This is a genomic window from Mesorhizobium muleiense (genome assembly GCF_900099905.1).
Lineage (GTDB): Bacteria > Pseudomonadota > Alphaproteobacteria > Rhizobiales > Rhizobiaceae > Mesorhizobium > Mesorhizobium muleiense.
This window is the reverse complement of sequence record NZ_FNEE01000026.1, coordinates 1-81,508: the sequence shown is the minus strand read 5'-3', so window position 1 is coordinate 81,508 and position 81,508 is coordinate 1. Positions and strand designations below refer to the sequence as shown.

At 61.2% G+C, this 81,508-nt stretch carries 93 protein-coding genes; 51 read left to right on the top strand and 42 right to left on the bottom strand.

Going from position 1 to position 81,508, the window contains the following annotated elements:
• Positions 1 to 566 (bottom strand): corrinoid protein (locus tag BLT09_RS28980; RefSeq protein ID WP_091599815.1); only part of this gene is annotated, 566 nt, incomplete at its 3' end.
• Positions 567 to 838: 272 nt separating this feature from the next.
• Here BLT09_RS28980 and BLT09_RS28975 point away from each other — a divergent pair.
• The 4 genes from BLT09_RS28975 (at position 839) to BLT09_RS28960 (ending at position 6,034) form a co-directional block, all read left to right on the top strand.
• Positions 839 to 2,413, top strand: coding sequence for a trimethylamine methyltransferase family protein (locus BLT09_RS28975; protein WP_091599813.1), 1,575 nt, complete (start codon positions 839 to 841; stop codon positions 2,411 to 2,413).
• An 89-nt stretch (positions 2,414 to 2,502) separates the two neighbouring features.
• Complete coding sequence (locus BLT09_RS28970) at positions 2,503 to 3,192, top strand: hypothetical protein (protein WP_091599811.1); 690 nt, start codon at positions 2,503 to 2,505, stop codon at positions 3,190 to 3,192.
• 137 nt (positions 3,193 to 3,329) lie between these two features.
• Positions 3,330 to 3,890: an RNA polymerase sigma factor gene (locus tag BLT09_RS28965; protein ID WP_091599827.1), complete on the top strand. Its 561-nt coding sequence runs from the start codon at positions 3,330 to 3,332 to the stop codon at positions 3,888 to 3,890.
• 2 nt (positions 3,891 to 3,892) lie between these two features.
• Positions 3,893 to 6,034 (top strand): vWA domain-containing protein, encoded by a 2,142-nt coding sequence (locus BLT09_RS28960; protein WP_091599809.1) that lies wholly within the window; start codon positions 3,893 to 3,895, stop codon positions 6,032 to 6,034.
• Between the two features lie 108 nt (positions 6,035 to 6,142).
• Here BLT09_RS28960 and bmt read toward each other — a convergent pair whose 3' ends face one another.
• Together bmt and BLT09_RS28950 are read right to left on the bottom strand one after the other, a co-directional pair.
• Positions 6,143 to 7,159, bottom strand: a complete 1,017-nt coding sequence (bmt, locus tag BLT09_RS28955) for a betaine--homocysteine S-methyltransferase (protein WP_091599807.1) — start codon at positions 7,157 to 7,159, stop codon at positions 6,143 to 6,145.
• Positions 7,160 to 7,247: 88 nt separating this feature from the next.
• Positions 7,248 to 8,090 carry a helix-turn-helix domain-containing protein gene (locus tag BLT09_RS28950; protein WP_027154489.1) on the bottom strand — a complete coding sequence of 281 codons (843 nt, stop codon included), beginning with the start codon at positions 8,088 to 8,090 and terminating at the stop codon, positions 7,248 to 7,250.
• A gap of 228 nt (positions 8,091 to 8,318) precedes the next feature.
• Between BLT09_RS28950 and BLT09_RS28945 the strand changes: the two genes are divergently transcribed.
• The gene (locus tag BLT09_RS28945; RefSeq protein ID WP_091599805.1) at positions 8,319 to 9,329 is read left to right on the top strand and encodes a fatty acid desaturase; all 1,011 of its coding nucleotides are present in this window, start codon (positions 8,319 to 8,321) and stop codon (positions 9,327 to 9,329) included.
• A gap of 4 nt (positions 9,330 to 9,333) precedes the next feature.
• On the top strand, positions 9,334 to 9,486 hold the full coding sequence (locus tag BLT09_RS34530; protein ID WP_167366568.1) for a hypothetical protein: 153 nt from the start codon (positions 9,334 to 9,336) through the stop codon (positions 9,484 to 9,486).
• A gap of 81 nt (positions 9,487 to 9,567) precedes the next feature.
• Here BLT09_RS34530 and BLT09_RS28940 read toward each other — a convergent pair whose 3' ends face one another.
• The 12 genes from BLT09_RS28940 to BLT09_RS28890 are packed head-to-tail and all read right to left on the bottom strand — an operon-like array spanning position 9,568 to position 13,456.
• Complete coding sequence (locus BLT09_RS28940) at positions 9,568 to 9,795, bottom strand: hypothetical protein (protein WP_091599803.1); 228 nt, start codon at positions 9,793 to 9,795, stop codon at positions 9,568 to 9,570.
• Complete coding sequence (locus BLT09_RS28935) at positions 9,788 to 9,979, bottom strand: hypothetical protein (protein WP_091599801.1); 192 nt, start codon at positions 9,977 to 9,979, stop codon at positions 9,788 to 9,790. Before BLT09_RS28935 ends, BLT09_RS28940 begins: the two co-directional genes overlap by 8 nt.
• Positions 9,979 to 10,245, bottom strand: a complete 267-nt coding sequence (locus BLT09_RS28930; RefSeq protein ID WP_091599799.1) for a pyocin activator PrtN family protein — start codon at positions 10,243 to 10,245, stop codon at positions 9,979 to 9,981. The genes BLT09_RS28935 and BLT09_RS28930 overlap by 1 nt, the downstream gene beginning before the upstream one ends.
• Positions 10,242 to 10,526: a hypothetical protein gene (locus BLT09_RS28925; RefSeq protein ID WP_091599797.1), complete on the bottom strand. Its 285-nt coding sequence runs from the start codon at positions 10,524 to 10,526 to the stop codon at positions 10,242 to 10,244. Before BLT09_RS28925 ends, BLT09_RS28930 begins: the two co-directional genes overlap by 4 nt.
• Positions 10,523 to 10,855: a hypothetical protein gene (locus BLT09_RS28920; protein WP_091599795.1), complete on the bottom strand. Its 333-nt coding sequence runs from the start codon at positions 10,853 to 10,855 to the stop codon at positions 10,523 to 10,525. Before BLT09_RS28920 ends, BLT09_RS28925 begins: the two co-directional genes overlap by 4 nt.
• The gene (locus BLT09_RS28915) at positions 10,855 to 11,223 is read right to left on the bottom strand and encodes a hypothetical protein (protein ID WP_091599793.1); all 369 of its coding nucleotides are present in this window, start codon (positions 11,221 to 11,223) and stop codon (positions 10,855 to 10,857) included. The genes BLT09_RS28920 and BLT09_RS28915 overlap by 1 nt, the downstream gene beginning before the upstream one ends.
• Positions 11,220 to 11,681 (bottom strand): ASCH domain-containing protein, encoded by a 462-nt coding sequence (locus tag BLT09_RS28910; protein ID WP_091599791.1) that lies wholly within the window; start codon positions 11,679 to 11,681, stop codon positions 11,220 to 11,222. Before BLT09_RS28910 ends, BLT09_RS28915 begins: the two co-directional genes overlap by 4 nt.
• Positions 11,682 to 11,684: 3 nt before the next feature.
• Positions 11,685 to 11,963 carry a hypothetical protein gene (locus tag BLT09_RS28905; protein WP_139172712.1) on the bottom strand — a complete coding sequence of 93 codons (279 nt, stop codon included), beginning with the start codon at positions 11,961 to 11,963 and terminating at the stop codon, positions 11,685 to 11,687.
• A gap of 5 nt (positions 11,964 to 11,968) precedes the next feature.
• Positions 11,969 to 12,439 carry a hypothetical protein gene (locus BLT09_RS28900; protein WP_139172711.1) on the bottom strand — a complete coding sequence of 157 codons (471 nt, stop codon included), beginning with the start codon at positions 12,437 to 12,439 and terminating at the stop codon, positions 11,969 to 11,971.
• Positions 12,440 to 12,463: 24 nt separating this feature from the next.
• Entirely contained in the window at positions 12,464 to 12,661 is a 198-nt protein-coding gene (locus BLT09_RS34020; RefSeq protein ID WP_139172710.1) for a hypothetical protein, read from the bottom strand.
• A gap of 31 nt (positions 12,662 to 12,692) precedes the next feature.
• Positions 12,693 to 13,160 carry a hypothetical protein gene (locus BLT09_RS28895; protein ID WP_091599785.1) on the bottom strand — a complete coding sequence of 156 codons (468 nt, stop codon included), beginning with the start codon at positions 13,158 to 13,160 and terminating at the stop codon, positions 12,693 to 12,695.
• Positions 13,157 to 13,456, bottom strand: a complete 300-nt coding sequence (locus BLT09_RS28890) for a hypothetical protein (RefSeq protein WP_091599781.1) — start codon at positions 13,454 to 13,456, stop codon at positions 13,157 to 13,159. Before BLT09_RS28890 ends, BLT09_RS28895 begins: the two co-directional genes overlap by 4 nt.
• Before the next feature lie 35 nt (positions 13,457 to 13,491).
• Here BLT09_RS28890 and BLT09_RS28885 point away from each other — a divergent pair, with 35 nt between their 5' ends.
• A complete protein-coding gene (locus tag BLT09_RS28885) occupies positions 13,492 to 13,722 on the top strand; it encodes a DUF982 domain-containing protein (RefSeq protein ID WP_091599779.1) in 231 nt (76 codons plus the stop codon).
• A gap of 2 nt (positions 13,723 to 13,724) precedes the next feature.
• Here BLT09_RS28885 and BLT09_RS28880 read toward each other — a convergent pair whose 3' ends face one another.
• From BLT09_RS28880 to BLT09_RS28860, 5 genes are read right to left on the bottom strand one after another with little or no spacing between them, the layout of a single operon-like run.
• Positions 13,725 to 14,444, bottom strand: coding sequence for an exonuclease domain-containing protein (locus tag BLT09_RS28880; protein ID WP_091599776.1), 720 nt, complete (start codon positions 14,442 to 14,444; stop codon positions 13,725 to 13,727).
• Positions 14,441 to 14,710 (bottom strand): hypothetical protein, encoded by a 270-nt coding sequence (locus tag BLT09_RS28875; protein ID WP_091599773.1) that lies wholly within the window; start codon positions 14,708 to 14,710, stop codon positions 14,441 to 14,443. The genes BLT09_RS28880 and BLT09_RS28875 overlap by 4 nt, the downstream gene beginning before the upstream one ends.
• A complete protein-coding gene (locus BLT09_RS28870) occupies positions 14,707 to 14,988 on the bottom strand; it encodes a hypothetical protein (protein ID WP_139172709.1) in 282 nt (93 codons plus the stop codon). The genes BLT09_RS28875 and BLT09_RS28870 overlap by 4 nt, the downstream gene beginning before the upstream one ends.
• Complete coding sequence (locus BLT09_RS28865; RefSeq protein ID WP_091599766.1) at positions 14,988 to 15,242, bottom strand: hypothetical protein; 255 nt, start codon at positions 15,240 to 15,242, stop codon at positions 14,988 to 14,990. Before BLT09_RS28865 ends, BLT09_RS28870 begins: the two co-directional genes overlap by 1 nt.
• Positions 15,229 to 15,594: a hypothetical protein gene (locus tag BLT09_RS28860; protein WP_091599763.1), complete on the bottom strand. Its 366-nt coding sequence runs from the start codon at positions 15,592 to 15,594 to the stop codon at positions 15,229 to 15,231. The genes BLT09_RS28865 and BLT09_RS28860 overlap by 14 nt, the downstream gene beginning before the upstream one ends.
• A 485-nt stretch (positions 15,595 to 16,079) precedes the next feature.
• Between BLT09_RS28860 and BLT09_RS28855 the strand changes: the two genes are divergently transcribed.
• The 21 genes from BLT09_RS28855 to BLT09_RS28755 all read left to right on the top strand — a co-directional run bounded on the left by BLT09_RS28855 (position 16,080) and on the right by BLT09_RS28755 (position 41,104).
• On the top strand, positions 16,080 to 16,568 hold the full coding sequence (locus BLT09_RS28855; RefSeq protein ID WP_244529164.1) for a terminase small subunit: 489 nt from the start codon (positions 16,080 to 16,082) through the stop codon (positions 16,566 to 16,568).
• Complete coding sequence (locus BLT09_RS34525) at positions 16,561 to 16,869, top strand: hypothetical protein (RefSeq protein ID WP_167366567.1); 309 nt, start codon at positions 16,561 to 16,563, stop codon at positions 16,867 to 16,869. The genes BLT09_RS28855 and BLT09_RS34525 overlap by 8 nt, the downstream gene beginning before the upstream one ends.
• Positions 16,866 to 17,222, top strand: a complete 357-nt coding sequence (locus tag BLT09_RS34520; RefSeq protein ID WP_091599754.1) for an HNH endonuclease — start codon at positions 16,866 to 16,868, stop codon at positions 17,220 to 17,222. Before BLT09_RS34525 ends, BLT09_RS34520 begins: the two co-directional genes overlap by 4 nt.
• Positions 17,219 to 18,700 (top strand): terminase, encoded by a 1,482-nt coding sequence (locus BLT09_RS28840; protein ID WP_244529162.1) that lies wholly within the window; start codon positions 17,219 to 17,221, stop codon positions 18,698 to 18,700. Before BLT09_RS34520 ends, BLT09_RS28840 begins: the two co-directional genes overlap by 4 nt.
• A 38-nt stretch (positions 18,701 to 18,738) precedes the next feature.
• Positions 18,739 to 18,993, top strand: coding sequence for a hypothetical protein (locus BLT09_RS28835; RefSeq protein WP_091599752.1), 255 nt, complete (start codon positions 18,739 to 18,741; stop codon positions 18,991 to 18,993).
• Positions 18,994 to 18,999: 6 nt separating this feature from the next.
• A complete protein-coding gene (locus BLT09_RS28830; protein ID WP_091599749.1) occupies positions 19,000 to 19,212 on the top strand; it encodes a hypothetical protein in 213 nt (70 codons plus the stop codon).
• A gap of 94 nt (positions 19,213 to 19,306) precedes the next feature.
• Positions 19,307 to 21,007 (top strand): portal protein, encoded by a 1,701-nt coding sequence (locus BLT09_RS28825; protein ID WP_091599746.1) that lies wholly within the window; start codon positions 19,307 to 19,309, stop codon positions 21,005 to 21,007.
• Positions 21,007 to 21,345, top strand: coding sequence for a hypothetical protein (locus tag BLT09_RS28820; RefSeq protein WP_091599743.1), 339 nt, complete (start codon positions 21,007 to 21,009; stop codon positions 21,343 to 21,345). The genes BLT09_RS28825 and BLT09_RS28820 overlap by 1 nt, the downstream gene beginning before the upstream one ends.
• Positions 21,346 to 21,358: 13 nt before the next feature.
• Positions 21,359 to 22,144: a hypothetical protein gene (locus BLT09_RS28815; protein WP_139172707.1), complete on the top strand. Its 786-nt coding sequence runs from the start codon at positions 21,359 to 21,361 to the stop codon at positions 22,142 to 22,144.
• A gap of 8 nt (positions 22,145 to 22,152) precedes the next feature.
• Positions 22,153 to 23,193: a major capsid protein gene (locus BLT09_RS28810; protein WP_091599736.1), complete on the top strand. Its 1,041-nt coding sequence runs from the start codon at positions 22,153 to 22,155 to the stop codon at positions 23,191 to 23,193.
• Positions 23,194 to 23,257: 64 nt separating this feature from the next.
• Positions 23,258 to 23,677: a Bbp16 family capsid cement protein gene (locus BLT09_RS28805; protein ID WP_091599733.1), complete on the top strand. Its 420-nt coding sequence runs from the start codon at positions 23,258 to 23,260 to the stop codon at positions 23,675 to 23,677.
• Positions 23,670 to 24,035 (top strand): hypothetical protein, encoded by a 366-nt coding sequence (locus BLT09_RS28800; protein ID WP_091599731.1) that lies wholly within the window; start codon positions 23,670 to 23,672, stop codon positions 24,033 to 24,035. The genes BLT09_RS28805 and BLT09_RS28800 overlap by 8 nt, the downstream gene beginning before the upstream one ends.
• Before the next feature lie 47 nt (positions 24,036 to 24,082).
• On the top strand, positions 24,083 to 25,099 hold the full coding sequence (locus tag BLT09_RS28795; RefSeq protein ID WP_091599729.1) for a hypothetical protein: 1,017 nt from the start codon (positions 24,083 to 24,085) through the stop codon (positions 25,097 to 25,099).
• Between the two features lie 103 nt (positions 25,100 to 25,202).
• A complete protein-coding gene (locus BLT09_RS28790; protein WP_091599725.1) occupies positions 25,203 to 25,493 on the top strand; it encodes a hypothetical protein in 291 nt (96 codons plus the stop codon).
• Between the two features lie 3 nt (positions 25,494 to 25,496).
• Positions 25,497 to 26,105: a phage connector family protein gene (locus BLT09_RS28785; protein ID WP_091599722.1), complete on the top strand. Its 609-nt coding sequence runs from the start codon at positions 25,497 to 25,499 to the stop codon at positions 26,103 to 26,105.
• Positions 26,105 to 28,522 carry a phage nozzle protein gene (locus BLT09_RS35280; RefSeq protein ID WP_244529159.1) on the top strand — a complete coding sequence of 806 codons (2,418 nt, stop codon included), beginning with the start codon at positions 26,105 to 26,107 and terminating at the stop codon, positions 28,520 to 28,522. The genes BLT09_RS28785 and BLT09_RS35280 overlap by 1 nt, the downstream gene beginning before the upstream one ends.
• On the top strand, positions 28,503 to 28,973 hold the full coding sequence (locus tag BLT09_RS28775) for a phage protein Gp13 family protein (RefSeq protein WP_244529157.1): 471 nt from the start codon (positions 28,503 to 28,505) through the stop codon (positions 28,971 to 28,973). Before BLT09_RS35280 ends, BLT09_RS28775 begins: the two co-directional genes overlap by 20 nt.
• Positions 28,973 to 29,491: a virion core protein, T7 gp14 family gene (locus tag BLT09_RS28770; RefSeq protein ID WP_091599709.1), complete on the top strand. Its 519-nt coding sequence runs from the start codon at positions 28,973 to 28,975 to the stop codon at positions 29,489 to 29,491. Before BLT09_RS28775 ends, BLT09_RS28770 begins: the two co-directional genes overlap by 1 nt.
• A gap of 7 nt (positions 29,492 to 29,498) precedes the next feature.
• Positions 29,499 to 31,751, top strand: coding sequence for a D-alanyl-D-alanine carboxypeptidase family protein (locus BLT09_RS34705; RefSeq protein WP_091599706.1), 2,253 nt, complete (start codon positions 29,499 to 29,501; stop codon positions 31,749 to 31,751).
• A gap of 128 nt (positions 31,752 to 31,879) precedes the next feature.
• Positions 31,880 to 38,773 carry a hypothetical protein gene (locus tag BLT09_RS28760; RefSeq protein ID WP_091599703.1) on the top strand — a complete coding sequence of 2,298 codons (6,894 nt, stop codon included), beginning with the start codon at positions 31,880 to 31,882 and terminating at the stop codon, positions 38,771 to 38,773.
• A 15-nt stretch (positions 38,774 to 38,788) separates the two neighbouring features.
• Entirely contained in the window at positions 38,789 to 41,104 is a 2,316-nt protein-coding gene (locus BLT09_RS28755) for a hypothetical protein (protein ID WP_091599700.1), read from the top strand.
• Here BLT09_RS28755 and BLT09_RS28750 read toward each other — a convergent pair.
• Entirely contained in the window at positions 41,061 to 42,191 is a 1,131-nt protein-coding gene (locus tag BLT09_RS28750; protein ID WP_091599699.1) for an acyltransferase family protein, read from the bottom strand. The genes BLT09_RS28755 and BLT09_RS28750 overlap by 44 nt on opposite strands.
• A 136-nt stretch (positions 42,192 to 42,327) precedes the next feature.
• Between BLT09_RS28750 and BLT09_RS28745 the strand changes: the two genes are divergently transcribed.
• From BLT09_RS28745 to BLT09_RS28735, 3 genes are read left to right on the top strand one after another with little or no spacing between them, the layout of a single operon-like run.
• On the top strand, positions 42,328 to 42,735 hold the full coding sequence (locus BLT09_RS28745) for a DUF1515 domain-containing protein (RefSeq protein WP_091599698.1): 408 nt from the start codon (positions 42,328 to 42,330) through the stop codon (positions 42,733 to 42,735).
• 58 nt (positions 42,736 to 42,793) lie between these two features.
• Positions 42,794 to 43,015, top strand: a complete 222-nt coding sequence (locus BLT09_RS28740; protein WP_091599697.1) for a hypothetical protein — start codon at positions 42,794 to 42,796, stop codon at positions 43,013 to 43,015.
• Positions 43,016 to 43,035: 20 nt separating this feature from the next.
• Positions 43,036 to 43,287, top strand: coding sequence for a hypothetical protein (locus tag BLT09_RS28735; RefSeq protein ID WP_244529155.1), 252 nt, complete (start codon positions 43,036 to 43,038; stop codon positions 43,285 to 43,287).
• A 289-nt stretch (positions 43,288 to 43,576) separates the two neighbouring features.
• Here BLT09_RS28735 and BLT09_RS28730 read toward each other — a convergent pair whose 3' ends face one another.
• The 8 genes from BLT09_RS28730 to BLT09_RS28700 form a co-directional block, all read right to left on the bottom strand.
• Positions 43,577 to 43,855 (bottom strand): hypothetical protein, encoded by a 279-nt coding sequence (locus BLT09_RS28730; protein ID WP_139172706.1) that lies wholly within the window; start codon positions 43,853 to 43,855, stop codon positions 43,577 to 43,579.
• Positions 43,856 to 44,033: 178 nt separating this feature from the next.
• A complete protein-coding gene (locus BLT09_RS28725; protein ID WP_091599693.1) occupies positions 44,034 to 44,414 on the bottom strand; it encodes a hypothetical protein in 381 nt (126 codons plus the stop codon).
• 47 nt (positions 44,415 to 44,461) lie between these two features.
• On the bottom strand, positions 44,462 to 44,719 hold the full coding sequence (locus BLT09_RS28720) for a DUF2312 domain-containing protein (protein WP_091599690.1): 258 nt from the start codon (positions 44,717 to 44,719) through the stop codon (positions 44,462 to 44,464).
• A gap of 27 nt (positions 44,720 to 44,746) precedes the next feature.
• A complete protein-coding gene (locus tag BLT09_RS35275) occupies positions 44,747 to 45,136 on the bottom strand; it encodes a hypothetical protein (RefSeq protein ID WP_244529153.1) in 390 nt (129 codons plus the stop codon).
• Positions 45,133 to 45,336 carry a hypothetical protein gene (locus BLT09_RS28710; RefSeq protein WP_091599686.1) on the bottom strand — a complete coding sequence of 68 codons (204 nt, stop codon included), beginning with the start codon at positions 45,334 to 45,336 and terminating at the stop codon, positions 45,133 to 45,135. The genes BLT09_RS35275 and BLT09_RS28710 overlap by 4 nt, the downstream gene beginning before the upstream one ends.
• Positions 45,333 to 46,271: a recombinase RecT gene (locus tag BLT09_RS28705; RefSeq protein WP_091599683.1), complete on the bottom strand. Its 939-nt coding sequence runs from the start codon at positions 46,269 to 46,271 to the stop codon at positions 45,333 to 45,335. The genes BLT09_RS28710 and BLT09_RS28705 overlap by 4 nt, the downstream gene beginning before the upstream one ends.
• Positions 46,237 to 46,443, bottom strand: a complete 207-nt coding sequence (locus BLT09_RS34005; RefSeq protein ID WP_139172705.1) for a hypothetical protein — start codon at positions 46,441 to 46,443, stop codon at positions 46,237 to 46,239. Before BLT09_RS34005 ends, BLT09_RS28705 begins: the two co-directional genes overlap by 35 nt.
• On the bottom strand, positions 46,440 to 47,300 hold the full coding sequence (locus BLT09_RS28700) for a PD-(D/E)XK nuclease-like domain-containing protein (protein WP_167366566.1): 861 nt from the start codon (positions 47,298 to 47,300) through the stop codon (positions 46,440 to 46,442). Before BLT09_RS28700 ends, BLT09_RS34005 begins: the two co-directional genes overlap by 4 nt.
• Before the next feature lie 293 nt (positions 47,301 to 47,593).
• Between BLT09_RS28700 and BLT09_RS28695 the strand changes: the two genes are divergently transcribed.
• Positions 47,594 to 47,827 carry a hypothetical protein gene (locus tag BLT09_RS28695; protein WP_091599677.1) on the top strand — a complete coding sequence of 78 codons (234 nt, stop codon included), beginning with the start codon at positions 47,594 to 47,596 and terminating at the stop codon, positions 47,825 to 47,827.
• A gap of 49 nt (positions 47,828 to 47,876) precedes the next feature.
• Here BLT09_RS28695 and BLT09_RS28690 read toward each other — a convergent pair whose 3' ends face one another.
• Positions 47,877 to 48,515, bottom strand: a complete 639-nt coding sequence (locus BLT09_RS28690; protein WP_244529151.1) for a helix-turn-helix domain-containing protein — start codon at positions 48,513 to 48,515, stop codon at positions 47,877 to 47,879.
• Positions 48,516 to 48,707: 192 nt separating this feature from the next.
• Here BLT09_RS28690 and BLT09_RS28685 point away from each other — a divergent pair, with 192 nt between their 5' ends.
• The 12 genes from BLT09_RS28685 to BLT09_RS28630 all read left to right on the top strand — a co-directional run bounded on the left by BLT09_RS28685 (position 48,708) and on the right by BLT09_RS28630 (position 56,491).
• Positions 48,708 to 48,932 carry a hypothetical protein gene (locus tag BLT09_RS28685; protein WP_139172704.1) on the top strand — a complete coding sequence of 75 codons (225 nt, stop codon included), beginning with the start codon at positions 48,708 to 48,710 and terminating at the stop codon, positions 48,930 to 48,932.
• Positions 48,929 to 49,150, top strand: a complete 222-nt coding sequence (locus tag BLT09_RS28680; protein WP_091599671.1) for a hypothetical protein — start codon at positions 48,929 to 48,931, stop codon at positions 49,148 to 49,150. Before BLT09_RS28685 ends, BLT09_RS28680 begins: the two co-directional genes overlap by 4 nt.
• A 2-nt stretch (positions 49,151 to 49,152) precedes the next feature.
• A complete protein-coding gene (locus BLT09_RS28675; RefSeq protein WP_091599667.1) occupies positions 49,153 to 49,449 on the top strand; it encodes a hypothetical protein in 297 nt (98 codons plus the stop codon).
• Positions 49,446 to 50,936: a DEAD/DEAH box helicase gene (locus BLT09_RS28670; RefSeq protein WP_091599664.1), complete on the top strand. Its 1,491-nt coding sequence runs from the start codon at positions 49,446 to 49,448 to the stop codon at positions 50,934 to 50,936. Before BLT09_RS28675 ends, BLT09_RS28670 begins: the two co-directional genes overlap by 4 nt.
• Positions 50,933 to 51,397, top strand: coding sequence for a hypothetical protein (locus tag BLT09_RS28665; RefSeq protein ID WP_244529149.1), 465 nt, complete (start codon positions 50,933 to 50,935; stop codon positions 51,395 to 51,397). Before BLT09_RS28670 ends, BLT09_RS28665 begins: the two co-directional genes overlap by 4 nt.
• Position 51,398: 1 nt before the next feature.
• Entirely contained in the window at positions 51,399 to 51,908 is a 510-nt protein-coding gene (gene ssb, locus BLT09_RS28660; protein ID WP_091599661.1) for a single-stranded DNA-binding protein, read from the top strand.
• A 10-nt stretch (positions 51,909 to 51,918) separates the two neighbouring features.
• Entirely contained in the window at positions 51,919 to 52,284 is a 366-nt protein-coding gene (locus tag BLT09_RS28655) for a DUF4031 domain-containing protein (protein ID WP_091599658.1), read from the top strand.
• Positions 52,284 to 52,679: a VRR-NUC domain-containing protein gene (locus tag BLT09_RS28650; protein ID WP_167366565.1), complete on the top strand. Its 396-nt coding sequence runs from the start codon at positions 52,284 to 52,286 to the stop codon at positions 52,677 to 52,679. The genes BLT09_RS28655 and BLT09_RS28650 overlap by 1 nt, the downstream gene beginning before the upstream one ends.
• Before the next feature lie 38 nt (positions 52,680 to 52,717).
• Entirely contained in the window at positions 52,718 to 53,590 is an 873-nt protein-coding gene (locus BLT09_RS28645) for a CHC2 zinc finger domain-containing protein (RefSeq protein ID WP_091599653.1), read from the top strand.
• On the top strand, positions 53,587 to 53,919 hold the full coding sequence (locus BLT09_RS28640; protein ID WP_091599650.1) for a helix-turn-helix domain-containing protein: 333 nt from the start codon (positions 53,587 to 53,589) through the stop codon (positions 53,917 to 53,919). The genes BLT09_RS28645 and BLT09_RS28640 overlap by 4 nt, the downstream gene beginning before the upstream one ends.
• Before the next feature lie 104 nt (positions 53,920 to 54,023).
• Positions 54,024 to 55,454: a virulence-associated E family protein gene (locus tag BLT09_RS28635; RefSeq protein ID WP_167366564.1), complete on the top strand. Its 1,431-nt coding sequence runs from the start codon at positions 54,024 to 54,026 to the stop codon at positions 55,452 to 55,454.
• Between the two features lie 245 nt (positions 55,455 to 55,699).
• Positions 55,700 to 56,491, top strand: coding sequence for a glycoside hydrolase family 108 protein (locus BLT09_RS28630; protein ID WP_091599645.1), 792 nt, complete (start codon positions 55,700 to 55,702; stop codon positions 56,489 to 56,491).
• A gap of 157 nt (positions 56,492 to 56,648) precedes the next feature.
• Here the strand turns inward: BLT09_RS28630 and BLT09_RS28625 are convergent, their stop codons facing one another.
• Complete coding sequence (locus BLT09_RS28625) at positions 56,649 to 57,755, bottom strand: site-specific integrase (protein WP_091599642.1); 1,107 nt, start codon at positions 57,753 to 57,755, stop codon at positions 56,649 to 56,651.
• A 151-nt stretch (positions 57,756 to 57,906) separates the two neighbouring features.
• Between BLT09_RS28625 and BLT09_RS28620 the strand changes: the two genes are divergently transcribed.
• The gene (locus BLT09_RS28620; protein ID WP_091599639.1) at positions 57,907 to 58,707 is read left to right on the top strand and encodes a phosphate/phosphite/phosphonate ABC transporter substrate-binding protein; all 801 of its coding nucleotides are present in this window, start codon (positions 57,907 to 57,909) and stop codon (positions 58,705 to 58,707) included.
• Positions 58,708 to 58,711: 4 nt separating this feature from the next.
• On the opposite strand, the gene BLT09_RS28615 is transcribed toward BLT09_RS28620, so the two are convergent.
• The 3 genes from BLT09_RS28615 to BLT09_RS28600 form a co-directional block, all read right to left on the bottom strand.
• On the bottom strand, positions 58,712 to 60,079 hold the full coding sequence (locus BLT09_RS28615) for a M24 family metallopeptidase (RefSeq protein WP_091599636.1): 1,368 nt from the start codon (positions 60,077 to 60,079) through the stop codon (positions 58,712 to 58,714).
• Between the two features lie 70 nt (positions 60,080 to 60,149).
• On the bottom strand, positions 60,150 to 62,735 hold the full coding sequence (locus BLT09_RS28610; RefSeq protein WP_091599633.1) for a GcvT family protein: 2,586 nt from the start codon (positions 62,733 to 62,735) through the stop codon (positions 60,150 to 60,152).
• A 178-nt stretch (positions 62,736 to 62,913) separates the two neighbouring features.
• Positions 62,914 to 64,491, bottom strand: coding sequence for a trimethylamine methyltransferase family protein (locus BLT09_RS28600; protein ID WP_091599627.1), 1,578 nt, complete (start codon positions 64,489 to 64,491; stop codon positions 62,914 to 62,916).
• Between the two features lie 230 nt (positions 64,492 to 64,721).
• Between BLT09_RS28600 and BLT09_RS28595 the strand changes: the two genes are divergently transcribed.
• Complete coding sequence (locus tag BLT09_RS28595; RefSeq protein ID WP_091599625.1) at positions 64,722 to 66,590, top strand: phospholipase D-like domain-containing protein; 1,869 nt, start codon at positions 64,722 to 64,724, stop codon at positions 66,588 to 66,590.
• 124 nt (positions 66,591 to 66,714) lie between these two features.
• Positions 66,715 to 67,875, top strand: a complete 1,161-nt coding sequence (locus tag BLT09_RS28590) for an MFS transporter (RefSeq protein WP_091599622.1) — start codon at positions 66,715 to 66,717, stop codon at positions 67,873 to 67,875.
• A gap of 89 nt (positions 67,876 to 67,964) precedes the next feature.
• Here the strand turns inward: BLT09_RS28590 and BLT09_RS28585 are convergent, their stop codons facing one another.
• Positions 67,965 to 68,522 (bottom strand): hypothetical protein, encoded by a 558-nt coding sequence (locus BLT09_RS28585; protein WP_091599619.1) that lies wholly within the window; start codon positions 68,520 to 68,522, stop codon positions 67,965 to 67,967.
• A gap of 140 nt (positions 68,523 to 68,662) precedes the next feature.
• Here BLT09_RS28585 and BLT09_RS28580 point away from each other — a divergent pair, with 140 nt between their 5' ends.
• Both BLT09_RS28580 and BLT09_RS28570 read left to right on the top strand, forming a co-directional pair.
• Positions 68,663 to 70,732, top strand: a complete 2,070-nt coding sequence (locus tag BLT09_RS28580) for a prolyl oligopeptidase family serine peptidase (RefSeq protein ID WP_091599616.1) — start codon at positions 68,663 to 68,665, stop codon at positions 70,730 to 70,732.
• A 237-nt stretch (positions 70,733 to 70,969) separates the two neighbouring features.
• A complete protein-coding gene (locus BLT09_RS28570) occupies positions 70,970 to 72,349 on the top strand; it encodes an aspartate aminotransferase family protein (RefSeq protein ID WP_091599610.1) in 1,380 nt (459 codons plus the stop codon).
• 108 nt (positions 72,350 to 72,457) lie between these two features.
• On the opposite strand, the gene BLT09_RS28565 is transcribed toward BLT09_RS28570, so the two are convergent.
• The 4 genes from BLT09_RS28565 to BLT09_RS28550 all read right to left on the bottom strand — a co-directional run bounded on the left by BLT09_RS28565 (position 72,458) and on the right by BLT09_RS28550 (position 77,495).
• Positions 72,458 to 74,482 carry an ABC transporter ATP-binding protein/permease gene (locus tag BLT09_RS28565; RefSeq protein ID WP_091599607.1) on the bottom strand — a complete coding sequence of 675 codons (2,025 nt, stop codon included), beginning with the start codon at positions 74,480 to 74,482 and terminating at the stop codon, positions 72,458 to 72,460.
• Positions 74,483 to 74,668: 186 nt separating this feature from the next.
• A complete protein-coding gene (locus BLT09_RS34515) occupies positions 74,669 to 74,809 on the bottom strand; it encodes a hypothetical protein (protein ID WP_167366563.1) in 141 nt (46 codons plus the stop codon).
• A gap of 316 nt (positions 74,810 to 75,125) precedes the next feature.
• Entirely contained in the window at positions 75,126 to 76,010 is an 885-nt protein-coding gene (gene mmsB, locus BLT09_RS28560) for a 3-hydroxyisobutyrate dehydrogenase (protein WP_091599604.1), read from the bottom strand.
• Between the two features lie 318 nt (positions 76,011 to 76,328).
• Positions 76,329 to 77,495 carry an isobutyryl-CoA dehydrogenase gene (locus BLT09_RS28550; protein WP_091599601.1) on the bottom strand — a complete coding sequence of 389 codons (1,167 nt, stop codon included), beginning with the start codon at positions 77,493 to 77,495 and terminating at the stop codon, positions 76,329 to 76,331.
• Positions 77,496 to 77,646: 151 nt separating this feature from the next.
• Here BLT09_RS28550 and BLT09_RS28545 point away from each other — a divergent pair, with 151 nt between their 5' ends.
• Positions 77,647 to 78,261 (top strand): dimethylsulfonioproprionate lyase family protein, encoded by a 615-nt coding sequence (locus tag BLT09_RS28545; protein WP_091599598.1) that lies wholly within the window; start codon positions 77,647 to 77,649, stop codon positions 78,259 to 78,261.
• On the top strand, positions 78,261 to 79,733 hold the full coding sequence (locus tag BLT09_RS28540) for a cobyric acid synthase (protein WP_091599595.1): 1,473 nt from the start codon (positions 78,261 to 78,263) through the stop codon (positions 79,731 to 79,733). The genes BLT09_RS28545 and BLT09_RS28540 overlap by 1 nt, the downstream gene beginning before the upstream one ends.
• On the opposite strand, the gene BLT09_RS28535 is transcribed toward BLT09_RS28540, so the two are convergent.
• The 3 genes from BLT09_RS28535 to BLT09_RS28525 form a co-directional block, all read right to left on the bottom strand.
• Complete coding sequence (locus BLT09_RS28535; RefSeq protein ID WP_091599818.1) at positions 79,730 to 80,152, bottom strand: VOC family protein; 423 nt, start codon at positions 80,150 to 80,152, stop codon at positions 79,730 to 79,732. The genes BLT09_RS28540 and BLT09_RS28535 overlap by 4 nt on opposite strands.
• A gap of 84 nt (positions 80,153 to 80,236) precedes the next feature.
• Positions 80,237 to 81,070 carry a helix-turn-helix domain-containing protein gene (locus BLT09_RS28530; RefSeq protein WP_091599592.1) on the bottom strand — a complete coding sequence of 278 codons (834 nt, stop codon included), beginning with the start codon at positions 81,068 to 81,070 and terminating at the stop codon, positions 80,237 to 80,239.
• Positions 81,071 to 81,170: 100 nt separating this feature from the next.
• Complete coding sequence (locus tag BLT09_RS28525; protein ID WP_077383756.1) at positions 81,171 to 81,341, bottom strand: hypothetical protein; 171 nt, start codon at positions 81,339 to 81,341, stop codon at positions 81,171 to 81,173.
• Positions 81,342 to 81,508: the final 167 nt, after the last annotated feature.

The window sequence follows — 81,508 nt, the reverse complement described above, 5'->3', positions numbered from 1 at the left end:
ACCAGCACGACGTAGTCGTCGCGGATGCCCTTTTCCTTCATCGTGTCGATGACGACCTTCATGTAGGGCATGGTCGTCGTCAGCAGCGCCGACATGCCGATGATGTCAGGCTGGTGCTGTTCGATGGCGTCGAGATATTTTTCCACCGCATTGTTGATGCCGAGGTCGATGACGTCGAAGCCGGCGCCCTCCATCATCATGCCGACAAGGTTCTTGCCGATGTCGTGGATGTCGCCCTTGACGGTGCCGATCACCATCTTGCCCTGCTTCGGCGCGCCGGTGGCGACAAGCAGCGGACGCAGGATGAACATGCCCGCCTTCATCGCGTTGGCCGACAACAGCACTTCCGGCACGAACAGGATGCCGTCGCGAAAATCCTCGCCGACGATGCGCATGCCTTCGACCAGTGCCTCGGTCAGCACCTTGTAAGGCGCCCAGCCGCGCTCGAGCAGGATGTTGGTGCCTTCCTCGATCTCTTCCTTCAGCCCGTCATAAAGGTCATCGTGCATCTGCTGCACGAGTTCGTCGTCGGAAAGCTCGGAAAGGATGATCTCGTCGTCGGCCATTTTTAATCCAGCTCCTTGCCGCACAGATGCAATTGCGGGGGCCTCAAATATCACGTCAATACCTAACCCGCTACAGGCTTGCGTCCATAGCTGATTTGCGACTTCCCGCAAAAGGAAAGCGACTGCAAATCTATTGGAATTCTTGTCGATTTTGCGACAGGCGTTGGCGCTGGCGGGCCGTTTCGAATAGGGTGCATGACTACGATCCGGCCAGAAGCCGCGATATGCGGCCGTAATAATTGTGCCAGAACAAAAGTCAGGGAAGAACGATCATGAGTGAGAACGCGCCGGTCGACCAGGAAGCGTCAAACGCGCGGCGCGGACGCGCCGCCAGCGGTGGTGCCGCTGCCCGGCGGGCGGCGCGCTCGGGTAGCGGCCCCGGCACCCAACTCACCTACATCAAGCGCAAGATCAACGTCTATGAGGTGCTGGACGAGGAAGGGCTGGCGCTGATCGAGAAGAACACCGACACGGTGCTCGAGGAGATCGGCATCATCTTTCGCGACGACGCCGAGGCGCTGCAGCTGTGGAAAGAGGCCGGCGCGGACGTCAAGGGCGAGCGCGTGCACTTCCCGAAGGGGCTCTGCCGCTCACTTTTGAAAACCGCGCCGTCCGTCTACACCCAGCATGCCCGCAATGCCGAACGTTCGGTGCAGATCGGCGGCAACGCCACGGTGTTCGCACCAGTCTACGGCCCGCCCTTCGTGCGCGACCTCGACGGCGTCAGGCGCTATGCGACGATCGAGGATTTCCGGAATTTCGTGAAGCTCGCCTATATGGCGCCGTCGATCCACCATTCGGGCGGCACGGTGTGCGAGCCAGTCGACGTGCCGGTCAACAAGCGCCATCTCGACATGATCTACAGCCACATCAAATATTCGGACAAGCCGTTCATGGGCTCGGTCACCGCGCCGGAGCGCGCCGAAGATACGGTTGCGATGGCCAAGATCGTGTTCGGCGACGATTTCGTCGAGAACAACACGGTGCTGACCAGCCTGATCAACGCCAACTCGCCGATGGTGTTCGACGAGACCATGCTGGGGGCGCTGAAAGTCTATTCGCGCCACAACCAGGCCTGTATCGTCACGCCGTTCATCCTCGCCGGCGCAATGAGCCCGGTGACGGTCGCTGGCACGCTGACCCAGGTCCTGGCCGAAGTGCTGGCTGGCGCGTCGTTCACGCAGCTGATCCGGCCGGGCGCACCGGTGCTGTTCGGCACCTTCGCCTCGTCGATCTCGATGCAGTCTGGCGCGCCGACCTTCGGCACGCCGGAGCCGTCACTGGTTTCCTATGGCGCGGCGCAGCTCGCGCGCCGGCTTGGCCTGCCGTTCCGCACCGGCGGTTCGCTCTGCGCCTCCAAAATCCCGGACGCGCAGGCGGCCTATGAGAGCGCCAACACGCTGAACTCGACGATCCTCGCCGGCACCAATTTCGTGCTGCACTCGGCCGGCTGGCTCGAGGGCGGGCTCGCTTCCTGCTACGAAAAGTTCATGATGGACATCGACCAGCTCGGCATGACCCAGAAGTTCTCCGAAGGCGTCGACCTGTCTGAGAACGGCCAGGCGATGGATGCCATCCGCCAGGTCGGCCCGGGCAGCCACTATCTCGGCTGTGACCACACCCAGGCCAATTTCCAGACCGCCTTCTACCGTTCCAGCATCGCCGACAACAATTCCTACGAGCAGTGGCTGGCCGAAGGCGAAAAGTCGGCACCGCAGCGCGCCAACGAACTCGCCCGCCGCTGGCTGGAAAACTACGAGGCGCCGCATCTCGATCAGGGCGTCGACGATGGGCTGAAGGACTTCATCGCCAGCAAGAAGGCGTCGATGGCCGACGCCTTCACTTGAAAGGAGCCCGAGTCAGGCGGGGCTAAAGTCGCCAACATCATCCACAAGGAAGTCTGGCGGAGCGCCTTCTCCGAGCCGGACAGGAAGGGATGATCCTTGAGCGCAGCATGGTCGAAGATATAGCGGCGGCGCTTTCCGCCCACGGCCTCATCCTGCGCGGCGGCTTCAATTTTGCAGGCGGTGAGGAAACACCCTCCGGTCTCTCCGGCGCTGCCGCCAGATCCGTCCTGCTGGTGGGGCAGGCGGGCGCCGCGCCGTGGCCGCATTTTCTGCGCTGGCGGGAAGGCCAATCGCAAACTGTTGCCGATCCGTTCGATGCATGGTCGCGCGAAGTGATCGGCGCAGTGGCGAAGACATTCGGCGCGCGCGCCGTGTCGCCGTCCGACAGACCGTATCTGCCGTTCCAGCAATGGGCGATGCAGGCGGAGGGTCTGAAACCGTCGCCGCTCGGCATCCTCATGCATCCGCAATACGGGCTCTGGCACGCCTATCGCGGCGCGCTGCTGTTTGACGACGAGATTGCGTTTGGGGAAACTCGCGAAGTGGTTCACCTTTGCGATGCATGTGTCGACAAACCTTGCCTGAAATCCTGTCCGGTCGACGCTTATTCTGCGGATGGTTTCGCGCATGGAACATGTCTGGCGCATGTGCGTGGGCACAACGGCGCGGCTTGCCGAACCGGCGGTTGTCTCGACCGCAACGCCTGTCCCTACGGCGCGGCCTATCGCTATCCGCCACAGGTTCAAGCCTTCCACATGGTCGCGTTCGCGGGCCTATAGCGTCGCCGAATGCCGCACGAAACTTGAACACCGCATTGCGACCCCGATAACCCGCTGGTGGTCATCTGACCGCCCTGCAAAAAAATCCTTCCATCACCCCAAGGAATCGCCATTAGCCTTCGTCCAACAGGCAAATGATGGCGATGATGCTGGATGAAAGCGAAGCCTCCGACGCCGAGCTGATCGGTCGTGCGAAGGGCGGTGACAGGGGGGCTTTCGGCAAATTGCTCGAAAGGCACTATGACTTCGTCTATCGCGCCGCCTATCGCTGGTGCGGGAAAAAGGCCGATGCCGAGGATATCGCCCAGGAAGTCTGCGTCCGGCTCGGCCGGGCGATCCGCGACTATCATGGCAGCGGCGCCTTCACCACCTGGCTCTACACCATGACGCTGAATGCGGCACGCGACATGATGCGCAAGAGCATCCGCGAGGCGATCAAGACCGAAGCCTATGGGGCTTACGGGCTGATCTCGGGAGAGGCCCCGGCCGAGCCCGAAGATCCAGCCGAGGCGCTTTGGGCGGCGGTGCGAATGCTGCCGGACAAGCAGCGCGATGCAGTGCTGCTCGTCTATGGCGAAGGGCTGAGCCACGCACTCGCTTCCGAGGCGATGGGCATCTCGGAGGCGACGGTTTCCTGGCACATCCATGAAGCGAAGAAACGGTTGAAGGCGCTCATGCTTTCAGCCGGGGAAGTGTGATCATGGTCGACGACAACGAACTCAACAGGCTGCGCGACATCGCAGCACCGCCGCCCGGTACCGCGGCGAAGGGGCGTGCCTTAGGGGCGGCCATGCGTGCCTACGACATGGGCGAAAAAACTTCACCTGCCGCCCAAGGATCGGCGAAAGGGCTTCGTCTCACAGAGCGAGCACAAAAGCTCTGGAGCGAAATCATGCAAAAGAAACTCTTCGCCACGCCGGCCATTGCCGGGCTCGTCGCCCTGCCGATCGCCGGATACGCCACGATCTATATGCTGCAGGAGCAGCCGTTCTATTCCGGTGGGGACGAGAAGATCACCGAAACGCTGGCCGATAAACCAGCGGCTAAAGCGCCGGCAACGGTAAGGCCGCTCACCGTAGCCGAGGCCGACAAGCGGAAGAAAGCCGATGCCGACGCCGAAAACCGCGTCGCAGCCGAGGCGCTTGTCGCGCCGGCATCGCCGCCGAAGCCACAATCGGCTGCCGGCCTGGCGCAGCAGGACGCTCTGGCCCGCAATGCGGCGCCCGAGCCGGCACCTGCGCCGAAAGGTGAGTTCGCAAGGGATGGTGGAGCTGCGCCGTCTGGCAGAGTGATGATGTCTATATCTCCTCCGGAAGCCGACGGAGCCACGCGGGCTGGCCGCATGCCAGGCGCCGAATCCAAGCTGATGGTACAGCCGCAGGCCATGCCGGCCGACCAGATGCTGCCGGAGCAAAACCGCGACCGCGTCGGGGATTTCAAGAGCAATCCGGTGCGTGCCGCGCTCGAAGACCGGGTCTCGACCTTCTCGATCGATGTCGACACGGCCTCCTATTCCTTCGTGCGGCGCTCGCTCAGGGAAGGTGCTTTGCCGCAGGCCGACACGGTCCGCGTCGAGGAGATGATCAACTACTTCCCCTATGACTGGAAAGGTCCGGACGTTGCCTCGACGCCGTTCAACTCGACCGTCAGCGTCATGCCGACGCCGTGGAACGAGCACACCAGGCTGATGCATGTCGCCATCAAGGGTTTCGACGCCAAGGCGGCCGAGCAGCCCAAGGCCAACCTGGTCTTCCTGATCGACGTGTCGGGCTCGATGAACGAGCAGGACAAGCTGCCGCTCCTGCAGTCGGCCTTCCGGCTTCTGGTCAACAAATTGAAGCCCGACGACACGGTTTCGATCGTCACCTATGCGGGCAATGCCGGCACTGTACTGGAGCCGACGAAGGTTTCGGAGAAGGACAAGATCCTCGATGCCATCGACACGTTGGCGCCCGGCGGCAGCACGGCCGGCGAGGCAGGTATCAAGGAAGCTTATCGGCTGGCGCAGAAATCCTTCGTCAACGACGGCATCAATCGCGTGATGCTGGCCACGGACGGCGACTTCAATGTCGGCCAGACCGACGACGACGATCTGAAGCGGTTGATCGAAAAGGAGCGCAAGACCGGGGTGTTCCTGTCGGTGTTCGGTTTCGGCCGCGGCAACCTGAACGATCAGATGATGCAGGCCATCGCCCAGAAGGGCAACGGCACCGCCGCCTATATCGACACTTTGGCCGAGGCGGAGAAGGTGCTGGTCGAGGATGCGTCCTCGACATTGTTCACCATCGCCAAGGACGTGAAGATCCAGGTCGAGTTCAACCCGCAAAAAGTCTCGGAATACCGGCTGATCGGCTACGAGACCCGCGCCTTGAACCGCGAGGATTTCAACAACGACCGCGTCGATGCCGGCGAGATCGGCTCTGGCCATTCGGTCACTGCGATCTACGAGATCACGCCGAACGGCAGCGGCGGCCAGAAGATCGATCCGCTGCGCTACGGCCAGGCTGCGGCGAACAATGGCGGCGTCGCCAATGCCGACGAATATGCCTTCGTCAAGATCCGCTACAAGTTGCCGAACGGGGATGCCTCGAAGCTGATCACCACGCCGGTGACATCGGCCAACGAAGTTGCTGATTTCGACCAGGCCAGCATCGACCAGCGCTTCTCCGTTGCCGTCGCAGCTTTTGGCCAGAAGCTCCGCGACGAGGATGCGACCGCGAAGTTCGGCTACGACAAGATCATGGAGATTGCCACTGCCGCCCGGGGAGCCGACCCGTTCGGCTACCGGTCCGAGTTTCTCTCGCTGGTGCGCCTCGCCTCGGCGCTCGGCGGTAACCGGTAATGGTGATGACGGCCGGTTTTCCTCAGATGGGATCGTTCTGATACGGAAAACCGCCGATGGGCGGTGAGGCAGGCCGGCAGGGAAACCTTGCCGGCCTTTTCAATTGCGTCAGGCGCGGCTGCGCCGGCGCTCGCGGCGGGCTTCGCTGCTCTCGACGGTGTTGACCGTCGCCTGCTTGTTGCGCATCGGGCCGATGCGCTCGACGATTTTTTCGACGGTCGGGCGATCCGACCTTGTGTGGGCATCGAGCGCCTTGCGCATGGCGGCGAGGTGGGCGAACGAGGTGCCGCAGCAACCGCCGACGATCTTTGCGCCGGCATCGACGGCGAGCCTGACATAGTCGGCCATCAATTCGGGCGTGCCGGAATAGTGGATTTCGGCGCCGCGAAATTCCGGAATGCCGCAATTGCCCTTGACGATCACCGTCGCCTCCGGCTTCGCCTCGGTCATGTCGAGCAGTGAGGCGAGGATGTCGGAGGCGCCGACGCCGCAATTGGCGCCGACACCGAGCGGCGCCTGCGACAAGCCATCGGCGACGCCGTGGATGTCCTTCGGCAACAGCCCCATCATGGTGCGGCCGGCGGTGTCGAAGGAACCGGTGTAGGTATAGGGCAGGCCGACGCGGATTGCGGCTTCGGCTGCGGCGCGGATTTCGTCCGGCGCCGACATGGTCTCGATCCAGGCGACTTCGGCGCCGCCGGCCTTCAGGCCCTCGATCTGTTCGGCAAAGGCCTCGACCGCCTCCTCATAGGTCATGGCGCCGAGCGGCACCAGCAACTCGCCGGTCGGGCCTACCGAGCCGGCGACGATGACCTTGCGGCCGGCCTTATCGGCGACGGCGCGGGCGATCTCGGCGGCGCGCTTGTTCAGCGCGTAAACCCGGTCCTGCGCATGGTGCAGCTTCAGCCGGTGGCGGGTGCCGCCGAAGGAATTGGTCAGGATGATGTCGGCGCCGGCCTCGACGAAGTTCTGGTGCAGACTGGTGATGGTGTCCGGCGCCGTTTCGTTCAGCAACTCTGGAGCCTCGCCGGCCTCGAGCCCCATGGCGAACAGATTGGTGCCGGTGGCGCCATCGGCGAGCAGGACGCCCTTTTCGGCAAGCAAAGCGTCGATTGGATTGGTCATTGGAAATCACGCCTTCCGGATTGTTTGTCGAGATAAGGATATAAAGAAATCTTTATATGACGTCAATGTCGGTGCAGGAAGCAAGCCGTCAAAATCGCATTTCCGCCAGCCTTTGGGTGAAGCTGGCGGCTTCGTGCGCATTGATGTCGGCGGCGCGGATCAGATTGTCGAAATGGCTGGTCAGCTTGCGGACCGGCTGGGTCGCGTTCAGCACCAGATACATGTCGCCGACATAGATGGCGGCGCGATAAGGCCCGAAGATGGTGTAGGGGATCGAATAGCGCATCCGCCCGTCATAGAGAAACAGGCGGAAGGTGGGATAAAGGTCGTCGAGCAGCGTCGCCATGTGAAGAAGCTGCTGGTGGCGGGCGGCCTCAGGGAAACGGTCCCAGACGCCCAGGCCGCGCGCAAAGATCTCCAGCGTGTGGCGCGGCATGCAGACTTCCATGTCGGTTTCCGGCCGCCGGTTGTAGTCGATGCGGTACTGCGTCTCGCCGGCCTGGGCCTCACGGCTCTTGTTGGCGATACCGGCCTCGTAATCGACGAGCGCTTCGGTGCGCAGAAGATCGGGAATGCCGGCCGGCACGTAACGGATTTTCGTGCCCGCGGCCTCGGCATGCCATCTGGCCAGCAGCGTGCGGTCGAAGCCGTCAGGCGCTTCCTCGATCTCCAGGCTCTCGCGGATTTCACCGGTGAGGCCTTCGTCCTGGCTGAGGCCGAGCAGCCAGTCGAGCGACACTTTGAATTCGGCGGCGATGTTGAGCAGCGTTTCGGCGCGGGGCAGGCGTGTCGAGGCACCGGATAGCAGCTGCGAAAGCGCCGAGCGGTCGATGCCCACCGCAGTCGCGAAGGCCGACTGGTTCAGATCCGATCGTGTCAGGAGCATTTTCAGGCGCTCCCGAAAGACCGTCGACAGGTCGCGTTTGTCCATATCGTCATTCCGGCCATTGGGAGAAAAAAAATTCGCCGAACCCGCCAACGTAGCACTTTGGGCGTAAATGAATCCTCAAGTCCGTTTACAATAGATAACACATGCGGCTGAAAATGCGCAATCGCAACATTTTGTGCGCTTTGTCGCGTTGCAGCATCACGAGGCTCCTGACACAATGCTGTCAGGAATCAAAACGGTTCCGGCGACTGGAAGGGCAGTGGTCGATCCATGACAAGCAGGAATAACAGACGACGCAATGCACCGGCCATCGAATGGCCGACCGTCTTCCTCGCGTTTTTCTGCTACGGCACCTGGCTCGCAGCCGGCCTGTTCCTGTGGCCGTCCTATCCGCTGCTGGCGCTCGTCGTTCTGGCCCTGATGGCGGCGCTGCAATCCTCGCTGGCGCACGAAGTCCTGCACGGCCATCCAACCCGCAATACGCAGCTCAACGAAGCTTTCGTCTTCCTGCCGATTGGTCTTGTCTGGCCGTTCCGGCGGTTCAAGACCATTCATCTGCGCCATCATGCCGACGAACGGCTGACCGATCCGCTTGACGATCCTGAAAGCTACTACAAGGCGCTGTGGCACCATGACGAATTGCCGCCGGCGATGAAGTTCCTGCTGAAGATCAACAACACCATGATCGGCCGGCTCATTCTCGGCCCGTGGCTGTCGTGCACCGGCTTCTTCATCGACGATGCCAGGCAGATGCTTGCCGGCGACAAGGTGATCCGCAAGGCATGGCTGCTGCACGCCATCGGCCTCGCCGTGGTGCTGCCGGTCGTGCAGTTCGGCTTCGGCATCCCGCTATGGCTCTACATCCTGGTGCCGGTGTGGCTGGGCCAGTCGCTGATCTCGATCCGCACCTTCGCCGAGCATCAGTGGTCGGAGCATCCGGAAGGCCGTACGGTGATCGTCGAACGTTCGCCGCTGTCGTTCCTGTTCCTCAACAACAATCTGCATTTCGTTCATCACAAGAGCCCGACGGTGGCCTGGTACAGGCTGCCGAAGCTGTTTCGCGAGCGCCGTGACGAGTGGCTGCGGATGAACAATGGCTATGCCTATCCGAACTATTTCGCGCTGCTCAAGGCATATGCCTTCAAGGCCAAGGAGCCGATCGTCCACCCGGTGCTGCGGCGCACGCCGGAACCGGGCCGGGCGTTCAAGCCGCGCGTCAGGGGGCGCAGCCTCAATGGGCTTGGCAGTGCGCCGGTACCGGCCGAGCCGCCGAAAGAATGAATTTTTGGGTATTGCCGGCAGCGATGCCCAGGTGCGCGTCAATGGCCTCGTCAAATTTTCTCAGCGTAACGATCAAAGTCCCGGCATGAGCGATTTCGTTGCCGGTTTGCCGATGTACGATCGGACGAAAGACGTTGCTTTCCAAGGCGTCCAATAGTCTTTGTGATACAATTGTGATTACAAAAAAGCCCGGAACTTAGTTCCGAGCTTCTGATTTTGGCGCAGGATACGAATGTGTTCACTCGCCGACGCGGCGAAACTCCGTCTTAATTATGTAGTTGCCGTCGCTCTCCTCGATCTCCTGGCGGAAAATGTAGACGCTCCCGCCCAAGGCGATCTCGGCGTCAAGCGCCGCTTTCCTCATGCGGGCGATTGTCTCCAGGTACGCCGAATTATCGCGGCGCGGCGCGCGCAGAATGTCGGGATCGATTTCGAACATGTGCTTTAGATCGGCCGCGTCAACCATCGTTCGAAACCCTGAGGTCAAGCTTGGCTAGGTACTCTCTGAAATCCTTGTAGGCGTCGGCCCGCCCATGCTCCCATTGCTGGAGGCGCTTTGATCGCTGCGGATCGACGGCGGCGTTCCGGCAAACGTTCTCGCGCTTCGCCAGTGTGTCGAGAATATGAGTGCGCAGTTCTTCTGCTGTCATCACCTTCGCCCCTGTAGCTGATCGTTCTCTTTCTTCGCGGCCTCTCGGCGCTTGTCAATCCAGGCGGCGAGGTCGAGCAAATATACGCCCTTCGCCGCCTTCTGGCTGCTCTCGATCCTGACCACGGGCAAATCGATCTCGCCCTCTGTCGTCTTGCGGATGAACTGTTGCGGCGTGAGGTGCTGGAAATAGTCGCGGCAAACCTTGTCGACCGGGATCACAGCCGCGCCGTCGAACTGCGCCATTAGGAGGAACGCGGTGTTCATTCGACCATCCAAACGGAGCCCGGGGTTATGCGGATATCGCGGTCGCTCTGAAATGCCTTGGGTTTCGGGTACATCATGATCGGCGGGTTGATCGCCTTCTCGATGAAGTCGCGGACGATCTCCGGGTGCGAGGTGCCATAGGTGATGATGCTCGCAATCTGGCGCTCCCGTTCGGCTCGCAAGGTCCGCTCGGTCACGCGCCGCCATCTGTCAATCTCGCGCCATTGCTCGCGCGTCGTGGTGCGTGGGATCGCGTCGGCGTTGAATAGGAGGTGGATCATTTCATGATTTCCAGGGCTACATCTGCGGCGTTCGCGCCAAGGCCGTTGTCGTGCATCCATCCATGGGCTACATGCGCGGCCCTTTTGCGCTCGGCTACGATGACGGACGCGCAAGCCTGGATCACAGACAAATGGTCTAGCTTCCCGGCGAGGTATTGGCTTCGCGCCTCGGGTCCGACGCGCTCGGCAATGGCGCGGCGGGCGGCATCCAACACATCTGCCGGTATCTTAGCCGGCGCTGGGTGATCGCCGCATAGGCAGTCTTTCGGGAGCGGCAGCGAGCCACGTTCCTGGCTCGCGCAACGGACGCAAATCGGATCGCCGGCCATTAAATCTCCCTCCTGTAAACAAACCCGTTGATGTTCAGCATGTCGGGCAGGGGCGGCGGCGCGGCGTTCGGATCAATGCCAAGCTCGCCCAGGCAGGCGGCAATGTGGGGCTCGGCCTCCGCGCCTCTGATCTCGCGGCTGTAACCCTTCCAAAGGGCATCGGCAGGGCCGCGCTCGCTGATCTCCAGCCGGCCGGCGAACTCGCGGACAAGGAACACCCTGATCAGCGCCTCGCCGTGGTGGCCGGCCCAATACCGCATAGCGGCCTTGCGCGCCTGGGTCACGTCGTCGGGCCGCTCCTTGCGCGGCGGCTTGAAGGCAACGCCGCCGTTGCGGCGGAACAGGGCAACGGATGCGAACGGGGTCATAGGTTCTTCCTCCAGTCGAAGAACATGAGCGCGCCCTTGACCGGGATGAATTCGACCGGCCGCGCGTTGCGGATGATGAAGCCGTAGCGCCCCACGAACCAAGGGCTGTCGCTGGCGTCGACGCAATCGACAATCTCGGCCACGCCGACGATCCCGCCGCGTAGCGGGCTCCAGTCTGGCGCGCTATACGTCGCCCATCCATCCGTGCTTTCGATCTCTCGCGCCCCTGTGTCGACGGCGAACGGCTCATCAGTCACCGGGTGGAAAGGGCCAGCAGGGTCCGTAAGTGAATAAAAGCAATCCATGTCCTCTTTCTTGCCGGCGTGGATGCATACCGGCCCGCGAAACTTCGTCGGCCAATCGCGGTTCTCGATGTCTTTGTGGCCGTTGACGATCAGCCAAGCCCAGGGCTGCATGATCGAAAGGGCTCTGTCGGGTAGCGATGCGATGTCGATCATGGTTCAGCCCTCAAAGTCGTCGTTGAAATCGTCGGCGGGGTTGTACGGCTCAAGCTCAAGCTCGGCCGGCGTCACACCCCTGTTGAGTTCGTCAAAGGTCCGCTCCAGAACCTCGTAATATTCGCCTTCTACGAGGACGAGGATGCGAGCGGGCAAGCCGCCGCCGTGGCGCTTGCTGATGAGCGTCACGGCCTGCTTGGCTCGCGGCTTCATGCTCAGGGCGGCGGCGATGTCAGCGCCGGTCATGCCGTAGGGCGTGCGGAATTTCGGGGTGGCTCTCATTGCCCTCACTCCGGGATTTCTGGAGCGAGGCCGGCGCGCTTATAGCCGCGCTGCACAAAGCCAGGATGAGCCTGTTCCCACATCTTGGAAAAAAGACCGTCCCGCGTTTCGACTTGGACCTTGTAAAGCTCGCGGCGGTCGCCGTAGCGATCACGGATCATCAAGACGCGATAGATCAGGGCTCGCGCCGCCTTGCCGCCGCGATCAATATAGATGACGTCGCCCTCTTTGTAGGGGATGCGAGCCCTGGCCTCGGCGTATGTCTTGGCGTCTGCGATATCTCCACGGCGCTGGCCGTCCGCTCCAATAGCGCCGCTCCAGAGATAGCGGTGAGGCGCGATTTCGGCGGTCTCAACTTCAATCGGCTTCCAGTCGTTGACTACGCGGCCCATGTTGCGATCCTTGTTGAGTTGATGTGTTAATCGCAACATTACAGTCACATTTATAAGCCTGTCAATAGGCGAAAGGCCCGACATTAGCCGGGCCTCATCGATTTTTTTCTAGTTCACTTGGGAATTCTTTTCCGCGTTGTTCGCGGCGTCGGTCAACCGCTGGGCAAGCTGGCGGGCTGCTTCGGCGGTAATGTTGGCGAACTGCCATCGGCGTTGATCTGGCATCATCATGACCGTGATCTTGTCGCCGCGTCCGAAGTCGCTCACAAACGCGTCGATATCATTCTGTTTTGCGCATGCACTCACTTTTCCTGGGCCTCCTGCCGCACGTTGTTGCCTATAGTTTCCGCCGCCTTCGTGTGGTCGGTCTCTGTGCCAGTCCTGCCGCCTTGATCTCGGCGACAGTGATAGGTTCCTCACTCAAATAATATTCGCTCGCCCAGGCGATCCGTTGGCCGCGCTCGCCGATCCAGGATCGCCGCCATGTGGTCACGCGCAAGCGGCCTAGAGGCGTGTCGATGCCGGCCGTCGCATCTGCCTGCGGCCCGATGCAGTCCGCGCCTCGCTGATCCTCGATCAGGTATATTTGCGTCCAGGCTGTGCGCGCCCTCTCCTGAACCTCGGCCATATAGTCGCGCCGCTCGGTCGAGGTCACTCGCGCCGGCTGGCCGTCGCGCAAGCGTTTAATCGCGTCGATGATCCTGAACGCCTGGTCGGTCGGCAGATCGTCGCCAAGCGCCGTCGTCACAGCGCGCAAGGCGTCTGTGATCGCGTCCTCGCGGGCTAGGCGGGCGGCATGGCTCACGGCCTCGAAACCTTAGAAAGCTGTTCCATGGCGGTTTGGAAGTCGCGCATTTCCATGTTCGTTTTGAACTGGAATTTAAGATATGGGTCGCCGTCTCCAACGACCGATGTCAAAAAGCAGTCTCGGTTGAAAAGCTGCGCCGAAATCCGCTTGCGCTCGGCGAGGATTGCGAGGGCGATGCCCTCGACAAGTTTCTGCTGAATGTACTCAGTCGGTTCCCACTCCTCATGATACCAGCGCCTCGCTACGTCGGTCGCCGCCTCAACCACATCTGCCGGTATCTCTTTCTCGGTCATCTTGCTTCCCTTTCGATCCGCGCCAAATATGCGGCATGCTGTGGTTCTCGCCCGCCGTGACGATCAAGGCCGCGCCCGGCAGAATGCGGGACGTGAACTCCGTCGAGGGCGCGCTTGAGGCGATGCGAGGCTGGCCAGTGCGCCCTAAACTGCGCGCGGCCTATGTGATCTGCGCTGAGGTGTTCGACGGAACCAAGACGGTTGACGACGCGCGCAAGGCGTTCGTCTCGGCTGCGAAAGAGGCCGGCGCTTATCGCGATGGATGATCTCATTTCGCTCTCTTTTGCAGCCAGTAGCGGGCGGAAAACTTGGTGTCCTCGTCCATGTCGCTTGTGTCCCTGATCCACTCCAGGTAGCTCGGGTCATCTTTCGCGCACTGCTCGAATGTCATGTTGACGCCGTTGCGCCGGTACTTGCCGAATTTCATTGCCCTCAACAGCGCGGGATACTCGCTGATCTTCGCCATTTCCTCGGGCGTCTTGTGGTCGAGCAGGCGAACGAATAGATGCGCCGTCACGTAGGCGTCGGGCAGGGCTCTATGTGGCGGCTCGGACAGCTTGCGGTCGCATGGTAGCTCCAGCCAATAGCGCAAGCCCTGGTTCGAATGCGTCGGCGCGTCGGGCCATACGATCCGCGCAACCTTGTAGGTGTCGATCCAAGGGATGCCCCACGGCGGCGTGAAGTGCATTTCGAACTTGGCGTTGTGGGCGACAAGCCATGTCGGCGTGCCGTTACCGGCAAGCAGCCTATCCCACAAATCGCGGGCAGGCGGCGCGTGCCGAACGTCTTCCTCCCATATGTGGTGCACGGCCTTAGTTTGCGGCGGGATCGGCCCGCGCGGCCGGCAGAGCGATTGAAAGGCGCTCTGATGCACAAGCAGGCGCGACGTCAGATTGACGTCATAGCTGCCCATTTCGATCACCTCGGGATCGGCGTCCTCGGGCAGGCCGGTGGTCTCATAGTCGATGACGCGGGCGAGGGCGGTCATTGCGCTATTTCCCTCCTGTAAACAGCGCCGTCGATGTACAGGACATCGGGCTTTGGCAGCGGTGGGTCGCACGGCGACCTGAACACGTAGTCTTGCGGAAAGAGGCCGGGCGCGGTGACCGCGATGACATTCGTCCACCGCGATTGCTCTTCTTTCACCCGACGAAGCTCAGCAAGCGTGCAGTCGATGCAGTCGATCAAGTCTCGGTATGATCGCCAGTTCGGGAAGCGCTCTTCTATTTGCCCGATGATCTGATCTGCGCTCATAGCGTCACCTCGGCGCGTATCCGCTCGGCCTCGGCCCGGCCGGCGTCAGTGACGGCGTATCCGCTGCCGGCGATAGACCAGTCAGCCGGATTGAACGCGGTCGAGAGCTTCACCATGCCCTTGCGGGCGAGGGAGCGAACGACGCGGCGAACATTGCCAGTCTCGATCACTTCGGCGGCGCAGATTGCTCGCATATAGACGGCGTAGTCAGACGGCACGTCCTCGGACATATAGACTAGAACGCGTCTTTCGCGGTCGGTTAGGTTTGGCGTAGTCATTAGTCGATCCCCTCCAGTGCGGCGGCGGCGCATTCCTGAGGCGTCTTCCCGTCAACAAAAGCCGTCAGCATCGCGAGGCGCGCGGCATAGAACAGATGGCTCGCCTCGTAGTTCTTCCACTTCTTTTTTGACGCAGCGACATGGGCGTCAATCTTGGCCTGAACTTCCACCCACTTGTCACGCATGTCGTGCTCAAGCTCGGGCTTGCCCGCGATCTTCTTGCGAGCGGCGGCGGCGATTTTATTGGGCTTCATGGCTGGGAGCTTTCGCGATGGCGTCGCGGATTTCCTGGAGCGTGACCCAGCACTGATTTGCCGGGTCCTGGCCGTGGCAAAGCTCCTCAACAGCGCCCTCTGCGGACTTGAGCGCGGTCAACGCCTGGGCATCGATCTGCGAACGCCCGGCGATGAACGCGACGGCGATGGCGTCTGTCAGGCCGAAATCCTCATGGATCGCAATGTCTCCATCCGGTAGGCCGTAGGCGCGGCGAATGACGGCCTCGATCTCGCGGGCAATGATGTCGACAACATCAAGTCCGGCGTCGGTGCCTGTCTGGTATTCAGCGAACGCCTTGCGGGCGAGCGTCCTGTTCTCAGTCGGCGTCATGATGTGCCTCCGTTTAAGTGTTGCGTCTTTCACAACGCATGACACGAACTGCTTTGCCGCGCAAGTAGGTTTCTAAGGAATCTTTTTAAGCCAGATTACAGGCTGTTATATAATGCTGTGAACATTAAACCGATGCTCGTTCACAATTGCCGAACAATCTAAAAAATTCTCAGTTAAAAACCTCTTCGTCTCTAAATATCCAATCAAATCAATAATATAAGTAGTGACAAGATAGTTTATAAGAAGGCAGTAAACTTTTTAATCGCTAGGGGTAGTGGGGTTTATAAAATAGGTCGGGATATATAAACGCGATTTTCACCATTTTAAAAAAAGTTTAGTGCCTCTTAGAAACCTCCTTCCGAACCTCCAGCGTGATCCGCGTGCTTCACGGCAACCATTGATGCGTAATTCTCAACGCCTAATGCATGCTGCGATTGCGATCTGGACCAATGACGCCGAAACAAGAGCAATTCGTGAGGGAATATTTGATCGACCTGAACGCAACTCAGGCGGCGATTAGGGCTGGATATTCGCAGAAGACGGCGGCGGCTGTCGGTCATGAGAACCTGACAAAACCTGAGATCAAGGCCGCGATCGATGCCGCCCGCGTTGAGCGCTCGCAAGAAACCAAAATTGACGCCGCGTGGGTGCTTACTCGCCTCGCCGCTGAGGCGGTCGCCGATATCGCCGACATCTACGATGACGACGGCCAACTGTTGCCGGTGAAGGAATGGCCGCTGATCTGGCGGCAGGGTCTCGTCCAGGGCGTCGACGTTGAGGAACTGTTTGACGGCTACGGCAAAGAGCGGACGCAGATAGGCGTCGTGCGCAAGGTCAAGCTGTCGGATCGCGTGCGCCGCATAGAACTGATCGGCAAGCACGTTGGCGTGAAAGCATTCGAGGAGCAGATCAGCATGACCGGTCTCGATGCGCTCGCGGATCGGCTGGCTCGGGCGTCTAAACGCGATGCCTGATAGGATCGCCTGTTGCGTGCCGTTCTGCCGCCGCACCATCGCGGCGGAAAAAATCGCGCCTCATAAGGATTGGGTATGCGGCGTCCATTGGGCCGGCGTCTCGCGCAAGCTCAAAGCGGAATACAATCTCGCCAAGCGCCGCGCTCGCCGCATACTGAGGTTCAAGCCGATCTATGCCGAATACTGGAAGCTCCCAGGCGGATCACCTGGGCGGCTATCGGCCGTTGCGATGTGGCGTCGGCTCGATGCTGCCTGGGCGAAGTGCAAGGCCGGCGCAATCGAGCGAGCGGCAGGCATATGAGTGAGGCCGCAATCCTCGTCTGCCGTGGGAAGAACTACGAGATCGAAACGCTGATCTCGCCCGAGGATCACGCGTGGGCTGTGAGCCGTGGCAACTGGTTTGTCACGCATGGCACGCGCCGCGACGGCAAGAGCTACGTGGTGCGAAGCGAGGGCGGCGTTCTCGTATTCCTGCACAAGGTCGTTCTCGCTCGGGCTTGGCAGCTACCGCCGACGCCTGCCCATATCATAGGCGACCATCGCAACGGCAATAGCTTGGACAACCGGCGCGGCAATCTGCGCTGGGCAACGCCGCAGATGAATGCGCGGAACATCTTCGGCCTGATTGAACGGCAAATGGAGTTGGCGATATGACCGCCGCCCGCCGCCGCGCCGATCCGAATGACGCGATAATCGAGCTTGCTGCATCCTGCCGGTTTAATCCTAAGCGATGGACGCGCAAAGCCTGGGATTGGGGCGTCGGCGCGCTGGAGAAGCACCAGGGGCCGCGTGAGTGGCAAGACGACATCAACGGGATCATCGGCGATCACCTCGCCAATCCCGAGACGCGCTATCAACCGTTGCAAATCTCGGTCGCCTCCGGCCACGGCATCGGCAAGTCAGCCGAAATGGGCATGCTCTCGAATTGGGCTATGTCGTGCTGGGATGACGCGAGGATCGTCACGACTGCCAACACCGAAGGCCAGTTGCGCACCAAGACCGCGCCCGAGATTGGCAAGTGGTTTCGCACCTCGCTAACCGGACATTGGTTCGATGTGCAAGCCATGTCGATCAAGGCGCGCGATCCGCTGCACGGCGATAGCTGGCGGCAGGACTTCATTCCCTGGAGCGAACACAACACGGAAGCGTTCGCCGGCCTTCACAATGAGGGTAGGATTATCCTCCTACTGTTCGATGAGGCGTCGAAAATCCATGACAAGGTTTGGGAAGTCGCTGAGGGCGCGCTGACCGACGAAAACACCGTCATCATCTGGATCGTGTTCGGCAACCCGACGCGCAACAGCGGACGGTTCCGCGAGTGCTTCCGCCGCTTTCGTCATCGCTGGGTGCAACGGCAGATCGATAGCCGCACGGTGCCCGGCACGAACAAAGCATATCTGCAACGCCTAGTGGACGATCACGGCGAGGATAGCGATCTCGTCAAGGTTCGTGTGCGCGGCCAATTCCCGAGCCAGTCAGCCATGCAGTTCATCAGCGAGACCGACGCCGACAAGGCGCGCGCCGTCCACCTTCGCCCAGGCCAATACAATTTTGCGCCCGTGATCATTGGCGTCGATCCGGCTTGGACGGGCGATGACAAGCTAGAGATCATGCTGAGGCAAGGGCTCTACTCCAAGAGCCTCGCCAGCATCGCGCGCAACGACAACGATGTTGAGGTGGCGAACCTGATCGCTCGCCTGGAGGACGAACACCAGGCCGACGCGGTGTTTGTCGACGCCGGCTATGGCACGGGCATTGTGAGCGCTGGGCAAGTCATGGGCCGCAACTGGCGGCTGATCTGGTTCTCCGGAAAGCCGCTCGATCCTGGCTACCTCAATAAGCGCGCCGAAATGATCGGTGGAGTGAAGCGCTGGATCAAGGCAGGCGGCGCAATCGATCCGCACGATGAGGAGCTTTATCAGGACATCATCGGGCCTGAAACCGTGCCGCGCTTGGACGGCAAAATTCAGATCGAAAGCAAAGAGGACATGAAGGAACGCGGCCTGCCGTCGCCCAATAAACTCGACGCTCTCGCGCTCACGCATGCTGAGCCGGTCGCCAAGAAGATCGCGCACCACAGGAACGGGCAACCGGGCCATACGGTCATCACGGATTACGATCCGCTCGCCTGAGTTCATGACGGCAACCATCGGCGCGTAGTGGTCGACCTATGGAACAGTTGACCGACGCTTACCGTCTCGCCGTCGCACAGAACGTCGCCACGAATGGCCGGCTGTTCTGCATCCTGCTTGCCGCCGCAAACGCCGCCGCCGCTTGTCCGATTGGCGTTGCGCTTTCGGCCCTTCCTGTGGGGCTCGCCTGGGTCGCTGACGTTGCCCCTAGAAAGTACCGGTCGAACCTCGCCTTGGCGTCCGTCGCGTCGTCGTTCGGTCTCGCAATCGCAACCCTCGTCAACTGCTGGTGATCCGCAATGTGCATCTTCCCGAAGCAAGACACTCCCGACGCGCCTGAGCTTCCGCCCGAGACTGCCGCCATGCGCGAGCCCGACGCGGGCGCGGTACGGTCGAACACCGGCCGGCGCACGCTCGACAAGATCAGGGGCGGCACAAGCACGATCCTAACCTCCGGCTCGGGCGTCACGGCGGCGGCTCCGACCGAAAAGAAAACGCTGCTCGGTCAGTGAGAAAGTCCGCACCGGCAAGCAGGATAATGGCCCCGGCACAGAGGATGGGAATGATTGTCCCAGCACAGCGGCAGAGCAATTCAAGGGCGTTCAAATGACCGACAACGCGCCGCGCAACGAAAGCCAAGTCTCCTATCATCGCCGCCGCGCTGAGGAACTGAAATCAGTTCGCAATCCGTGGGAAACGGTCTGGCGTCCGCTCGCCGACTTCATTGAGCCGACGCGCCTGCGCCTGTCCAACACCAATGAAGGCGCGACCAGTCGCGCCAACATCCTTGACAGCACGGGAACCAAGTCGCTGCGCACGCTGGCGTCGGGCATGCATTCCGGCATCACGTCGCCGGCTCGCCCGTGGTTTCGTTTCGGCACGAGTGACCCTGAGTTGAAGGACTTCGCGCCGGTCAAGACGTGGCTGTCCGATGTCGAGCAACGCATGCGCGAGGTGTTTTCAAGCTCGAATATCTACAACGCATTTCACACTGGCTATGGCGATCTCGGGCAGTTCGGGCAATCGGTCGGGCTCCTGGTTGAGGATGAACAGTCGACCGTTCGCATGCAGCAACTCTTGCACGGCCGGTTCTGGATCGCCCGCGATGAGCGAGGCCGCGCCACGACGCTCTATCGCACGTTCCGTTGGTCGGTGCAGCGCATCGTCAGCCGCTTCGGCTACTCCAAGGTAAGCACGCGCATTCGGACGCTGTTCGATCAAAGCAAATACGATGAGCGCTTTGATATCTGGCATGCGGTCGAGCCGCGACTAAACCGCGATCCGTCCAGGATCGACAAGAAGAACAAGCCGTTCCTGTCGAACTATTGGGAAGACAGCGACACGGCGGGCGGCGCTGGCCTCGAAATGTTTGAGGAAAGCGGTTTCGATGGAAACCCGATCATCGCGCCGCCGTGGGAGCTTGCCGGCGACGATCACTATGCCCTGTCGCCTGGGCAGATCGCCCTTGGCGACGTGAAGGGCTTGCAGCTTGAGACCAAGCGCAAGTGGGAAGCTATCGACAAGAAAGTTCGCCCGCCGATGACCGGGCCAACGTCGATGCGGAACAATCCGGCGTCGCTGCTGCCTGGGTCCGTCACCTATGTCGATGATCCGACCGGCAAAGGCTACCGCGCCGCGATGGACGTGAACATTGATCTGTCGCACCTCACGGCAGACATCCGCGATCTCCGCGACCATATCCGCGAAATCTTCTACGCCGATCTGTTCCTGATGCTTTCCAACATGGAAGGCATTCAGCCGCGCAATCAATTCGAGATCGCTGAGCGCAAAGAGGAAAAGTTGCTCGCGCTCGGGCCGGTGCTGGAAAACATCTACGGCGCGCAGCTGGAGCCGACGATTGATCGCACATTTGAGATCATGAACCGTCGTGGAATGCTGCCGCCGCCGCCGCCCGATATCCAAAACCAGACGCTCAAGATCGAATACATTTCGATCCTCGCCCAGGCACAGAAGGCCGTCGCCACGGGCAGCATTGAGCGCGGCTTTGCGTTCGCCGGCCAGCTTGCGGCAGTCAAGCCCGAGGTGCTGGACAAGCTCGACGGCGACGAAGCGATTGACGTGTATTTCGACTACCTGGGCGTGCCGCCGTCGATTGTCATCCCTGACGAGGAAGTCGCCAAGGTTCGGAAGGCGAGGACGCAACGCCAGCAAATGGCTGAGAACGCCGAAATGATGGCGACCGTTGCGCCTGCCGCCAAGCAGGGCGCGGACGCCGCCGCCGTGCTGGCCGGCGCTCAAGACAACCCAGGCGGCGGCGCGCTGCTTGAGCGGCTGGGGATCGGCTGATGTCGGGCGATTTGAGCGAACAACTGTCTCCGCAGGAACAATCCGAGCGCAATGAGTTGGTGAAGGCGTTCAGGGAAGTCGCGGCGCTCGCGGCTGGCAAGCGCGTCCTTTTCTGGATGCTGGAGCAGGCCGCGATCTATGCCGATCCGTTCGCGGGCGAGAACACCAACGCCACCAACTACACGCTCGGGCAACAGGCCGTGGGGCGCAAGCTGATCTCAAAGTTCGATGAGATCGATCCGCGCCTCTATCCGCGTCTCCTGCTCGATATCGGCGAATTGAAAGCAATGGACATCGCGGCGCTCGCCGCCAAACAGGAGACGGAAGATGAGGAATAGGATCGCTGCGCTGATGACTGGATCATCGCCTTTCGCAATGGCGGCTTACAACGCGGAAGGCGGTAGCGGTGGAGGTGACCCGCCTGCCGACATCACGCCGAAGGAGCCGGAAAGCATCCTGTTTCCGGCCGATGGCGAAAAGCCGGCTGATCCTCCTGCTGGTGAAAAGAAGCCGGGCGAGGGCGATGACACGCCCGCCGACTGGAAAGAATACGTCGATGACCCGGCCAAGTCGGCAGATGAAAACGCCGCCGCCAAGGCCGAACACGACAAGACCAAGCCGACCGAAAAGACCGATGCCGAAAAGGCGCTCGATCTCGTACCTGAGGACGGCAAGTATGCGCTGACGATGCCCGAAGGCGTCGAAGTCGATCAAGAATTGCTCGACGCGCTTGGGCCAAAGTTCGCCGCGAAAAAGATGACCGTTCGCGAGGCCCAGGAACTCACCGACGAATACGTCAAAATCAACGCGGCGCGCACTCAAAAGCGGATGGAAGATTGGGGCAAAACAATCTCCGGTTGGGCCGATACCGCCAAGAAAGACGAGGAGATCGGCGGCGACAAGTGGGATGGCACAGTTCAGGCCAGTCAACGCGCCGTCAATAAGCTCGGGACGCCGGGCCTCAAACAATATCTCAACGCGAGTGGTGGCGGCAACCATCCGGAACTTATCAGGATATTCGCGAAGGTCGGCGCGATGATTTCCGAAGACAGCCCACCACAGGATGGGGCGGGCGGCAAAGGAAAGCCAGTCGAGGCCGCTCACAAGTTGTTTCCGAACGACGCACCGAAAGGCTGAGAACGACTATGGCAACTATCGGCAACACCTACCCACAGCTTATCGACATGCACAAGGCGTCTGCCGAGGGCACCGTCATTGAATTGCTCAAGCAGAACAACCCGATCCTGGACGATGCGATTGCGACGCCCTGCAATATGGACGCCGTGCATCGCCACTCGATCCGCACCGGTTATCCTACCGTCTCCTGGGGCCGTCTCTACAAGGGTGTTGCCGCGTCCAAGGCGACCATGCAGCAGGTCGATGACACGACCGGCTTTATCAACGCCCGCTCCGAGATCGACACGCGCTTGCTCGCTCTCGCTCCCGATCCGGCCAAGGCCCGACTGGTGGACAGCGCGCCGTACCTGGAAGTCATGAACCAGGAAATGGCGACCGGCATTTTCTACCATGACACAGCCACGACGCCCGAGAAGTTCAAGGGCCTCGCTGCGCGCTTCAACGCGTACAACACCAACATTCCGAACCCGGCCGTTCCGAACGTCGCCAATCAGGTGATCCACGGCGGCGGCGCGGGTGCCGACAATACCTCGATCTGGTTCGTTACCTGGGCCGATCACGCGACTTCGCTGCTCTATCCGAAGGCGATGAAGGCCGGCGTCAACATCATGGACAAGGGTGAGGAGCCGGTGAAGGACGCCGACAACAACACCTTCTACGCCAAGGTGACGGTGTTCGAATGGCACATCGGCGCGTTCGTGAAGGACTATCGTTACAACGTCCGGATCGCGAATATCGACGTGTCCGATCTGCTCGCCGGCACGGTCGACGTGTGGGCTCTGCTGCGCAAAGCCTACTATCGCATGTTCCAGGTCTACGGCATCGGTGCCCTGGGCGGCAAGTCGGCGGTCTACATGAACCGTCAGGTTCTTGAAGTGCTTGACGCGCAGTCGACCGACCGTGCGCTGCTCGCAGCCAACCCGAACTATACCGGCCTCGGGCAGGCGCAGGTCGAGGGCCGCTTGGTCCGCACCTATCGCGAAATCCCGATCCGCATGACCGACGCCATCCTCAATACCGAGGCGCTGGTTCCTTCCGTCGCGATCTGACGGTTCACGCTTGGGCTTGCCGCTATGTGGCGGCAAGCGTCGAACTTCAACGAGAGGCAAGGCAATGATTTTAGACCAACAGACTTTGCTTTCCGACGCCCAGGCGATCACTGTGACGGCGGTAAGCACCAACGTAATCGATCTCGGCCCAATCGCTTCGGGCCTGGTCCGCGATATCGGCAAGGGCAAGCCGATCCCGCTGCTTATCCAGGTGACGGAAGCGTTCGCCGCAGCTGGCGCGGGAACGCTCACCTTCGCCCTCCAGGTCGACAATGACGTGGCCTTTGGCTCGCCCACCACGGTCTGGACTTCCGCCGCTATCGGCAAGGCCGAACTGATCCCCGGCAAGGTGATCATCCCCGAATTCATTCCACGCGGCACCAATGAGCGCTATATGCGCCTCAGCTACACGGTCGCCACGGGACCGATGACGGCGGGCAAGGTCACCGCTGGCGTCACCATGGGCAACCAGTCCAATGGCTAACGTCATCGCGAAAGTCCGTGGCTATTTCGGCAACGTCCTGCGCGAGCCAGGCGACCGCTTCGTCATCGATGATGAGATCATGGATGATCCGAAGCGCCGCCCGAAGTGGGTCAATGAGGCTTCGGCCTCGCCGGCTCCAGAGGCGGTCGAGACCGCCGAAGGTGAGGCAACCGACGACAAGCCGAAGAAGGGCAAAGGCAAGGGCAAAGGCAAACCGGAAACGGTCTCCGCTCCTTCCGCCAAGCCCTTCGAAGACGCGCCGGCCCCGATCCACGTCAAGAACGAGATCAACGACGCGCTGGGCTCGACGCAGCCCGATTGGATCGCTCCAGGCGCTCCCGTCGCTGTGACCGATTAAACGGAAGGGCGCTTGCCGCCCTTCTCCTCTCTTCAGGCGAGTGAACCGTGGCCCAGGTCTTCAACGAACAGCGGGTTCTAGGCGTGCGCCTCCAGGCCGAGGGAGCGACCCTGTTCAACGGCCTTCCCGTGTTCGGCGTGGTCGACGCGACCTCCGTCCTGTTCTCCGATAATCAGCGAACGCTTGGCGTCAATATTCTCGATGCTGACGCGGCGATGCATAATGATCAGCCGGTTCGTGGCGTGGTGGTGATTTCGGACGGTCGCAAGCTATACAACGGTCAGCTTGTCGTTCCTGTGTCTGGATTACACTCAGCGGAAGCCCTGGCCCTGTTCGCGCGCTTCACGACGCCTCCGACCGACGCGCGCAAAACGCTGATCAACAATCGCATCCTCGCCGCGAAAGCTTCCGGCGCATGGGCTCTGCGCGACGGCTTCTACATGATGGCAGCGGCCGATGCGCAGGCTGGACAGCGCAATTGGAAAGCTGACGCGTTCAATCTGTCGGAGCAAGGCACAATCGCCTTTGCTGCTGATCGCGGCTACACCGGCGACGGCGCGACGGGTTATCTGGCTACCGGGTTCACTCCAAGCGCGGCAGGCGGCCAGTTCGCGCTTAATAGCGCGCACATGTCTTTGTGGTCGCGTAGCAACGCCCAATCAACTGGCATTTCGATGGGTGCCAGAACAACCGCAGCCACGGCGCAAGCACTCCTCATCCTCCGCAACGCCTCAGATAATGGGTCCTTCCGCCTCAATCAGGACGTGACCACTGGCTCAACAGTGGTGGCGAATAGCTCTGGTGGGTTCGTCGCTCGGCGTTCAGCCGCCGATGCTACGGCGTTGTGGCGTAACGGGGTCAGCCTCGGCACTCACAATGCGCCTTCCACGGCATTGCCGGCAGCCGCCATCGTAATCGGGGCTATGAACACGGGCGGGGTAATCGGCAGCTTCTCCCCTTACCAATTCGCATCAGTCGGCTTTGGCGGCAACCTGTCTGACGCGCAAATCCTCGCCGAATATCAGGCCGACCTTGCGTACCTTCAAGCCGTAGGAGCCGCCTGATGAGCGTCATCTACGATTTCGCTGTCGCGCTCTTCTTGTCAGTCCTGGCCGTAGCGGTCGGGGTCGGGGCAGCGCTCATCGCCATTCCGGGGAGCTTCTGACCATGAAACTGACTAGCCTCAAGCGGAAGTACAGCGAGCTTAGCAAGCCAATCGGCGCTGAGACCGATGAATACTATCCGAGCCTCTATCTCGATGAAAAGCAGATGGAGGGCCTTGATGTCGACAGCGCGCGCGTCGGCACGGAAATGACGATGACGGCGACCGTCCGCGTCTCAAGCCTGAGCGAAAGCAAGAACGGCTCGCGGTCGATGTCATTCGAGATTGTCGAGGCCGGCTTTGAGCCGAAGGAAAAGAAGCCCGACGCGGCCTCTGTCCTGTTCCCGAACGGATAACGCATGGCCTCGATTGTCTCGATCTGTAACATCGCCCTGTCGAACCTCGGCAAGGATAACATCGCCGCGTTGACGGATAGCGGCGCTGAGGCGCGCGCGTGCAACCAATTCTATGACCACGTTCGCGATACGCTGCTCCAGGCGTACCCCTGGAGCTTCGCGGGCAAGACGGCATCGCTGGCGGAAGTCACCAACGACAAGGCCGGAACATGGCTCTACGCCTATCGCCGCCCGACTGACTGCCTCAAGGTCCGCTACGTCAGGCCGGCCTATACGGAAAACGATGCGACTGACTACAGCGCAGCCAAGGCCGACGCTTTCGGCTTTGCGCATGAGATCGAAGGGCAGACGATCTATTGCGATCTGTCGCCGGCCTTCCTCCGCTACACCTATCAGAACATCGATCCGACCAAGTATTCGCCGCTGTTCATTGAGGCGTTGTCATGGCATCTGGCCGTCCGCTTCGCCATGCCGCTGACGCGCGATCCGAAGATACGCGCCGACGCCTATCAGCTTGCCATGGCGACGCAGAACCAAGCGGCGGCGTCCGACGCCAATGAGGTTCGCGAGACATCGGATCACGTCAGCGAATTCGTCACCGGGCGCGCGTGATGGCCGATCTGCGCGCATATCAACCCTCGTTCACTGCCGGGGTTCTCTCGCCGGCCCTATGGGCGCGCGTCGACCTGGCGAAGTACGCGACCGGGCTAAAGACGGCGCTCAACCTGTTCATTCATCCGCACGGCGGCGCGTCGAACCGGGCTGGGACCGAGTTCGTTCGCGAATTGAAGAACAGCACTCACCTCGGCAATCTGATCCCGTTCCAGTTCAATACGGAGCAATCCTATATCCTGGAGTTTGGCAGCCTGTATTTCCGCGTCTTCCGCGATGGCGCGGTGATCCTCTCGGGCGCGGTGCCTTACGAAGTGGTGACGCCTTACGTGAGCGCGGACCTTGACGAGCTTGTTTTCGTCCAAGAGGCCGATGTCATGTACATCGTGCATCCAAGCTATGCGGTGAGAAAGATCGAGCGGCTGGCGGATGACAACTGGACGCTTACGGAGGTTGACTTTGCACCGGCCACAGCCGCGCCAACCGGCCTGGTGGGGGCTGCGATCTACTCGCTGCCAAGAGGCGACGGCGCGACCGTCGGCTATGCGGTCACGGCTGTCAATTCGTCCGGCGATGAAAGCGCCGTATCGGCCTCGGATGCTGAGTTCTTTCGACATGGCGAGCCGGCCGGGCGATATCTCAAGATGGTCTGGAACCCTGTCGTGGGAGCGGAGCGCTATCGCGTTTACAAGACCAGCGGCGACGGCGATGAGGGATTTATCGGCGAGGCTGTCCAGACAGAGTTTGAGACCATTTCAGTCCAGGGCGACCCTACAGACCTGGCTCCTGGCGTAGCCGATCCTGGAGCCCCGGCAACTCCGACCGGCTTCGTCGTAACCTCTGAATTCGGCAAAGACCTGGTTTATGTGGTTTCCGCCGTGGATGATGACACAGGCGAGGAAAGCCTTCCGTCGAACGAATTCACGCTAAAAAACGACATGTCGTTCAAGGGCAACAAAAATAGATTGTCCTGGAACGCCGTGGCTGGCGCTTCGGCCTATATTGTCTATCGAAATGACAACGGCCTCTTTGGTTATATCGGTCGATCTGAAAGCACTACGTTTACTGATGAGAACATCGTGGCCGACATTGCGGACGGTCCTCAGACCGCACGAAACCCGTTCGTTGGGGCTGGCAACTATCCGCGATGCGTCACCTTCGTTGAGCAGCGTCTCGGGCTTTTCTCGACGGAAAACGATCCTCAAGCCGCCTGGCTGTCGCAGTCGGCGAACTATGAGAATTTCGGCGTGTCGTCGCCGGCCAAGGCGAGCGATGCGGTAACGTTCCGAATTCGCGCCCGACAGGTGAATGAGATCAGGTCGGCGCTGCCGATCCGTGGCCTGATGCTGCTCACCTCGGGCGCGGAATGGGTTGTCTCGGGCGGCTCGCAATCGGACGCGATCACGCCATCCGCGATCAAGATTGAAAACCAAGGCTTTCGCGGCGCAGCGCGGGTGCAGCCGGTTGTCGTCGGCAACACGGTTCTGTTTCCTCAGGATCGCGGCTGCGTCATCCGCGATTTCAGCTATGAGTTCGCGCAAGACAGTTTCACGGGCAAGGATTTGACGATACTGGCTCGTCACCTTTTCGAGAATAAGAACATCAAGTCATGGGCGTTCGCCCAGGCTCCTTATTCGATGGTGTGGGTGGTGATGGATGACGGCTCGCTCGTCACGCTCACCTATCTGAAAGAGCATGACATTTGGGCATGGACGCACCACGAAAGCGGCCCGGATAACGATGCCGTCTTTGAAAACGTTGCGGTTGTCGCTGAGGGCAATGAGGACGTGCCTTACTTCATCGTCAAGAGGACGATCAACGGCGTCTCGAAAAGGTATATCGAGCGGCTTCACTCGCGCACATTCACGACTGTCGAAGATGCATTCTTTGTCGATTGCGGCCTCACCTATGAGGGCGCGGCAGCGACCGTGATCAGCGGTCTCGGTCATCTTGTCGGACAGTCTGTCGTCGCTCTGGCGAACGGCAACGTGGTTCGCAACCTGACGGTTTCGGTCGGCGGAACGGTGACGCTGCCGAACGCTGCAACCAAGGCTCATATCGGTCTGCCGATGACGGCGGCGCTGCAAACCCTTGATCTCGATCTCGGCCAAGTGCGCGGGCTCGGCACGGTGCAAGGCCGCTTGAAGACGAATTCTGAGGTGACGCTTAGGGTCCAGGACACGCGCGGCATCTTCTTGGGGCCGCGCGACGGCGGGCGCGACGATCCGAATACGCTGGTCGAGTACAAGCAGCGCTCAACTGAGGCGTGGAACGAAGCGATCCAGCTTTACACCGGCGATCTCAGGATCACGCCGCATTGGGATTGGACCGATGGCGGCAATATCTGGATCAAGCAATTCGATCCGCTGCCGATGACCATCCTTGCGTTGATGCCCGATGTCACGCTTGGGCGTTGAAATCCGGGTAGTACCGGCCCGCGCGGCTCACGTCAGATCGATCGCTCGGCGCATGCGTCAAGCTGATCGCGATGAGGTGTTTGCAGCGTCGGGACGCTCGCCGGCCGACGCGCTCGTCTTCTCGCTACGCAAGTCGTCGCACGCCTGGACGGCGATGATCGACGGCGTTCCTGAGGTGATGTTCGGCGTGGGCGATCTCAATGTTCTTGCCGGTGTTGGTGCGCCGTGGCTGCTCGGGACGGATGCGGTCGAGCGGCATTATGTGGCCTTCCTTCGCTGCTCGGTCGGGTTTCGAGACCAACTATTGCGGCGCTATTCGACATTGAGGAACTTTGTCGACGTTCGAAACCGGGCGTCGATCCGCTGGCTGCGATGGCTGGGCTTCACGCTTTCCGATCCGGTCGCGCTCCGGGGGCATGAGTTCCGGCTGTTCGAACTGAGGTCTGCCTGATGTGCGATCTGTCAATTGCCCTAATGGTCGGCTCGACGCTCCTTGGCGCGGCGGGAACAGTCCAACAAGCGCAAGCCACAGCTGCGGCGAATAAGTACAACGCCCAGGTCCAGGACATGAACGCCACGCTCTCAGAGCGCCGGGCGAAAGACGCCATTGAGCGCGGCGCGAAAGAGGAACAGCGCAAGCGTCAGCAAGTCGCGGGCATTGCGGGGCAGCAACGCGCTGCGATGGCTGCGAACGGCGTCGATCTCTCCTTTGGATCGCCGCTCGACGCGCTAGTTGATACCGCCGTCATGGGCGAGCTTGACGCCCTGACGATCCGCACAAATGCCAATCGCGAGGCATACGATCACCGCGTCGATGCCGTCAACAAGCGGGCCGGCGCGACCATGAGCCGGATGAGCGCCGCGTCAGCAACCACGGGCGGCTATCTCGACGCCCTGGGAACCGTTCTAGGCGGCGCGGGCAAGGCTTACGGCCAATACAAAACGCCTCAAATCGGCCAGATTGCGTGAGGGACTAATGGTAAAGGTTCCTGAATATCAGTCCGACGTTTCGACGCGCCCGATCTTTCAGCAAGATTTGGACGCCAACGCCACGCCGGAAGCTTTCGGCGCGGGCATCGGTCGCGGCATGCAGTCGGCAGCGCGCGGCCTCGATGCTGTCGGAACGGCGCTCGCCCAGGTCCAGGAGCTTGAGGACGTGGCGCGGGCCAAGGAAGCCGACAACTCCTACTCGAATTGGCTTCGCGAACGCATGTACGGCGAGAGCGGTTTCATGACGCTTGAGGGTCGCAACGCGGTCGACCAACGCAAGCCGTTCGAAGAAGAAGCCGCCAACAAACGCAAGGAATTCGGCAGCGGTCTTTCGGCGGGCGCGGCTCGCGCCTATCAGACGGCATCACAGGCGCGGCTACAGTCGGTCTATCAGCAATCCATCGTCCACACTGCCGGCGAGCGCAAGAACTGGTTCAAGGACGCCTCGGCGGCTCGCGTCCAGACATTTGCCAACGATGCGCTTGTGAATTTCAGCAACCCGTCTGCGGTGTCGAAGAACATCGTGGCGGGCATCCTGGAAATCCGCGAGGCGGGCGCGCTCCAGGGATGGGACGCCGACACGTTCAAGCTGCGCGAGGGCGAGTTCACGTCCGGCGTTCACAAGAACATCACGCTTCGGATCGCCCAGGATGATCCGGTTGCCGCCGAAGGCTACATGAAGGCGAACGCCAAGCAGATGACCGGCGCGGATCAATACTCGCTGAGCACGTCGCTTGAAACCGAACTGATCGCGGAAAAGTCCAAGCGTGAGGCTGAGGCGATCCTGTCAGGCGGGCGCGCGTCCGACGCGTCCGCGCCAGCCGCCGCAGAAAGCCGAGTGGTCGGCGATAGCGGACCGTCGAACACGCGCGCGTTCTTGTATGGTCGCCTGACGGGCGGCAAGGGCAAGGGCAGCGTCGACGGGCTGAAAGAGAACTTCGCCGCCAACCTGGCCGCGATGATGCAGGATGCGCCTCCAGAAATCCGCGAGGGCCTTGGCATCTATTCCGGCTATCGCTCGACTGAGCGGCAGGCGCAGCTATATGCTTCGGCCGTCAAGCGTTACGGATCGCCGCAAGCCGCTCGCAAATGGGTCGCGCCTCCAGGCCGGTCGAACCACAATCACGGCGATGCCGTCGATCTCGCCTATAACGGCCAATCGCTGAGCCATGCGCCGAAAGAGGTTGTCGATTGGGTTCACCAGAACGCCGGCAAATACGGTCTCTACTTCCCGATGAAGCACGAGCCCTGGCATGTCGAGCCGATGGGTACGCGCGGCTCGGCTGGGTTCAACGGCACCGTCGCGCCCAGGAACAACACCGTCGCGCCTCGCTCCGTTGCGCCGTCCTTTGACGACATCGAAAACAAGCTTGCCGCGATCTCCGATCCTGACGTGAGGGACGCCACGCGCAAGCGCCTCTATGCGGCGCTGGAGACGCAAAGCAAGGCATACGAAGCCCAGGAGAAGCAAGCCAAGGCCGAACTGTGGAAGTACATCGACCAGGGCCAGACGCCGGATCAAGTGCCTATGGAGGTTCGGCAGGCGGCGGGCATGGCGGCGGTGTCGTCGGCCTGGGAATACATGAACAAGGCAGCGTCGGGTCGGGCCGTCGATAGCGACGAAACGCTGCTCTATGACATGCGCAAGTATGCCGCCACCAATCCGACCGACTTCGCAAACCTCGATCTGAATGATTACCGCGACCGTCTGTCGAAAGAGGCGATCAAGGAATTAACCGGTCAACAGACGACGGCGCTGACGGATCAGCGCAAGGCGCGTGAGGACGGGCTGACGCTGACAACTGCGTTCTCCCAGGCGCAAACCCAGCTTGAGGCTGTAGGGCTCACAACGACCGGGAAAGAGGATAGCGCGCGCGAGGAAGCAGCCAAGCGCATCGCACAATTTCAGAACGCGTTGGCCGCGCAAATGGAGGAGTTTAAACGCTCAACCCAAAAAGCGCCGAACCAAATGGAAATTCAGTCGATGATCAACCGGATGCTCCTGCCGGTCGTGATCAAGGAGCCGGGCATGCTGTGGGGCACAAACGACAGTGACGGCTTCCTGTTCGAAGCCGGCTCGCGCTCGGATGCGGCAACTGTTGATGTGGCGGTCGAGTATACGGATATCCCTGTCGACATCAGGCGCGGCATTTCGACCGATCTTGAGCGTGAGCTTGGACGAAAGCCCAGCGAGGAGGAGGTTGTTCAGCGGTACGAGGATTTCGTTCTCAACCGTTGAGCGCCTTAACGGCTAGGTCGATTTGTGCAGCCAACCAAATTCCAAAGAGGATCAGCGCCGCAATGCTGATGCCCTCATTTGTGACGCGCCAACTACGCTGCTGATCTCTCATAGGAATACGCCCCGACATGGATACAATCGCGGACTATAACGCCTGGAAAGCCAAGCAGCAACAGAACGGCGTCGGCGCGGCTCAAGTCGTGCTCGGTTCGGTTAACGAGAAGCCTGACGATCTGGCCGGCGATCTGAACCTTGCCAACGAATTCGGCAAGGCAACGGGCAACCCGGTTCCGCCACTGCCGATGGTGCGCGAGTATCGGAATGTCTTTCAACAGAAGATTGAAGAACAGAAGAACAAGACGATCCTGTCATCCGCGCCGCGCCTGACGGAGTGGCTGCGCAATCCCGACAACGCGACGCTCGCCCGCGACGATCTCGAAAACCTGTCGTGGTTCGAGGCTATCGGCGCGCAAACCAAGGAAGTGTTCAAGGGCATTCCGGGCGGGGCCGTGTCGAGCACAGGAACGGCAATGGAGGGCGCGGGGCAGCTTTTGACGCCGCGCGATCCGGCTGACCGTCGCCCGATTGCGGAGGCTATTGCTGGCGCTGGAAAAAAAACACCGGAGCAAATCGCCGCTCTCCGGGCTGAGATTTTCCAGCAAGGCGCGGTCAACCCTACGATTGCGCAAAGCATCCTGTCCGATGTGCTATCCGGCGATATGACGCCGGTCGAGGCGCTGGAAGCGCTTGAGCCGGCGCTTGAGCCAGTCCTGAAAGCCGCGTCTGACAGCCTGCAATCGGGCGGGCAGGCGGTGCAGGAATATGGCGAGGGCGTCATGCCTGCTGCGCCTGGTATGGAAGAAAGTTTCGGGCGTGATGTTGGCTCCGGGCTAGGTTCGCTGCTGACGATCCTAGGTGTCGGTTTCCTGACGGGTGGTACGGGCGCAGCCGGGTTCGGCGGCGCTATGGGCGCTGGAGAGGCGTCGGCGCGCGCTCGCAAGGCCGGGAAGGATGAGGACACGCAAACGCTCGCGGCGTTCTACGGCGTCTTCCCGGGCATGACGGAAGCCATCCCGATTGAACGGCTACTGGCGAACCCGATTATCAAGTCGGGCGTTGCTTCGATCTTGCGATCTATTGGTAAGCAGATGGCCCTTGAGGGCGGGCAGGAAGCCATACAGGGCGTGTTGCAGAACGCTATCGCGCAAAATCTCTACGCGGTCGACCAAGGGCTTCTTGATGGAGTGCTCCGCGAAATGCAGGCAGGCGGGTTTATCGGCGGCCTGGTCGAGGCCGGTCGGATCGCGCTCAACGCGGCCTTGCCTGGTCGGCATCACAGGGACAGGGCACAAGCTGCCAAGGCCCCTGAGACCGCTCAACGCATTCATGATATTTCCTCGCAGGCGCAAGCGTCGGCCCTGCGTAATCGCACGCCAGACAAGTTCCGCCAGTTTGTCGAGGCGGCGACGGCGAACGGGCCGGTCGAAAACGTCTATATCCCGGCCGAACAGTTCGCGACCTATTTCCAGGGCCTTGGCGTCGATCCTTATGCGCTGGTCGATGAGCTTGACGGCGTGAGCCGTGACGATCTCGACGTTGCGATTGCGGGCGGCGGCGATCTGCAAATTTCGACCGCCACCTATGCGGCCAAGATCGCCGGTTCCGAACATGACGCTTTCCTTATGGAAAACATGCGGTTCGATCCGAATGAGTTCACGGCGCTGGAGGCCAAGGAATTCAATGAGCGCGCGCAAGACGCGCTCGATGAGGCGTGGGAAGCGGCTGAGGCCGTGCGCCTGGAGCAGGAAGGATTGCGGTCCTTCGAACAGCAAATCTATGACACGATGGTCTCGCGGCTGCGCGAGGCTGGCCGGTCGACCGATGTTGCCACGACTGAGGCGACGCTTTACCCGGCATTCTACCGCGTCATGGCGGAGCGGTCGGGGCAGACGGTCGATGAGTTCATGGCGGCTTATCCGCTGCCTGAGGTGCGCGGATCGCTTCCTGAGGGCATGCAGTTCCGCGACGTTGACGCGCTGAACCGGACGCTCGCGGAGGCCCGAGTTCGCCGCTCTGCCGGTCTCGACAAGCGGCAATCGCTGGCGGAGTTCATTTCCGATTACGGCGGCATCAATGACGTAGGCGGCAACTTGAAGGCGCTCGATGCTGCCGTCATCAAGCGCAAGGGCAAGAAGTCGCTCAAGCTGGCGCGCGGCGGCATTGTGGACGGCGTGCGCGACATGTTCGGGCAGGCGAGCGGCAAGAAGCACGGCGTTGATGACGTGGCCCAGGCGGCGATTGAGGCCGGGTTCCTGGCGAACGATCCGGTCGCGGTCGAGTATCGCAACGCGGTAGCGGAAGGCCGGCAGGTTCCGAACATTGGTAATGCGCTGCTCGACGCCATCGCTCGCGAATTGCGCGGCGAACCTGACTATGCCGTTTCAGCCGACGCGGCGGCGGCTGACAACGATGCGCAGCTTGACCAAATCGAGGCTTATCTGTCGAGCCTGGGCGTCGGCCTGGATGACGATGACGCCGCGATCCGTGCTGCTGTCCAGGCCGATCAGGCTGATGAGGGGAAGAAGTACGGGCAGGGCGGCACGTTCGATGAAATCCTGAGCAAGTCGAAGGACAGGAAGAAGCTCGCCGCCGATTTGGCTGCGCCCGGCAAGCCTGTTCGCCTCGTTCATTCGGATGGCCGCTACGCGCTCGCCGGCCCTGATATGTCGTCGCCTGGAGGCTTTCGGTTGACGCGCTTCGATGCTGACGGGCCGGTGGGGCATACGGAGCATTCGACGCTTGAGGCTGCTGTTCTTGAAGGGCTGCGCAACCATTATCAGCCAGTAAAGCCCGGCGCTCTGCTCTTCCAATCCGGCGACGTGCGCGGCCCGCGCGGTTCAATCCAATTCCCAGGCGGAGGCGTCGGCAATGGCGACACTGTTGTTCGCCTGTTCGAGAGCGCCGATCTCTCGACGTTCCTGCATGAGAGCGGGCATTATTTCCTGACCGTGCTGCGCGATCTCGCCGCCAAGGGCGAGGCGACGGCAGGCAGCGACATGGAAGCCGTCAAAGCCTGGTGGAGCGCGAACGCTGACGCCGTGGCGAAAGACGGCATGCGGGTTATGCCCGATGTCGCCTTGACCGCCGACGACGTGAACGCAGCGATTGCCAATGGCACGACCGGCGATCTGATGAAGGACGCGGCCATTGATGTCGGTATGCAAGAGCAATGGGCTCGCGGGTTCGAAGCCTATTTGATGGAAGGCAAAGCGCCGTCCATCGAATTGCGCGGCGTGTTCGAAAAGTTCCGTTCTTGGCTGATCTCGGTCTATCGCAAGCTGGCCGGGCTCAACGTCGCGATCTCGGATGACATTCGCGAGGTGTTTGACCGCATGCTCGCGTCGGATGACGAGATCGCCAAGGCAAAGGAACAGGCCGGCGATCGCGGGCCGATCTTCGCCACGGCGGAACAAATGGGCCTGACGCCAGGCGAATTCGCATCGTTCCTCAAGCTGCGCGACCAGGCTGAAGATGACGCCAAGGCGCGGCTACTGCGCGAGGCGATGGCTCCAGTGAAGCGCGCGCAAGAGAAGTGGTTCAAAGATGAGCGCGCCAAGGTGTGTGAGGAAGTCGAGCGCCAGGTCAACACCTTGCGCTATTATCGCGCGCTCGAATGGATGGGCAATCGCCGCTGGTGGGGCGAGGACACAAAGCCGGAAGGGATGCCCGATATCCGGCTGTCCAAGGAAATCCTTGTGCAGCGCTACGGCGATGGCGTTTTGAAGACGCTACCGCGCGGGATGCAGACCATATACGCGGTCGAGGGCGGGATTGATCCGGACGATGCGGCTGGATGGTTTGGCTTCGATAGCGGCGATGAGCTTATCCAGGCGATGGAAAAGGCTCCGCCGCGCAAGGAAGCGATTGAGGCCGAAACCGACAAGCTGATGCGCGAGCGTCACGGCGACGTGCTGACTGACGGATCGGTCGAGGCGGCGGCGCTCGATGCGCTGCATTCCGACAAGCGCGGCCAATGGATCGCTGCCGAACTCAAGGCGGTTGTCGAGGTCGCCGGAACCGGCGTTGGTTTGACGGCGAAAGAGGCGCGCGCCTCGGCTCGCACGTCGATTGCTCGCATGCGCGTTCGCGATGCCGTCAACTCGAGCCGGTTCCTCGCCGCCGAACGCAAAGCCGCCGATGAGGCCGCAAGGCTTGGCGCGATGCTGTCTCGGGAAAAGGTTTGGCTCGACGCCTCGCGCCGCCGCATTGAGACGAAAGCCCGCGCGGCGTCCAAAGGCAAAGCGTTGCCCGATACCGTCGCCACGGCGATTGACGCCTACAATGAGAAATTCGAAACGACGCAATCGACGTTCACGGTTCCTGATCGCGAGGCTGTCAGCAAGTCGGGGAACGCGTTTACGATCAAGGGCGGCGAGCGCACGGCAACGTCGCTCGGCTACAACGATCTGGTCGCCAAGCTGGTCGAGGCAAAGCGCCGCCAACTGATCAACCATGCGCTCTATATGGAAGCGCGCAACGTCGCCGATGAGGTCGAGAAGGCGGAGAACTTCGTTGCCAAGCTCGGCAAGAAATCGACGCGCGAAAGGATCGCGGGCGCTGGCCGGCGCGAGAACGCCCAGATAGACTATCTCGGCGCTATCGATGAAATCCTTGAACGCTATGACTTCCGCAAGCTGAGTGGGGCCGCTGAGGGCCGGCGCGGGGCGCTGAACGCGTTTGTCGCTGCTGTGACGGCTGCGGGACGGGAAAACGAGCTTGCCATTCCTGAGGCCGTCCTGAGTGACGCGGCGCGCCGTCCCTACAAAACCCTGCCGGTCGAAGAACTTCGCGGCGTGGTCGACACGCTCAAGAACCTGGAGCATATGGCGACGCGCTGGAACAAGCTGATCGATGCGCAGAAGCAACGCGAGCTTGACGCCGTGGTCGCCGATGTCGTCGCGGCCTTCGACTCCAACATGCCGAAGCGTCCGCCCGGTCGCGTCGGCACAAAGCGCGAGGCGGCGCGCAATTCGGTTCGCCAGTTCTTTGACCTGGTGCTGAACGCCGGAACGCTCCTGCGCGAGATCGACGGGTTCAAGGACATGGGCGCGGCGTATCGGAACATCAAGACGCCGATTGATGAGGCGATGGATCGGCTGACCGTCCGCAAGCAAAAGGCGGCGAGCGATCTGGAAAGCCTCTATGCTGTCTATGACAAGGCGGATCGCCGCCGCATGGCTGTCCGCGAGCATATTCCCGAGCTTGGCTATGCGCTGTCGAAGTGGGAGCGGATCGCGGTTGCGCTCAACCTGGGCAACGCCGGCAACCGGGCAAGGCTTACCGATCCCAAAGTTCGCGGCTCGCTGACTGAGCCTCAGATTGCGGCTGTGATCGCCACGCTGGACGCGCGAGACGCTGCATTCGTGCAATCGGTGTGGGATTACGTCGGATCGTTCCGCGACGATATCGCCGCACGCGAGCGCCGCGCAACGGGCGTCGAACCGGATTGGGTCGAGGCGACGCCGGTCGAGATCGCCGGCAAGACGCTGAAAGGCGGATACTACCCGCTGAAATACGATCCGCGCCTGTCGTCGCTCGCCCGCGACGATGCGGCCAACGATATCGCCCAGGCGCTCCAGGCTGGGCGGTTCGGCAAGGCCCAGACGCGGCAAGGTCACCTCAAGGAACGCGCGAAGTCCTCAGGCCGCGATGTCGAGCTTGATATGTCCGTTCTGCATCGGCACGTCAACCAGGTCATCTATGACCTGGAGCTTAGTGAGGCGGTCGCGAATTCCTGGCGCATCCTCCAGAATGGCGAGATCCGATCCGCGTTCATGGAAGCTGGAAAGCAGGCCGATTTTGACGCGCTCGAAATCTGGCTAAAGGACGTGGCTGAGGGCGAACTGAAATCCGCCGATCTGGTGGGACGCGCGGCGCGCACGCTCAAATCGAATTTCACTGCGGCAAAGCTGGCCTTCAATATCGGGACGGTGGCGGTCCAGGTTACGGGCCTGTCTCAGTCCATGGTCGTTGTCGGCAAGAAGGACATGACCGTTGGCATCATGCAAGCGGCGAAAAACCCGATCAGCGCCGCCCGTGATATCGCGCTAAAGTCGCCGTTCATGGCCTCGCGACAGACCACATTCAACAAGGACATCTATGATTTCTATTCCGATCCGAAAACCGGGCCGGTCGCCTCGCGCTGGGGCGAGATCAAATCCGAGATCATTGGGCCGATGTCGTTCTGGCTGATGACAAAGGTTCAGTTTTATTTGGCCGATGTGCCGACCTGGCTGGCCGGCTATCGGCAGGGCTTGCGGCAGTTCGGTAACGATGAGACCAAAGCCGTTGCCCACGCCGACGCCGTGGTGAAGCGCGCCCAGGCGTCGGGCCTGTTTGCCGATCGCTCGGCGGTCGAGCGTGGATCGGTCTCGCGCACGGCTAGGCAGAATGACGTTGTGCGGCTGTTCACGGCGCTGGGTTCGTACATGTTCGCCAAGTTCAACGTCGCCTATGAGCGCACGGCCAAGGCCAAGCGTTTAATCGGGCAAGAGGGCCTGTCGACGCGTTCGGCGCAAGAGGCGCTGTCCTGGACGCTGGATATGGCGTTCCTGTTCACGCTTGAGGCTGTGCTGGGCGCTGCGATCCGTGGGCGGCTTCCTGACGATGAGGATGACGACGACGATGGTTGGGCGATGTTCCTTGCCAAGCAGACCGGGTTTTCCGTTATGGCAACGATCCCAGGCGTGCGCGATGTCGCCGGGCCGCTGCAAGGCTTCGACGGTGGCGGCTCCTACGGCGCGATCACCAAGGAAGTGGCAACGCCGCTCCTGGAGGGCGCGAAGTCGGCCAAGGATGGCGAGGTGCGCCGCCAGTTCGTCAAGTCGGTCATCAACGCGACCGGCCTGGCTACCGGCTTGCCGGCCACTCAGATCAACCGCGCTGTCGATGCGGCCTGGCGAGAAGCCGAGGGCAAGGACGTTTCGCCCCTTGAATACCTGCTTGGCCGGATTGGGAAATAACCATCGGCTCCTATCGTGCCCGAAACCTATGGGCGCGAGATCACCATGACCGTTGCAAGCGAGACGAACCGTTCCGGCCCGTACAATGGAAACGGGGTCACGACCGTTTTTGACTATGAGTTTCGGATTATCAGCCAAGCTCACCTCCTCGTGATCAAGACAGTCACGGCGACCGGCGTTGAGACGACGCTGACACTGGATGCCGATTACACCGCTTCAGGCGTCGGCGCGTCTGGCGGCGGGCAGATCACCACGCTCGTTGCTCCCGCCGCTGGTGAGACGATCACGATCCTGAGAAAGGTTCCGTTCGTCCAGGAAACCGATCTCGAAAACCAGGGGGCATATTATGCCGAGACGTTGGAGACGGTAGCCGATCTATCCGTCATGCGCGATCAGGAATTGCAGGAGCAAGTCAACCGCGCGATACAGATACCAATCAGTTCCGACCCCGCCGAATTGGACGATCTGGTTGCGAATATAATCAGGCTCAAGGATAGCGTCGATGAGATCGACGTGGTTGCGGGGATCGCCGACGATGTAACGGCGGTCGCTGACAACACAGCCAACATCAATATAGTCGCGGGGCTTTCCGACGAAATCCTTGCCGTGCCCGCCCAGGTGGCGGCGGCGGAAGCTGCTCGCGATGCCGCTGAGGGTGCGGCGGAGACGGTTGTTGTCGCCCGCTATAACAGCAAAGCGGGGGTCGAAGCTGCGACCGTGAATGTTGCGGTCCAGTCAATCGAAGTGACTGGATATTTTGCCGCTGGCGATGGCGGTAAGGCGATATTCAAAAGGGTTGGCGCTGAGCCAGCGGCCGGAAACGGAAAAATCCAAAGCCTGGATGGCGCGTGGTGGCAGCTTTCTGAGGGGCAGAATACTACGGCGGACATGCTCGGCGCAGTAGGCGACGAGATCACGAATGACAATACGGCAGTGCGAAACGCTATAGCCCTCCGCGCCGCTGCGTCTAAAAGGTATCTTGTCAACACGATCAATTCCGTCAGCAACGTCGTTGTTGATGAACGCATAGTAGACAACGGAGCCGCCAACAATCCAGCAATTAGTATCGGGAACAACACGGAGTTCTATCGCTTCTCCGGTCGCGCCGAGTCTCTGGATGGTCAGGCGGTCAACGATAGCTCCAGCGCGGCCAGTAAGATAATCTTTGGGTACGCTGACTTGAAGGCTGCGTCGTACTGTATTCTCTCCGACGATGCCAGCGACACCAACCTTAAAGACGTAATTATTACGTCGAGCTTTATGTACTCCAATCGTGCCGACGTGATCGCGCTCAACCATTTCAACGCGAATGCGCAGAACTTCCTGATGCACGGCAACATCATGGAGACGGGCAACGGGTCGGCTTTCCCCGGCTCCGGTTTTGGCGTGAGCGTGGCCGGGACAAAGGGCTGGCTGCTGGCCGACACCATCATCAAGTATACCCGCTCTGAGGCCATTCACATCGAGGATGAGCAGCGCGAGGGCCAGATATCGAACGTGACCGTCCGCGAGACTATCGATCACGGACTATACATTTCCCGTTCCGCCGAGAGCGGCGGCCAAGGCCCATCGGAAGGCATCAACGTTTCCAATCTTGTCGTCAAGCACAACATCGCTCACCCGAGCCATCCGACAGGGACGAAAGCGGGCTTTTATGGCGTCTATGTCCTTGCAACAGAACATGGCTCTGCGCCTGCCTGTAACTTTTCGAATATCCGGGCGCATGGCTTCGAATACGGCTTCAACATCGGCGGCGGCTCCGCAGTTGAAGTGTGCAGCATCCAGAACGGCTACGCCAAAGACTGCGACTTCGCCATCAACCTCACGGCTGGAGCGATTGTTCGTGGCGAGATACTCGCAACCGATTGCCCGACTTTAGTGCGCGCAAGCAACAACAGCGAACTCGAAAGTATCATTACCAACACGGTCCCGACCGGCCTCTTGGATTACGTCGGCACGACCATCAATCACGGCGTCACCATCCGCCATCTACAGTTCCAGAAGCTATTGACCCTCACCGATGCCGGGGCGCAGGTTATCGATCTGATGGACATGCCGACAAGGCTTCTCGCGCGCATTTCGCTGCGGCTGAACAACAACAATCACGCCTTCCACACTAGCCTTATGGTGTCATTTGATGGGACGACTTTCAGCATCATCCCCAACACGAGCGTTCCCTCGCACATCGGCACTATTAGCGCTGTGACATTGATAAACAACGCGGGCAAACTTGCGCTTAGCCTTACCTGCACGACTATCGTCACAGCCAAGCGGCTGGTGGTCGATATCACGGGCGATACTTACTCCACCAAGGATCTGCTCGCGTACTGATCAGCATTGCCTTTGCGATCGCGCCTTTGATGGCCGCGCGCACAGGCGGCGCTTCAAGGAAGGCCACGATTACGAGAGACATGATCGTCGTGACGATCATACTGAAGGCCAACGCGCTATAGCGCTCGGCTATGATCGTCATCAGCCAAGCCCCGAAGATGTCGTGGAGCAGGTAGAGCGGGTAGGTCGCGACCCCGAGCATGGCTATTGCCCGCTTGGTCCGATCACTAAGGATCGCAGCTATCCTGGTATCGAAGGCAATGAAGAGCCCAAAGGCAACGACACACGCGATCCAGACGAAAGCCGGGGTCCACAGCGACGAGAGCCCCTCTATCGCGGCCAGTCCTGAAACCTGGTGCGTGATTGGAATGGTTCCACCGGCAAGGAATAGGGCGCAGAGGCCAGTCCTGAGCGGTGTGAGACCACGCATGAAGGCGGCAGACATGACCACGCCAAGGCCGAAGTACATGCCATGGTGCATCAGCGTGAGTTGCATGACCCTAATCGGCAATTGGTCTGGCAAGCCATCACTTACGAGCCAGAAGGTCAAGCTGGCGAGGCCGACAACCACCATGGCCGGCTCGATCAGATGCCGCCGACCCATGGCCAAGAGCACAAGCACCAGGCTGTAGAACGCAACCTCGATGCCGAGCGTCCAGTAGACGCCATCGATCCAAGGGCCTCCGGGCCAGAAGATCACGGACCTGATGTATCGCACGATGATTTCTGTAAGCGTCAACGGCGCGGCGACCACGCAAACCGCCGCCGTGATCGTGGCACAGATGACGGCCGAGGGCAGGAGCCGGAAGACGCGCCCGAAGAAGAACGACTCCGGTGTGGCCTGCGAGGCCGAAAAAGAGATGACGAAACCCGAGATGACAAAGAACGTCTCTACGCCGACCCATCCCCACCAACTGAGCGAAATCAGTTCTGGAAATTGGTGCATGCCCCCGGTGATTAATTTCGGGGTGTTGTCGGCCTCTGGTGCCCATGACCAGAAAGCAAGATGAAAAAACATCACAGAAAAAGCCGAGAAAATCCTAAGAATATCCAGACCAATTAGTCGCTCGCCCCGCTTGCCGCGCATGATCAGACCTCGTCACCCATTTTGAAAGCGATACCAGACCACCGGACCTACTCGCAAGAGGTGTAGCAGGCTGTTTGTACAGCCAACCTTTTGCCTCTAGCTACGTTATTCCAATAGCCGCGCGGAGACTGGTCTATTGGCAGACATCAACGATGTAATGTTAGCTCTCGGGCGCGTCCAGGAAGGCGTAAACCGATTGCGTGACGACTTCGGCGACGAAAAGCGTCTTGCGCATGAAAGCCGCGCCGTCATCCATCATCGGCTTGACGAGCAGGGCAACGAGATTGCCAACCTGAGAACTGACGTGGCAATCGCGGGCAAGGTTGATGCCCAGGTTCGCGACGAGATCAAGGCGCTCGCCGGAAAGGTCGAGGCAAACCAAGATGAAGTTCTTCCGTCCGTCCAGGATTGGAAGCGCATGAAGACAATCGGGATCGGGATCGCCGGCCTCCTGGCGCTCGGTGGCTTGTCGTTCGGCGCGCTTATCATGTGGGCTGGCGATGCCGCCGTTGCGGCTATTCGGCATTGGTTGCGGATCACCTGAGTTTTCCGCGTCAACTCTTGCCGGTTCATGGTCTCCCGCCGAACCTGGAGATCATGCCATGATCAAGACCTTGCGCCGCTGGCGCACCTGGATTTTCAACATCCTCGCCGCCGCTGCCCTCGCGCTGCCGGATATCCTGCAATCGCTTGGTGGCATCTATTGGGGCGACATCGTTCCACCGAAGTATCTGCCGTACTTCACGATCTTCGTGGTTCTCACAAACATTTGGATGCGCCCTCGCGCCGCTGTCCTGCCTGACGATGACGAGGCGAGCAAGTGACAATGTTGCTTTGGAGGCTCGTGGCGGCGGCGTTGATCTGTGTCGCGCTGTTCCTTGGCGGATACGCCAAGGGCCGTTCTGATGGGCGCGTCGAAGTCCTGAAAGACACAGTGAAGGCCTACCAGAAACGGAACGATGTCGATGCGACTGTCAAGAATATGGATGCTGCTGCTTTGTGCGTTGAGCTTGGCGGGGTGCGCGACGAGTGCGAGCAATTGCGCAGGCTGGACGCCGCCGCCGAAGATCAACAATCCGGTGCGCCTCGCGACTGAGGAAGAACCTTTGTCGCGATGGGTCGTTTCGACCAAGCGCTACGGCTCGGCGCAAGGCTGCTGGAAATAATCGGCGGCGGCGGTTGAGAGCCCTCAAGCGCCGATGGCTGAGGCTTAGGCGCATATCGATCAGGGCGAGGCGCGAACATTCCTATGCGGTTCGCTTCCCAATCGTAGACCTGTTCACCGCGCTCGATCCTGCCCTTGATCTCACGTGCTCGTGCTAGGTTCTCCCATGCGCTGGCGGCATACTTGTTTGCGTAGTAGCTATCTGAGTTGAACACCATGATCACGCCCTCCGCCTTGATCCGGTTGCGTTGTCGCGCACCAAGACATCGCCTATCGGCAAGCGCCCGGTCTCGCGCAAGTTCGCCAGCGCCTTGGCTGGCGGCATGTAAGAGCGCCGGCCTGGCCTGGTCGCTTCGTCTTCCTGATGCCAGCGCAATTCGAGGCGGCACATTTCCGACCACAGGCCAAGGGCTTTGGCCTGGTCACGCTCGCGGCGCATGGCGCGGAACAGGTCATAGAGTTCTGCGCCGCGTTTCATGCGTCGATTGTTGAAAGCCATGCGGCATGTCGTGCAACAAAACTGTCGGCCCGCCTTGCGGTCATTCCAGAGCTTGCCGCATTCGAGGCATCCGATGTGTCGGGCGATCATGTGTTGCGCTCCTGATGCGAAAAGAACCACGACGTTTAAACGCGTCGCGGTTCCCATATAGCAACATGTTGCGATTAGCGCAACAGTGTTATGCCGCCTTCGACTTCTTGTCCTTCTTCAAGAAATCCGGAACGTCAGCGTCGGCCGCCACGGGGGCCTCCTCGACATCGCTCCATCCCTCGACCTCGGCAAAGTCTGGATCGTTCTCGGCCTGCTCTTGGCCTTCGATACCATCCTCGGTCTCGACCTTCTCTTGGACTTCGCTATTGCTCTGCGGTTGATCCTCGATCCGCCGCGTCTTCTGCTCTGTCTTCACGTCTTCGACGGTCGCCGCCTTCAAGAGCGTCGCATAGTCTCCGGTCGCGTGCGCCTCCCTGACGATGCTGAGCGCGTTGAACTGCTCGTCCAGCGTCTTGCCGGTCGGCAGGAATGCCTTGATGACGATTGCTATTCCAGTCTGATTTGCCATGTGGATGATCTCCGTTGCTGGCGTGGTGGTTGGTGCGCGGTTTGGCCTCAGACCATCCCGAGTGCGGCTTTGTAGAGGTCTAGAATGCTTTCTTCCTCCTGCCGCTCGGCCTGGTCCTTCTTGCGCTGGCGGATGATCGTGCGCATGGCCTTAGTATCAAAGCCTGTTCCCTTTGCCTCGGCGAACACTTCCTTGATATCGTCGCCGATGGTCTTCTTTTCTTCCTCCAGGCGCTCGATGCGCTCGATGAAGGCGCGCAACTGGCCGGCTGCGACGGTCTGCGATGTCTCTGTGATGTCGTCCATGGATTTTCCCTTCGGTTCTCTGGTTGACTACTTGGCGATGAAGGCGCGGACGGCTGCGTCTTTGGCCTCCAGTAGCTTGTTGAGCGCCTTGGTGCGCTCGGGATTGCGGGGTAGGGTCTTGGTCATGTTTTCGGCCATCTGTCCGAACGGCCGGCTGATCTCCTTCAATGCGGGTGGGAGGTGGTCGAACGCGAAGAACTGCAAGACGTGATCGGTGTCGGCAGGCTTGGCTGGCGGCTGATCCTTCCATTCCTCAATGAGGTCATGGCGGCTGGGCTCGCCGTCGCCGTTGTAATAGCCGTCCTTGGTGTACGCCCTGCCAAGCCAGAAGTAATTTCCATCCGGCCCGGCGCGCATTGGCCCTGTCTTGTCGCCGATCCTGCTGCGGTAAAACTTTCCGTCTTCAAGCTGCATCATGTTCCCCTGAGTAGTTTTGACGTTGCCTTGATCTTGTGGTGAGCGAGGATCGTCGCGGTTTCGTCGCAGTGTCCAAGGCCGGCGATCCTGTCGAGTTCGTCGGCCAATTGCCTAAGTTCGTAGGCAGCATTCGCGATGTCGCGCTTGTCGCCTGTGCGGATTTCCACGCGCGAAAATCCGGGGATCGTCTCGGCGCTCATATGTCGTCTCCCGGTCGCTGGTCGGGACCGTCATAGTCCAGCAACTCGCCCGTCTCGTGGTCATAGGGCTCGTCGCTTTGGTCCTGCTCGGGCTCGGGCTTCGCCTGCTCCGCCTTCTTCGGCGTAACGTCCTTGAGCGCCGCCGCCGCGCCGCCTCGCTTCTTGCTGGTCGGCAACGGATCGGCGGGAACGGTCTCGCCACCATTGGTCGCCTCAAAGTCGTAATCATCATCGATCCGCTCGGCGGCTTGGTGCAGCGCGTCGCGGTCACTGCTCGACGGCAGATATTTCGACAGGCGACGAAACACCGTCTTGCGCGCCATTTCGCTCCAGTCGGTCGCCCAGGGCGTCGACTTGATCTTGTTCGCCTTGAATGCCCGGTAGGCGTCGGATCGGTCGCGGATGCGGTTCACGTCCGCGACAGACATGACCTCGTGGACAATTCCGCCGTCCTTCATTTCGGCAAGCGCATAGACCGTGTGAGGCTCGCCGCGCTCGGCTTCATGATTAATTTCGTGATGGATCGGCTGCGAAAGGTTTGTCGGCGAGTGACGGAAAACATCGCCCTTGCGGACGATTTCAACAACGATGCCTTTGATCGCTCCACTGTTGTAGGCGAGTTTCAGAAGCCCCCGCATCATCGGGCGATATTGGACATCGCCGTTGTAATCAACGACAAGCGCAGCCTCGCGCCCGTCCAGGATCAAGCCGTCTGCTGCCGCCTTGGTACATGCGGCAAGCAGAGATTGCGGGTTCTTCACCTTCTCGATATTGCGCGTCAACGCAATCGCCGTCTGAGCGGTGCGAACGAACTTCTCGGCGGTGATGTGGCCTGGCAAGGCCTTGGCAAACTCGGTCTGCATTCTCGCGACGTGATCGCGAAGCGTGACCGGCTTCTGCTCAGCCCGCATAGGTAGTGTGCTGGTCTGCGACATTGATCTCTCTCAACAGGCTGGCGGCGCGATCCTGGACCGTGCCGACTGTGGTTTCTTTGACTTGCACCAGAACAGCGACTGCGATGGCGCGGTTTCGGCTCGGATCGGCGCGGCGATAGAAGTACGCCGCGCACCAAAATTTACGGGTTCGGCCGGCGAGGGTGAGCGTCACGCCGCTTCCTCGCTGTCGAGCCCAGGCGCTTCGGTGAGCCGGTAAGCCCAGCGCTTGAACGAAAGCTCCTGAACGCCCTCACCATATGCCGGCCAATGGTTGGCCTTGACGCATTCGGCGTAGGTGTCGAGCGCCTTGCGCATGACGGCGCGGCCCTCGTCCACGATGGACGGCGGAAGCTCGTAGACTGCGAAGGCGTAAGGCGGCTCCTTCTCGAAAACGAGGAAGGCGAACCAATCGACATCGCGGCCAAGCGCTCGCCATCCGTCCGAATAGTGGGCCTCCTGGGCGTGATAGCCGTAGCTGATGACGGCGCGAGCGAATGCGTCGGGGTGCGCCGATCTCGCTGATTTCACGTCAAGGATGCCGCGCAAGTCGGGGCGGCTAAGATCGGGGCGGCAACGGCAAATCTGGCCGGTCGCCGGATCGATCCAGTAGCCGGATGCCTCGATCTCGGGCTTGCCGCCTGTGATGATTGAGTTGATCCGCTCGTCGGCGTGAACGGTATCGCGGATTGCAAGCACGCCATCATAATCACCCGAGGTGAGCAGCAATTTGCCATCGGCCGTGCAGACTTCGGCGAGGTCTTTCCACTTGTTGCCGCGCCTGTCGTCTGGGCCGCGAACAACCTTGGCCTCGAATAGATCGGGCTGGAGGATGGCGAGGTGGCAGGCTTCGCCGAAGTCGAGCGCCTTAGTTGCCGTGCGCTCGCCGAATTTGTAGTGAGCCGGCGATTGCGTCTCTATCGTCCACAGGCCCGACTTAGAGACGCCTGGGCCGGCGTGATACGCTTCATTCGGAACGCCGTGATAGACGCCCGGCTTGAAGCCCTTGGGGATCGTGACGAGTTGGTTCACTGCTGTTGCTCCTACTGTTGTTGATGTTGTCATCATCGCAACAATAAGCGCAACACTGCGCAACGGTCAATAGGCTGAATTTCAGGATTTCAGAATTTAATCGATTGACGAAACGTGGGAGGCGTGCGTTATTCGCAACAGTCGCTCACCTCCTCCCGAGCGACCGCTAAATCGCCCGGCCCGGCTCCCTCCCGGTGTCGGGCGTCTTTTAATTCCACCAGTTCGCGATCTCAACCGTCTCGCGCTCATGCTGACCGCGCAGACTGCCTCATCCTGATCGAAAGGGAAAACCGATGCGCTATACCAGACTGTTCTATTCGGGGTATCTTTTCTTTGCTGCCACCATCAGCGCCGTTCTTTCGCTGCCCTGGCTCGACGCACGCTCCGCGCTGGACTTCAACGCGATGCGCTCCGAGGCTCACGACAATCCTGCGCCGCTGAGCCGGTTCCGCGCCTTCGTTGCCCGAGCGCTGAAACACGACTGCTTCACTGCCGGCTATTTCGACCCTGGGCGATCCTTCGCCTAATCGGTAGAATGGTATAAAATAGGAAGCCCGCCAGTTAGGCGGGCTTTTTCTATGGGATCATCGCCAAGACAGGCGTTGCCGCTTCAAGCGAAACTTCCTTCGGTTCGCCAGTCGCGCAGATTACACTTGCCTCTCCTGTCTTCCTGGCGCGCTCGATCTTGGCAAGGAACTGCTTACCGTCGCGAGCCCGGCAGATAGACAGTGCACCAATCGCAGCCGGATCGATGCTATCTGCCTGCCGAAACAAAACCACAGCGTCATCCATGACGGACAGTGGCCCTTTCAGGGCGCGTATTTGTGCGCCAATGATTCGGCTGTTCCCGTGAACCGTTATCGATGCCTGGGCGCGCTCAATCACGGCCTGAGGCAGCGGTTTTGGGTCCGCGAGCATTTCCATAACGCCGCGCTCGTCTATGATTGCGGCAAGCAAAATGTTTGTGGATTGTTCCTCCAGGCCAATAGACACCCCGGCATGAACAAGAACGTCAGCGACGGAGACGCCTAGAAATCTCGCGATCTCGTTGGCTTCTTCCATCTTCATTTTACGTTGACCTGAAAACATCCGCGAAACTGCGGACGCGTCTACCCCTAAGTGCCGGGCCAAGCCGCGAACTGACTTGCCCCCTTCCGCCAGCTTTTCGATGAACCAATCCTTATCGATAGCCGGTCTCTCCATCGTCTTATGCATGCTTACACCGTTGCGTGATTTTGAAAAATCTCCGCCGCATCCGCACTGTTGCAGCTTTCGCAACAAGTATCAAGGCGCACGGGATAGGCCATGGGGATTAGCGATTTTAGGTTAATCGTGCCTTGACTAGGCTTGACGATGTGAAAAACGCAACGTACTGTTGTGAAACATGCACCAAAAGGAGACACCTCGTTGACGAAAATCCATAAAACTCCGTGGCAAAAAGTGCATGCAAAGTTCGGCATGCCTCCATCGCAGTTCGCTCGCGTCCTAAATCGGCACAGGTCGAAGATCAGCCGGGCGCTGCGCGACGACAAGGGGCTGATCAGCGGCAGAGATCAAGAACTGCTGATCGAGGTCGCATCGAACTACAATATTCCGCTCACGTCTGACGATCTGACGCCGGAAGTCCAATGACCGACGAGGCGCGACCGGCGCTCACGCTGGCTCAGCAAGCGGATTTTGTCGACGGCATGGTTCTGCACTGCACGATGCTCGGCGGCGTGATTGCCGGCGAAACTCATCTGACGATCACGGCTCGCGAGGTCGAGGATTTGTTGCTGCTCGGCGCTCGCCTTCGCCGGATGGCTCCGCATGAAAGCGCAATCAAGCGACTGGTTATCGGGAGAAATTAGCCATGGGATTTTTCAAGCAAGTCGAGGGTGAGGCGGCAATCGTCATCATCAACGGTGTTTTCAAACAAGTCGATATCTATGAGCGCGACGGCAACCTGTACGCCAAGACGGCGGGCGGTTTCGTTCGCCTCATGGCTGACGGCTCGACAAGCAAAGCCAAGATGAGCCTCAACTACATGTCTTGGAATGGCAAGCTGCTGCGCGATAGCTGGGGCCGGCTCTGCACGTCTGACGCACCGGGAGCCAAGCCGCTTGAGGCTCCTAAGGCGCAGCTGCTGCTTGGGTCTTCGGCTGAATGATCACGCTGCGCGAAGATCAGGAAGACGTTCGGGCCAAGCTTAGGATTGCGCTGCGCACGCATGCGTCAGTCCTGGCATACGCTCCGACCGGCTTCGGCAAAACCGTCCTTGCGGCGGCGCTGATCAAGCTAATCATAGCTGCCGGAAAGCGCGTCATCTTTTGCGTCCATCGCGTCGATCTAATTACGCAAACCGCCAAGACCTTCGAAAAATTCGGCATCCCGTTTTCCTACATCGCGGCCGGCTATCACTTCAACCCGTATCATCGGGTGTTTATCGCTTCGATTGCGTCGCTGAGAAACCGCCTGGGCAAAATCCCTGCGGATTACGTCATGGTCGATGAGGCGCACCTGTCGGCGGCGGCTGGATGGGCGGCGGTTGCTCTGCACTACAAGGCCGAAGGCGCGCGCTTGATCGGCTACACCGGATCGCCCGAGCGTCTGGACGGTAAGCCTCTTGGCGATGTTTGGGATACGATGGTTCTGGGGCCGTCGCCGCGCTGGCTGATCGACAACGGGCACCTCTCCAGATACCGCGCGTTCTCTCCTGCCGGGCTCGATCTGAGCGGGCTCCACGTGCGCGGCGGCGAATATGTTGCGTCCGAGCTTGATGATCTGATGTCGGGCAAGGCCGTTCTTTCTAACGCGGTCAAGCATTGGCGCAAGTACGCCCTCGGCAAGCGCACAATCGGCTTTGCGCCCTCGGTCGCCAGCGCCGAACGTCTCGCCGCTACGTTCCGTGAAAAAGGGATCATGGCCGTCGCACTCGATGGCAACACGCCTCAGCCTGACCGGGTATCTGCGTTCAACGCCTTCGCCGACAGGCAGATTGATCTGATCATCAATTGCCAACTGTTTTGTGAGGGCTTCGATCTCGCCGCCCAGGTCGACCGGCCCGTCACGATTGAGGCGGTGCTTGATAATTCGCCTTCGAGATCACGGGCGCGGCATCTGCAAAAACATGGTCGCGGGCTGCGGCAAGACGGGACAGGCGTTCCTCATATCCTGCTCGATCTCGTCGGCGGCTTCGCTCGCCTCGGTCTGCCTGATGATGAATTCGAATGGTCGCTTGAGGGTACGGCGAAAGCCTTGCGCGAAGAAGAGCTTATGAAATGCACGAGGTGCTTTTACTCGCACGACCCGGCCCCGAAATGTCCGGACTGCGGCTTGGTTTATCCGGTCAAGAAACGCGACGCGCTCGGCCTGGGCGGGCGCGTCATCGGCGAAGTCGACGGGGAGCTTGAAGAAATCGACCTGGAGGCGGCGCGCCGCGACCGCAAGCGCCAGCATGACGAGACGGCCCGTCAATTGGCGTCCGACATCAAGAAGGGCCTCACTGACGATCTTGCTCCCGACATCAGGAAGCAGCTGAAAATCCTGCTCGAAACGACCACGGCCAAAAAATCAAAGTCGCCCGAAAAATGGGCGGCTCACGTTCTGACTGCGAGGCTTGCGAAAAAGGCGGAAAGGCAAGGGGATTACCGATGATGAAGCAGCACATAAACGTCAACGCGCTCAAGACGCGTCATACGGCAGCGTCGTTCGTCACGAGCATGGTTGACGACGATCTTACCAAGCTTGAGCGGGCCGCGCCTTCAATGCAGTCCGACAAAAAGGGCCTGGTTCTAGCCCCTATCGATTGTCCTTGCTGCAAGCAGCGGGTGACCGTTCCGACGCTGGATATCGTGATCGATCGCTACAAGGTCACGCCGCTTGAGGCTCGCATTCTCGGCGCGGTTTGGAAGGGCAAAGGCATGCCCGTCATGACCGAAAGAATTTTCGACGCCATGTACTCGGACGATCCCGATGGCGGGCCGTCGCCGACGCGCATGTACGCCGCTTTCAAGGTGGCTCTCTGTCACCTTCGGGCTCGCTTGGCCGGGTCCGGTATCGCTGTGGAAAATGTCGGCTACCGCCAAGGGTATCGCCTCATCCTGGGAGTTTATTGAAATGGCCGGCTCACTCAACAAAGTAACGCTGATCGGCAACCTCGGGGCCGATCCCGATATTAAAAATCTCAACAGCGGCGTCTCGGTCGCGAACTTCTCTCTCGCCACGTCCGAAAGCTGGAAGGACAAGACCACAGGCGAAAAGAAAGAGGTGACGCAATGGCATCGCGTCGTCGTCTGGAATGATGGGCTGATCGGCGTCATCGACAAATACGTCAAGAAGGGCAGCAAGGTCTACATCGAGGGCGAGTTGCAAACCCGCAAATGGGAAAAGGATGGCGTCGATCATTACGCGACTGAGGTTGTCCTGACTGGCTTTGGTGGCAAGCTGATCCTGCTCGGCGACAGCGGCGGCGGTGCGCGGTCTGATCAGAACGGCAACGCCGACAGGCCGGGCAACAAGAGCGGCAGCTACGGCGAGCAGTCTGGCGGGACTGCGCGCAACGGGGACGGCGGCGGCGCGTCTCGTCAGTCTTCGCAACGCCAGCTTGACGACGAAATTCCGTTCTGAGGGCAAGGCAATGGCTGTCTACGTTGACGACATGAAAGCGCCGTTCGGCAACATGGTCATGTGCCACATGTGGGCCGATACCGACGATGAACTTTTGGCGATGGTCGACAAGATCGGCGTTCAACGGAAGTGGATACAGGGCCACCAAGAGCTTTCGTTTGGTAAGCACAAACGGGCTTCCTGGGTCCACTTCGATATCGCCATGAGCAAGCGAGCGCTCGCGGTGAAGAACGGCGCGGTTGAGACCGACAGGTTTGGTCCACTGGAGCATACCGCCAAGCTCGCAATCGCCAAGGGCAGCGAGATAGGCAACGCCGATCTCATCGCCTACGGCGAAAAGCGCCTCGCTATGGTCGCTGAATGCAGGGCGAGGTAATGGCCGAAGCCGATTTAATGCGCCGGCTGCAAAAGCTCGCGTCCTCTCTCGGGGCGCGACTTTTCAGGCAGCAAGTCGGCATGGCCTGGGTTGGCAACAAAGTGCTGTCTGGCCCCGGCGTCTTTCACCTCGCGCGTGGCGATATCGTGATCCGAAACGCGCGTCCGTTCCATGCCGGCGTGCCTGGAATGTCTGATCTCGGCGGCTGGGTTCGGGTCGAGATCACGCCTGACATGATCGGCTCAACCGTCGCTGTTTACGCTCAGGTCGAGGTGAAGGAAGGCGGCAGGCCAACGAGTGAACAACTCGCGTGGATCAATGCCGTCAACGGCGCTGGAGGCAAGGCCGGCGTCGCGCGGGATGAGGCCGACTTGAGGCGCATTCTCGGGCTTTGAACGCTTCTTAGATTTTTTGCAAATCGTAGGGATTTTCCATGGCTTCCGATGTCGAGCGCTTGCGGCGCGATGTTTCCCTGCCGGCCACAGTCGAAAGCTTCGGGGTCAAGCTTGAGAATGACGGCGACGAATGGGTTGCCTGCTGCCCGTTCCACGCGGAAGACACGCCGTCATTCACGATTTTCAAGGGCAAGGATCACGTCCAGCGTTTCCAGTGCTTTGGCTGCGGAGAGCGAGGCGACGTTCTCGACTTCGTTCAAGGGATCAAGGGCGTCGATCTCAAGGAGGCAATCAGCATCCTCGGCGGTGGCAAGGCCGGGCCGAACATAGAGCCGCGCAAGGTCGAGGCGAGGGATGTTTACGCGGGGATCACGCCGCTCGATCCTGCGCGGACGATCATCGCCGGAAACAAGGTGACGCTCTACAATCCAAAGCGCGCGGGCACAGAGCGCGAATGGGGATCGTTCACGCCGTCGATGATGTTTCCCTACTATCGTGCGACCGGAACGCTGCTTGGCTACGTGCTGCGCCACGATCTGCCTGACGGCGGCAAGGAAACCCCGATGGTCATGTGGGTGCGCCTGCCGAACGGCAAAGAATGCTGGTCGCGTTTCCCGTTTCCCAGGCCGCGCCCGCTCTATGGGCTCGACGGACTGCGTGACGGGCAGGTGATAGTTGTCGAGGGCGAGAAGTGCCGCGACAAGCTCGCCAGCGCCAGCGGTCGCAATGTCGTCTCTTGGCCGGGCGGAACCTACGGCCTCAATCATGCCGATTGGTCGCCGCTGGTCGGGCGCTCGGTCGTGATCTGGCCGGATGACGATGTGCCTGGCCTGCGGACTGCCGTCGAGATCGCCGCGCTCCTGACGAAAATCGGTTGCTCGGTGAAGATGATGCAGAGGGCGGCGAAATGAACTCTTGCCCTTGCTGCGGCTTCAAGGAAGGCACCGGAAACCCGTTTCAGATCGCGCGCACGCTGCGACTGACGCGGAAGGAGCGCGCGCTGTTCGATATCTTCGCCAACAATTTCGGCAGGTTTATTTCCTCCGGCGATATCGTCGGCGCGATGTATGCCGACGATCCCGATGGCGGGCCTGATACAGCCGAAAATTCCCTGTGTGTCGGAATGCCTAAATTCAAGGAGAAGCTTCGCACGCGCGGCCTGGATCTCGACGTGAAGCGTGGGCGCGGCGGCGGTCGCCGCATGGTGTGGGCAAAGACCGGTCGCGCTGCCAAGAAATGACATATTCCTTTTCAGACTGGCAGGCAGGCAAGCAGCCAAAGAAGGGCTGGGATTGCGCCGACGCGGTTGATGATGGCTGGTCGAAAGATCAGCTTGACGCATTCATGCGCGCGACCGCTAGGCCATGGTCGCCACCGCAACAGAAGCCGGCAGGCGAGCCCGCTGAGAGGCGCGAGCTTGCCGCCGCTCCTGCGAAGCCTGCCAGCCCGTCCAAGCCCGTGCCTGAGGCGCGCACGGTGCAGCAAGCCCAGCCCGAGGCGGCGACCGTTACCCAGCTTCATACGCGCAAGACTGTCGCGGCGGATGATGGCTGGCAACTCGGCCTGATCTGCAATGAGGAAGGCAAGATCAAACCTGGCGTCACGAAAAATTGGGGCCTGTTCCTGGAGAACCATCCCGAGACGGTCGGCGTGTTCGCCTTCGACGCCTTCAAGCTGCGCGTCATGCTGATGCGTCGCCCGCCGTGGGAGGCGAAAGGCTCGGCCTGGGAACCTCGCGCCGTCCAGGATCGCGACTATAGCGAGGCGGTCATGTGGCTTGAGGGCCGATACATGACGCCGAAGGCATCGAATATCGCAGCTGTGATCCAGACCGTCGCGGAACATTCGAGCTTCGACCGGCTGCGCGACTATCTCGGCGGCCTCGAATGGGACGGCAAGCCACGCGTGAAGCAATTCGCCAACGATTACCTCGGCTGCGTCGGCGACAACTATGCGCCAATCGTAAGCGAGCGTTGGCTGATCTCCAGCGTGGCGCGCGGGCTCAAGCCTGGCTGCAAGGTCGACACAATGCCGATCATTGAAGGGCCGCAAGGGCTGCTCAAGTCGACGGCGCTGAGGGCGCTCTATGGCTCTGAGTTCTTCACTGACGAACTATCCGACATCGGGTCCAAGGATGCGATGATGGAATTGCAGGGCATATGGGGCCTTGAGGTCGCGGAAATGCACCGCTTCTCTGCCGCCGAAACCAACGCCGTAAAGAAATTCCTGTCACGTCAGGCAGACCGCTTTCGCCCGCCTTACGGTCGCTCGGTCATTGAAGTGCCACGCCGCGTCGTTCTCAATGGCACGATCAACCCAGAAGGCAACGCATATCTTCGCGATCCGACTGGCGCTCGCCGCTTCTGGCCGCTTGAGGCGCGCAAGATCAACATCGACGCGATCTATCGGGATCGTGATCAGCTTTGGGCTGAGGCTGTGGCGTTGTTCAAGGCCGGTGCGCAATGGTGGGTCCGTGAGGAAGAACAGGAAGCGGTCGAGGCCGAACAGGAAAAGCGCACCGACGTTGACGTGTGGGTCGACCACATCGCGCCGATGCTCAAGACGCGAACGTCAATCACGCAATTGGAGATTTTCGAGGCGCTTGGCATTCCGAAAAAGGATGCCGACTGGAAGCATTCAACGCGCGTCGGCCGGATCATGAAAAAGTTGGGATGGCTCACCGGCCGCGACCGCAAGGACGGCGAGGATCGGATCGTGTTCCGCAACCCAAAAGGTAACTTGCTGGCATACGGCGAGGAAAAACTAGACTGGTGAAAATGAAAGAGCCGCGAGCCGGCTCATTCCGGTCGCGGCCCCGTCACCCTGATTTGCCTCATTTCGCCGGGTTCATGGTCCACTGCTCCATGCGCGGCCCAGCGCCGATCTACTCGGACGATGACGGCCATGTTCACCAATCTCACAGGAGGTGATTGGCAGGAGTACCCGCGCCGGAGCGTTCGATACCGCCAACCATTGCCGGGGATAGTTGTCGCGGTTTCACGCTCAAGGAGATAATCGCAATGGCTTCCGGAAATCTGCCTGCCTGTCTCAAAGTCTCGCTCGTGCATGAGGGCGGATGGTCCGACCATCCGAAAGACCCAGGCGGGGCGACTATGAAGGGGATCACGCTTGCGACGTTCCGCCGCTTCAAGCCTGGCGCGAGCAAAACCCAGCTTCGCAACATCAGTCAGACGGACGTTGAATTTATCTATCGTGGCGGCTTCTGGAGCCCGATCCGTGGCGACGATCTGCCCCACGGTGTCGACCTGGCAACGTTCGACTTCGGCGTCAATTCGGGTCCGTCGCGCGCAGTGCGCTATCTGCAAGCCGTCGTCGGCGTCAAGGCTGACGGCAAGATCGGGCCTGGTACGCTCAAAGCGGTGATCCTGGCCGACAAGAAAAAGACGATCCAGCGCCTGTGCGCCAAGCGCCTGGGCTTCATGCAAAGCCTGAAAATCTGGAACACGTTTAAACGGGGCTGGTCCAGGCGCGTTGCTGATGTCGAGGCGATGGCCGTCGCCATGTGGCTGGCTCACGCCGGAACGCCTCCCGCGAGCCGCAAGATCGAGCTTGACGTTGAGGCTGACAAGGCGGCGGGCAAAGCCAGGACCCAGGAGCAAGGCGCAGGCGGCGCGGCGGGCGGCGGCGCGACTGTCGGCGGCGGCGATGCTGCCATAACCGGTGAACCGAACTGGCTCCTGATCGCCGGGATTGCGGTCGCGGTGATCGTGGTTGTCACGGTCCTGGTGATGAAATCTCGCCAGAACAAGGATCGTGCGGCGGCATACAAGGCGGTCGCAGCTGCTGCTTGACATTTCGCAACGCTTGATGCGATAAACGCAACGCAAGCGCAGCACCTCGCCGGCTCTCTGAGCAAGCGAACTAGAAGCTACAAAAGGGCGGACCATTAGCGACCGCACCGGCCCAAGGGTAAGGACTGCTAATTCCTTGGGAGAATTCAAGCCCGGCTTAATCGCCGGGCTTTTTCGTTGCGGCCTCCAGCCATTTCCAGCCGGCGTATTTGTCGCCGGTCTGGCGAATGTGCGTGTAACGCTTTAGGGACTGCCAAGAGCGATGTCCGGAGACAGCTGCGACGTGGGGAATGTTTAAGCCCATTTCGAACAGCCGGCTTATTCCCTCGTGGCGTAGGTCGTGAAAATGAAGATCCTCGATCTCTGTCATGTCGCAAGCTTCGCTCCAGGCTTTTCCGAGGGTGTCGGGCACATAGGGAAATATCCTGTCGCCGCTGCGCGGCATGGCCTGGATGATCCTAAGAGCCGGCTCGGGCAGGTCGCACCAAACGTTGTTGCCGGTCTTCTCGGTCGGGTTTTTCATGTCGCGGACCAAGATGCGGGAATGCTGCTCGTCCAGGTCGGGCCACCGGATATTGGTGATTTCCTCCCGCCGCCGCGTCGAGAATAGGGCGAACGGGACGATCTTGGTCATTGGTGCTGCCGTCGATTTCCTCCCGGCAAGGAAGGTCATGAGCTTTTCTAGTTCTTCCATCGTCGGGCGGCGCTCGCGAACGTTGGACTTGCCGACGATACCCATGCGCTTAAGCACCACGTAGGCGTCATCAAATGCGCTTTTGTCGAGCGGGTACCCCCATGCCGGCCTTGCGATATCGAAGATAGGTGAGAGGTGCGACAGATACCCCGCTACGGTTTGCGGCGTTCGGATTGTCGGGTGACGGGCGTTTGAATGTCGCCCTGCCGAAAGTTCCTGTGCCAGAGTGACGATATGGGGGCTGGCTATTTCGTCGCACACCATGTCAACAATCGGGAACCTCAGGAGCATGTTTAGGGCTTGCGCTTTGGATCGACGGATGACGGTCGCGCTCTCGCTGCGGTACTGCTCTATCACCTTGCGCAGCTTCACCTTGTCGGCGCTCTCTCGCTCGATCTGGCCCGGCTGGGAAAGCTCATCCTCGCGCCGGGCGATCCAGCCCGCCGCCGCTGGCCGGCGATCAAATGTCTTGCTCTCGCGATGGACAACTTTCCCGTCTCGCTTGATGATGATTTTCGCCATATGGGCAGCGGTGCCATTGGCGCGCTTACGCGTTACAATTGTTCCCATTTAGTATCACAAGGCTCCATTCGGTATTACCTTGTGATATCTACAGGCATCAAATGCGCTGCGATATGGTCTAATACGCAACGATCCGCAACATGTTGAGCAACATGCGCAACGATAAAAGGAAATAAATTCAACGATGACAAGCGGTTACATGGGGCTATTCGTTGCCGGCTTGCCGATGTACGACTGGTCTGAAATGCGGAGCGAGGTCGACGCCCAATGGGCGCGGCTGCGTGATGCCTTCCGGCAAAAAGGCATCGACGCGCCGCAGACCATCGCTCGCGTCAATGCCGATCTGCGGCCTGTGGACGGCGGCATCCGCGACGCCGCCGGAAAGGTCATGGCGCCCGATCCGGCGACGCTGCCGCCGGACGAGTTGGATTTTTTCGGCCTCTGGCTGCATCCGGCGCTGCTGTTCGCACAGACCTGCTGGGGTCCGATGGAACTCGGGCTGGCGACGCATGTTCAACTGGTCGGCCAGCCGCGTTACGACGCGTTCGAGGGCGGGCAGGGTGAACTCTATTCGAGTGCGCTGGTGATGCGTGCAGGTGAAGCGCCAACGGTTGGCTCACCGTCCGACGGCAGCCCGCTCATCCCGCTCGATGTCCTGCGTGGCAAGCATTTTACCTTCAACAGCCTCGATTCCATGTCGGGCATTATCGCGCCGGCGCGTGACCTGGAGGCGCTGGGCGAAAGCCTGGACATCTTCTCCGAGCGCAGCGAAAGCGGTGGCCACCGCGCCTCGATCGTCGCCATTGCCGAGGGCAAGGCCGATGTCGCGGCCATCGACTGCCAGAGCTGGGCCAATGCGCGGCGCTTCGAGCCGGCAGCGGAAGCGGTCACAGTCGTCGGCTGGACAACGCGGCGCAAGGGCCTGCCGTTCATCACTGCCAGAACGACACCGGAAAAGATCGTGGAGGCGCTGCGCGAGGTGGTCGCGGCGACCGCATAAAAAATCAGTCGCCGAGCAGCCGCTCGTCGAGCGGATAGGTCGAAAGCTGCTCGTTGCCGGTTTCGGTGATCAGGATCTGCTCTTCGATCTTGACGCCCTCGCGTCCGCCAAGCCGGCCGATATAGCTCTCGACGCAAAGCACCATGCCCGACACAAGCACGCCGTCGGGCGTGTCTTCGGTCCAGTCGATGGCATGCGGCAGCGTCGGGTATTCGTCGGCCAGGCCGACACCGTGATAGAGCACGCCGTAACGCGTCGGGAAACAATCTGCGGGCGGCACCGCCGAGCGTTCGACAAGATCGCGGAACGATGTGCCCGGCTGCATCAGGCCGATGTTGTGGGCGATCTGATCGGCGGCGATGCGAAACAGCTCGCGTTGCTCGTTGGATGGCTCGGTGTCGCCGCAGAGCCAGGTGCGCGACAGGTCGGCGCAGAAACCGTAAGGGCCGATCAAATCGGTATCGAAAGCGACGAGATCGCCGGCTGCGATCGTTCGCGACGAGCATTCCTGGAACCAGGGATTGGTGCGCGGGCCGGACGTCAACAGCCGGGTTTCGACCCATTCGCCGCCACGCGCGATGTTGCCGCGGTGGAGTTCGGCCCACAGTTCGTTTTCGGAAATTCCTGGCCTCAATGCTGCTTCCATCTCGCCCATCGCCGCCTCGCAGGCGACGATCGACCGGCGCATGGCCAGAATTTCGTCGGGCGATTTGATCAGGCGTGCATTTTCCATCAGCGCTTCGCCATTGCCGATCGAGATGCCGAGGCGGGCGAGCGCTTCGACGCCCTCGGGATTGATGTGATCGACGGCGATGCGGCCGATACCGCCGCCATGCTGCTTGACCAGATCGGCGATCCCGGTGGCCCAGCGGCGGACTTTTTGCTCGGTGAGTTCGCCGCTGTAGAGATAGATCCACGACACTGCCGGCCGAACCTCGTCGACGACGCCGGAGTGGTCGGAAAGGTGCTCGCAGGAAAAATAGTCGAACAGCACCACCGGACCTTCGGTGGCAACGAAACAATGTCTTGTCGGATTGTGTGCGACCCAGAGCTGCATGTTGGTCGAGTCGGTCGCATAGCGGATGTTGATCGGATCGTAGAGCAAGGCTCCCGCATAGCCGCGGCGCTTCAGCTCGGCGCGGATGCGGTCGAGCCGGTATTGGCGCATGGCGGGCAGGTCGGGAGCAGCAATGCCGGCGGCGTGCCACTCGGCTTCCGCCATTGCGCCGTAGCCAAGCACATGCTGGTTGAGTTCAGCGGCCTTCTGCCGCGATTTCAGGCGCAACGCATCGATTGAGCCTGCTTCGTCTGGCTCGAACGGCGCGATCCTGCGATGACGACCGAACCGTCGCTCGACGCCCGGATCGCTCATTTCCCTATCCTCCCGATATCAATCGGCCGCGCGGGTCAGGCCCGAGGGCGGGCCTTTGGGTCCAATGCTTTCAGGCCCGCATCTTCTCGCCGCTCGGGTCGAAAGGCGGCTCGACATTGATGCGGGCTGGTCGTCGGCTTCCGAGGATCTCGATCTCGAACAGTCCGGCGCTCTCGTCCGCGGCCAAGGCCGCCGGCACATAGCCTTGCGCCATCGATTCCTTGATATAATGGGCATAGCCGCCGGAGGTGACCCAGCCGACCACGCGCCAGTCGCCGTCGACGATGCCGCGCACGGCCGAAGCGCCTTCCGCGGCCCTCGAGCCGCGCACTTCCTTGCCGTCCGTGTCGAAACGCTGCGCGCCATAACCATGCGGCTTCTCCACCGTGCCGTAATCCTTGCCGCCGACTTTGGCCCAGATCGGTTCGTCGCCCATCACGTCGGCGTCTGCGGCATCGACGATGAAGGAGACACGGCGCAGTTTTGGCCCTTCTGCCTGCTCCCTGGCTGCCGCGTCGCGTCCGATGAAGTCGTTCTTCTCCAGCTTGACGAAGCGGTCCATCGCCCCCTCGAACGGCCCGTAGATCGGGCGCAGTTCGCGGAACCAGGTCGGAAAATTCTTTTCCAGGCGCATCGAGAGCAGGGCGCGCATGCCGAAATCGACCAGGCCAAACTCTTCGCCGGCATCCTTGATCGCCTTGTAGACGAGACGCTGGTAGGCCGGCGCCATCCAGATCTCGTAGCCGAGGTCACCGGTATAGGTGATGCGATTGACCATGCAGGGCGCGCCGCCGACCGCCATCTCGCGGAAGTCCATGAAGCGGAAGGCCTTGGTCGAGATGTCGGCGTCGACCAGTTTCTGCAGCAGGTCGCGTGATTTCGGCCCGGCAATCGACAAGCCGACCAGCGTCTGGTCAAAGCGGTGAATGCGGACCTGTGACGCCCCTGGACCATCCTTCGGCAGGTGCTTCTCGAACCAGCGCATGTGATACTTCTGCGCCGCCGACGAGCTCCAGATCATGAAGCGCTCTTCGCCCGCCTTGGCGATGGTGAAATCGCCGATCAGCCTGCCGAACTCGTTCAGCATGGGGGTCAGCACAATGCGGCCGGTCTTCGGCATGCGGTTGGTCATCAGCCGGTTGAGGAAATCTTCCGATCCCGGCCCGGAGACTTCGTATTTGGCGAAGTTGGCGATCTCGGTGACGCCGACCTTCTCGCGGGTGGCGCGCACTTCCTCGCCGATCGGCCCGAAATCGTTGGAGCGATGGAACGAAACGATGTCCTTCGGCTCGGTGCCTTTCGGGGCGAACCAGAGCGGGGTTTCGAGGCCCCAGCTGTCGCCCATGACGGCGTTGTTGGCCAGCATCGTGTCGTAAAGCGGGGTGGTCTGGGCCGGGCGTGCCGCCGGCAGTTCCTCGTTGGGAAAGCGGATGGAAAAACGGCGCGAATAGTTTTCGCGGACCTTGGCATTGGTGTAGCGCAGTGTCGCCCATTCGCCAAAGCGCGCGACGTCCATGCCCCAGACGTCGAAGCCGGGATCGCCATGGACCATCCAGTTCGACAATGCCAACCCGACGCCGCCGCCTTGTGAGAAACCGGCCATGACGGCGCAGGCGCACCAGAAATTGGTCAGGCCCTGCACCGGGCCGACCAGCGGATTGCCGTCGAGCGCGAAGGTGAAGGGACCGTTGATGATCTGCTTTATGCCGGCCTTCTCGATGCCGGGAAAATGCTTGAAGCCGATTTCCAGCGACGGCGCGATGCGGTCGATGTCGGGCTGCAGCAATTCATGGCCGAAATCCCACGGCGTGTTGACCGGAGACCACGGCTTGCAGGCTTTTTCATAGGTGCCGAGCAGGATGCCGTTGCGTTCCTGGCGGGTGTAGATCTCGCCCTTGAAGTCCATAACGCCGATCATCTCGCGGCCGGTCGACTTGTTGAATTCCTCGACCTCCGGCATCGGCTCGGTCAACAGGTACATATGCTCCATGGCCAGCAGCGGCAGCTCGACGCCGACCATCCGGCCGATCTCGCGCGCCCACAGGCCGCCGCAGTTGACGACATGCTCGGCCTTGACCGTGCCTTGCTCGGTAACGACGTTCCAGGTGCCGTCGACCTCCTGCGTCAGCTCGACGACGCGGTTGCGCAGCACGATTTCGGCGCCGAGCTTCCTGGCCGCCTTGGCGTAGGCGTGGGTGGTGCCGGAAGGATCGAGATGGCCTTCGACCGGATCCCACATGGCGCCGACGAAATTGGTCTCGTCCATCAGTGGGAACATCGCCTTGGCCTCTGACGGCGTGATCAGCTCGGTGTCCATGCCGAGATAGCGGCCTTTGGCGTGAGCAAGGCGCAGGAAGTCCATGCGCTCCGGCGTGTCGGCCATCATCACGCCGCCGGTCAGGTGCAGCGAGCAGGACTGGCCGGAAAGCTCTTCGATCTCCCTGTAGAGCTGCACCGTATAGGCCTGCAGCTTGGCGACATTGGGATCGCCATTGAGCGTATGGAAGCCGCCCGCCGCATGCCAGGACGAACCGGAGGTGAGCTCCGAACGCTCGATCAGCATGATGTCGGTCCAGCCGGCCTTGGCCAGATGGTAAAGCACCGAGCAGCCGACGACACCGCCACCGATGACAACCGCTTTTGCGTGAGATTTCATGAAGATAGTTCCGTTTTTGAAGAGGTTGAATCGGGTGAGCGGGGCGTGAAAACAAAGTGGAGAAGCGCTCCGGCTGGAACAATGTCACGCCCTTCCTCTACCCCGTCGATCGGGGGAGAGGTGTCGAGCGAAGCTCGACGAAGTGGGAGTCGACTGTTCATCAAACCAATACAGATGATCAAAAATCAGTCGGCGCGCCGCCTTCGGACCGACGTTTGTCGACGAAGGCGTCGAGTTCCTCGCGGATAGCCGGGTCCATGTAGGGCTCTTCATAGGAGGCCAGCCGCTCCTTCCACACCCGATTGGCTTTTTCGATAGCTGTCGGCGATCCGGCTTCCGCCCAGGTCTCGAAATTGCGCCAGTCGGAGATGATAGGCGAATAGAATGCTGTCTTGTAGCGGTCCTGGGTATGCTGGGTGCCGAAGAAATGGCCGCCCGGACCGACGGACTGGATGGCGTCGAAGCCGAGGGCCTCCTCGGAGAGGTCGAGCGGGGTCAGGAACTCCGCCACCATCTGCAGCAGATCGATGTCCAGGATGGTCTTTTCGTAGGAGCAGCGCAGGCCGCCTTCCAGCCAGCCGGCCGCATGCATCATCAGATTGCCGCCGCCCTGGATGGCGCCCCACAGCGAGAACACGCTTTCATAGGCGGCCTGTGCGTCGACCGTGTTGGCGGCGCAGGTGTTGGAGGTGCGGTAGGGGATGTTGTAGCGGCGAGCGAGCTGGCCGCCGACCAATTGCGCCTTCATGTATTCCGGTGTGCCGAAGGCCGGCGCGCCGGACTTCATGTCGACGTTGGAGGTGAAGCCGCCATAGCCGACGGGCGCGCCCTTGCGCACCATCTGGGCGAAGGCAATGCCGGACAGTGCCTCGGCATTCTGCTGCACCAGCGCACCGGCGATGGTCACCGGCGCCATGGCGCCCGACAGGGTGAACGGCGTCACGATGACGACCTGGCCCTTGCTCGACATCTGGATGATGCCTTCCATCATCGGCACGTCGAGCTTGAGCGGCGAATTGGTGTTGATGATGGTGAACACCGACGGCTGTTCGAGAAGCTGTTCGGCGCTGATGCCGCGCGCGATCCTGGTGATCTCTATGCCGTCGACATTGCGCTCCTTGCCGAGCGAGTAGATGTGGAACACCTTGTCGGTGAGCACGCTCAGATCGCGGATGCATTCGAGGTGGCGGACGGACGGATGGATATCGATCGGCTCGACCGGATAGCCGCCGGTGCAGTTGAGGATGTTGTGCATCTGCGCAAGTTTGAGGAAGTTGCGGTAGTCCTGCTGGTTGCCCGGCCGGCGGCCGCGATCGATGTCGGAACAATTGGGCGCCGACGCCATCATCGAGATGATCAGGTTGTCGCCGCCGAAGCGGACATTGTGCGCCGGATTGCGGGCATGGATGGTGAATTCCGACGGGCAGTGCGAAACCAGCTCGAGGATCATGTCGCTGTCGAAGCGCACCCGCTCGCTGCCTTCGCGGACATCCGCGCCATGCGCCTTCATGATGCGCCTTGCCTCGTCGTGCAGCACGTCGACGCCGATTTCCCTGAGAACGCGCAGCGAGGCGAGGTGGATCGATTCCAGCTCGTCGTCGGAGACCAGCCTGGTCGGCGTCAGCGGGATTTTCAGCTGACGGAAAGGCGGCTGCTCGAATGCCGCCGCTGCGCCGGCGCGCTTGCCCGCGCGGCCGCCGCGACGGGCTCGGTCGTTCGCCAATGCCGGTTCGGCGGAATGAAGGGCGGCGGTCATGATAGTCCTCGTACGCTGCGATGGTGCGGCGGCATAATGGACCGACCGCCGTCCCGCCATTGCGGAGGCGGCGACCACTAGGACGAGGGAAGCGACATGGACGTTCGCCAGCCGGACGCACCAGGGCGAAATCCAGATCTGCTGCCCGAACTGTGAAACATGTCACGTTGCGATTACGTCATATTGAGTAAGTACATTGAATACAAACCGTCCTGAGGGAGACTATTTCCGTGTCGGATGTTGTCAGCGTGCGTGCAGCGACCAACAACGAAGTCGCTTTCATTGCCTGGGATATTGACGGAATGATCGACGGCTGTCTCGGCTTCGAGATCGTCCGCATCTATCCCGGCACCGGCGAGGAACGCTGTCTGGCGTCCTGGGTGCCTTTCCGGGGGCAACGCAACAGGGACTGGATTCCGCAGGACACCGGCGTCTGGCCGGTGCAGAAGACATTCTGGCGCGATCTTACGGTGCGGCGGCGCCGCGACAGCGTCGAAATCAGGCCGGATGGCGAATTGGTCGCCTACCGGGTGCGTCCGGTCGGCGACATGCGGCCCGGCCTCGATCCGGTGCCGGTGCGGCCCGAGAAAGCCTATAGCGGAGCGGCTCGGCCGCTCGGCTATCTCGGACAAGGCGCCGTCAGCCCGACCATCTTCCTGGGATCGATGTTCGGCAAGGCGCGGCTCGCCTTCACCAACGGCGTGCTCTCGACGCAATGGCTGTCGCGCGCGCTGGAAGACGCCGGCATCAAGGTCGGGCAGCGCGACAAGATCAGGGCCGAGCTTCAGCGTCCCGGCAGCAAGATACGCGCCTATCTTCACGGCGAGGTTCCGGATGTGCTCACCAGCCTGATGAAACGGGCCAAGGCCGAGGGCGGCACTGTCAGGCTTGCCCTCTATGAGCTTGGCGATGACGAGTTGTGCGACGCGATCATCGACGCCAAGGATGTCGTCGACGTCATTCTTTCGAATTCGGGCAGGGATGAACAGACCAAGGCGTGGGACGCGGGCAACGCGCCCTTCAGAAAGCGGCTGCGCGACGCCGGCGTAGTGCTGACCGATCGTCTGTTCAACAACAACCATATCGGCCACAACAAGTTTGCCGTCTACCGCGACGCCCAGGGCAATCCGCAAGCGGTCATGACCGGCAGCACCAATTGGACGTCGACGGGCATTTGCGGACAGTCCAACAACGCCTTCATCCGCGACGACCCTGCCATGGCCGAAGTGTTCGATGCCTATTGGGAACGGATGAAGGCCGACGTGTTCCCGCCGCCGGCGAGCGATAGCGCCGCAGGACGTGTGGCGCAGAAGCAAGGCAGGCCGTTTCGCCTGAAGAATCGCACACCGAACCATGTCGATGGGACCACCATCTGGTTCTCGCCAAACGATCCCGACCGCAGCAAAAAGGACATCTCGGTGCGGCCTGTCGATCTCGAAGATGTTTTCGCACGGATCAAGGCGGCGAAGGAGGCGGTGCTCTTTCTCGTGTTCAATCCGTCGCGGCTTGGCAACAATTCGGTCATCGATCAGGCGGTCGCGGCGGCGACGGCGAATCCAAAGCTGATCGTGCAGGGCGCAATCAGCGATCACACCGCCATGCCCAACTATATTGCTCCGACCCGGGATCCAGTCACCAACAAATCGAACAAGGATGGCAAGTCGCCATTCGTCTTTCCGGAGAAGGTCTGGGAGGCGCCGAACGTCTCCATCGTCAGGGCGGCCAACCTGACGGGGGCCTCCGTTGCGCGGGATTTCCAGGCGGAAGTGCTGACCGTCGGCCATGCGATCGTGCACGACAAGATCGTCATCATCGATCCGATGGCCGACAACGCGACCGTCATCGCCGGCAGCCACAACCTTGGCTACAAGGCGTCCTATGAAAACGACGAGAACATGGTGATCGTCGAAGGCGACAAGACGTTCGCTGCGGCCTTTGCGGTGCATATGCTCGACGTGTTCGACCACTACAAGTTCCGCGCCTGGCGCAGAACGATTGGAGAAGGACCGTCGGACAATGACGGGCTCTCCATCGACGACAAGTGGCTGAAGCCTTACGCGGAGGGCAGGAAGGGGGCGATTGCCCGGTATTTTCCGTAGTGGCCTGAATGGCGCCGCGGAGTCCTTAACAAGGCATGCTCTGGCTGGCGCAAGCGGTTCCTGCCGCCGGTGCTTCCCGGCACGCCGCCGAAACGCTAATCGTGCAGGCTTCGTGGTGCGGATCATGGACCGGGCGGAACAGAACAGCGACCAGACAATACAGTGGGCGGCGATCACCGGCGTGATCGCCACCGTTTCGGTGTTCGCCATCGCGCAAGGGCTGAGCTACCCGCTGCTGAGCTTCATCCTGCAGCGCCAGGGCGTCTCGCCGGCCATGATCGGCCTGTCGGCGGCAATGACGCCGGTCGGCTTTATCGTCTCGTCGCCGCTTATCCCGGCGCTGGCGCGCCGGTTCGGGGCAGGGCGCACGGCGCTGACCTGCGCGGCCCTTTCCGCGATCATGCTGGCGCTGATCGGCTGGACGCAAAATGTCTATCTCTGGTTTCCACTGCGCTTCCTGATCGGCGTGGTGACCAATCCGCTCTATGTGCTGAGCGAGATCTGGGTGATCGCGCTGGCGCCTCCGGCGCGCCGCGGTCGCGTGATGGGCATCTATTCTACAGTCATTTCGGCAGGTTTCGCGGCCGGCCCGCTGTGCCTGCTTGCGGTCGGCACCGAAGGATGGCCGCCGTTTCTCGTCGGCATCGCCGCATTCGTCTTTTGCGGCGCCTGCCTGGCGCTGGTGCTGGGACGGCTGCCAAAGGTCGATGAAGCCGGGCACCAGGTTTCGGTGATGGGGTTCATGCCGATGGCATGGCTGCTGCTGTCGGCGGTGGTGGTGGCCGCCGGTTTCGAACAGGGGGTGCTGGCACTGCTGCCGGTCTACGGAGCGCATTATGGCATCGCGGAGGCGCGCATGTCGGCGCTGCTGTCGATAATGATCGCCGGCAACATCGCCATGCAGGTGCCGCTCGGCCTGCTGGCGGAACGGCTGACAGCGCGTTTGGTGCGATTTATCTGTGTATCGCTAACGGTGCTTGGATGCGTGCTGTTGCCGGTTCTCATCGAGACGCCGCTGATCTGGCCGTGCGTGTTTGTCTGGGGTGCGGTTTCCTACGGCATCTACACGATGTCGATCATCGAGCTTGGCGAGCGGTTCACCGGCTCGGCACTGGTCGCCGGCAACGCCGCCTTCTCGCTAATGTGGGGCGTCGGCGGCATCGCCGTGCCGCCGCTGGCGGGCGGCGCCATGGATATTCTCGGCGCGGACGGCCTGCCGATCACGCTTGGCGCCATTTGTCTGGCGTTGGCGGTCACAACCGTATTGCGGGGGCGAGCGGTCTAAAGCGCGTCGCGTCTGATGCGACGCGCTTTAGGTTGTTGTTTTTGCATGTCGTTATCGCAAAACCGCTGCACACTTTTGCGCGACATGCATTAATACGATTGCGGGGTGCCTTCATTTCCTTGCCATCTGGAAATCGCCCATAAATCACACTCGGCATGGTGTTCAGAGGGATGCATCCTGCGTAGGAGGTCTCGAATTTCAACGGCACGATCAAAGTCGGTTATCAATCCAACATCGGACAGTTCCGTGTTCGCAAACACGTCAGGAAATCCTCCGCAGTTGGTCAAAGCGCTTATGGAGACGTCTTGATCCAACAAGTCGTAGCCCAGGAAGGTAAATCCGTTCCAGTCGAGTGAACGCACGTCAAGCGACGGTCTTCGTATCACATTGAGGACATTCAAATCGCCCGGATCGGCCAACTCCGAAAGGAGGAAGTCCAGGTCCACAAAGAAATCGAGCATGTAGTCCTCGTTAACAATATGGGGCCAGTAGCTGTCCTTTACCTGTCCCAGCGCAACCGGCCCGAGCATTCCATCGAGTGAGACGACCTCGCTTAATTGGGTGAGGCCGGACCAGTTTATGTACATGGTCCACGCAGTGCCGCTGAAAGGACCGAACTTCTCTTTGGCAATGTACAGATGTTGCATGGATTCCCTCGTGGCCTGCGGGCGGCAGGCGGCCCCACCTTAGGAGGCCAACAGCGCAATGGCTCCTTTTGCGTTCCAGGTTGAATACCGATAGTGGCAAGACGACGTTGCCGAGCCTTGACGAATTTATCGGAGACCACATGACCAGTTCGAACACAAAGACGCGTCCCAATTCGGCGACTGAGGATCCCTTTCTCTGGCTGGAGGACAGAACGGGCAAGGAAACGCTCGACTGGGTTCACCGTCAGAACGAGATCACGGTTGCCGAGTTGCAGGGCGATCCATCCTACCAGACCTGCTTCCAAACCGCACTCGACCTGATGACGGCCGAAGACAACATTGCCGTCGGGTCTGCGCTCAACGGCCACGTCTATAATTTCTGGCAGGACAAGACCAACGTGCTCGGCCTCTGGCGGCGCACTCCGGTCGCTTCCTACAAGACCGAGAAGCCGGAATGGGAGACGATCATCGACTTCGACAGTCTGTCAGCCAAAGACGGTGTGAAATGGGTGTTCAGCGGCGCCAGCCGGCTTTACCCCGATTTCAGCCGCTGCCTGCTCAGCCTGTCGCCGGATGGCGGCGACGCCAGCGAAATGCGCGAATTCGACATCGACAGCAAGTCCTTTGTCGAGGGCGGCTTTCGTGCTCCTGCCTCGAAGTCGGGCTTCAACTGGCTGGACAAGGACACGGTCATCGTCTCGGCTGCCTTCGAAGAGGACGAAAAAACCCAGTCCGGTTATCCGCGCGTGGTCAAGCTTTGGCAGCGCGGCACCAGGCTGGAGGATGCGACGCCGATTTTCGAGGCGCAGAAGCAGGATCTCGCCGCCGGCGGTTCCCTCGAATTCGACGGTGACAAGCGGCATCTGTTGCTGACCCGGACGCTCGATTTCTTTGCCTCGCACAGTTTTCTGCGTCTGCCTTCCGGCGAAAACAGGCGCATCCCGTTGCCGGACGACGTGACCGACACGGTGCTGTTCAGGGATCAGTTCGTCTTTGGAGTGCGCAGCCCGTGGACGGCGCCGGACGGCACGCTGTGCAATCCTGATGGCCTCTATTCGCTGGACTTCGCGCGCTGGATCGAGACCAATGCGCTCGCACCTGTCGAGACCGTGCTCGAGTCGGCGGATCGTGTCTCGATTGCCGGCATTGCCCGCACGCGGGACCGGTTGTTCATCAATCTGATGGACAATGTGCGCGGCAAGGTCGTCGCCTGCGATCGCAGCGGCAGCGGCTGGTCGCTGCAGCCGGTGGCGCTGCCCGAAAACGGCAGTGTCGGCATCAGCCACGCCGAGCGTTTCGGCTCCAGCGTGTCCTTCTCCTTCACCGATTTCCTGACGCCGAGTTCGATCATCTGGTCGGACGACAATGCAGCGATGCTGACAACCGTGAAATCGCAGCCGGCGCGTTTCGATGCATCGTCCCTGGTCTCGGAACAGTTCGAGGCACGCTCGAAGGACGGCACCAAAATCCCTTATTTCGTCGTCAGGCGGCGCGACCAGGACGGGCCGGTGCCGACGCTGCTTTACGGCTATGGCGGCTTCGAAGTGCCGCTGCTGCCCGGCTATGCCGGCGTGCGCGGCCGGCTGTGGCTGGAAAAGGGCAATGCCTATGTGCAGGCCAATATCCGCGGCGGCGGCGAGTTCGGTCCGAACTGGCATCAGGCCGCGCTCAAGGCCAATCGCCAGAACGCCTTCGACGATTTCGCCGCGGTCGCGCAAGACCTGGTGGAACGCGGCATCGCCACGCCGGCGACGCTTGGCATCCAGGGCGGCTCGAATGGCGGCTTGCTGACCGGCGTTTCGCTGACCCAGCATCCCGAGCTTTTCGGTGCGGTGATCATCGACGTGCCCCTGCTCGACATGCTGCGCTACACCGAGCTGCCGCCCGGCGCATCCTGGATGGCCGAGTATGGCGATCCGGCGAAGCCGGAAGAGGCCGCGTCGCTGGCGGCTTACTCGCCTTATCAGCATGTCGAGCCCGATGCCGCCTATCCGCCGGTGCTGCTGACCACATCGACGGCCGACGACCGCGTCCATCCCGGCCATGCGCGCAAGATGGCGGCGCGGCTGCAGGCTGCCGGCCACGCGAAGACGCTGTTTTTCGAGGAGACCGAGGGCGGCCATGGCGGGCGCGGCGATCGCCGGCCGCAAGCGGCACAGGCGGCGATGAAGTATGTCTTCCTGCAACGGGCGCTGGCCGGAACGGCTTGAACGGAACGGCTTGAACTGATCGCATCAGACCGCCTAAGATGCTGCATGGCTTGGATGAAGGCATCATGCGCATTTGGGGTGGCGGTGACGCCGTCGCCGCGTACGCTTCGCGCCGAGCTTTTGCGGCTTTGCGCCCGCATCGGCTATTCGCCGCCCGCCTTCCTCTGACGAATCCGCCCCCGCTGCAATTGCCGGATTGTCTGCAATTGCCGGATTGGTTCAAGAGGAAGATCAGACATGACCTATCAGAATTATTCGCTGAAGCAGCTTCAGCAGATCGATGCTGCGCATCACCTTCATCCGTTCACCGACCACAAGGAGATGCGCGAGGCCGGCTCACGCATCATCACCCACGCCAACGGGCCGTTCATCTACGATTCCGAAGGCACGGAAATCCTCGACGGCATGGCCGGACTGTGGTGCGTCAACATCGGTTACGGCCGCGATGAGCTGGCCGACGCCGCTTACGCCCAGATGAAGGAACTGCCTTATTACAATTCCTTCTTCAAATGCTCGACCCCGACACCGGTGCTGCTGGCCAAAAAGCTGGCGGAACTGGCGCCGAAGCATGTCAACCAGGTGTTCTTCGGCTCGTCCGGTTCGGAGGCCAACGACACGGCGCTGCGCCTCGTGCGCCACTATTGGGCATTGGAAGGCAAGCCGGAGAAGAACCGCATCATCTCGCGCAAGAGCGCCTATCACGGCTCGACCATCGCCGGCACGTCGCTGGGCGGCATGGAGCCGATGCACAAGCAGCTCAACGGCGCGGTTCCCAACATCGTCCATGTGATGATGCCTTATGCCTATGAGCTGGCTCTGCCCGGCGAAAGCGACCATGATTTCGGCCTGCGCGCGGCCAAGGCCGTCGAGGATGCCATCCTCGAAGCCGGCGCCGACAAGGTCGCCGCCTTCATCGGCGAACCGGTGATGGGAGCAGGGGGCGTGAAGATACCGCCGATGAGCTATTGGCCGGAAGTGCAGCGCATCTGCCGCAAATACGATATCCTGCTGATGCTGGACGAGGTCATCACCGGCTATGGCCGCACCGGCGAGTGGTTCGCAGCTCAGACCTTCGACATCGAGCCCGATACCATCACCACCGCCAAGGCGCTGACCTCCGGTTATCAGCCGCTGTCGGCGCTGCTGGTCGGTGACCGCATCGCCGCGACGCTGGTCGAGAAGGGCGGCGAGTTCAATCACGGCTATACCTATGCCGGCCACCCCGTGGCCTGCGCCGTGGCGCTGAAGAACCTCGAGATCATTGAGCGGGAGGGTTTGGTCGATCGGGTCAAGAACGACACCGGACCCTATTTCGCCAAGGCGCTGCAGGAGCACGTCGGCGGTCACGATCTGGTTGGCGAGGTGCGCTCGATCGGCCTGATGGCGGCGATCGAGATCGTCAGCGACAAGGCGACCAAGGCGCGCTTCCTGCCGGCCGGGAGCGCGGCCGTGACCGTTCGCGACCACGCAGTTGCCCAGGGCATGATGCTGCGCGCCACCGGCGATACGATGATCCTGTCGCCGCCGCTGATCTGGACGCGCGAGACGATCGACATGGCCTGCGGCCGCATCGCCAAGGCGCTTGATCTGGCGCAGGCCGATTTGCGCAAGCAATAAGATAGATCGATCGCCGGGCGTCCTGCGGCCGGACGCCCGCCGTTTGAATGCCGGATTCTGCCAGCCGGAGGAGCCGCTCACCAAGAACCGAGGCCCGATCGGCGGATTTCACTTTTTTGTCTCGGGCAGCGCCGCTTTGCTCGAGGTCGTGCTGCGCTTCGGTGCGGCGCGCCGGCGCCGCATAAATCGCTCAAGCAAGTTCCGTCTTCTCTTGCGCTGGACAAGATCGATATCGCTGACAAGCTTTGCGCCGCCCTCGCGCCGCTCCAAGGTGATCTTGCGGCTATGAAAGGCTTCCAGCTCGGCGCGATGCGCCACGCTTATGATGGTGACCTTCGGCAATTCGTGAACGATCATCTCCATCATCTTGTCCTGGCTCTTTTCATCGAGTGCTGACGTTGCTTCATCCAGCACGATGATATCGGGGCTGTGCAGCAGAAGACGCGCGAAGGCGAGCCGCTGCTTTTCGCCACCGGAGAGGGTCTGGTCCCATGGCGCATCGTCCTCGATCTTGTCGTTCAGATAATCGAGCCCGACCTTGTCGAGGGCAGCCTTGATCTCGTCCAGCGTCCAGCGATCGGCGGCGCCTGGATAGGCGACTGCGCGGCGAAGCGTCCCGGTGGGGACATAGGGCCGTTGCGGCAACATGAACAGCCGTCTGTCGGCGTGGATGTTGACGCTGCCGCCGCCCCACGGCCACAGACCTGCGACGGCCCGCACCAGCGTACTCTTGCCTGAGCCGGATTCGCCGGCGACGAGCACCCGCTCGCCTGATTCGATCACGACCTTGGTTTCCTTGACCACGGCGGTGCCGTCGTCGAGCGACACGGAGAGATTGTTCAGGCTGAGCATCGCATCGCCTGCAGCTTCGCCGCGCTTTATGCGTCCGAGCGTGTTGCTCTGCTCCGCGCGCTCGAGCCCGTCGAGCGACACCATCAGCGAGGCGATGCGCCGTGCACAGGCGTTCCAATTGGCGAGACGGGGGTAGTTGTCGACCAGCCATCCGAACGCGCCCTGCACAATGGCAAAGGCAGAGGCAGCCTGCATGACCTGTCCAAGTGTCATGCCGCCTTCGAGAAACTTTGGAGCGCAAAGCAAAACCGGCACGACAGGCGCAAACAGACTCGCCCCCTGCGATACCAGCGCTGTGCGCATGTGCTGACCTGTAAGGAGCGCCCATTGCCTGAGCACATAGGCGAACGTCTTGTCGATGCCGCTACGCTCTTCCTCCTCGCCGCCGAGCAATGCGATACTCTCGCCGTTTTCCCGCACCCGCGTCAGCGTGTAGCGGAATTCGGCTTCCGCCTGATTTTTTTCCTCGGAGAGGTGGACGAAATGGCGGCCAATGACCGCCATCGAGGTGGATGTGATCGCGGCATAGAGCACCGCGGTGATGACGAGAAAGCCGGGAATGGTCACCGTCGAACCTGCGATCGTCAGAGTCAGGGCCCCGCCGATCGTCCAGAGCACCACGATGAAGGTCGAGGCCGACAGAAACGCGTTGATGACACCGGCGATGAAGTCGACCGGGGATTCGGTGGCAATCCGCAAATCCTCCGTGATGCGTGCTTCAGGGTTCTGGTGGTCGCCGCCGACGAGGTTCAACTGAAAGTAGCGGCCGCTTGCAAGCCACCGCGCGATGACCGTGTTGGTGAGCCAGGAACGCCAGCGGCGCTGCATCGTCATGCGAAGGAAGACCTGTGCAACGACAAGGCTTCCGCTTCCGAGCACGAGCGGCACGAAAACGGCGCTCAGGACATAGACGGTGCGCGCATTGCGTTGCTCAAGGGCATCGAAAATTGCGCGATTCCAGACATTGATCCCATACTGGAAGCCGACATTGATGACGATCAGGAGCAATAACCCGATCGTGTACGGCCAAGCCCGCCTATCGCCTCCGCGGCCCCAGTAACCGCGCGCGCTGATCCAGAAACGCCTCAGCAAGTATCTCTTGCGCGCCTGCTCGGCCTCCTCAGGGGTCAGCTCCGGATCGGGTTCGACGAACTCCAGCGGCGGCGGGGCCGCGCCGACGATCTCAGACGCGGCTTCGACAGTCGATTGCTTCTCCTGGCGCGACTTCTCGGCATCGCGTGATTTGGAGACCGATTTCGGCTTGGATTTAGCCCCGGACATACCGGCGATAACGGCTTGGAAATCAGAAGGTTTCAATGATGTCCGCTCAAGCCGCTTGATCTCCACGTCAGCGCGGATGCGGTCGGCTTCGTTTCCTAGCGTCTTCGTTGATCTGCTGCCACTTCGTGAGCCTGTCGACAAGCTTGCCGACAGGACCGATGAGCTTCAGGAGATTTCAGATCGCGCTCACCGAACCCTCGCGCTGGGGAGCGTTGCAGCGACCATCTGTGGGTCGACGTCGGTCAGGACCGCCGCCACCAGGCCGACGACCGTCTGGAGACGCGCCAGGGCGATCGTCTCACTGTCGTTGAAGAATGCGAAATGCAAAAACCGCGCTCCATCGGGAACGCGGCTTTGCCAGGATACGCATGGCGCTTCGCTGACTGAACACTTGGCGAAACTTACGGGCTCCGGTACGCGAGACCTGATCCGGAGCGCCGGGCGGTTGCGATAGGCCGCCTCGCACTCCGTTCTACAGGGACATCGTTACCGGGTGGTTATCGATAGTTTAAGCAAATCTAAATTTCCGCGTTTCTTGCCGGAAACCGAAAGCCGGTCGAGTTCGAGGCTGAAGCGCGTCGCGTCTGCTGCGCACGCTTTGCGCACCCTTGGGGGTTAAGCCCAAGCTTTTGGGCGACATGCATTACGCCGGGGTGCCGCGCAGGAAATTTATGATGCCGGAGAAGTCGGCAGCGGCATGCCCCTGGGCGTTGAACAGCGCATAAAGCTGGGCGGCCTCGGCGCCCAGCGGCGTCACCGCACCGGCGCTTTGCGCGGTTTCCTGCGACAGTTTCAGGTCTTTCAGCATCAGTGCCGCGGCAAACCCCGGCCTGTAGCCATTGTTGGCCGGCGATGTCGGCACCGGACCAGGGACCGGGCAGTAGGTGGTCAGCGACCAGCACTGGCCCGACGAGTTCGAGGCGACGTCGAACAGCGCCTGGTGCGACAGGCCGAGCTTTTCCGCCAGAACGAAGGCTTCGGCGACACCGATCATCGAAATGCCCAAGATCATGTTGTTGCAGATCTTTGCCGCCTGTCCGGCGCCGTCGTCGCCGCAATGGACGATGCGGCCGGCCATCGGCTTGAGGATTGGTTCGGCCTTGGCAAAAGCTTCCTTCGCGCCGCCGGCCATGAAGGTCAGCGTGCCGGCGGCGGCCCCGCCGGTGCCGCCGGAAACCGGCGCGTCGATCGACAGCAGCTTGTGTCTGGCGGCAATGGCGTGGGCTTTTCGTGCCGATTCGACGTCGATGGTCGACGAATCGATGAACAGCGCGCCTTTTTTCGCTTTTGGCACGATGTCTTCATAGACCGACAGAACGTGTTTGCCGGCCGGCAGCATGGTGATGACCACATCGGCCTCCTTCACCGCGGCAACGGCATTGGCCATGACGACGACCCCATGCTCCTTGGCGTTGGCGAGATTTTCCGGGATCAGGTCGAAGCCGTGAACGGCATATCCAGCCTTGACGAGATTGGCTGCCATCGGATTGCCCATATTGCCGAGGCCGATGAAGGCGATGGTGGTCATGGTGGCGCTCCGTGGGTTGGGTTAAGTAGGGGAGTAGGGGAGTAGGGGAGTAGGCAACTTATTCGGGCGCAAGTTTGCTGATAAGCTGGCGAAGCATTTTTCAGATCTCCTAGGTCGATAACAGCATCTGATAAGCTTGATCACACGCCAGATCCATCGCTTGCTGCCAGACGATAAGATCCTTGTGCGAATTGATCCTGCCGGTCATTTTTCTCCCCTACTCCCCTACTCCCCTACTCCCCTACTCCCCTACTCCCCTACTCCCCTACTCCCCTACTCCCCTACTCCCCTACTCCCCTACTCCCCTACTGCCTTGCCTTACCGCCCAATCAGGGCGCGTGCGATGATGACGCGCATGATCTCGTTGGTGCCTTCGAGAATCTGGTGAACGCGCAAATCCCGCACCAGCTTCTCGATGCCGTAATCGTGCAGATAGCCATAGCCGCCATGCAGTTGCAGCGCGTCGTTGGCAACGTTGAAGCCGACGTCGGTGACGAAGCGCTTCGCCATCGCCGACCATTTCGAGGCGTCCGGGGCCTTGCGGTCGAGCTTCGAGGCAGCGGCGTAAAGGAATATCCGTGCTGCCTGCAACTCGGTCTCCATGTCGGCCAGCTTGAATTGCAGCGCCTGGAACTGGTTGATCTTGGCTCCGAAGGCCTTGCGTTCGGCGGTGTAGGACAGCGCCTTGTCGAGCGCCGATTGCGCCCCGCCCAGCGAACAGGCGGCGATGTTGAGCCGGCCGCCGTCGAGCCCGGCCATGGCGATGCCGAAGCCGGCGCCTTCGTCCGAGAGCAGGTTTTCAACCGGCACCTTGCAGTCCTCGAAGACGACCTGGCGGGTCGACTGCATGTGCCAGCCCATCTTGTGCTCGTTGGCGCCGAAAGACAGGCCGGGCGCATCTTTCGGCACGACGAAGGTCGAAATGCCCTTCGGACCGTCGGCGCCGGTGCGCGCCATGACGATGTAAAGGTCGCTGTCGCCGGCGCCCGAAATGAACTGCTTGACGCCGTTCAGCACATAGTCGCCGCCGCTCCTCACCGCACGCGTCTTCAGCGCCGCAGCATCCGATCCCGAACCCGGCTCGGTCAGGCAATAGCTCGCCAGCCATTCCATCGAGGTCAGCTTCGGCAGGAAGTGCTGGCGCTGCTCGTCGCTGCCGAAGCGGTCGATCATCGAAGCCACCATATTGTGGATCGAGATGAAGGAGGAGAAGGCCGGATCGGCGCGCGAAAGCGCCTCGAAGATCAGCACCGCGTCGAGCCGGCCGAGCGCTGAGCCGCCGACATCGTCACTGACATAGATGCCGCCAAGCCCGAGCGGGCCAGTCTCGCGGATCACGTCCGCCGGAAAATGCTTGTTGCGGTCCCAGTCGAGCGCGTTCGGCGCAACGCGATCGGCAGCGAAGGCCTCGGCCATTTGCTGGATGGCGCGCTGGTCCTCGTTGAGTTCGAACTGGCTGGTGCCCGCATCAACAGCGGCGTCCATGGCGTGCTCCGTAATGTCGTCGGCCTCCTGGCCTGTCGTTTTTGGCTTTGCGCGCGGTTCAATCTAGACCAATGATGCTGCCGCGCAAGCCGACTAGCTCCATCCAACGATCTGGGGGCGGCTGTGTGATAATGCGTGTCCGGGGCAAGGCGTGACGACAAATTTCGATGAACTGCTCGAGCGTTTCCACGCCACTCTCGCAACATTCGATGATGCGCTGGTGCGCAATGAGGTGGCCCGGATCGGCTGGGCCATGCCGGCACGACCGCTCGATCCGCGTCCGCTTGCCTGCCTGCGCCAGCTCGATCGTATCGTCGAGCTCGCTCCGGCCAACGCCCAGCCGCTGGCGCGGCTGCTTGCGGAGCGTCGCCGCCAATTGCGCTGGGGGCAGACCTACAGCGAGGCGGATTTCGGCAAGACGTTCATCGACAATTACGGCTGGCTGGAGGTCTTCGGCACGCGCGGCCATTTCGTCAACGACGAGGTCGCGGCCGGTCTGCTGATCCTCGGACCTGAAATCGTCTATCCCGACCACCATCATGTCGCCGAGGAGATCTACATTCCGCTGACCGGCGGCACCGAATGGCGCATGGGCGAAGGCGACTTTGGCAGGCGCGAGGCGGGTGAGGTGATCCACCATGCCTCTGATGTCAGCCACGCCATGCGCACCGGCAAGGAGCCGCTGCTGGCGCTCTACCTCTGGCGCGGCGGACCACTGGCCGCGAAATCCACGATCACCGGCAGCGTTTCACAGGGCAGGAATTGATGGCGGCCAAGGCGATCATGCTGCAGGGCACAGGCTCCGATGTCGGCAAGACGGTGCTGGTCGCGGGCCTCTGCCGCGTGGCGAAGAAGCGTGGGCTGAAGGTGCGGCCGTTCAAGCCGCAGAACATGTCGAACAACGCCGCCGTCGCCAATATACCGGGCGACAAACTCGGCGGCGAGATCGGCCGCGCCCAATGGCTGCAGGCGATCGCCTGTGGCGTTGCGCCCACCGTCCATATGAACCCGGTGCTGCTCAAGCCGCAGACCGATATCGGCGCGCAAGTGGTGGTGCAGGGCAAGGTGTTCGGCGAGGCGCGGGCGCGCGACTACCAGGCGCTGAAAGCCCGGCTGATGGATGCCGTGCTGGACTCTTGGGCCAAGGTCGCCGAGGGTGCCGATCTCGTCATCGTCGAAGGCGCCGGCTCGCCGGCCGAGATCAATCTCAGGAGCCGCGACATCGCCAATATGGGCTTTGCGACGCGCGCCAACGTGCCGGTGATCCTGGTCGGCGATATCGATCGCGGCGGCGTCATCGCCTCGGTCGCCGGCACCCATCTGATCCTGCCGGAAGAGGACCGGCGCATGATCGTCGGCTATCTCATCAACAAGTTCCGCGGCGATGTCTCGCTGTTCGATGACGGCATCAAGGCGATCGAAAACTTCACCGGCTGGCGCTGTTTTGGCGTCGTGCCGTGGCTGAAGGCGGCGGCGCGGCTGCCCTCGGAAGATTCCGTGGTGCTCGAACGCCTGGCGTCCGGCGAGAAGCGCGCGCTGAAGGTGGCCGTGCCGATGCTTTCGCGCATCGCCAATTTCGACGACCTCGACCCGCTCAAGGCCGAGCCGCAGGTCGAGGTCGTCTTCGTGCCGCCCGGCCAGCATTTGCCGGAGGATGCTGGGCTGGTGATCATTCCCGGCTCGAAGTCGACGATCGGCGATCTGCTAAGATTCCGCGAGAATGGCTGGGACCGCGATCTTGTCGCCCACCGCAAGCGCGGCGGCCACGTCGTCGGCATCTGCGGCGGATTCCAGATGCTCGGCCGTGTCGTGCGCGATCCCGACGGCATCGAGGGCAGCGCCACCGAGACCGAGGGGCTCGGCCTGCTCGACGTCGAAACGGTGATGCAACCGGAAAAGACTGTGCGCAATGTCAGCGCGCGCTCGGTCCAGTTCGATCTGCCGCTCCAGGGCTACGAGATCCATCTCGGCCGCACCACCGGTCCGGACACGCTGCGGCCGTCCGCCGTCATCAACGGCGCCGATGACGGCGCCGTCTCGGCCGACGGCAAGGTGTCGGGCAGCTATCTGCACGGGCTGTTTTCCGCCGACGCTTTTCGGGCGAAATTCCTGGAAAACCTTGGCGTCAACAGCGGCGGCATCGACTACCGTGCCGAAGTCGAACGGGCGCTGGACGAGATCGCAGCCGAGCTGGAAACCCACCTCGACTGCGACGCGATTTTTGGCCTCGCGCGTTAGCTGGCGGGCTCGCCGGCCTTCGGCCAGTAAGTGCCGAACGACCAGACATTGCCTTCCGGATCGCGGCAGATGAATTCGCGGCTGCCATAGTCGCGGTCGGTGAGCTCTTCCAGTATTTCGGCGCCGGCCTTCTTGGCTCTGGCATAAGCGGCATCGGCATCGTCGACGGCAACATAGATCGATCTGCCGCCACCCGGGCCCGGTGCGCCGATCATCTGGCCAAACTTGTCGTCGCGTGCGGTGCCCAGCATGATCATCGAGGAGCCGAAAGTCAGTTCGGCGTGTTGGACGATGTCGCCTTCGCCGTAGCGGGCATGAACGGCAAAGTCGAAGGCTTCACCGAGCCAGTCGATCATTTTCGCGGCATTGCGGTAGCGCAAGGTGGGATAGAGCCTGGGCGGTTCGACTGACATGGTCATGACGATCTCCTTCAATTGGATTGGACGATAATCCAGTCTGGGCGAAGGCTTTTCCCACGTCTTGAAGAAATGTTACCGGCGCCTCTATGCTTGGGCGGCCAGCGCCGTCGGCGTTTCGCCGGCAAGGTCGCGGAATTCGCGCACCAGATGCGCCTGGTCGGCATAGCCGCAATCGGCGGCGATATCAGCCCAATCGGATTTGCCCTGCCTTGACAGGCCGAGCGCCCGGTTGAAGCGGACGATGCGCGAGAGCGTCTTGGGGCCGACGCCGATCGCGTTGGAGAATTTTCCCGCGAGATGCTTGCGGCTCCAGCCCAGCCTGTCGGCGAGCGATGAGACGCGAATGCGGCCACCCGAGACGATGATCCGGTCATAGGCCCAGGCGATTTCGGCCTGCATTTCGCGGGCCTTAGTCAGTCGCGCGGCGACGAACGTCTCGACGATGGCAAAACGTGCGCTCCAGCCGTGCGCATTGCCAAGTCTTTCGCGCAGCGCGATGCCTTCGATCCCGAGCACATCGTCGAGGCCGACCATGCGGTCGGTCAGTTCGCTCATCGCAAGGCCGAAGAAGCGTCGGGCGCCGAGCGGGGTGAAATTGACCTGGATGCAGCAGGCGCCGCCGCGGGATTCGATCACCACCGGACCGGCATAGAGGCCGGCGGCGAAACTGGCGAAGCGGTCGTTGTCGCCCGGCTCCTTGCCGAGCCCGATGGCGAAGGGTTCGGCAAAGCTGATGACCAGCGGCACGGTCAGCGATGCGTATTCGACGTTGCGGAAACGGCCGGGCATGGTTTCGCGGTAGCCGCAGATGTCAGTGACTGAACCCTGGAGCCAAGGGCCAGGCGCACGCCGAACCATCTCGAACCGGTCGAGGCCAGGACTGTGCTGGTTGCTGCCGTCTTCGCTCTGGGCAGACATGAGCTTTCCTCCGCCCGCGGATGGTAGCAGACCAACCCTCAGAATCAAAAGCGCCCGGCTTGTGGCCGGGCGCTCCGAGTTGACTGAGAGATCTGAGGGCTTAAGCGCCGCGAACCAGGCAGCCGCCGGCAAGCACGATATAAGCGATGAGGACGATCCACACCGCGGCTAGGGGAATGAACGCAAAAACGCCGAGAGCGGCGAGAAGACCGATGATGGCGATAACAAGGGATATGATGAAAATAAGCTGCGTAGGCGCACTGAGATTCATGTGTGGCTCCTCCGACATGATTCGTACAACCGCATCCTATCAGGCGCCCCGTTCACACACCAATCAGCGGGGCGCAGCGGGTTCGCCCGGTCAGACGGTAGCTTGATGGGAGTGGCCCGGAGGATGCGGCGCGTTGCTGTGGGCGGCTTCTCCCTTCTCCCCTTGTG

Bases quoted from the DNA above. Each gene is read 5' to 3' on its own strand.
- BLT09_RS28680 (WP_091599671.1), top strand. From the start codon at position 48,929: ATGACCGACGAGGCGCGACCGGCGCTCACGCTGGCTCAGCAAGCGGAT.
- BLT09_RS28590 (WP_091599622.1), top strand. From the start codon at position 66,715: ATGGACCGGGCGGAACAGAACAGCGACCAGACAATACAGTGGGCGGCG.
- BLT09_RS28695 (WP_091599677.1), top strand. From the start codon at position 47,594: ATGCGCTATACCAGACTGTTCTATTCGGGGTATCTTTTCTTTGCTGCC.
- BLT09_RS28610 (WP_091599633.1), bottom strand. From the start codon at position 62,735: ATGAAATCTCACGCAAAAGCGGTTGTCATCGGTGGCGGTGTCGTCGGC.
- BLT09_RS28945 (WP_091599805.1), top strand. From the start codon at position 8,319: ATGACAAGCAGGAATAACAGACGACGCAATGCACCGGCCATCGAATGG.
- bmt (WP_091599807.1), bottom strand. From the start codon at position 7,159: ATGACCAATCCAATCGACGCTTTGCTTGCCGAAAAGGGCGTCCTGCTC.
- BLT09_RS28585 (WP_091599619.1), bottom strand. From the start codon at position 68,522: ATGCAACATCTGTACATTGCCAAAGAGAAGTTCGGTCCTTTCAGCGGC.
- BLT09_RS28965 (WP_091599827.1), top strand. From the start codon at position 3,330: ATGGCGATGATGCTGGATGAAAGCGAAGCCTCCGACGCCGAGCTGATC.
- BLT09_RS34525 (WP_167366567.1), top strand. From the start codon at position 16,561: ATGCCTGATAGGATCGCCTGTTGCGTGCCGTTCTGCCGCCGCACCATC.
- BLT09_RS34520 (WP_091599754.1), top strand. From the start codon at position 16,866: ATGAGTGAGGCCGCAATCCTCGTCTGCCGTGGGAAGAACTACGAGATC.
- BLT09_RS28890 (WP_091599781.1), bottom strand. From the start codon at position 13,456: ATGACCGAGAAAGAGATACCGGCAGATGTGGTTGAGGCGGCGACCGAC.
- BLT09_RS28820 (WP_091599743.1), top strand. From the start codon at position 21,007: ATGTCGGGCGATTTGAGCGAACAACTGTCTCCGCAGGAACAATCCGAG.
- BLT09_RS28810 (WP_091599736.1), top strand. From the start codon at position 22,153: ATGGCAACTATCGGCAACACCTACCCACAGCTTATCGACATGCACAAG.
- BLT09_RS34705 (WP_091599706.1), top strand. From the start codon at position 29,499: ATGGTAAAGGTTCCTGAATATCAGTCCGACGTTTCGACGCGCCCGATC.
- BLT09_RS28880 (WP_091599776.1), bottom strand. From the start codon at position 14,444: ATGACCGCCCTCGCCCGCGTCATCGACTATGAGACCACCGGCCTGCCC.
- BLT09_RS28670 (WP_091599664.1), top strand. From the start codon at position 49,446: ATGATCACGCTGCGCGAAGATCAGGAAGACGTTCGGGCCAAGCTTAGG.
- BLT09_RS28600 (WP_091599627.1), bottom strand. From the start codon at position 64,491: ATGACCGCCGCCCTTCATTCCGCCGAACCGGCATTGGCGAACGACCGA.
- BLT09_RS28920 (WP_091599795.1), bottom strand. From the start codon at position 10,855: ATGGCCGGCGATCCGATTTGCGTCCGTTGCGCGAGCCAGGAACGTGGC.
- BLT09_RS28635 (WP_167366564.1), top strand. From the start codon at position 54,024: ATGCGCGCGACCGCTAGGCCATGGTCGCCACCGCAACAGAAGCCGGCA.
- BLT09_RS28640 (WP_091599650.1), top strand. From the start codon at position 53,587: ATGAACTCTTGCCCTTGCTGCGGCTTCAAGGAAGGCACCGGAAACCCG.
- BLT09_RS28790 (WP_091599725.1), top strand. From the start codon at position 25,203: ATGAAACTGACTAGCCTCAAGCGGAAGTACAGCGAGCTTAGCAAGCCA.
- BLT09_RS28870 (WP_139172709.1), bottom strand. From the start codon at position 14,988: ATGACTACGCCAAACCTAACCGACCGCGAAAGACGCGTTCTAGTCTAT.
- BLT09_RS28650 (WP_167366565.1), top strand. From the start codon at position 52,284: ATGGCCGAAGCCGATTTAATGCGCCGGCTGCAAAAGCTCGCGTCCTCT.
- BLT09_RS28775 (WP_244529157.1), top strand. From the start codon at position 28,503: ATGTCACGCTTGGGCGTTGAAATCCGGGTAGTACCGGCCCGCGCGGCT.
- BLT09_RS28925 (WP_091599797.1), bottom strand. From the start codon at position 10,526: ATGATCCACCTCCTATTCAACGCCGACGCGATCCCACGCACCACGACG.
- BLT09_RS28875 (WP_091599773.1), bottom strand. From the start codon at position 14,710: ATGAGCGCAGATCAGATCATCGGGCAAATAGAAGAGCGCTTCCCGAAC.
- BLT09_RS28645 (WP_091599653.1), top strand. From the start codon at position 52,718: ATGGCTTCCGATGTCGAGCGCTTGCGGCGCGATGTTTCCCTGCCGGCC.
- BLT09_RS28550 (WP_091599601.1), bottom strand. From the start codon at position 77,495: ATGGACGCCGCTGTTGATGCGGGCACCAGCCAGTTCGAACTCAACGAG.
- BLT09_RS28565 (WP_091599607.1), bottom strand. From the start codon at position 74,482: ATGTCCGGGGCTAAATCCAAGCCGAAATCGGTCTCCAAATCACGCGAT.
- BLT09_RS28885 (WP_091599779.1), top strand. From the start codon at position 13,492: ATGCTGTGGTTCTCGCCCGCCGTGACGATCAAGGCCGCGCCCGGCAGA.
- BLT09_RS28840 (WP_244529162.1), top strand. From the start codon at position 17,219: ATGACCGCCGCCCGCCGCCGCGCCGATCCGAATGACGCGATAATCGAG.
- BLT09_RS28760 (WP_091599703.1), top strand. From the start codon at position 31,880: ATGGATACAATCGCGGACTATAACGCCTGGAAAGCCAAGCAGCAACAG.
- BLT09_RS28690 (WP_244529151.1), bottom strand. From the start codon at position 48,515: ATGCATAAGACGATGGAGAGACCGGCTATCGATAAGGATTGGTTCATC.
- BLT09_RS28730 (WP_139172706.1), bottom strand. From the start codon at position 43,855: ATGGCTTTCAACAATCGACGCATGAAACGCGGCGCAGAACTCTATGAC.
- BLT09_RS28785 (WP_091599722.1), top strand. From the start codon at position 25,497: ATGGCCTCGATTGTCTCGATCTGTAACATCGCCCTGTCGAACCTCGGC.
- BLT09_RS28725 (WP_091599693.1), bottom strand. From the start codon at position 44,414: ATGGCAAATCAGACTGGAATAGCAATCGTCATCAAGGCATTCCTGCCG.
- BLT09_RS28805 (WP_091599733.1), top strand. From the start codon at position 23,258: ATGATTTTAGACCAACAGACTTTGCTTTCCGACGCCCAGGCGATCACT.
- BLT09_RS28800 (WP_091599731.1), top strand. From the start codon at position 23,670: ATGGCTAACGTCATCGCGAAAGTCCGTGGCTATTTCGGCAACGTCCTG.
- BLT09_RS28915 (WP_091599793.1), bottom strand. From the start codon at position 11,223: ATGACCCCGTTCGCATCCGTTGCCCTGTTCCGCCGCAACGGCGGCGTT.
- BLT09_RS28825 (WP_091599746.1), top strand. From the start codon at position 19,307: ATGACCGACAACGCGCCGCGCAACGAAAGCCAAGTCTCCTATCATCGC.
- BLT09_RS28620 (WP_091599639.1), top strand. From the start codon at position 57,907: ATGGGGCTATTCGTTGCCGGCTTGCCGATGTACGACTGGTCTGAAATG.
- BLT09_RS28630 (WP_091599645.1), top strand. From the start codon at position 55,700: ATGGCTTCCGGAAATCTGCCTGCCTGTCTCAAAGTCTCGCTCGTGCAT.
- BLT09_RS28975 (WP_091599813.1), top strand. From the start codon at position 839: ATGAGTGAGAACGCGCCGGTCGACCAGGAAGCGTCAAACGCGCGGCGC.
- ssb (WP_091599661.1), top strand. From the start codon at position 51,399: ATGGCCGGCTCACTCAACAAAGTAACGCTGATCGGCAACCTCGGGGCC.
- BLT09_RS28970 (WP_091599811.1), top strand. From the start codon at position 2,503: ATGATCCTTGAGCGCAGCATGGTCGAAGATATAGCGGCGGCGCTTTCC.
- BLT09_RS28720 (WP_091599690.1), bottom strand. From the start codon at position 44,719: ATGGACGACATCACAGAGACATCGCAGACCGTCGCAGCCGGCCAGTTG.
- BLT09_RS28940 (WP_091599803.1), bottom strand. From the start codon at position 9,795: ATGGTTGACGCGGCCGATCTAAAGCACATGTTCGAAATCGATCCCGAC.
- BLT09_RS28960 (WP_091599809.1), top strand. From the start codon at position 3,893: ATGGTCGACGACAACGAACTCAACAGGCTGCGCGACATCGCAGCACCG.
- BLT09_RS28625 (WP_091599642.1), bottom strand. From the start codon at position 57,755: ATGGGAACAATTGTAACGCGTAAGCGCGCCAATGGCACCGCTGCCCAT.
- BLT09_RS28615 (WP_091599636.1), bottom strand. From the start codon at position 60,079: ATGAGCGATCCGGGCGTCGAGCGACGGTTCGGTCGTCATCGCAGGATC.
- BLT09_RS28830 (WP_091599749.1), top strand. From the start codon at position 19,000: ATGTGCATCTTCCCGAAGCAAGACACTCCCGACGCGCCTGAGCTTCCG.
- BLT09_RS28835 (WP_091599752.1), top strand. From the start codon at position 18,739: ATGGAACAGTTGACCGACGCTTACCGTCTCGCCGTCGCACAGAACGTC.
- BLT09_RS28580 (WP_091599616.1), top strand. From the start codon at position 68,663: ATGACCAGTTCGAACACAAAGACGCGTCCCAATTCGGCGACTGAGGAT.
- BLT09_RS28540 (WP_091599595.1), top strand. From the start codon at position 78,261: ATGGCGGCCAAGGCGATCATGCTGCAGGGCACAGGCTCCGATGTCGGC.
- BLT09_RS28535 (WP_091599818.1), bottom strand. From the start codon at position 80,152: ATGACCATGTCAGTCGAACCGCCCAGGCTCTATCCCACCTTGCGCTAC.
- mmsB (WP_091599604.1), bottom strand. From the start codon at position 76,010: ATGACCACCATCGCCTTCATCGGCCTCGGCAATATGGGCAATCCGATG.
- BLT09_RS28815 (WP_139172707.1), top strand. From the start codon at position 21,359: ATGACTGGATCATCGCCTTTCGCAATGGCGGCTTACAACGCGGAAGGC.
- BLT09_RS28770 (WP_091599709.1), top strand. From the start codon at position 28,973: ATGTGCGATCTGTCAATTGCCCTAATGGTCGGCTCGACGCTCCTTGGC.
- BLT09_RS28655 (WP_091599658.1), top strand. From the start codon at position 51,919: ATGGCTGTCTACGTTGACGACATGAAAGCGCCGTTCGGCAACATGGTC.
- BLT09_RS28665 (WP_244529149.1), top strand. From the start codon at position 50,933: ATGATGAAGCAGCACATAAACGTCAACGCGCTCAAGACGCGTCATACG.
- BLT09_RS28705 (WP_091599683.1), bottom strand. From the start codon at position 46,271: ATGTCGCAGACCAGCACACTACCTATGCGGGCTGAGCAGAAGCCGGTC.
- BLT09_RS28865 (WP_091599766.1), bottom strand. From the start codon at position 15,242: ATGAAGCCCAATAAAATCGCCGCCGCCGCTCGCAAGAAGATCGCGGGC.
- BLT09_RS28710 (WP_091599686.1), bottom strand. From the start codon at position 45,336: ATGAGCGCCGAGACGATCCCCGGATTTTCGCGCGTGGAAATCCGCACA.
- BLT09_RS28950 (WP_027154489.1), bottom strand. From the start codon at position 8,090: ATGGACAAACGCGACCTGTCGACGGTCTTTCGGGAGCGCCTGAAAATG.
- BLT09_RS28905 (WP_139172712.1), bottom strand. From the start codon at position 11,963: ATGAGAGCCACCCCGAAATTCCGCACGCCCTACGGCATGACCGGCGCT.
- BLT09_RS28930 (WP_091599799.1), bottom strand. From the start codon at position 10,245: ATGAACACCGCGTTCCTCCTAATGGCGCAGTTCGACGGCGCGGCTGTG.
- BLT09_RS28570 (WP_091599610.1), top strand. From the start codon at position 70,970: ATGACCTATCAGAATTATTCGCTGAAGCAGCTTCAGCAGATCGATGCT.
- BLT09_RS28935 (WP_091599801.1), bottom strand. From the start codon at position 9,979: ATGACAGCAGAAGAACTGCGCACTCATATTCTCGACACACTGGCGAAG.
- BLT09_RS28675 (WP_091599667.1), top strand. From the start codon at position 49,153: ATGGGATTTTTCAAGCAAGTCGAGGGTGAGGCGGCAATCGTCATCATC.
- BLT09_RS28525 (WP_077383756.1), bottom strand. From the start codon at position 81,341: ATGAATCTCAGTGCGCCTACGCAGCTTATTTTCATCATATCCCTTGTT.
- BLT09_RS28910 (WP_091599791.1), bottom strand. From the start codon at position 11,681: ATGATCGACATCGCATCGCTACCCGACAGAGCCCTTTCGATCATGCAG.
- BLT09_RS28750 (WP_091599699.1), bottom strand. From the start codon at position 42,191: ATGCGCGGCAAGCGGGGCGAGCGACTAATTGGTCTGGATATTCTTAGG.
- BLT09_RS28530 (WP_091599592.1), bottom strand. From the start codon at position 81,070: ATGTCTGCCCAGAGCGAAGACGGCAGCAACCAGCACAGTCCTGGCCTC.
- BLT09_RS28740 (WP_091599697.1), top strand. From the start codon at position 42,794: ATGATCAAGACCTTGCGCCGCTGGCGCACCTGGATTTTCAACATCCTC.
- BLT09_RS28900 (WP_139172711.1), bottom strand. From the start codon at position 12,439: ATGTCGGGCCTTTCGCCTATTGACAGGCTTATAAATGTGACTGTAATG.
- BLT09_RS28860 (WP_091599763.1), bottom strand. From the start codon at position 15,594: ATGACGCCGACTGAGAACAGGACGCTCGCCCGCAAGGCGTTCGCTGAA.
- BLT09_RS35275 (WP_244529153.1), bottom strand. From the start codon at position 45,136: ATGATGCAGCTTGAAGACGGAAAGTTTTACCGCAGCAGGATCGGCGAC.
- BLT09_RS35280 (WP_244529159.1), top strand. From the start codon at position 26,105: ATGGCCGATCTGCGCGCATATCAACCCTCGTTCACTGCCGGGGTTCTC.